This window comes from Bacillus pretiosus, from assembly GCF_051294775.1.
In the GTDB taxonomy this organism is placed as follows: Bacteria; Bacillota; Bacilli; order Bacillales; family Bacillaceae_G; genus Bacillus_A; species Bacillus_A wiedmannii.
Window position 1 is genome coordinate 403700 of the sequence record NZ_JBPPHF010000004.1, and the last position, 115343, is coordinate 519042.

Consider the following 115343-nt stretch of genomic DNA (forward strand, 5'->3'; position numbering starts at 1 on the left):
GCCTGTCGCAACGACAAGTATTTTTTTGAACTCTCCTCTTTTCATTCGGTTTAATAAATGACCGTACACGACTGTTGCGGAACATCCGGGTCCGCTAGCACCAGCTATGACAGGTTGCCCTTCTCTATAAATGAGTATGCCGCAATCTTGAAACTGTTCGCTCGTTACTTTTGTTCCGTGTTTATGTAGTAGGTCATAAGCAATTTCGCGACCGACATGTCCAAGATCACCTGTTACAATTAAGTCGTAATAAGAGGCGTCAATTTGTCGTTCGCGTAAATGGGCCTCAATCGTATCGACAGCTGCTGGGGCCATCGCACCACCCATATTAAAAGGATCTGTTAATCCCATATCAATCACTCGCCCGATTGTGGCAGAAGTTACCCTAGGACCATGTCCAGTGTCGCTTAAAATAGCCGCACCTGCCCCGGTTACTGTCCATTGTGCGGTAGGCGGTTTTTGACCGCCGTATTCAGTTGGATATCGGAACTGCTTCTCTACAGCAGCGTTATGACTAGATGCCCCAGTTAATAAATATTTTGCGCCTTTTGCATTTACAATGCTTGCCCCGAGTGCTAATCCTTCCATAGAAGTAGAACAAGCGCCAAATAATCCGAGATATGGTGTGCCGAGTGTGCGGCAGGCAAAGCTTGTTGGAGTGATTTGATTAATTAAATCTCCTGCAAGTACGAATTGAATATCGTCTTTACGAAGTTCTGCTTTTTCAGTAGCACGGCTACAAGCTTCTTCGAACAAAATTTTATGTGCTTTTTCATAGGAATCCTGGCCGAGCCATAAATCTTCATGAAGGATATCGAAGTCTTCTGGAATGTTTCCTTTTGCTTCAAACGGCCCGCCAACGACTCCTGTCGAAATAATAACTGGTTTGTTTTCAAATACCCACGTTCGGTGTCCTTGTAACATTTATAGCCCTCCCCATTGAACGAGAATCGTTTTAATAAGTGCGATGACGAAAGCTGAAAATACACCAAACAAAATAACAGAGCCGGCTAATTTAAACATATTTCCTCCAACGCCGAGTACGAACCCTTCTGTTCGATGTTCGATACATGCGGCAATAACAGAGTTACCAAATCCAGTGACGGGTACAGCTGTGCCTGCTCCAGCAAACTGCCCAAAGCGGTCATATACACCGAAACCAGTTAGTAACATGGAAATGAAAATGAGAGTTGCGACTGTTGGATTTCCTGCTGAACGCTCAGTGAAATCAAAATATGTGATATAAAACGTAGAAATGAGTTGTCCGATGAAGCAAATAAAACCACCGACGAAAAAGGCTTTAATACAATTTTTCAAGACAGGGCGCTTCGGTTCGCGTTCTTGCTCGAATTTTTTATACTCTTGTTGCACAGGGGTTAAGTTCTTATCTTTACTAGACATTGCGATCCTTCCTTTTCTATTAAAAAGCGTTAAGTGTTAGACTCCATTTTTTTCCCAATGAGTTTTAATTGCTTATTGATCTCGTCTTTAGATACTTCTTTTTTCTTAATTTTGCTCTCAAGCTTTGCGAGTAACATAAAGATTTTTTTATCAGTACTTACACGAACATCGAAAGTAGGATGCTCATCACTTAGCTGCTTTTGAAGCTTCTTACGCAGAGGTTTTAATCCAAACCTTTCGTGATGCTCAGGTAGAACTGCTATGTAGAGATCTAAATTTGAATTTACTGCTGTGCTTTTTATAATTTCATCCATAGCGAGAGCCCTTTTCTTGGCTCCTTGTGATATAGATTGATTAAAGGATTCCGTACTCGTCTTTGTTAGTTTGGGACCTTTTTCTTTCTCCGTTCGTTTTGCTTCTTCTTTCACTTTTTTATCTAAGGGACTATTATCACATCCGGTAAAAGAGCTACATAGAAGGGCAAATAATGCGGTTATGAGACCGAGTTTTCGCATGATTATCATTCCATTTCTATTGCAATATGTAATGTGATAGAAAAAGGATGACTGCATATCATCCTTTTTCTATTTCACAGCATGACTAATCCGTTATTGCTGTGAGTATTGTGGTTCTTCTTGTTGGACTTCTTCAACACGTGGGTTTAAAGAATCGATAATCGTTTGTGTTTGCTCTGCAGCTGTTTGGAAAAGTTGCTTTGCTTGTTGGTTATCCGTATCAAGAGCGAATCCCTCTAAGCTAGCTTGTGCACTTTTTAATCCAGAAACAGTTTGTTTTAGTTTTGTAATTACAGTCATTGAATGAAGCCCCCTTTGGAATATCAATTCAAAGGTTATAATTTGTGAGTTGGGGTGAATTTATGATTGGGAATTTTAGGGGATAGTAATTTGTTAATATATTCCTAACTAAGGTACATAAAGGATTACAGGGATATTTTTATTGATTTAGATGGATTTTATTGCTATTATTATGAAAAGAAAATGAAGTATTTTCTATAATCATGCGCCCATAGCTCAGTCGGATAGAGCGGTGGTTTCCGGTACCACGTCTGCCGGGGGTTCGAATCCCTCTGGGCGCGTTATGTATTGTTGGTGTTACGTGTTGAAAATAAATAGTAAATTTAAAACAACCTCTTGTATGTGATTAGAAATAATCGTGTATAGGGGGTTTTTGTTATGGTCCTACAAGGTACTTCTGTTAATTTTATAATGAGTTTATACTAAAATTATCTAAAAATTATAGTATGAGGGGATTGCGGGTGCGTAAAATTAGTGGATATTTAAGTGTTTTAGGGGATAACGAACGTAGAACCGTTGCTGTATCTGATTCTGGTGAAATTACAGGCGATGAAATGTTGAAATTTATGTTAAATATGGAATTGCACTATAAAGAAATTGATAGGGGTTGTTTTGGACCTAGTCACTATTTGCCTAGCGGAGACTATCATAAGGATTTAATAGCGATTGTCTTTACGGCTGAAATGATGTTAGACGACATGGAATTAGAAGGTGAATGGCCTGCTGAAGAAGGGGATGTTATATTTAACGAAGCATAATGAATCTATCTGCATAAAAAGGTCTGCACTTACAAATATAAGTGCAGACCTTTTTTATTAACACTTGTTATATCTGATAATAATATTTACTATTAGTATGTGGTAATAATTTTATCGCGCTATTATTTTCTTTCAATATTATTCAAATTTCGGTTGTAAGTTGTAAATCTCATTAATACATATAAATTAATAATATTTTGGAATGGGTGTCTGTGATAGCATTCTCCTTTTACCAAACTTATTGTACAATAGAAACAAGGGGGAGATTAGTTTGAAGGCAAGTCTTTTACAAGAACAAAGCTTACGTTTGGCAATGACACAAGAGTTAAGGCAAGCGATTACAATGCTCCAGTATAATGTACAAGAATTATCGGAGTTTTTGTATGAGCAATCGTTAGAGAATCCCCTTATTGAGTTAGGTGGTTTTGAGAGGGAGAAGAAAAAGAGCTCTAACAACAGTAAAAGTACCAGCAAACAAATCGAGAATCAGATGGAAATCTACAGTGTGGATTCAACAACGATTCAGCAACATTTATTAAATCAAATACAGTATTATAAAATAGATGAAGAAGAGCGAAAAATAGCTTCTTTCATTATTATGAACATGGATGGAAATGGGTATTTACAAGAAACGAACGAAGAGTTAGCGGATCTCCTTTCCGCACCGATTCATGAAGTCGCCCGCTTTGTAGAGCTTGTCCAATCACTCGAGCCAGCAGGGGTAGGAGCGCGTAATATTCAGGAATGTCTAACTTTGCAATTGAAGCGCTTACAAAGACGGAATGGATTAGCGGAAGAGGTTATAGAGGATCACTTCGCTTATTTCGTGAAGAAAGATTGGCGAAAGCTCGTTCAAGTGTTGAAGTGTAGTAATGAAGAATTGCAATCGGCGGTGAACTGTATTACGTCATTACAGCCGAAACCAGGTCTTGCGTTTTCTTCTGATAAACCGGTTTATATTGTGCCTGATATGGCGGTGAAAAAAGATGGTGATCGTCTCGTTTTACAAATGAACGAGAGAAATATGCCGAGAATTGAAATTCATTCTGAGTATAGTGCGCTTCTGAATAATAGTGAAAGTGAAGTAGCATCTTATGTATCAGAAAAGTATCAGCATGTGCAGTGGATTATGCGCAGTTTAAAACAGAGAAAACAAACGCTTCTGCAAGTGATGACTATTATTATGGAAAAACAACGTGATTTCTTCTGGGAAGGTCCAGAATATTTAAAACCGCTTGCTTTAAAAGAGGTAGCGGAAGAGTTAAGTGTGCATGAATCTACAATTAGTCGTGCAACGCGAAATAAATATGTGCAAACACCACATGGTTTATTTGAGATGAAATCTTTCTTTAGTAATGCTATTTCGACTACTGAAGATGAAGCAGTTTCTACAAAGCGTGTGAAACGATTTATCCAAACGCTTGTTGAGGCGGAGAATAAGAAAAAGCCACTTTCAGATCAAAAGATTTCAAAATTATTAGAAGAAGAGCATGAAATCGTTATTTCTCGAAGAACAGTGGCGAAGTATAGAGAACAAATGCACATTCCAGCGTCATCATTACGAAAAACGATCGGATAGGTGAAGAATATGAAAGTTGTACTGTATACAAAAAAAGGTTGTGGCCTTTGCGTGCAGGCGAAACAAGTTTTAGAGGAAGTACAATGTGAATATTCTTTTCAAATCGAGGAAATAAATATATATGAAGATAATGACCTTTTAGAAAAATATCACTTAATGATTCCGGTGGTAGAAATAGGCGGAAAACAAGTAGAATATGGTAACATTCACAAAGGTGTCATAATAAACTATATAAAGAATGCAGTTAAGAGTTGAATAAGTTTCTATCTCCTGTTACAATAATACACGTAGCAGGGATTATTTTTTTAACCTATGTGGGACACAAAATGTCACTACGGGACGTAAAGTGACCACGAGGAAAAATGAACCAATGTAGTGAGGAGAAAAGATATGCGCTCATGGATTCAGAACACAAAAAAATTATTACCTGATCTGCTACCTGTTATGCAAACGAGAATGCAAATTCTTCAATACATTAGGCTCATGCAGCCGATTGGAAGAAGAAACCTGTCAGCAAGTCTCGGTATGACAGAACGAGTATTGCGAAGTGAAGTTCAAGTTTTGAAAGAACAAAACTTAGTTCACGTCGCTTCTTCTGGAATGACTTTGACAGAAGAAGGAACAGCTTTAGTTCTTGCTTTGGAAGACTTTATGAAAGAAATTTCCGGGTTAAAGGTTTTAGAAAAGCAACTTAAGGAAACATTAGACTTGGATGAAGTTTTCGTTGTCCCTGGTGATAGTGATGAATCACCTTGGGTCAAACTGGAGATGGGCCGTGCTTGTGTGACTTGTATAAAAGACCGTCTGACAGCGAATAATATCGTTGCTGTGGCTGGAGGAACTACGCTAGCTGCTGCTGCGGACATGATGCAGCTTGATTGCAAAGATTTACATATGCTATTTGTCCCAGCGCGTGGTGGAATTGGAGAGGGTGTCGAATTAGAAGCCAATACCATTTGTGCCAAGATGGCACAAAATACGATGAGTAATTATCGCTTATTGTATGTTCCAGACCATGTTAGTAGCGAAGCATATGCGTCTATTGTGACAGAGCCTTCCGTGAAAGAAGTTCTTGAGTTGATTCGATCTTCCAATATCGTCATTCATGGAATAGGTGATGCGTTAACAATGGCACGTCGCAGAAATACTTCGGAAGCAGATTGGTTAAAGATTCAAGCAAGCGAAGCAGTAGGCGAAGCTTTCGGTTACTACTTTAATGAACAAGGAAATGTTGTTCATAAAGTAAGAACAGTTGGTATGCAACTTGAGGATTTACAACATGTATCTCACGTTGTTGCAGTCGCTGGAGGTTCTTCAAAGGCAAAGGCAATACAGGCTGTAATTAAACAAGGGCACACTTCAATTCTAATTACAGATGAAGGTGCAGCAAAACAGTTAACAAAGGGTATTACCCTTTAATATAATCCCCCAAGGAGGAAATTCAAATGACTAAAATTGGTATTAATGGATTTGGACGTATCGGACGTAACGTATTCCGCGCAGCTCTTAACAACTCTGAGGTAGAAGTAGTAGCAATCAACGACTTAACAGATGCTAAAACATTAGCTCACCTTTTAAAATATGACACAGTTCACGGAACTTTAAATGCAGAAGTATCTGCTAACGAAAACAGCATCGTTGTTAACGGTAAAGAAATTAAAGTTATCGCTGAGCGTGACCCAGCTCAATTACCATGGAGCGACTACGGAGTAGAAGTAGTAGTAGAATCTACTGGCCGTTTCACTAAAAAATCAGACGCTGAAAAACACTTAGGTGGATCAGTTAAGAAAGTTATCATCTCAGCTCCAGCTTCTGACGAAGATATCACTGTAGTTATGGGTGTTAACCACGAACAATATGATGCAGCTAACCACAACGTAGTATCTAACGCTTCTTGTACTACAAACTGTCTAGCTCCATTCGCTAAAGTATTAAACGAAAAATTCGGCGTAAAACGCGGAATGATGACAACAATTCACTCTTACACTAACGACCAACAAATCTTAGACTTACCACACAAAGATTTACGTCGTGCTCGTGCAGCAGCTGAAAACATGATCCCAACATCTACTGGTGCAGCTAAAGCTGTAGCATTAGTATTACCAGAACTTAAAGGTAAATTAAACGGTGGCGCTGTACGTGTTCCAACTGCTAACGTTTCTCTTGTTGACTTAGTTGTTGAACTTGACAAAGAAGTAACAGTTGAAGATGTAAACGCAGCATTCAAAGCAGCAGCTGAAGGCGAATTAAAAGGTATCCTTGGATACAGCGAAGAGCCATTAGTATCTATCGACTATAACGGATGTACAGCTTCTTCTACAATCGATGCATTATCTACAATGGTAATGGAAGGTAACATGGTTAAAGTACTTTCTTGGTACGATAACGAAACTGGTTACTCTAACCGCGTAGTAGACCTAGCAGCATACATGACTTCTAAAGGTCTTTAATTCTTAATTATATAAGTAATCAATGACAAAACGAGGGAGAGGGTTTGTTCCCTCTCTCTCTTCTTTCGTTTTAAAAGCAAATGTGTTAAGCTTTTGAGTGGGTTTTGTCAATCCTAACTAGTAGTCGGAGGGAAATCCAATGAACAAAAAATCAATTCGTGACGTAGATTTAAAAGGTAAGCGTGTATTTTGCCGCGTTGATTTCAACGTACCTATGAAAGAAGGCAAAATTACAGATGAAACTCGTATCCGTGCAGCTCTTCCTACAATTCAATATTTAGTAGAGCAAGGTGCGAAAGTTATTTTAGCAAGTCACTTAGGCCGTCCAAAAGGTCAAGCAGTAGAAGAATTACGTCTTACTCCAGTAGCAGCACGTTTAGGCGAGCTTCTTGGTAAAGATGTTAAAAAAGCAGACGAAGCATTCGGACCAGTTGCACAAGAAATGGTTGCAGCAATGAACGAAGGCGACGTATTAGTTCTTGAAAACGTACGTTTCTATGCGGGCGAAGAAAAGAACGATGCAGAACTTGCGAAAGAATTTGCAGCTCTTGCTGATATCTTCGTAAACGATGCATTCGGTGCAGCTCACCGTGCTCACGCTTCTACAGCAGGTATCGCAGACTACCTACCAGCAGTATCTGGATTATTAATGGAAAAAGAGTTAGATGTACTTGGAAAAGCACTTTCTAACCCAGAACGTCCATTCACAGCTATCATCGGTGGTGCGAAAGTAAAAGATAAAATCGGTGTAATTCGTCATCTATTAGACAAAGTAGATAACTTAATCATCGGTGGCGGACTTGCTTACACATTCGTTAAAGCTTTAGGTCATGAAATTGGTCTATCTCTATGTGAAGACGACAAGATCGAACTAGCTAAAGAATTTATGCAACTTGCAAAAGAAAAAGGCGTAAACTTCTACATGCCAGTTGATGTTGTAATCACAGAGGAATTCTCTGAAACTGCAACAACTCAAATCGTAGGTATCGACTCTATCCCTTCTACTTGGGAAGGCGTGGACATCGGTCCTAAAACACGTGAAATTTATGCAGATGTAATTAAAAATTCTAAGCTTGTTGTATGGAATGGACCAATGGGTGTATTCGAAATGACTCCATTCGCAGAAGGTACAAAAGCAGTAGGACAAGCATTAGCAGATGCAGAAGATACATACTCTGTTATCGGCGGTGGTGACTCTGCAGCAGCTGTTGAAAAATTCGGTATGGCTGATAAAATGAGCCACATTTCTACTGGCGGCGGTGCGTCATTAGAATTCATGGAAGGCAAAGAGCTTCCAGGTGTAGTTTGTCTTAACGACAAATAAGTAGCAGCCAAAGAAAAAGGACGGTGCAAAGCATGCGTAAACCAATTATCGCAGGTAACTGGAAAATGAATAAAACTCTATCTGAAGCAGTTAGCTTCGTAGAGGAAGTTAAAGGTCAAATCCCAGCAGCTTCAGCTGTTGATGCAGTAGTTTGCTCTCCAGCTCTATTTTTAGAGCGTTTAGTAGCAGCAACTGAAGGAACTGATTTACAAGTAGGTGCACAAAACATGCACTTCGAAAAAAATGGTGCATTCACTGGCGAAATTAGCCCAGTAGCACTTAGCGACTTAAAAGTAGGCTACGTAGTACTTGGCCACTCTGAGCGTCGTGAAATGTTTGCTGAAACAGATGAGTCAGTAAACAAAAAGACTCTTGCAGCATTTGAACATGGTTTAACACCAATCGTATGTTGTGGTGAGACTTTAGAAGAGCGCGAAAGCGGAAAAACATTTGATCTAGTAGCAGGTCAAGTGACAAAAGCACTTGCAGGTTTAACAGAAGAGCAAGTTAAAGCAACTGTTATCGCTTATGAGCCAATCTGGGCTATCGGTACAGGTAAATCTTCTTCTTCTGCAGATGCAAACGAAGTATGTGCGCACATCCGTAAAGTTGTTGCAGAAGCTGTTTCTACAGAAGCTGCAGAAGCTGTTCGTATTCAATACGGCGGTAGCGTAAAACCAGAAAACATTAAAGAGTATATGGCACAATCTGACATCGACGGCGCTTTAGTTGGCGGTGCTAGCTTAGAGCCTGCTTCGTTCTTAGGTCTTCTGGGGGCGGTAAAATGAGAAAGCCAACAGCTTTAATCATTCTTGATGGTTTCGGACTACGTGAAGAAACTCATGGGAATGCTGTAGCACAAGCTAAGAAACCTAATTTTGATGGTTACTGGAACAAATTCCCTCACACAACGCTTACAGCTTGTGGTGAGGAAGTAGGTCTTCCAGAAGGTCAAATGGGTAACTCTGAGGTTGGTCACTTGAATATCGGTGCTGGCCGCATTGTATATCAAAGCTTAACACGCGTAAACGTTGCAATTCGTGAAGGTGAGTTCGATCAGAACGAAACTTTCCAAAATGCAATTAAAAGCGTAAAAGAAAAAGGTACTGCTCTTCATTTATTCGGTTTACTTTCTGATGGTGGTGTGCACAGTCACATGAACCATATGTTTGCTCTTCTTCGCTTAGCAGCAAAAGAAGGCGTGGAGAAAGTTTATATCCATGCATTCTTAGATGGCCGCGATGTTGGACCACAAACAGCAAAAGGTTATATCGATGCAACAAATGAAGTAATTAAAGAAACAGGAGTAGGACAATTCGCGACTATCTCTGGTCGTTATTACTCTATGGACCGTGACAAGCGTTGGGATCGCGTAGAAAAATGTTACAGTGCTATGGTGAATGGTGAAGGCCCTACTTATAAATCAGCAGAAGAGTGTGTAGAAGACTCTTATGCGAACGGTATCTATGATGAATTCGTATTGCCGTCTGTAATTGTTAACGAAGATAACACGCCAGTTGCAACAATCAATGATGATGATGCAGTTATCTTCTATAACTTCCGTCCAGACCGTGCAATTCAAATTGCTCGTGTATTTACAAACGAAGACTTCCGTGAGTTCGATCGTGGTGAAAAAGTACCTCACATTCCTGAATTCGTTTGTATGACACATTTCAGTGAAACTGTAGATGGTTATGTGGCATTCAAGCCAATGAACCTTGATAACACATTAGGTGAAGTTGTTGCGCAAGCGGGATTAAAGCAACTTCGCATCGCGGAAACTGAAAAGTATCCGCACGTTACATTCTTCTTTAGCGGTGGTCGTGAGGCTGAATTCCCAGGAGAAGAGCGTATTTTAATTAACTCACCGAAGGTTGCAACGTATGACTTGAAACCTGAAATGAGCATTTACGAAGTAACGGACGCTTTAGTAAATGAAATCGAAAATGATAAACATGATGTTATCATTCTTAACTTTGCAAACTGTGATATGGTTGGCCATTCTGGGATGATGGAACCAACAATTAAAGCAGTAGAAGCAACTGACGAATGTTTAGGAAAAGTTGTAGAAGCGATTCTTGCAAAAGATGGTGTAGCACTTATTACTGCTGACCATGGTAATGCTGATCAGGAGTTAACTGCTGATGGTGGACCAATGACAGCTCATACAACTAACCCGGTTCCTTTCATCGTTACAAAAAATGATGTAGAGCTTCGTGAAGGTGGTATTTTAGGAGATATCGCTCCAACAATGCTTACGCTTTTAAATGTGGAACAACCGAAAGAAATGACAGGTAAAACAATTATTAAATAATTTGCTTATATAAAAAGGAGAGAATTTATTATGTCAACAATTATTGATGTTTATGCTCGCGAAGTCCTTGACTCTCGTGGTAACCCAACTGTAGAAGTAGAAGTTTACACAGAAAGCGGCGCTTTCGGACGCGCTATCGTACCAAGTGGTGCATCTACTGGTGAGCACGAAGCAGTAGAATTACGTGACGGTGACAAATCTCGTTACCTTGGTAAAGGTGTTCTAAATGCAGTAAACAACGTTAACGAAGCAATCGCTCCAGAAATCGTTGGTTTCGACGTAACTGACCAAGCTGGTATCGACCGTGCTATGATCGAATTAGATGGCACTCCAAACAAAGGTAAACTAGGCGCTAACGCTATCCTTGGTGTATCTATGGCAGTAGCTCACGCAGCAGCTGACTTCGTAGGTCTTCCATTATACCGTTACCTTGGTGGATTCAATGCAAAACAATTACCAACTCCAATGATGAACATCATCAACGGTGGTTCTCACGCTGATAACAACGTAGACTTCCAAGAGTTCATGATCTTACCAGTTGGTGCTCCAACATTCAAAGAATCAATCCGTATGGGTGCTGAAGTATTCCATGCACTTAAAGCTGTATTACATGACAAAGGTCTTAACACTGCAGTAGGTGACGAAGGTGGATTCGCTCCAAACCTTGGTTCTAACCGTGAAGCATTAGAAGTAATCATCGAAGCTATCGAAAAAGCTGGTTACAAAGCTGGCGAGAACGTATTCTTAGGAATGGACGTTGCTTCTTCTGAGTTCTACAACAAAGAAACTGGTAAATATGACCTTGCAGGCGAAGGCCGTACTGGCTTAACTTCTGCAGAAATGGTTGATTTCTACGAAGAGCTTTGCAAAGACTTCCCAATCATCTCTATCGAAGATGGTTTAGACGAAAACGACTGGGATGGTCACAAATTATTAACTGAGCGTATCGGTGATAAAGTACAATTAGTTGGTGACGACTTATTCGTAACTAACACTCAAAAACTTGCTGAAGGTATCGAAAAAGGTATCTCTAACTCAATCTTAATTAAAGTTAACCAAATCGGTACTTTAACTGAGACTTTCGAAGCTATCGAAATGGCTAAACGTGCTGGTTACACAGCAGTTGTATCTCACCGTTCTGGTGAAACTGAAGATGCTACAATCGCTGACATCGCAGTTGCAACTAACGCTGGCCAAATCAAAACTGGTTCTATGAGCCGTACTGACCGTATTGCTAAGTACAACCAATTATTACGCATCGAAGACGAACTAGGCGAAATCGCTGTTTACGATGGTATCAAATCTTTCTACAACATCAAACGATAATTGTAGAAAATAACGACAGACCGTGAGAAATCACGGTCTGTTTTTTTATGTTAAAATTGCTCACCCGTCATAAGTGACATGAAATGTTTAAAGAAGCGGTTATAATCAAAATCAATTGCGATTTGATGACTCGGCCAATCAATAAATGGCTTAGATTCTCCTAAAGAACGAAATTCCCCTATGCTTGTTCCTTGTGCATAAGATTCTGTCATGACAACGATAGGTGACTTGTGATATGTAAACATAGAGTTATCAAGTAAAGCGAGTATTGGCATTGTGTCATGGAAGGGGCTCCCCTTTAAATGCGGTAAGGCGTCTTTATAAAATCCGTAGTAATAATGATTGAATAACGGTTTGACGAGTGGGGCTTTTCCTTTTGCTTCAATGTATTCAGCCATTTCTGGTGTAATGATGGAATACTGAGTGACGTTTAATGGATAGATGTACATGTTAGGTGAGGATTGAAGGACTATATTAGCAGCAGTAGGATCGCCATAAAAGTTTGCTTCGGAAATAGGGGTAACATTACCAGGATGTAAAAAGGCACCGCCCATTACGTAGTAAGATTTAACTTGCTTCATGAGCTGTTTACATAAGATGAATAAAATTGCTAGGGAGGTAAGTCTGCCTAAACTAACAATGATTAATTCATCTTTATACTGTTCAATAAGAGGAATGACTTCGAAAAAATTCTCCATTTCTCCGTTAGTCACATGTCCCTTTGGAATAATTGGCCCGAGCCCTTGTTTCCCGTCTACTTCCGTAAAGAAAGCAGGAGGGGCGCCAGTAAGTGGGCGTTCTGATCCACCAAATATCTTGATATTTCTATCCTTTGCTTCGTTCTTAAGAAAATGAGCGTTATGTACGGCCATTTCTTTTGGAACATTGCCGTAATCAGCAACAATGCCGACGATTTCTATTTCATCAATAAAGAATGCTAAGAGGAGAGCCATCGTATCATCAATCCCAGGGTCACAAAAAATAAGAACTTTTTTTGGCATATGTTCACCACCTATCTTGTTTATCCCGTAAAAGCCTGATTGTAGGGATGAAGAAAACCACCACTAATGAAAGTTTCACTTTATATATATGTAAGCTTAAGGATAAAAAGATTATTTTATTGAAATAACAACGTATAAATTCAGAAAATAAAAACTTTTTATATTAGGTCAAGGTTTTTGACTTAATTTCTATGCGGAAATCCAGTCATATCAAGGTTGTAAGCGTCTAACATAAGCTGTTTTTGCTGTCAAGTTGATAAATTGCAGCTTTTTACAATTTATACTATGATAAAGATATTAAGAGAAGATCGTATAAACATGAGGGATGATGAACATGAAATTTACAAAGATTCTTGTCCAAATTGCTGCTCTTTACGTCTTGTATATGGTTGGAACTTGGTTACAAGAAGTGTTAAATATTCCGATTCCAGGAAGTTTGATTGGAATGTTCCTCTTACTTGTTTTACTTAGCCTAAAAGTCCTTCCAGTGAAATGGTTCGATTTAGGAGCAGAAACACTCGTTGCTATTATGCCGTTTTTATTAATTCCGCCAACGCTTGGCCTAATGAATTACGGTGCTTTTTTTATGAGTAAAGGAATTTCTCTTTTCATTACAATTGTAGCGAGTACATTTTTAATTATTATTGTCGCAGGACATACAGGGCAATATCTTGCGAATAGAAAGGAAAGAGAGTCGCGATGAGCCAAATATTAATCGGAATCGGTTGGGTTCTTTTTACGGTGCTATTATACCAATTATCTAAAAAAATCTATAAATTATTTCCAACACCATTCACCATTCCAATGCTTGTAGCAACAGGATTAATGGCTTTCTTATTTATCATGCTTGATATACCATATCAACATTATATGGAAAGCGGTGGTGGCTGGATTGCAAAACTGCTCGGACCCGGTGTTGTAGCATTTGCAATTCCTCTTTATAAACAACGTCACGTTCTGCAAAAATATGTTGTACCGATTGCTGGTGGCGTATTAGTAGGGACAACAGTTGCAATCGCAAGTGATTTTGCCATTGCATCACTTATGGGAACAGATAAAAGCTTAATTTTATCTTCTTTACCAAAATCGGTGACAATGCCAGTTGCGATGAGTGTTTCAGAGCAAGTTGGTGGTGTACCGTCATTAACAGCAGCTTTCGTTGTTATCGCAGGTATTACTGGAACGATTACCGGCCCACTTTTATTAAAATGGAGCCGCGTTACAAACTCAGTTGGTAAAGGTATCGGATTTGGATGTGCTTCTCATATTATGGGTGTAATGAGAGCGATGAAAAATAATGAACATGAAGGTGTTATTGGATCGGTAACAATGACATTAACAGCAATTTTGACATGTTTGCTCGGGCCGTTATTTGCAATGATGTTTATGTAATAGAAGAAAAGCGAGAGCGACTCTATAGCTCTCGCTTTTCTATAGAATTTATGCTACAGTTAAAATAACTGAATCTTTGTAGGAGGTACGCCAAGTGCATACGTTATTATCCGTTTTACTTATTATTGTATCGATTTTAATGATTGTTATGGTACTTATGCAGTCTAGTAATAGCTCAGGCCTTTCAGGTGCAATTTCAGGCGGTGCAGAGCAATTATTTGGTAAGCAAAAAGCACGTGGAATTGAAGCGGTATTAAACCGTATTACAATTGTTTTAGCTGTTCTATTCTTCGTATTAACAATTGCTGTTACGTACTTAAATTTATAGAATTGAAAGAAGAAGCGTTAGTAAGATGTACTAATGGTTCTTCTTTTTTTATTTTGCCATTTGAAAGATGTTTCTAATTAGATTATAGAAATATAAATATGGTACACTAGATATAGAAAGAATACGACTAGATTACAGAAGAGAAAGAGGAGAAGTACATGATGAAATTAGCATCTCCGAAACCATTTACATTTGAGGGTGGAGACCGCGCTGTTTTATTACTACATGGTTTCACAGGAAACTCAGCTGATGTACGTATGTTAGGGCGTTTCTTAGAGAAGAAAGGCTACACTTGTCATGCGCCAATTTATAAAGGGCACGGTGTACCACCAGAAGAGCTTGTTCATACAGGTCCTGAAGATTGGTGGCAAGACGTAATGGAGGCATATCAGCTTTTAAAAGATAAAGGCTTTGAGAAAATTGCTGTTGTTGGATTATCACTTGGCGGCGTATTTTCTTTAAAATTAGGTTATACAGTACCTGTTTTAGGTGTAGTACCAATGTGTGCACCAATGTATATTAAGAGTGAAGAAACGATGTACCAAGGTATATTGGCATATGCCCGCGAATATAAAAACCGTGAGCAAAAATCACCAGAGCAAATCGAACAAGAAATGTTGGAATTCCAAAAGACACCGATGAATACATTAAAAGCATTACAACAATTAATTGCTGACGTACGTAACAATGTGGATATGATTTATGCACCTACATTTGTTGTACAAGCACGTCATGATGAAATGATTAATACAGATAGTGCTAACATTATTTATAACGGTGTAGAATCTACGTTAAAAGACATTAAATGGTATGAAGACTCTACGCATGTCATTACACTTGATAAGCAACGTGACGAGCTACATGAGGATGTATATAACTTCTTGGAGCAACTAGATTGGTAAGATCTAGTTGCCTCTTTTTTTCATAAGGAATTTTTTGTGAAAACTGTAAAAATCATTAGGGGAGTATTAAATTTTCGCTTTATACATCCCCAGTCTTTCGGATACACTAAATAATATAAGGGTTTAAAGGAGGTATTTCTGCTTGGAAGAAATCATACAAGAAAATATTGATAAGTTGTTGTTATTTATGAGAGAAGAAGCGTATAAACCGTTAACAATACAAGAGTTAGAAGAGGCATTTGGAATTGAAGGGTCTGAGGGCTTTAAAGATTTTGTAAAGGCACTTGTAATGATGGAAGAGAAGGGACTTGTTATTCGCACACGTAGTAACCGTTACGGTCTTCCTGAAAAGATGAATTTAGTACGCGGTAAATTAATTGGACATGCACGTGGCTTTGCATTCGTTGTACCAGAAGAGAAGAAAACGGGAGATGATGATCTTTTCATCCCACCTACAGAGTTAAACGGTGCACTTCATGGCGATACAGTATTAGCGCGTGTTAGCGCACAATCAAGTGGATCACGCCAAGAAGGTTCAATTGTACGTATTTTAGAGCGCGGCACGAAAGAACTAGTTGGTACATATACAGAATCGAAAAACTTTGGATTTGTTGTACCTGACAATAAGCGCTGGACGAGTGATATCTTTATCTTGAAAAGTGCATCAATGGGTGCTGTAGAAGGCCATAAAGTAGTTGTGAAAATTACGAGCTATCCAGAGAATCGTTTAAGTGCAGAAGGTGAAGTTATTCAAATTCTAGGTCATAAAAATGATCCAGGAGTAGATATTTTATCAGTTATTCATAAACATCATCTACCTTTAGCATTCCCTGAAGAAGTGATGGAGCATGCAAACAGTGTACCAGAAACGATTTCAGAAGAAGATTTAAAAGATCGCCGTGATCTGCGTGACCAAATGATTGTAACGATTGACGGTGCAGATGCGAAAGATTTAGATGACGCTGTTACAGTAACGAAGCTCGAGAACGGTAACTACAAGCTTGGCGTTCATATTGCGGATGTAAGTCATTACGTTCAAGAAGGTTCTCCAATTGATGTAGAAGCAGCGGAAAGAGCAACGAGTGTATATCTTGTTGACCGTGTAATTCCGATGATTCCGCATCGTCTATCTAACGGTATTTGTTCGTTAAACCCGAAAGTAGACCGTCTGACGTTATCTTGTGAAATGGAAATTAACAACTTAGGTGATGTTGTAAAGCATGAGATTTTCCAAAGTGTGATTAAAACGACAGAGCGTATGACGTATGCTGACGTAAGAAGCATTTTAGAAGATGAGGACGAAGAGTTAATCAAACGCTATGAGCCGCTCGTACCGATGTTTAAAGAGATGGGTCAATTGGCGCAGATTTTACGTGAAAAACGTATGCGCCGCGGTGCAATCGACTTTGACTTTAAAGAAGCGAAAGTATTAGTAGATGAAGAAGGTAAACCGACAGATGTTGTCATGCGTGATCGTTCTGTATCAGAGAAGTTAATTGAAGAGTTTATGCTTGTTGCGAACGAAACAGTAGCAGAGCATTTCCACTGGATGAACGTACCATTCATGTACCGTGTCCATGAAGATCCGAAAGAAGATAAGCTGGAACGTTTCTTCGAGTTTGTAACAAACTTCGGATATGCAGTAAAAGGACGTGCGAATGAAATACATCCTCGTGCGCTGCAACAAATTCTTGAAATGGTTCAAGGACAGCCTGAAGAAGTAGTTATTTCAACAGTAATGCTTCGTTCAATGAAGCAAGCGCGTTACGATGCGGATAGCTTAGGACATTTCGGTTTATCAACTGAGTTCTACACACATTTCACATCACCAATTCGTCGTTACCCAGATACAATCGTTCATAGATTAATTCGTGAATACATCATTAACGGTAAAGTCGACAATGAAACACAAGCAAAATGGCGTGAAAACTTACCTGTGATTGCAGAGCACTCTTCTAATATGGAACGCCGTGCTGTTGAAGCAGAACGTGAAACAGACGAAATGAAAAAAGCAGAGTATATGGTTGATAAGATCGGCGAAGAGTATGACGGTATGATTAGCTCTGTAACAAACTTCGGTTTATTCGTAGAGCTTCCAAATACAATTGAAGGTCTTGTACACGTTAGCTACTTAACGGATGATTACTACCGTTATGACGAGAAACATTTCGCAATGATCGGAGAACGTACAGGTAACGTATTCCGCATCGGAGACGAAATTACAATTCGCGTTATTAACGTAAATAAAGACGAGCGTGCAATCGACTTTGAAATCGTTGGCATGAAAGGTACGCCTCGTCGTAAGTTCAAAGATCGTCCAGTCGTTATCGAACAGCCAAGAACAGGCAGAAAGAAACGCGGTGGACGTAGCGAGCGCAGTGATGAGCGCGGCGGAGAACGTGGTACAGGTAGAAAATTCGAACGTGGTGGCAAAGGAAAAGGAAGAGGATCAGCTTCTGCTGCTGCTTCCACTTCCACGTCCGCTAGTCAGCCAGGGAAAAAAGATGGTAACGGTAAGAAGAAAAAAGCATTCTTCGAAAATGTACCAGGATTCAAGAAGAAAAAGAAAAAGCGTAAGTAAGAAAAGGATGGCTTCGCTTTGATAAAAAGCGGGGCTTTTTCTTTTTTATTGGTGGCTTGAGAGCGAGCCACTTTCGCTTTTTAATGGAATCCAGCTACAGTGGCTAGAATGTTCGGCGGCTTCGCTTCTTCCCGAGAGGCAAAGAGCGCCTCAAGGTCAGAAGCTCCATCCACCTCACATTCTGAGCGAGCCACTTTCGCTTTTTATTAACATTTGTTACAATAGTAAAAATAGAGGAGGGACGTTATATGCCAAAGGGTTCAGGTAAGGTCATTGCACAAAATAAAAAAGCATTTCATGATTATTTCATTGAAGAAACATACGAGGCAGGGCTTGTCCTTCAAGGAACGGAAATTAAGTCGATTCGCGCTGGACGCGTGAACTTGAAAGATGCGTTTGCACGTGTACATAATGGTGAAGTATGGGTACATAATATGCATATTAGTACGTACGAGCAAGGGAATCGTTTCAACCATGATCCGCTTCGCACGAGAAAGTTACTTCTTCATAAAAAAGAGATTGAAAAGTTAACGGGTGCTTCAAAAGAAACAGGCTATGCATTAGTTCCAGTTAGAATTTATTTAAAAAATGGATTCGCGAAAATGGCACTTGGTTTAGCAAAAGGTAAAAAGCAATATGATAAGCGTAACGATTTAAAAGAAAAAGAAGCAAAACGTGAAATTGCACGCGCGTTCCGTGATCGTCAAAAGATGTAATACAGATATTTACATTTGTAAAACGACGCGCGTATGTTATAATAACTTATGTAAGATTGTTGCACATTGAAAAACAGCTCTTAGTAGCTATCACGATATTTCTTCGTATGCTCCATTTTTATCATGGGGACGTTACGGATTCGACAGGGATAGTTCGAGCTTAGGTTGCGAGTCGAGGGGATCGGCCTCGTTAAAACGTCAAAGCCTATAATTGGCAAACAAAACAATCTTTCTTTAGCTGCTTAATTGCACTAAAGGTTCCTCCCTCCATCGTCCATGTGGTAGGGTAAGGGACTCAAACTAAGTGGACTACGCCGGAGTTCGCCGTCTGAGGGCGAAGGAAGAGAACAATCAGACTAGCAACTTGGAAGCCTGTCGATAGGCCGAAGAGTTCGCGAAATGCTAATATATCGACTACACTCGTAGAAGCTTAAGTGCCGATATTTTTGGACGTGGGTTCGACTCCCACCGTCTCCACCAATACATATTTGGTGGTTTTTTTATTTTGTATGATATGAACCATAACTTTGCCGTTCCGGCAAGGTTATGGTTCTTTTTGTTTTGTGGTTTTATAAAATGCTTAAGTTGATGAGGGGGAGGGCGGTACCCCTGAAACAGAAAATGAAGAAATAGTTATTGCTGATAAACAGGTAGATACTATAGATACCTTTAATGATTACATAATATGTATTTAAATCTTCATATCCTTTGTGTTTCTATTCATATCTATTGTAAGATTATATAGAGTTCTCCTAATAAGCTGTTACAATGGCCTTTTTTAGGGGGTTCATATTTATAAATTTTAAAATGTTTTTTTGAGATAAATTGAAGTAGAGGTGAACCATCGGTGAGGCAGGTGTTAGTAATTAAGAATGAACGGTCTTTAGCAAAGAAAATCGTAAGCGGTTTAACGCAAGAGGGCCATTTCATTTTAAAACTTCACAATGAAAACCAAGGTTTAAATATAGCATATGAACAAGATTGGGATATTATTATATTGGATTGGGATTCATTAAGTATATCGGGACCAGAAATTTGTAGACAAATACGACTTGTTAAAACGACACCGATCATTATTGTGACTGACAATATTTCTAGTAAGGATTGCATAGCAGGGCTACAAGCAGGAGCAGATGATTATATTAGAAAACCATTTGTGAAAGAAGAATTAGTAGCAAGAGTTCAAGCTATTTTAAGGAGAACTGACTATATCCAGCAAAATGAGACAAACTTTTTTCAATTTAAAGATCTCTTTGTTGATACATCTAGCAATATTGTGAAAAAAGGTAGCGAAAATCTCTCGCTTACGAAGCGCGAGTACGATTTACTTGTATTTTTAATTAAGAATAAAAATACAATATTGAGCCGTGAAATGCTTTTAAATCAAGTTTGGGGATATAACGTAGTAGTGAATCCAAATGTAGTAGACTTATATATTGGGTATGTAAGAAAAAAGTTAAAGTGTGAGAAGAGAGACAGATATATTCAAACGATACATGGCAGAGGCTATTCAATGGTTGAATGATAAAAATAAGATAATAAAATAGTTTCTGTGAAATATGAAAAGAAGGAAACTATAAAAAGAAGATTGCTATTAGGAAATGGTCATTGTTTTGCAGTAGAAATCATGGTTTATAAGGTGCTCAATCTATTGATTAGCACGTGTGTGGACTGACTCTGGTGCGCATTAGATGAGGTTGTATCTAATTTATGTTTAATTTGATTAACTCACACCATTCACAAGATTTTCACAGAATTAATGACTATACTTATTTACAGGATGTTCAAATGAAAATGATTATCAATAGCAATTTAGATACATGAAAGTTACTATCTAATTCAATCTATGGACGTCATCATTTTCGAACTAAATTACATAATAAGGAGTATACGTATGAAAAAAACTATGCTTTTAAAATTAGTAAGTATTCTAGCAATTTTCACTTTAATGTTAGTAGCTTGCTCAGATTCAAGTAAGGAAACTTCGAAAGCTAATAAAGGTGATAGTAGTGATAAACCAAAAACGGTTGAAATCACTGATGCTCATGGAACTGTTAAAGTCCCTGTAAATCCAAAGAATGTAGTTGCTTTAGATAATAGAACGTTTGAAACTTTAGCTGATTGGGGAATTAAATTAGCGGCTGCTCCAAAGGATATCATGCCTGCGGATTCAGCATATAAAAAGGATGATTCAGTTAAAAATATCGGGAATCACCGCGAACCAAATCTTGAAATCATTGCAGCGGCAAACCCTGACCTTGTAATCGTTGGTCAAAGATTTGCTGATCATTACGAAGAAATCAAAAAATTAGTGCCAAATGCAGCTGTTATTGATCTTAATTTTGATGTTTCTGAGAAGGCTACTAAGCCTGGAGAAAACTTAGTAAAAGGACTTAAAGATTCTACAACTACTTTAGGAAAAATCTTTGCTAAAGATAAAGAAGCTAAACAATTAGTAGCTGATTTCGATAAATCTATTGAAAAAGCAAAATCTGCTTATAACGGAAAAGATAAAGTTATGAGTGTTATCGTTACTGGTGGAAATATTGGCTTTGCTGCGCCGCACTCTGGTCGCGTTTGGGGACCTATGTATGAAATTTTCGGTTGGACTCCAGCATTAGAAGTTTCGAATTCTACTGCAGGTCATAAAGGTGATGACGTTTCTGTTGAAGCTATCGCACAAACAAACCCTGATTGGCTTTTCGTATTAGATCGTGATGCTGCAACATCTGATGCAGCTAAGTCAGCTCCTGCTCAGGATGTTATTTCTAAATCACCAGCTCTTCAAAATACAACTGCTGTTTCTAAAAAACAAGTTATTTATGCACCAGCAGATACTTACACAAATGAATCAATTCAGACTTATATAGAGTTATTTGGAAATCTTGCAAAAACTTTAGCTAAGTAGTGTAAAGGGGTACGAAACAGTGTCAAAAAATATGATTTCTAGGGTTGAGAATATTTCTCAACCCCAGTTTTATAATCACAATAAAATATGGACAAAACCTTTTATAATAGCGGTTATAGTTGTTATAATTTTAGGGATTATATCACTGTTTACTGGAGTTTATGATATACGTGGACAAGAGGACGGAATGGAGATGTTTTTCATCACTCGTGTTCCGAGAACAGTTGCATTAATGCTTACTGGAGCTGCAATGGCAATGGCAGGGCTCGTAATGCAATTAATTACACAGAATCGTTTTGTTGAACCTACTACAACGGGGACGATTGAATGGTCAGGCTTAGGCCTGCTTTTTGTATATTTATTATTTCCTGCCCCGACTTTAGTTCAAAGAATGACTGGTGCAATCATTTTTTCTTTTATAGGAACTATGATTTTCTTTTTATTTTTAAGAAGAGTTAAACTTCGTTCTTCTTTAATTGTCCCAATTATTGGATTGATGCTTGGAGCAGTTATTTCTGCAGTGTCTACTTTTTTGGGACTCCTTTTTCAAATGACGCAAAGTATTGAAACTTGGTTCGTAGGTTCATTTGCTACTGTTCAGGTGGGAAGATATGAATATTTATGGCTGATTGTTATCGTTACTTTGTTTATTTTTATGTATGCTAATAGATTGACTTTAGCTGGACTAGGAGAAGATGTCGCAACAAGTCTTGGAGTTAATTACAATAGAATTGTTCTTTTTGGGACTGGTCTTATCTCTGTTGCTGTTGGAATTGTTGCAGCTGTTATTGGAAACTTACCTTTCTTGGGATTAATTGTTCCAAACATTGTTTCCATGTTTAGAGGGGATGATCTTAGGAGTAATTTACCTTGGGTATGTGTGATCGGAATGGGGACAATCACTGCCTGTGACATCATTTCTCGGACAATTATAAAGCCGTTTGAATTACCTGTTTCTTTAATACTTGCAACAGTGGGAGCGGTCGTGTTTATTACTATTCTATTGAGACGAAGAAAACCAAGGAGGCTGCGATGATCACATTAGATTATAGAAATAAAGAAAATGTCGAAGTCGATTCTAGCCTTCATAATGAAAGTAGATCAGCTAGTGCTTTTCGTTCTAAGAAGGAGGCAAGACGTTATTGGATTGTACTGACAACATTGATTGCTTTAGGTCTCCTTTCTTCATATGGACTTTTAGTTTATAACAATCCAGTTCCGATAGATTCACCTTCTTTTATCCCGGTTGTTAAGAGAAGGATAGTAGCTATTGTTGCAATGATTATTGCTGCAGTTTGCCATAGTTTATCGACAGTCGCTTTCCAATCTATTACGAGCAATAAGATTATTACTCCTTCACTTTTAGGTTTCGAATCACTTTATTCAGCAATTCAAACGAGTACAATATTCTTTTTTGGTGCTAGTGCATTAATAAACTTTAATGGAATTGGGTCATTTTTATTTCAAGTTGTTGTGATGGTCTTCATGAGTTTGATACTTTATGGATGGTTACTTTCCGGTAAATACGGGAATTTACAACTTATGCTTTTAGTTGGAATTATTATTGGCACCGGGCTAAATTCTGTGTCAACTTTCATGAGAAAACTACTTGCGCCTTCAGAATTTGATATTTTACAAGCGAGATTATTTGGTTCTGTTAATCATGCAGACCCTGCATATTTTCCTGTTGTAATTCCTATGATCATAATTGTAGCGTTATTAATTTTTGCTCATTCTAAGAAGTTGAATGTTTTGTCACTAGGAAAGGATGTTGCTACTTCTTTTGGGGTTAAATATCAACCTAGTGTAATTTATACGCTTGTGTTAGTAGCTATTTTAATGTCTATCTCAACAGCTCTAATTGGGCCACTTACGTTCTACGGCTTTTTAGTAGCAACTTTGAGTTATCAGGCGGCGTCAACTTATGATCATAGATATATTTTCCCAATGGCTTTTGCTATAGGATTTTTAATAATGACGAGTGCATACTTTTTAATGTATCATGTATTCCATGCTCAAGGTGTAGTTTCAGTTATTATTGAATTATTTGGTGGAATCATATTCTTAACTATAGTTTTAAGGAAGAGGGCTTTATGATAAAAATCGATAATGTTAAAAAGTTCTATACTGATAAGGTGAAAATAGGACCTTTGGATATTGAAATACCAAAAGCGGGCTTTACTTCTTTAATTGGACCAAATGGCGCTGGAAAGTCTACGACACTATTGATGATTGGAAGACTTTTAGATATGGATGAAGGCCAAATTCAAGTAGCGAATATGGATGTTGCTGAATCCAAATCAAAAGACTTAGCAAAAATTTTGACTATATTGCGACAAGAAAATCATTTTGTAACGAGGCTTACCGTTAGACAACTAGTTGGATTTGGGCGCTTTCCTTATTCAAAAGGAAGATTAACTAAAGAAGATGAGGTTATCATTTCTAAATATATCGATTTCTTAGATTTAACTAGTTTAGAGAATAGATATTTAGATGAGCTTTCTGGTGGTCAAAGACAAAGGGCATATGTAGCGATGGTATTGTGCCAAGAGACTGAATATGTGCTGTTGGACGAGCCTCTGAACAACCTTGATGTTGCGCGCTCTGTTCAAATGATGGAGCATTTGAGACGTGCAGCTAATGAATTCGGAAGAACAATTTTGACTGTTATGCATGACATAAATTTTGCAGCTAAATACTCTGATAAAATTTGTGCTATGAAAGATGGACAAATTGCTGCTTTTGGAACAGTAGAAGAGGTTATGGACCCAACACTTTTGACAGATATTTTTGAAACAAAAATAGAAATTATCAATGGTCCTTATGGGCCAATTGCTGTTTATTAGTTACAAAATGAGTATGCAAAAAAGCTGCTGTCTATATTTTATAGGCAGCAGCTTTTTTTTGCGATTGCCCATTCCGCGGATATTTCATTTGCGACGCTTTGAGCGCTCAGAATATGAGGTTGTATTTATAAAAAAGTTCTTTTACATACGGTGAATGTTATTCTCTCATTTCGAAAATGTCGTAATCAAAAGAGGTGATTAACATTATGATTTAACTCACCTTCAATCATAATTTTGCTATAATAAATAAGTATTTACGTGAAGGAGAGTGTGAAATGAAGTTTAATATCGATCATTACATAGCTAGCGTTTTACAATGGATATTGAATATAGCGTTAATTATATTGTCCATTGTTTTATCGATCTTTTTAATTAACGAGACGATTACATTTATTCAATACATATTTTCAACAAAGGAATATACATCGTATAAATTGGTTGAGAGCATCATCGTTTATTTCTTATACTTCGAGTTCATCGCATTGATTATTAAGTATTTTAAGTCGAATTATCATTTTCCGTTACGTTATTTTATTTATATCGGAATTACGGCGTTAATTCGTTTAATTATTGTGTCTCATGAGGAACCAATGGAGACGTTATTATATGCGGGATCCATTCTTGTTTTAGTTATTGCTTTATACATATCGAATATGAGAGATTTGAGAAAAGAGTAGTGCAGACATAAGTTCGCACTACTTTTTTACGTCTTGACATTCAAGTTACTTGAAAGTTTACAATGAAATTAGGGCGTTTGAAATTGAAAAAAATTGAGAAATTAAGTGAAGAAGTTTCTTTTACTTGGAGGTTATAGCAATGAGTCAGGATTTGAAGTTACGTCCTTTAGAACGAGAAGATTTAAAGTTTGTACACGAACTGAATAATAATGCACATATTATGTCGTATTGGTTTGAAGAGCCATATGAGGCATTTGTGGAGCTGCAGGATTTATACGATAAACATATACATGATCAAAGTGAACGGCGTTTTATCCTAGAGAAAGATAATGAGATGGTTGGATTAGTTGAGTTAGTGGAAATTGATTATATTCATCGAAGAACAGAATTCCAGATTATTATTGATCCGAATTATCAAGGACATGGTTATGCAGCGGAAGCGACGCGTTTAGCAATGGATTACGCTTTTTCTGTATTAAATATGCATAAACTCTATTTAGTTGTTGATAAAGAGAATGAAAAAGCTGTACATGTTTATAAAAAAGTTGGATTTATGGTAGAAGGAGAACTTCTCGACGAGTTTTTCGTGGATGGCAACTATCATAATGCGATAAGAATGTGTATGTTTCAGAAGGAATATTTTGAAAGTAAATAGTTGAATCATTTGGAAGTCATGTTGACGCTTCATAAAACTGTATGCTAAAATCCCTTTTAAGTATTAAGGAAGGTGCAGAACATGCTTTATATAAAATTTGTAAAACTCATTAGAAAACTTTGCTCCGCACAAATGTATACGGTGAAGCGTTGTACGGAGCTTAATCAAGGGGTATAAATCCCCTATATTCATCGGCTGAATAACTTTTCGAAAAAAGTATAGTTTACCTATGCTTATTTCGTTATGGTTTTTCGGCTGGTGTATAAAATAGATTAAGGGACCATAGACAATGCTTTGTCTATGGCCCTTTGTGTATATTATTCCGATGAGTCTTTACTGTAAATTGGAGTAGTATAGGAAAAACCACGAAGCAGAGGGCTAGTGTCGAATGACGCTATCTCTCTGCTTTTTTAATTTCAGGAAAAGAGGAATAAAAATGAGTTTACTTAAAGTTGAAAGTTTATCACATAGTTTTATAGATAAAGTATTATACGAAAATGCTTCTTTTGATTTGCATAAAGGGGAACATATGGGAATTGTTGGACAGAATGGTGCAGGAAAAAGTACGTTAATGAAAATATTGGTGGGGGAGATTATTTCTGATAAGGGGAGCATTAAGTGGCAACCTAATATTCAAATTGGACATCTTGATCAATATGCAAAAATTGATGGGAGCTATAGCATTTCACAATATTTAAAACGAGCCTTTTATGATTTGTTTGAAATGGAAAAGAGAATGAATAAGTTATATGCAGAAAGTGCGATGATTGGAGATGAGAATCAACTATTGAAAGCAGCTGAAATACAAGAGCAGTTGGAAGCTCGTGATTTTTATTCAGTAGACAGCGTAATAAATAAGGTAGCAGCCGGTTTGGGTATTGATGCTATTGGGATGGATCGTATTATTGATGAATTAAGCGGAGGACAACGAGCAAAGGTAATTTTAGCAAAGCTTTTATTAGAAGAGCCTAATATTTTATTACTAGATGAACCGACAAACTTTCTTGATAAAGAGCATGTTGAATGGCTTGCTAATTATTTAATGAGTTTTGAAGGGGCGTTTATTGTCGTGTCTCATGATTTTGATTTTCTAGAAAAAGTGACTTCTTGTATATGTGATGTAGAGTTTGGAACGGTGAAGAAGTATTACGGAAAATACTCAGATTTTGTAAGACAAAAGGAGCATTTGCGAAAAGATTATATTCGCCAATATTATGCACAACAAAAGAAAATTGAAAAAACGGAAGAGTATATTCGTAGAAATATTGCTGGAGTGAATTCAAAAATAGCACAGGGACGTAGAAAGCAGTTGCAACGTATGGAAAGAATTGCGCCGCCAAGTTTTACTCATAAACCGTTTATTCATTTTCAGGAACTGCCCATTTCTGTTCAGACAGTTCTTGAAGTAAATAATCTTGAAGTTGGTTATGATTTTGCTCTCTTACCAAAGTTGAATCTTTCAGTAATGGGAGGGCAAAAACTTGTTATTACAGGGTTCAATGGAGTAGGGAAATCTACTTTGTTAAAAACAATTGTTGGAAATATTGCTAGTATTTCTGGAGAGTTTTACTTTTCAGAGCAAATAAAGATTGGATATTATGAGCAAGATTTAAATTGGAGCAATGATTCTTTAACGCCGCTTCAAATTATTTCAGAACAGTTTCCTAAACTGAATATGAAGGAAATACGCCATCATTTAGCTGCATGTGGTGTGAAGGATACGCACGTTTCGCAAGAAATTCGTACGTTAAGTGGTGGTGAACAATCGAAGGTGAAACTGTGCGGATTATTACTATCACCTTGTAACTTCTTAATTTTAGATGAGCCGACAAATCATTTAGATGCAGAAGCGAAAGAAGCTTTGCAAAAGGCACTAATTAAGTTTAAGGGCAGCATCATACTCGTATCTCACGAAGCAAGTTTTTATCTTGATTGGGCAGATAGCATCTTTGGTATAGAGGCAGGATTAGTTAAGGGGGTGTGAAACGTATGATTGAAAACAATTGGAAAACAAAAATTATATTATTTTTGACCGCTCAAACGATTTCTTTATTCGGTTCATCTCTCGTACAGTACGCAATTATATGGTATATCACCTTAACGACATCTTCAGGGTTAATGTTGACCATTTCAACCGTTTCCGGTTTCTTACCACAAATTGCGATTTCTTTATTTGCAGGTGTTTGGATTGATCGTTACGACCGTAAAAAGATGATTATGTTATCGGACGGGGTTATAGCAATTGCTACATTAGTTTTAGCATTTTTATTTTTAACAGGATATAAAAGTATTTGGTTACTTTTTATAGTACTACTCATTCGTTCAGCTGGGACAGGGATACAGACGCCAACTGTGAATGCGTTAATCCCACAAATCGTGCCAAAAGATTATCTTATGAAAGTAAATGGGATAAATAGCAGTATTACATCTTTAATTATGTTTCTTTCTCCAGCAGCAAGTGCTGCAATTATTTCTATTGCTAGCATTGAAACGACATTTTTTATTGATGTTATTACGGCCATGATCGGAATTAGTATTATGTTTATCATTCAAGTGGAGAGACATGTGAATGCAGAGAGTAAGCAAAAATCTAATCTACAAGGCATAAAAGAAGGCTTTGCTTATTTAAAAGAAAATGTATTTATTAAAAGGCTACTCGTTTTATTAATCATTGTCATGATTTTAATAAGTCCAGCTGCCTTTTTAACACCTTTAATGGTAACTCGTTCTTTCGGTGCAGAAATGTGGAGACTTACTGCTAGCGAAATGACTTTTAGTGCGGGAGCGGCAGCTGGTGGCATATTGATTGCAGTGTGGGGTGGTTTCTGTAATCGTATGCATACAACAGCGCTAGCTTGTGCGTTGTATGGACTGCTTATGATTGGACTAGGGATAGCTCCGGTATTTATTATGTATTTAGTATTTAACTTTTTAATTGGTATAACAATGCCGTGCTTCAATACACCGGTTAACGTGTTATTGCAGGAAAAAGTAGAACCTTCCATGCACGGACGAATGTTTAGTCTTGTACAAATCGCTAATTCATGCGCGCTTCCTTTAGGAATGATAATATTTGGCCCATTGGCTGATATGTTTAGTGTAGAAATTTTGTTAATTTATGCTGGGATATTCGTACTATTGTGTGCGATATATGTTGTAGTAAGTAAGAGATTTGAAGTGTAAATATGTATGTTTGAAAAGGTTTGTGAGGCAATGCAAGATGCTTCGCAAACCTTTTTTGTTTTAAATCTAGCTAATATTTTTATCGCTAAACAATAAATAATTATTGAATTTTAATGTACTTTTGGTTAATATGATGTTAATAGTCTAAGGGTAATTATATGAATGGAGGAGAATGTGAAATGATAAATAAATACATAGTATCTATTTCTTTCATGGTTTTAGCGATCATTTCTTTAACTATACATGCTTCAAATAGTAGAGTGGGGGCGAATGGATTCCTTGAAGAACCTTTCTTTTTCCTAGTACCGATAAGTTATGTATTGTTCTTGAGTGGTATTGGTGTATTACTATTTGGATTTATTACTTCAAAGCTGAAAAAAAAGCAATAGATGAAATGAAGTCTAAGTAGTGAGGGATCCATTAATCGGGACAAAACACTCACTATGAAATAGAAACATACGATACGAAAGAAAAATAATAAGTGAGCTGAATCATGATGAATCATTATTTTTATAGTGGTAGACAAGTTGGAGCAGCTATTACACTAGCAGGAGCACAGGGGACAATTCATGCTGTGAATCAAGCGATTCAAATGCAGCAGCAAGCATATTTTGCACAAATGATGCAAGGACAGTATATGTCGTACTCACAGCCTCCGATGCAAATTGTACATTACGATGTGCATCCAGCGGGTTTATTCTCCATTCCATATGGCGGGACATACTTCTTATGAAAGAAAGCGACTGATAAGAGTCGCTTTCTTTTTTTATATTCCGCCTAGTTTCATTCCAAGGAATGCAAAAAGGATACCAATAATATAAGTAGCACTTAAATATAGAAATAGTATGCCAAAGTTTTTACGATTGAAGAGCTGAATGGACTCTAGTTTAAATGTTGAAAACGTCGTAAAGGCACCCATAAATCCAGTACCTAATAATAATTGCCAGCTTGTAGTGACTCCGTTGCCAATTATATATCCGAGTAAAAACGCGCCTGTTATATTAATGAGAAATGTAGCAATTGGAAAGGAAGTTTTATTTCTTTTTTTAAACCAATTACTAATTGCAAATCGTGTAATAGCACCGAAAAATCCACCTGTTGCCACTAATAAAGCTTCTATCATAAGTGATCACCTTCCGTAAGGTGTTTCTTAATTAAGAAATCACCTAGTGTATAGCCAAGACCAGACATAATGAGACCACCAAGTATACTGCATGATACATATAAGAAAGCCGTACCCCATTCAGAAAGATGGATTAGTTGCACAGTTTCTACACTAAATGTTGAAAACGTCGTAAAGGAACCGATGAATCCAGTCCCAATGCCTGTGATAATTTCTGAAGGCAAGATGTTTCTCCGAGCGATATACGTAGTCAGCCACGCTAATAAGAAGCAGCCGAGTAAGTTGATGAGCAATGTAGCTAGCGGAAATGAATGATTCCATGAAGTATGAATAGTAAGACCTAAATAATAGCGAGAAAGGGCTCCTAATATACCGGCTATGCCAACGATAATATAAATCAATTTCTTCACCTCTTTAAATAGCTTGCTCAAAAAAATAGACTCCTACCAGTAGTTATACTGGTAGGAGTCATTAGCTAAGCAGCAGTTATGGCGAACTCCATCGCCTATGATTATTACATATAGTGTACTAAAAATTGCGTAGAATTTCCAGTGAAGAAGTGGAGCTGTTTTGTATGTATGTGATGGTTTAGGATAGAGAATTTATACTTATAAACTAAATATAGTGATATAAGGTTTTTGATATGATAAAATGTTTCGTATGTCTGTCATTCGCTTCAGTTAACTGAAAATAAAGAAAAGTAAAATTGGTAGTTTTAGAAAAGGAGTCGTTCGTTTGAAAAAATTATTAAAAATAGTACTTATATGTATTTTAGTAGGGGTGGGAGTTGTAGGTGGTTTTTTAGCGTATATGACACTTACAAAAGAACAGCCAGCTAATGTTATAAGTTTGAAGGTGGAAAATAATAAGGAACGCGTGTTAGCGCTTGGAAATGAATTTAAAGTTACAACATTTAATATTGGATATGCTGGATTAGATAAGGATCAAGACTTCTTTATGGATGGTGGAAAAGGTTCTGGTTCAAGTAGTAAAGAGCAAACGGAAACGAATTTAAAGAAAATGCTTTCGTTTTTACAAAATGAGAATAGTGATTTTACGTTATTACAAGAAGTTGATATAAAATCAATGCGATCTTTTGATGTAAATGGGCATGAATTTTTGAAAAAAGGATTACCTGATTATGCTTCGTCGTTCGGAAAGAACTATGATACAAAATGGGTCCCTGTACCAATTACAAGTCCAATGGGATATGCGGAGGCTGGATTAAGTACGTTTTCTAAATATACAGTTCAAGCAGCGCAGAGGTTCCAGCTTCCTGGAATGGAACCTTGGCCAAAGCGTTTGTTTGATTTAGATCGAGCGATTGTTGAGCATAAGATACCTGTTAATAATGGGAAGTTTGTGAGACTCGTAAATTTACATTTGTCTGCGTATGATGAAGGCGGGAAAATTAGAAAACAGCAAGTAGAGTTTTTAAAAGAATATATGAACAAGCATTATGAAAATGGTGATTACGTAATAATGGGCGGAGATTGGAATCAATTACTTTCGAACGCTCAGTTAAGTGATCCGAAGTTTGTGAAAGAGCGTCCTGAGTGGTTAGTAGAGTTACCAAAGGACTTTACTGATGGTGGCTTTAAGTGGGCTGTAGATCCGTCTGTTATGACGGTGAGAGATGATGTGAAGAAGTATGTGGAAGGTGAAAACTTTGTCACGATTATTGATGGTTTTATCGTTTCATCGAATGTGGAAATTGTAAATGTACAAGGGAAAGATTTAAAGTTTGAAAATAGCGATCATAACCCAGTAAGTGCGGTATTTAAGCTGAAGTAATCTATATGTATAAGTAGAAGGTGGGGCTTCATATATGGAGTGGTTAAAGAGAACTTGTTTTTCTAACCTGGAGAAAGAATCACAGAAAAATCATTTATTGCTGTTCATTACGATTTGTAGTTTCTTTCTTGGAATAATCGCGATTGGGTATTACGGATATATTTTTACAGAGAGAGCAATAGCGTTTTGGGTTTGTGGTATTTCAGTTGTTGTATTTGGAACGCTGTTTACTTTTATAGAAAGCATGGAAGCGATGTATAAGTATATCATGACATTTATGTTGCTTATTATGTCTTTCATTATGGTACAAGCTTTTAATGAAAGTCCGGCTGTATTTCAAATGGTCTACTTTACATTAGCAGTTTCACTTATTTATTTAAGTGAACGTCTCGTTATCATTCTCGGCGGAGTGGCGGTTATTATCACATTTATTCTTTGTAGTTATTGGCCGGAGCAATTTTTTGCTTATACAGCGGCATCTGAAGCTGCAAACTTCGCAAGCTTGTTAGCGATCGTAACGATTGCAATGTGGGGCGTAACGAAGATTGGCTCTAATTTGTTAGCTCGTTTAAGTGATGAGAAGCAAGAAGTAATGAGGAAAGCTCAGGAGCTAGAAGAAACGCAAAGACTGATTGAGGAAACGGTTGGGAAACTAGATAATAATTTCAATCACTTAAGAGAAAATATGAATACATCGATGGAGTCGATGAGTGAAATTAATTTTGCTTTTGAAGAGGTGGCAGTTGGTACTCAATCACAATCAGAGATGATGTCACGTTCAGTAGAAGTATTGAACGATATGGAAGGGAATATTGAACAAATCATTTCGCAAGTAAGAAATGCATCGACTCGTGTTGATGAAAGTTTAGAGATTTCAAAGGGTAGTGTACATACTTTACGAAATTTTGAAGCGAATATGAGAAGTTTAAATGATGTTGTTTCACAATCAGGAATTATATTTAGAGATTTAATGATGCAGTCGAAGCAAATCAACGAAATTGTAGATGTAATAACGAATATCTCAAGTCAGACGAGTTTGCTAGCTTTAAATGCAAATATTGAAGCGGCAAGAGCAGGCGAGCATGGAAAAGGATTTGCTATTGTAGCGAATGAAGTATTAAAGCTTGCCGAAGAATCGAATCGCTCTGCGGGGAGAATTCAAGGTATTTTGAAGGAGTTTAGTAATCAGGCAAGTAAAGTGGAAGTACAGGTAGAAAAATCAGAAAAAGTACAAGAAGAATGTAATGAAATGCTAGCAAGTGTTTTAACAAATGTAACGGATTTAGGGAAGTTTATTGATGCAATTAATGATGTAATGAGAGAGATTGTTGGTCATCAAGAAAACTTGCAGGTTAAAACGACAAATATCGTAAAGGATGTTACACATGCTTCTAATGTAATTCAGCAAACTTCTGCGGCTACGGAAGAAGTGTTAGCAAGTGTGGAAGAAGAAAAACATCGAAATGATATATCGGTGAAGACGTTGCATACTGTTAGCGAGCAAGTGAAGTTGCTAGAAAATATTTTAGAAAAGTAATATCTCTTAAAAAGGGCACACCATGTGTGCTCTTTTTTCATTTAAATGAATACTTGATAGTAATTTAATTGCTTTTCTGCGCGTTTTCTGCCAAGCTTAAGGAGATAAACTGAGACTTTAATTAGTGGGGCTATACGCTACTGATTATTAGTTGAACCCCGCAAATAGCGGAATAAAATACTTCAAAGAAAGAATTATATAGGTGACGCATATGATCGAAGTTAAGACTTCTGAACTTAGTGATGGAGAATTTAATAGAGGGGTATTTGCAACTCGTGATATTAAAAAGGGTGAGTTGATTCACTCAGCACCAGTTATCTCTTATCCGAATGAACAGCATGAACACATTGAGAAAACGTTACTTGCTGACTACGCATTTGAGTATGGGGTAAATCATACAGCATTCCTTTTAGGATACGGCATGTTATTTAATCATGCATATAATCCGAATGCAACGTATGATATTGTCTTTGAGAATCACACGTTTAACTTCTTTGCTTACAAAGATATAAAAGCGGGAGAAGAGATTCTAATCAATTATAATGGTGAAGTTGATGACGATGAGCTATTATGGTTTGATAAGGAAAAAGAAGAGAACGAAAAGTAAATTATAATAAGTAATAAAAAAGATGCTTTTACATAGGTAAAAGCATCTTTTTTATTGATGAAAATAAAGTAAAGATTACAAAAAAATACCACTTTATTTTCGTATGGTATAGTAAGATACTGAAGGATAGTGTTTTGAAAAAGTAATATATTTTACAAATTGTTGTCTTTCTGATGACATGTCAAGTTTAGTAGCCCATTTGGGTTGCTTTATTATGCAATATATATTTTAATATGAGTGGCACCTCTTATAAATTAAGAGGTTTATAGGTGTCTCGAATTGATTTTGGGTACACTGTATCCACCACTTTAGGTTCGTTCATGTATGTGGGGATATTATGGGCCCGTATAACGGGATAAAAAGAATATAGAAATAGAGGAATCGTAAAATGAATATGCAAGAGGTTTATAAATATTTAAGTACGGTATTGCCTGAAGGTCATGTGAAACAAGATGAAATGTTAAAGAATCATACGCATATTAAAGTTGGTGGAAAAGCAGATGTGTTCGTTGCGCCGACAAATTATGATGAAATTCAAGAAGTTATCAAATATGCTAACGAATATAATATTCCAGTTACGTTTTTAGGAAATGGATCGAATGTCATTATTAAAGATGGTGGAATTCGTGGGATTACCGTAAGTTTAATTCACATTACAGATGTGACTGTAACAGGAACGACGATTGTGGCACAGTGTGGTGCAGCAATTATTGATGTATCACGTATTGCATTAGATCATAATTTAACGGGTCTTGAGTTTGCTTGTGGTATTCCAGGTTCAGTTGGTGGAGCTTTATATATGAATGCTGGCGCATACGGCGGTGAAGTATCGTTTGTATTAACAGAAGCTGTCGTAATGACAGGTGATGGAGAGTTACGTACTTTAACGAAAGAAGCATTTGAATTTGGATATCGTAAGAGTGTATTTGCAAACAACCATTACATTATTCTTGAAGCAAGATTTGAGCTTCAAGAAGGTGTGCGTGAAGAAATTAAAGAAAAAATGGATGATTTAACGTTTAAACGTGAATCAAAACAACCTCTAGAATATCCTTCATGTGGTAGTGTATTTAAGCGTCCACCAAATAACTTTGCTGGTAAATTGATTCAAGAATCAGGACTACAAGGTAAGCGAATTGGCGGAGTGGAAGTTTCTTTAAAACACGCTGGATTTATGGTGAATGTTGATAACGGAACAGCACAAGATTACATCGATTTAATTCACTTTGTACAAAAGACTGTTGAAGAGAAATTTGGCGTGAAGTTAGAGCGAGAAGTAAGGATTATTGGAGAAGATCTATAATAATCTTTGAATTAAAAGCGTATAAAAGTATGAATTATTTTAAAATAACATTTGGGTATTGTTGACAATTTGTTTTCAATTCAATATAATGGCTAATAATTTAACAAATAACATACGTTGAAAGAGCCCAGTAGCAGTTTGTCACTGTTAATGAGAGAGCTAGGGGTTGCTGGAACCTAGCACAAACAAACTTGCGAATTACACTCTGGAGTATCTTAGGTAATGCTAAGCGGATTGGCAATCGATATTATTGCTAAGAGTGGTATGAGTAGCTATGCTATTTATACAAACTGGGTGGTAACACGGTGAATAATCGTCCCTATGTCATAGACATAGGGACTTTTTGTTTTCAAAAAAATAGAGGAGATGACAAAAGATGAATATTATTGATGAATTAGAATGGCGCGGCGCCATTAATCAACAGACGGACGAAGAAGGGTTACGTAAGCTAGTAGAAGAGAAACAGATTTCACTATACTGCGGAGTTGATCCGACTGGTGATAGTATGCATATTGGACATTTAATTCCGTTTATGATGATGAAGAGATTTCAGTTAGCTGGCCATCATCCAGTTATTTTAATTGGTGGGGCAACAGGAACGATTGGTGATCCGAGCGGACGTCAATCAGAACGTCAACTTCAAACGTTAGAAGTAGTTCAGCATAATGTGGATGCGTTAACAGCGCAAATGAAAAAGCTATTTGATTTTGGCGGAAATAGCGAAGTGAAGATGGTAAATAACTACGACTGGACACATGAAATAAACATTATTGAGTTTTTACGTGATTACGGGAAGAACTTTAGCATTAATAGCATGTTAGCGAAGGATATTGTAGCAAGTCGTTTAGATACAGGAATTTCTTTTACAGAATTTACGTACCAAATTTTGCAAGCGATGGACTTCCATCATTTATACACGAAAGAAGATGTTCAACTGCAAATTGGTGGTAGTGACCAATGGGGAAATATTACGAGTGGTTTAGATTTAATTCGTAAGTTAGAAGGGCACGAAGCGAAAGTATTCGGATTAACGATTCCGTTATTACTGAAATCAGATGGTACGAAGTTCGGTAAATCAGCAGGTGGTGCAGTTTGGCTTGATCCTGAAAAAACAACACCATTTGAATTTTACCAGTTTTGGGTGAATACAGATGACCGTGATGTAGTGAAATACTTGAAATACTTTACGTTCTTAACGAAAGAGCGCATTGATGAATTGGCAACGAAGGTAGAAACAGAGCCTCATAGACGTGAAGCGCAAAAAGTATTAGCGGAAGAAATGACGAAATTCGTTCATGGAGAAGAGGCCTTCCTGCAAGCTATGAAAATTACAGCAGCGTTATTTAGCGGAGATATTAAATCATTAACAGCTGATGAAATTGAGCAGGGCTTTAAAGAGATGCCAACATTCCAGTCTTCAAAGGAGACGAAAAATATCGTAGAATGGCTAGTCGATTTAGGAATTGAGCCATCTAGACGACAAGCACGTGAAGATATTAATAATGGAGCTATTTCGATGAATGGCGAAAAAGTAACGGATGTGGGTACAGATGTTACTGTAGAAAATTCATTTGATGGACGATTTATTATTATTCGTAAAGGGAAGAAGAACTACAGCTTAGTGAAGTTAGGAGAATAATTTGTGTGAAAGGATGGGAGTAGGAAGAATACTTCCATCTTTTCATATACACAATTTAGACATAAAATAATCAGTAAATTTAGATAATTAAAAGGGTTATAATATTCTTCTGCCGAATAAATAAGTTAGAGAAAATTACGGACAAAAATAGCCCGAACCATGCAGGGCATGATTCGGGCTTATATTCAGATTAGTAAGCTAAGCTGAATAGACCTTTAATGTGTGATAAGTAACGAACGTTACTTGCTTCTTTCATTAATGATGCTGGTAAGCCTTTAAGTGGAGTATTGCTTGCTCCAATTGTAGCAACAGCATCTTTACGTCCTAGACTAGCAAGTGTTCCAGAGTTTACAGGTGCGAACTCTTCGAATGCTTTGCCTTCTAGTGCTGCGTATAAGTTGTATCCAATTAACTCACCCATTTGCCAAGCGATTTGTGCAGTTGGTGGGTATGGACGTCCGTCTGGAGCGAAGACAACAGCGCTGTCTCCAGCAACGAATACGTCTTTGTGAGAAGTAGATTGTAGGTATGCATCAACTGTTGCACGGCCACGGTTTACTTCAAGACCTGATTCACCGATTAATGGGTTACCTTGTACGCCGCCTGTCCAAACGAATGTGTTAGCAACAAGTTTTTGACCGTCTTTTAAGTCGATTTCATTGCCAGCAACGTTTGTTACAGGAAGACCTGTTAAGAATGTAACACCGCGTGCTTCTAGGCTAGTAGTTGCACGTTCGATTAAGTGGTCTGGTAATACTGGAAGGATTTTTGGACCTGCTTCAACAAGAAGAAGTTTAACTTCTTTTGGATTTACGCCGTGGCTTTTTGCAAGTTTAGGCATAATGTCAGCAAGCTCACCAACTAGCTCAACGCCAGTTAATCCGCCACCACCGATTACGATTGTAGCATCAGCTTCGTTTTTCGTTTTCGCGTATTCACGAATACGGTCTTCAACGTGTTTGTAGATTTTGTTTGCATCAGCAGCAGATTTTAATACCATGCTGTTTTCTTCTAGTCCTGGAATACCGAAGTAAGCAGTTTTACTTCCTAAAGCAACTACAAGTGCGTCGTAAGATAAAGTAGTGCCACCAGCTAGTTTAATTTCTTTGCTATCAACTGAGAATGACTCAACTGTTGCGATTTTAAGATCGATGTCTTTACCTTTGAAAAGCTTTGTAAGTGGCATTGCAATTGCTTGCTCAGCAACGTTACCAGCTGCAAGGCGGTGTAGTTCAGTGATGATTTGGTGTGTTGGGTATTGGTTAATCACTGTAACTTGTGCTTCTGATTTGCTGTAATATTTACGTACGTTTAAAGCGGCAAGAAGACCGCCATAACCAGCGCCTAAGATGACAATTTGTTTTGACATAGTATGATATCCCCCGTCTTTACTAATTGTTGTTATAAGTTAACTTATTTATTGTTACGTTCTGCACTAATTTGAAGATATGCGTTCACAAAGCGGAACATTTTTTGTGCTTGTGGGTCTTTTAGTAACTTTAATAGACCGAACAGGCCGATAACTTCGTTGCTTTCGTCAGCACGATCTTTCGCTTCGATAGCAGTCGCAGCCATGCCTTTCACTGTATCTTTTACAGGTTCTACAAGCTCTGTGATTGCACTAACAGTGTCGCTTTTTAATACTTCATCAGTAGCAACAGTTTGAGCGAAGTCATAAGACTTAGTTAAAATATTAACAAGCTCAGTTAATTTTGGAAGCTGTTCTACTAGTGTAGTTAATGATTCTTGTACCTCAGGTTTTAACAACTGATCAAGTACATCAAGTTGTCCTTGGCTAGCAGAAATTTGTACAGTTTCTTGTTCTGGCTTTGTTTGAGTCATAGTTTCTGGCATCTCCAATTCTCCTTTACGATAGCAATACTCTTATTTTTGATAGGTAAGATAGTAAACGTTTGCGAAACTTTATACAAAGTTTCACAAAGCACAATAAAATGCCTTTAAATTTATGCCAGCAAGTAAGCTGAAATCATAAATCCAAAACCATAATGTCCTACCTATTATTTATGAACTGTCCGATACATGGCTTGTCCGCATAATGGAAAGTTCCTTTATCGGAAAGTGTATATAATATATATCCTATATTATATACTATATACACCTATGTTAACATAAAAATGATTCCTAATTATTTGATATTAAGCGTATAATGTAGTACTGACAAGGCGTGAAAGCGCATAAATTATTTTGTTAAGGTTAGAAAGGTACGTATATATAAATAAAAAAAGGAAAAAATGGACAAATTTATGTTCATTTTTTCCTTTTTTTATTGTTCACCTTCTGTAATTAGCATCGATGTGTTACCGCTTTTTTCAAGGTGGCATTCGCCCCAAGTACAAAGGGAATCAAGAATGGATTCTAAAGACCAACCGTAGTCTGTAAGAGAATATTCTACTTTCGGTGGTACTTGATTGTATACCTTTCTTTGAATAACTCCGTCTTCTTCTAATTCGCGTAATTGCTGTGTTAACATCTTTTGTGTAATACCAGGCATGAGACGTTTTAATTCACTCGTTCTCTTTGTACCTTTCGTTAAGTGGCAAAGAATAACGACTTTCCATTTTCCGCCGATAACCTCTAAAGTCGCTTCAACGGGAATATTATATTTCTTCATATAAAAAAATCTCCTTTGATGAATATAGATTTCAATTCTCCAACAAAAGAAGCCAAATAATTTAAATGTTACTAAAAAGTACCTATAGCACTTTAAAGTACGTACTTTTTATCATGTTGAATATGTTCCATAATAGCATACGTAAGAGGGAAATGAGTAGTACGGTACTAAAAAGTGCCTATGTTACTTTTTGGTACCTATCGTACTTTAAAGTGCGTTCTTCAAAAAAAGAGTGAAGCCATTCATAATAGCATATATCAGCAGTAACATTATTTTTGTAGAAGAAAAAAGGCCTTTTTTCATACTATTATGATTGGATTTCTCGTATTAAGGAGGAGTTCAATTGAATTCATATACAGTATCTTCTTCGGTAGTACAGACGAATCGGAGAAGCATGTTTGCTTTATTAGCACTAGCAATTAGTGCGTTTGGAATTGGTACAACCGAATTTATTAGTGTCGGTTTATTACCATCTATTTCAGAGGATTTACATGTTTCTGTTACAACAGCGGGTTTAACCGTTTCTTTATATGCATTAGGAGTAGCGTTTGGTGCCCCAGTATTAACGTCATTAACAGCTAGTATGTCGCGAAAGGCGTTATTAATGTGGATTATGATTATTTTCATTATTGGTAATGGAATTGCGGCAGTGGCAACAAGTTTTACTGTGTTGCTTATCGCAAGGGTTGTATCTGCGTTTGCACACGGCGTTTTTATGTCGATAGGATCCACAATTGCGGCTGCGCTTGTACCAGAGAATAAACGTGCGAGTGCAATTGCATTTATGTTTACTGGTTTAACTGTTGCGACCATTACAGGCGTACCGATTGGAACATTTATCGGTCAACAATTTGGCTGGAGAACATCGTTTATGGTAATTGTGGCAATTGGAATCGTTGCCTTAATCGCCAATAGTATGCTAATTCCTTCTAACTTAAAAAAAGGTACGTCTGTATCATTTCGCGATCAATTCAAACTGATTACGAATGGAAGGCTATTACTTGTATTTATTATTACTGCATTAGGATACGGGGGAACATTCGTAACGTTTACGTATTTATCTCCGCTATTACAAGAAGTAACAGGATTTAAATCAAGTACCGTTACAATTATTTTGTTAGTGTACGGAATTGCAATTGCGATTGGGAATATGGTTGGCGGGAAATTATCAAATCATAATCCGATTCGAGCATTATTTTACATGTTCTTTATTCAAGCAATTGTATTATTTGTTTTAACATTTACAGCGCCATTTAAAGTCGCTGGACTCATCACAATTATTTTTATGGGACTATTTGCGTTTATGAATGTTCCTGGGCTACAAGTGTATGTCGTTATCTTGGCTGAGAGATTTGTTCCAAGTGCTGTTGATGTGGCATCAGCGATTAACATTGCAGCATTTAACGCAGGAATTGCTCTTGGTGCTTACTTGGGCGGTATTGTAACGAACTCGTTAGGGTTAATTCATACGGCCTGGGTAGGCGGCATCATGGTAGCAGGGGCTGTTATTTTAACAGCGTGGAGTATGACATTAGAAAAAAGGGATTAAGTGAAATAAGGGAGAGAAAATATAATGAAAAATTTACAAAGTACAACAACATTGCATAACGGTGTAGAAATGCCTTGGTTCGGTTTAGGTGTATTTAAAGTAGAAGATGGACCAGAACTTGTAGAAGCAGTAAAATCGGCGATTAAAGCAGGATACCGCAGTATTGATACAGCTGCGATTTATGGAAATGAAAAAGCAGTTGGAGAAGGAATTCGCGCTGGTATAAAAGAAGCCGGGATTACTCGAGAAGATTTATTTATTACTTCAAAAGTGTGGAATTCGGATCAAGGATATGAAACGACACTTGCTGCATATGAAGAGAGCTTAAAAAAATTAGAGCTAGATTATTTAGACTTATATCTTGTCCATTGGCCTGTAGAAGGGAAATACAAAGATACGTGGAGAGCGTTAGAAACACTGTATAAAGAAGAACGTGTGCGTGCAATTGGCGTAAGTAACTTCCAAATTCATCATCTGAAAGACGTATTAGCAGGTGCAGAAATGAAACCAATGATTAACCAAGTGGAATATCACCCTCGTTTAACACAAAAAGAATTACAAGCGTTCTGTAAAGAGCAAGGTATTCAAATGGAAGCATGGTCACCACTTATGCAAGGTCAATTATTAGATAACGAAACATTACAAGAAATTGCTGATAAGTATGATAAAACGACAGCTCAAATCATTTTACGTTGGGATCTTCAAAATGAAGTTGTAACAATTCCGAAATCAACGAAAGAACACCGCATTATTGCAAATGCTCATATATTTAATTTTGAATTAACGAAAGAAGATATGGAGAAAATTGATGCGTTAAATGAAAATCATCGCGTTGGTCCAGATCCTGATAACTTTGATTTCTAAACTTATAGTGGAGAGAAGGGGTGCAAACAGTTTGCACTCTTTTTTGTTTTGCTTATGCATAAAAAAAGTTTCTAACTAAATAATAAGCAGAAGAAAATTTGTTATTTCATAAGGGGTTGTAAACATGAATATAAAAAGATCGTTCAAGCTAATGGCCGCTTTTTTGAGTGTTTTATTTGTATTTGCGAACTTATTATTTCCACTTCAAAAAGCATTCGCGGAAGTTATGGATCATACAAAGTATGAAATGGATTGGAGTTATAGTAGGTCAAAGAAGAAACCAATTCGAACAGAGCTTATTAAAACAGCAGATGGAAAAATTGCCTTTTGCTTAAATGTAGATTTGAAATCTCCAAGCGGTCAAGATTTACCGGAAATGGGCAAAGTGGATATTAATGTATACCGTGTACTGTTAAATGGGTATCCGCAAAAGAGTCCACAAGAATTAGGTGTTTCTGATTGGAGAGAGGCACATTATGCAACGCAGCTTGCAGTATGGAATGCGTTAAAACAAATTGATATTAATGATTTAGATTTCCGTAATAAAAATGTAGAAAAGGTAACGAAAGATATCGTTGCAAAAGCAAGTGCTAGTGAAGAATTACAAGAAATTACGATGAGCGTAATACCGTCAGAAGAACAACAAGCAGTGTTGAAAAATGATTTCTTTGAAACAGGTTTATATACAGTAGAAACAAATGCGAAAAGCGGAACATATAAAGTGCAAGCAACAGGTGCACCAGAAGGCGCGAAATTTGTAAATGAAAAGGGCGAAGCAAAAACGGAATTTAATGTAGGAGAAAAGTTCCGCATCTTAATTCCGAAACAAACACCAGCTGGTGGGTTTAGCTTTAAAGTATTAGGAAATTTAACAAAGTTACAAGGGATTGCACATAAAGGGACACCGACTATTCAAAATGCAGTTGTATTACTTGAGCGTAGTGAAGAAAAAACAAGTCCGGAGTTATCGGTAAGTTGGAAAACAACAAATGGTCATGATAATAATAAACCACATACTCCAAATGAACCACATAAACCGAATCAAAAGAGATAATGAAAAAGCATTGGCACACAGCCAATGCTTTTTTGCAGTTCATTTATTTACAGAGCCATTATCTTTAGTAAAGCAGTTTGCATATGCACTGAATGGATCTTCGATACTTTTCATTATATGGTTGACGCTTTTACAATGTATCGTTTGGTGGTTATTCGTAGATAGAAAAAGGAGTGGATTATAATCGATAAAGATATTTTAATGTTACCGCTAGTACTTATAGCGATTGCTCTATTTCTTTTCACTTCACAAATCTACATAGCGACCCTTTTGTATAAGTATGAAAAGTCTTGGTGGTGGGGAGGACTTAGTTTTCTTTTACCGTTCGGACTCAATGTGTATATATATCAAATTATTATATTAGAAAATCGAGTGGGGATATTGTTTGAAGGACTAAATTTAAGTGAAAGAAAATTATGGAGAAAAATATATGTTCTTGTTTGCATGCTTCGGATTTCTTGCATCACCAACATGAATATTTTGATCAGTACGGTATAATGAAAACAAGAAATTAGAGAGAGAGATAAAAAATGAAACTTCGTATTTGTGAAATAACGACAGAAAATCGGCATGAAATTGCTAAGTTAAAAGTAACAGAGGAACAGCATAAATTTATTGAAAGTACAGTTGAAAATTGTTTAGTTGATACTGAAACAAAATATAAAGAAGATGCAATTTCAGTAGGGCTATATGATGGTGATACACCTATTGGATATGCAATGTATGGCTGGTTTGAGGAAGAAGAAAAGGCTGTATATTTAAATCAATTTGTCATCGACAGTGCATGCCAAGGAAAAGGGTATGCAAAACCATTATTACGTTTGTTGATGGACCATTTTAACACAGAATATAATTGCAAAGTTATGTATTTAAGCATACATCCAGAAAATAAACTTGCACAAAAGTTATATGAATCAATAGGCTTCCATTTAACTGGTGAAATTGAAGATGAATGGTTACATGGAAAAGGATTTATAATGAAACGTATGCTGGATTAATAAAAACCTGTCCGGAAGATTAGTATCTTTCAGGCGGTTTTTTATTTTAAAATAGCATTGGAATTTAAAATTTGAACATTACGATTTTTGGATTAATTCATAAAATTTTAATATTAATCTAATTGAAATGTCTATCTAAGGAGAAAAATATCGTGTACAATTCACTTTGGAAAAACTGTCCATAGATGGATGCCTATGAATTAATTGTAAAAAACAATATTTTTATACACATTTTTCATGTATAGACAACAATACATATTAAATGTATTTCTTATCATTATCCCGTGATGTAAAAAAAGGAGAACTCATCATAAAACATAGAGAAAGATGAGGAGGAATTTTAGACTTAAAATTTTTTTCTATATAAGAAAGCGAATACATATAGGGAATAAAGGTAAGCGATATTGGGGCGCGAAGTTTTGTTGTGTATTTAAAATGGTTGTATAAAGATAAATTGATTTTGCAGTAAATGAATATATCTATGATGGTTTGCATTACAAAAAGAACAGGGGACACAGATTATGTCGAAGAAAAAGAGTAGTAGGGTATTAGTGGCTGGGATATGTATATCTACATTATTATCGCCAGTAGCTTTCGAAGCATCGAAAGGATATGCAGCACCTTTGGAAGAAAATAAAGGTGGAAAATTAGAAGAGGTTAAAGAGAATAAGTTTGAGCAAAGGACGTTTCATGTACCTGGAAAAGGTGATATAGAAAAGGAAACGAAACGCTTAAAAGTAAGTGTTCACCTTTCGGTTAACGAACCGACTGGAATTTATGCAGCGCCAAACGAAAAGATTACAATTGAAATAAAAGGAACGCAGTCTATTCAAGCTTTTATGGGAACGAGATCATATGATGAAAAGGACCCTGAAAAGTTTGATTTAAAACCTGGTAAAAATGTTATTTCATCACCAAATGGTGGTATTTTATATTTTTACAATATGAACGACGAAGGTGAGGTAACGGCTTCTGTTACGAATGGTGGTAGCCATTTTCCTTTGTTTATTTTAGGTAAGCATACGAAAAAAGATTTTGATGAAATGTTGAAGAAATATAAGGATCCTTATGCAGTTGAATTAAAAGGTGAGAGAAGTTTAATTACTGCGAGTTATAATGCTGTTCAAGATCATATGAACGATACAGATCCAATAAAGTTAATGAAATTACATGATAAGATTATTCGTTTGGAAAATGCAGTAGCAGGATTATCTGAGGACGGTATTGGAGTCGCAAAATCTCCAAATCATTACGTTCAGTTTGTTGAAAAACGGAATCCGGATGAAGATGATTATATGTTTGCAACAGATTATCGTACAGCATATATCCCAAAAGTAATGAATAGAGTATTGGATTTAGAAGTACTTGAAAAGGATGGTTGGGGACCATGGCATGAAGTTGGACATTTACATCAACAAAGGCCGTGGGACTGGGATGCTGTTGGGGAAGTAACAGTCAACATTTATTCTTTAGCAGTACAAAAAGCATTAGGGAATAAACTAGACATGGAAGAACATTATGAAAAATCATTTGAGTATTTAGAAAGACCTATTGCCGAAAGAGTAATTGATGAAATTGATCCGCTTACGATGTTTTGGCAATTAAATATCGTTTATGGGGAAGATTTTTATCCTACATTGCATCAAGCGTATCGCTTGTTATCTGAAGAGGAAATGCCTACTTCTGATGAAGAGAAAAAGCAAATGTTTGTTTATATGACATCAAAAGTGGCAGGACAAAATTTAGTTCCATTCTTTAAAGAATGGGGATTAACTCCAAGTGATGAGACTAGAGAAAAAATAGAAAAATTAAATTTACCTAAATTAGAAAAAGAAATATGGAAAGCTACAGATAGTAATGATATTCGCGAGAAGCAAGTTGAACCGTATAAAGTTCCGTATGGTGAACCTGCTAATGAGGTACAAAACCTTGTAGTTGGTACGAATTTTGATGAAGAAAAAGCGGGTAAACTTGTTCAAAATTTAGGTGAGAATGTAAAAGTAACAGGTAAGATTATATGGTCTAAATTAGACGCTGGAAAACAGGAAGTGTTAGTAGAAATTGAGGATGAGAAGGGAAATAAAAATTAAATTCCTGTTCAAGTTAATGGTATTTATGGTGACAGTATCATTTTTCAAGGAATTTCAAATGATGTAATGTCAACAGTGACGCTTCGTCACAATGAAAAAGAATTAAATGTAAACTTTACTAGTAATAAAATACATTACCGTTTTGAAAAAGAAGCATATATGGGTTTGACAGTATATGATCGAAATGGAATTGAAAAGAAACGTGTATCAGCAGAAGGGCAAGAAACTGGAAAAAGATTTGCTGAACTAAATGGAGTGGATTTTGAATATGGAGATGTAGTGAAAGTGTATCATGCCGAGTCAGGTCGTTTAATTTGGTACAAAAATAGTGAGTTAGTTGGAAAAGGAGATAAGAAAAAGTTTAAAGAAATTTCCTTCAAGATTACTCCAAATGGCTTAGAACAAGTGCAATAATAAAAAAAGCTCGTAAAACATTATGTTTTACGAGCTTTTTTTATTACTCAGCTTCAGAAACTACTGTGAAGCGTTCGTTTACGTGTTTTGGATTTTCGATTTCATCAAGTGCTGCAACTGCGAAGTCTTCGTAACTTACGTAGCTATCACCTTTTGCGTTAACAAGAAGGTTGTCTTTGCCAGCTGTATAAGAGCCTGTGCGTTTTCCTAATGCAAATAGTGCAGAAGGGCTGATGAATGTCCAAGTTATATCGTTTGTTTGTTGCAAGATTTCTAAGTTTTTACCTTGGTTTTGAGCTGTTGCAAGGTATTCATTTGGGAAACCTGGCGTATCAAATACACGCGTTGTTTTCTCTTCGTCTACAAACAAGCTTCCAGCGCCGCCAACTACAAGTAATTTTGTGTTAGGTGCACCTTTCATAGCTTCAATTAGTACGTTTCCTGCATCTACGTGAAGATGTTCTTCTCCTGCTGGAGCGCCGAATGCATTTACAACTATATCAAATGCTTGTAGGTCATTAGATGTAAGAGCGAATACATCTTTCTCTAAAACTTTTATATTTTCTTCTGTAATTTTTGCAGCGTTTCTTACGATTGCAGTTACTTCATGTCCGCGATCTAATGCTTCTTTTAAAATACGACTTCCTGCTTTACCAGTTGCTCCGATGATTCCGATTTTCATAATAAATCCCTCCAAAGTGTTTTGTTAAAGTGTATATCTGAAAGTAAATGAATTTGTTGTAATAAGGTTTGTTACAACCTGATGTAATCATTATAGTTACAGGTTGGTGTTTTTGTCAATGGGGTAGTTTGTATATTTACTTTTTTTTTTAGTATGTACAGTTAAAGGGAGGAGAGTCATAAAGATATTGTTACTTCGTGTCTGGCTAATATTTGGAAATTGCAAATTGTCGAAAAATGTTGATTTTTAAATGTTTTTTAAATATAATTCGTTTTATGGAGAAAAGGAGGGGTTAATTGTATGAATATTTTAGAGCAATTTGTTTCATCAACGAATACAATTCTTTGGTCATATATTCTTATTGCAATGTTAATTGGTTTAGGTCTTTATTTTTCTATTAAATTGAAATTCGTACAAATTACTCATTTAGGGGAAATGGTTCGATTAATGAGTGATGGATTAACTGGAAAGACGCGTAAAAAAGGTAGTGTATCTTCTTTCCAAGCGTTCTGTATGAGTTCAGCAGCTCGTATTGGAATCGGGAACTTAGCCGGTGTAGCGTTAGCTATTTCTATGGGAGGACCTGGAGCGGTATTTTGGATGTGGGTTATTGCGATTGTCGGAGCGTCTTCAAGTTTCGTGGAAAGTACGCTTGCACAAATTTATAAAATAAAAGATGGCAGTGGCTTCCGTGGTGGTCCTGCTTATTATATGGAAAAAGGTTTAAATAAACGTTGGATGGGAATTTGGTTCTCTATCCTTATTACAATTAGTTATGGTTTAATTTTTAACTCAGTACAAGCAAATACAGTTACATTAGCATTTAAAAACGCTTTTGGTATTGAGCGTTACGTTGTTGGGATTGTATTAGCAGTATTAGTTGCGGTTATTATTTTTGGTGGCGTGAAAAGTATCGCGCGTATGTCTGAAATGATCGTTCCGCCAATGGCACTTATTTATATTGCAGTAGCAATTTTCGTTGTTATTAAAAATTATTATTTAATACCGGATATGTTTACAGAAATTTTTAAAGGAGCATTTGGTTTAGATTCAGCTGTAGGTGGCGGTATCGGTGCTGCAATGAAGTATGGTATTCAGCGCGGATTATTTGCGAACGAGGCAGGTATGGGTAGTGCGCCGAACGCGGCAGCAACAGCTGATGTAACGCATCCGGCGAAACAAGGTTTTATTCAAACAATTGGAGTGTTAGTGGATACATTCTTAGTATGTACATCAACAGCATTTATCGTACTATGTTCTGGTGCATATAAGGCAACAAATTTAGAAGGTATTGAATTAACACAAAATGCATTAAGTTCACAAATTGGCCCATGGGCAAGTAGCTTCTTAGCGATTATTATTTTCCTATTCGCTTTCAGTTCACTTCTAGGAAACTACTATTATGGTGAAACGAACATTGAATTCATTAAACAAAGTAAAACTTGGTTAACGATTTACCGTATTGCGGTAGTGGGAATGGTATTATTCGGTTCTGTTGCCACACTTCAAGTTGTATGGAATATGGCGGATTTATTTATGGGACTAATGGTAATCACAAACTTAATCGCGATTACACTTCTTGGCCGATTTGCATATGCTGCTTTGGCAGACTATGTAAGGCAAAAGAAACAAGGAAAAGATCCAGTCTTCAGTGCAGATTCTATTCCTGGTTTAACGAATACGGAGTGTTGGGATAAGCCAGTGGTAACAGATAAAGAAAAAGCAGTGTAATGAAAAGGTGAGCATCGAGATAAATTCGATGCTCACCTTTTTTGTTGTAGTAAATGATGAAAAGGGTGAGAGGGAATTATTAATATAATTTTGTTTGTTCATTATTCCCGTTATTTGTAGAGAACGCACTGTCTTAAAAGTATGACCGGTCGAATGGGATGAGTGATTGAGTATTGGATAAATGCACATACTGGTTATATTTTTACGTAAAAAAACATATATGTTAAGAAATTTAACGTGTACATGTTATAAAACCTAACATAAAGTTCTTGATTACTAAAAGTTTTTAGAATATAATTTTCTTATTGTTAGGAAGAGGGGGCAATGCAATTATGGATTTTTTAGCTAAGGTAATTGGGGATGTAAATAATGTCCTTTGGTCATATGTCATTATTGCGATGTTAATTGGGTTAGGGCTTTACTTTTCATTTCGTGTGAAATTTGTCCAAGTTCGTTACTTCGGTGAAATGATTCGATTGCTTGGGGATGGGGCAAGTTCGAAAACGAGGAAAGCTCAAAAAGAGAAGAGCGGTGTATCATCGTTCCAAGCTTTTTGTATGAGTACAGCCTCTCGTGTAGGTACTGGTAACTTAGCTGGTGTAGCTATCGCAATCTCAGCAGGTGGACCAGGAGCGGTATTTTGGATGTGGTTAATTGCGGTAATTGGGGGTGCTTCTGCATTTGTAGAGAGCACATTAGCGCAAATTTATAAAGTAAAAGATGGGAATGCATTCCGTGGTGGTCCAGCGTATTATATGGAAAAGGGTTTAAAGAAACGCTGGCTAGGAGTTGTCTTCTCTGTTCTAATAACAGTTAGTTTCGGATTAATTTTCAACGCCGTGCAGTCAAACACAGTAGCGGCGGCTTTTGATGGAGCATTTAACACAGATGGTAAGTTTGTAGGTCTGTTTATGGCTGGTTTACTTGCAATCATTATCTTCGGCGGAGTAAAACGTATTGCACGTGCGGTTGAAATGATTGTTCCAGTAATGGCAATTATATATGTAGCAGTAGCATTATTCGTTGTTGTAACAAACATTACGGCAATTCCGTATGTATTTAAAGAAATTTTCTTACATGCTTTCGGAATTAAAGAAGTAGTAGGTGGGGGATTAGGAGCTGCGATTTTACTAGGGGTAAAACGTGGATTATTCTCAAATGAAGCAGGTATGGGTAGTGCGCCGAACGCAGCTGCGACTGCAAACGTAACGCACCCAGTTAAACAAGGTTTCATTCAAACTTTAGGGGTATTTACAGATACATTATTAATTTGTAGTTGTACAGCATTTATCATTTTATTATCAGATGTGCCTGGAGCGGCTGATTTAAACGGAATTCAATTAACGCAACAAGCATTAAGTCAACATATCGGACCGTGGGCTTCTATATTTGTAGCAGTTGCAATCTTCTTGTTTGCATTTAGTTCATTAGTGGGTAACTACTACTATGGTGAAACGAATATTGAATTCTTAAATGGAAGTAAAGTGTTATTAAATGTATACCGCATTGCTGTACTTGGTATGGTTATGTTAGGATCTGTAGCAACAATTCAAATCGTTTGGGATTTAGCAGATTTATTTATGGGGATTATGGCTGTTATTAACTTAGTTGCGATCGTATTCCTTTCTAAGTACGCTTTCGCGGCATTATCAGATTACGTTAAGCAAAAGAAACAAGGAAAAGATCCAGTATTCTATGCGGAGTCTATTCCAGGTTTGAGCAATACAGAGTGCTGGGATAAGCCAGCAGTAGCTGATAAAGAAAAAGCAGTATAATGAGGTGAGCATCAAGTGAAACTTGATGCTCATTTTTTTGTTTTATCCTGCTATTTATGAACAGTAAAACTCTCGATTGATACGGGCTAATAATCAGTGGGGATGATACTGATTAAAGTTTCGCTATATAATGTAAAAGACGAACATTCATGAACGTTTTATAATAAAATGTAATTTTTTTAAGAAAAGTGCGGATATGAGTTGTGATTTATGTTAGAATGGAAAATGCCTTTGAAACAAGAGGTTTTATGATCTTTCCTATCCGATTGAAGGTTTTAGAGGAGAAATGGAAAGTTCGGATTATTTCTTATTTCAAGTGGTCAGACGTTCAACGTTAATGAAGAGTTAAATGGAGGATTTTATTAATGAAGTTTGTTATGTTTCTTGTAGGATTGCTCGTTGTATTTGTACTCGGTTTTCTTATAAGTGCCGATCGAAAGAAGATTAAGTATAAACCAATCGCAATTATGCTTGTTATTCAGCTAGCGTTAAGTTATTTCTTATTAAACACGCAAGTTGGTTATATTTTAGTAAAAGGAATTTCAGATGGATTTGGCGCGCTTCTTGGATATGCGGAAGCTGGAATCGTTTTCGTATTTGGCGGTCTTGTTAATAAAGGAGAGGTTTCATTCTTCTTAACAGCGTTATTACCAATCGTATTCTTTGCCGTTTTAATCGGAATTCTGCAACACTTTAAAATTTTACCGATATTTATTCGTGCTATTGGTACTGCGCTAAGTAAAGTAAATGGTCTAGGAAAACTAGAATCATATAACGCAGTAGCAGCTGCCATTGTTGGGCAAGCGGAAGTATTTATTACAGTAAAAGATCAATTAAGTAAAATCCCAAAACATCGTTTATATACATTATGTGCATCTTCCATGTCGACAGTATCAATGTCAATCGTAGGTTCTTATATGAAAATGATCGAACCGAAATATGTAGTAACAGCACTTGTATTAAATTTATTTAGTGGTTTCATTATTATTCATATTATTAACCCGTACGATATTACAGAAGAAGAAGATACACTGAAATTAGAAAATAAGAAAAAACAGTCATTCTTTGAAATGCTAAGTGAATATATTATGCTTGGTTTCACGATTGCAATCACAGTAGCGGCAATGTTACTTGGTTTCGTAGCATTAATTACAGCAATTAATAGCTTGTTTGATTCAATGTTCGGTATTACATTCCAAGCTATTTTAGGATACATTTTCTCACCATTAGCATTTGTAATGGGTATCCCGCAAGCAGAGATGGTAACAGCGGGACAAATTATGGCAACAAAATTAGTATCAAACGAATTTGTTGCGATGCTGGATCTTGGAAAAGTAGCTGGTGATTTATCAGCTCGTACAGTTGGTATTCTTTCTGTATTCCTTGTATCATTTGCGAACTTCTCATCAATCGGAATTATCGCAGGTGCAACGAAAGGTATCGATGAAAACCAATCAAATGTTGTATCATCATTCGGTCTACGCCTTGTGTACGGTGCGACATTAGTAAGTATTCTATCAGCGATTATCGTTGGTGTTATGTTATAAACAAAGATGGCCCTAGCTTATAGCTAGGGCTATTTTTTATGGTAAATTTGCATGAAAAAACCAATTAGTTAGGAATATATTAACATATAAAAATCTTTTAAAATTTATATTGCATTTCGATTAGATAACGCTTACAATTTGATTTGTAGGTGGTATCAATTTCAGACTTTCAAGTATGGTAGGAGAGAAGAAGCTACCTTTTATAAATTGCAATTTATGTAAACGCTTACTGATTTTAGAAAACAGTTGAATAATATTTAGGGGTTTTAAATTTTTTAACATCAATGGTCAGACGTCATTCGTTATACGTTATACGACCAATAACTCGTGGGAGAAGTGGAGGATTCACATATGAAGATCGTAATGTTTCTAGTCGGTTTACTTGTAGTATTTGTACTAGGGTTCCTTATCAGTTCAGATCGTAAGAAAATTAAATATAAACCAATTGCACTTATGCTTGTCATTCAATTGGTACTTGCGTATTTCTTACTAAATACAAAGGTCGGATTTGTATTAGTAAAAGGGATTGCAGATGGATTTGGCGCTATTTTAAAATTTGCGGAAGCAGGGGTTAATTTCGTATTTGGTGGTTTAGCAAATGATGGACAAGCACCATTTTTCTTAACAGTATTATTACCAATTATTTTCTTAGCAGTATTAATCGGGATCTTACAACATATTAAAGTTTTACCGATTATCATCCGTGCAGTCGGTTTCCTATTAAGTAAAATTAACGGCTTAGGAAAACTAGAATCATATAATGCAGTAGCAGCTGCAATTGTTGGTCAAGGTGAAGTATTCATTACAGTAAAAGATCAACTAAGCAAATTACCGAAAAATCGTTTATACACACTTTGTGCATCTTCCATGTCAACAGTATCGATGTCAATCGTCGGTTCTTACATGAAAATGATTGATCCAAAATATGTAGTAACAGCACTTGTATTAAACTTATTTAGTGGATTCATTATCGTTCATATTATTAATCCATATGACGTAAAAGAAGAAGACGACATTTTAGAATTACAAGAAGATAAAAAACAAACATTCTTTGAAATGTTAGGCGAATATATTATGCTTGGTTTCTCTATCGCTGTAACAGTAGCGGCGATGTTAATCGGTTTCGTAGCATTAATTACAGCAATTAACGGTGTGTTCGATTCAATTTTCGGAATCACATTCCAAAGCATTTTAGGATACGTTTTCTCACCATTAGCATTCGTAATGGGTATTCCAACATCAGAGATGCTAACGGCAGGACAAATTATGGCAACGAAATTAGTAACGAACGAATTCGTTGCAATGCTTGACCTTGGAAAAGTAGCTGGCGATTTATCAGCTCGTACAGTAGGTATTTTATCTATCTTCCTTGTATCATTTGCAAATTTCTCATCAATCGGAATTATCGCAGGTGCAACGAAGAGTATCGATGGCAAACAAGCAAACGTTGTATCTTCATTCGGATTAAAACTTGTATACGGTGCAACGTTAGTAAGTATATTATCAGCTATTATCGTTGGGGTTATGCTTTAATAAAAACAAACGAAGTCGTTTATCTCTCGCCTAGAGGGATGAACGACTTTTTTATTTTGGTATGATAAATAATATAGAGAGGGGGAATTAGGGTGAAAGAATCGGATAGTTTAAGGGAGTTTGATGAGATTATAGAGAACATTAATCATTTAACTGGAGAAGATGCTAGAGCGTTTTTGAAGTTTATACATGGATATTTAAGCATAGTAGAAGAAGGAGATGGGACTTTTACTAATAGTAACTTTGTTGAAAAGGTTTCAGGGCTTTATAAGAAGGATTTGGCGAGGGTTATTCAGCTTAGAGAAGAAATAAAAAAATCACCTTAATACATTCATTAAGGTGATTGAAATACTATTCAGCTGGAGGCGTAAATGTACGTTTCTCTAATTCAGCGTCTAGCATAAATAATGCGTTTGAATCGCTTGTAATACGTTTTAATTTTTGGATGATGCTATCGAATGAAGATTCTTCTTCTACTTGCTCATCGACGAACCATTTTAAGAATGTAATTGTTGCATGCTCACGCTCATCCCAAGCGATATCAGATAAGTTGTAAATACGCTTCGTTACTTCACGCTCGTGCTCAAGTGCCACTTCAAAAGCGTTCAGTACAGATTCGTATTTGTTATTTGGATTATCAAATCCAGTAATAATAGCGCGCTCACCGCGGTCATTAATGTAGTTGTAAAGTTTCATTGCGTGGAAACGTTCTTCTTCAGCTTGTACAAGGAAAAAATTAGCGAATCCATCATAGCTCTCCGCCGTACAGTAAGCAGCCATCGCCATATAAGCATGGGCAGAGTAAAATTCAAAGTTCATTTGATCGTTTAATGCGTCGTGCAATTTTTTAGATAACATAAAATCCCCCTTAGTATTGTGACAAGAACATTATACCATAATTGATAATATTCTCATTTGGATACTTCGAACCTTTTCGAAAGCTTTGTGACGTGTGCCTCCATAATGTCTTGTAAATCTAAATCATATTTTTGTGAAAGAATAATAAGATTAGATAGTACATCACCAAGTTCTTCTTTTAACTCTTGTTTTAGTTCTTCTTCTGTTTTCACTTTTTCGTCAGGACGATCACGGCCAATTTCGATTGCGCGAACAACGCGTGAAACTTCTCCGACTTCCTCTGTTAAGAAATTTAAGCGAATAAAGGAATTATACTGTGACCAGCTTCGTTTTTCGTAAAATTCCTCCACCCATCTTTGAAATGCGACGATATCCATTTCTTCCTCATCCCTTCAATATGTTGTATAATATTCATTGTATCATAACAATATATAGTTTCGGGGTGTAGGAATGAGAAAGATTTGTGTGTTTGCAGGTTCCAACTTAGGGGAGAGGCCTGAATTTAAAGAGCAGGCAATAGCGTTAGGAAAAATGTTTGTTGAGAACGATTATGAGCTTGTATACGGTGGTTCTTGCGTTGGATTAATGGGAGAAGTGGCAAACGAAGTTCTTCGCTTAGGCGGACGTGTAACAGGTGTTATGCCGCGCGGTCTATTCCGAGGAGAAATTGTTCATACAGGGCTAACAGAATTAATTGAAGTAGAAACGATGCACGAGCGCAAAGCGAAAATGGCAGAGCTTGCGGATGCTTTTATTGCATTACCGGGCGGATACGGAACGTTTGAAGAGCTATTTGAAGTAGTATGTTGGTCACAAATTGGTATACATAATAAGCCGGTTGGTTTATTGAACATAAAAGGCTTTTATGGACCAATTTTGCAAATGGTTGAACGTGCAGCAGAAGAAGGATTTATGAATCCATCAAATAAAGAGTTGATCGTTTCAGCTGAGACGGCAGATAAACTAATTCATGCAATCCAAAATTATGAGCGTCCTGTTTTAGGAACGAAGTGGAAGCAGCTATCATAATACAATTTTATAGATGTTTTTGGAAACACATGTCATTTTATCTTGAAAAGGCATGTGTTTTTAATTTAGTTAAATATGTTAATGTTAAGATGTAATATTTTAGGAAAAGGAGAAATAGATGGAGGAGTTTGTGTATTTACGTCCTGTTTTTAAAAGTATTTTAGCAGCGTCTATTCTTGCTATGCTAATTGTTTCAACACAGAAGAAAGAGCTAATTAATGAGTTTTCGCTTTGGTTTATTTCGATATTGTGTATCGGTGTTTCCGCGATAACATTGTTTATGTCTGGCTTTATCGTTGATGAGTATGATTTAGCTGGGGATGCACAGAGTTTTAGCATGTTTATTGCAATTGGCTGTATTAGCGGTCTGAATTTTATTATTTATTATAGACGGCAATAAAAGAAGGCATTCCGTATTACTTTGGAATGCCTTTATCACTTTGATTACTTTGTTTTTTATACAGGTACCAGCCACCCCAGCCGCCACCAATTGCTACAACAACGAGGAAAGCATAGTCTTTAACCTCGACACGTATATTGAAAATATTAGCTATAAGTAAGAGAATCCCAACTGTTATTAACGCAAAAAATGCTCTAATTAAGTAGTCTTTCAACTGAACCACTCCCGCCATTTAAGTAGTAAATGATGAATATGGAAAAGCTTTTTTGGATCTATTTTACTAAAGGATGTTACCTATATTTTAACATAAAGGGGATTGTAATATATTGATAAAAGTAGAGGAGAGGGGTGCTAATATTGTCGTGTTTTGTCGGTAAGTCGATATATTGGAAAAATCGCTGATATATTTGATGGAATCGCCGATATATCGGGAAAATCGCTGATATATTTAATAGAATCGCCGATATAATGCAAAAATCGCTGATATAAATTTCATGTACTGATATGCGCGATTAACTCCATAGAAAAAAGCGACTCTGAACGAGCCGCTTCCGCTTTAAATGATATCCAGCTCCGGTGACTAGAACAGTCGGTCATTTCGCGCCTTCCTGTGAGGCAAAAAGCGCCTCTTCGTCAGGAGCTCCAATGCCCTCTTGTTCTGAGCAAGTCACCTCCGCTTTTAATATTATCCAGCTCCAGCGGCTAGAACAGTCGGTTGTTTCACTCCTTCATTCGAGGCAAAAAGCGCCTCGTAATCAGGAGTTCCAACACCCTCCTGTTCTGAACGAGCCGCTTCCGCTTTTAAATATATTATTGATTCAAGAACGCGCGTAGCATCCAAGCGTGTTTTTCTAGTTCTGTGTAGATGCCTAATAGTAGGTCAGATGTCATTTCGTCATCAGAGTTTTGAGCGATTTCCATGCCTTTTTTCAGTTCGACTAGCATCATTTCGTAGTCTTTCATGATTGATTCAACCATTCCTTCTGCAGTTTCGCCGTATGCTGCTTCTTGAATAGAAGATAGTTCTAAGTATTCTTTCATTGTTGCTACTGGTTTGCCGCCAATTGCTAAAATGCGTTCTGCAATTTCGTCGATGTGAGTAGCTGATTCTGTGTAAAGTTCTTCGAATTTCTCGTGTAATGTGAAGAATTGAGGTCCTTTTACGTACCAATGGAAGTTGTGTAATTTTGTGAATAAAACGCTCCAGTCTGCTACTTGTTTGTTTAATACTTCGATTACTTGTTTGTTCATTATGATCAATCTCCTTTTGAGTTGTTATGTTATATTATATCAATTACTAATTTATAATTATTATAATCTAGTAATTCGTATAAATCAACCCTTTTGCTGGAATTAATTTGTACAAATTATGAACTGTTATAAATAAAAATCCCTATTACGGTGAAGTAATAGGGATTTTGTTTGATATATAGCTCTTGTTCTAAACGAGCCGCTTTCGCTTTTAATATTATCCAGCTCAGGTAGCTAGAATGTTTCGGTGGCTTCGCTTTTTCCTGCGAGGCAAAGAGCGCCTCTACGTCAAAAGCTCCATCCCCCTCACATTCTGAGCAAGCTACCTCCGCTTTAAATGATATCCAGCTCCAGCGGCTAGAATCTCCGGTCATTTCGCTCTCTCGCTCGAAGCAAAAAGCGCTTCAAGGTCGAGAGCTCCAATGTCCTGCGATTCTGGACGAGCCGCTTCCGCTTTTAATTATTACACAGCCTTCTGTTTCTCTTCTACATCCTGTCCATCCCAACACTCTGTATTCTGTAAGCCAGGGATAGAACTTGCAACGAAGACAGGATCTTTTCCTTGTTTCTTTTGCTTTATATAGTCTACTAAAGCTGCGTATGCAAACTTGCTAAGGAATGAGATGGCAATTAAGTTTGTGAATACCATTAGTCCCATAAAGAAATCAGCTAAACTCCAAACTGTTTGAAGGGCAGCGATAGATCCGAAGAACACCATTCCGACAACTGCAACACGATAAATCAGTAACCATGTTTTGCTTTCTTTAATGAATGCGATGTTTGTTTCACCATAATAGTAGTTTCCTAGTAAAGAACTGAAAGCGAATAGGAAAATAATGATCGCTAAGAAAGTGCTTGCCCACGGTCCAATTTGTGAGCTTAATGCTTGTTGTGTTAATTCAATACCTTCTAAATTCGATCCTTTGTAAAGTCCAGAACATAATACGATAAACGCTGTTGATGTACATACTAAGAATGTATCTACGAAAACACCTAATGCTTGAACAAGTCCTTGTTTTACAGGGTGAGATACATCTGATGTTGCTGCTGCGTTAGGGGAGCTACCCATACCTGCTTCTGTCGCGAATAAACCGCGCTGAATTCCGAATTTGATTGCTGCTCCAATACCACCAGCGATAGCTTGGTCTAAACCAAATGCGCTGTTAAATATTTCTGTAAAAATGCTTGGTAACATATTGAAGTTGTTAATTACGACAAAAATAGCCACACCGATATAAATGATCGCCATTGGAGGGACAATCATTTCTGTAATACGTGAAATGCTCTTGATACCACCGAAAATAATAACTGCAACTAATAAAGCTAATAGAGCTCCTACGATCGTTCGCTCTAGTCCAAAAGCATTTTCAAACGCTATTGTTACCGTATTTGCTTGTACTGAATTGAAGATCAATCCGTACGCAACTGTAATAAGAAGTGAGAACCAAACACCCATCCAGCGTTTGTTTAATCCTTTTTCCATGTAATATGCTGGTCCACCACGGAACCTGCTGCCATCTTTTACTTTATAAATTTGCGCGAGCGTACATTCTACGAAACTAGTAGCTGCTCCGATAATTGCGATAAACCACATCCAAAATATTGCACCAGGTCCACCCATTGAAATGGCTAATGCTACACCAGCTAAGTTTCCGATACCAATGCGCGCTGCTGCACTTAAGCAAAATGCTTGGAATGGAGAGATGCTATCTTTCTTTTTTTCTTTTCGATTAAACCCTTTACTAATTAAACTGACCATCTCACGGAAATGAGTAATTTGGACGAATTTTAATTTGAAAGAGAAATAAAGACCGAAGCCGATTAGCATTGCAATAAGAATATATGACCATAAAATATTATTCGTTACCTCAAGGAATCTGCTAAAGATATCAACCATATAATACACTTCCTTTTTTCCGTAATAAGAAAATTATATGCAAAAAATATACGAGAATCAATTTTTTTAAAAAATTATGTTACATAAACATATTTTGTGTTATGATTATGTTACATCGTAATATTTTTAGAATTATTTACATTTTAAAAAACTAAATGTAAAGCGAGAAAGAGGGGATAATTTGAAAGAAGAAACTTTATTGAAAGTAAGCCTTAAAAGTTTGAAAATGAGAAGTAATATATTTTTTATCATTACATCTTTAAGTATCTTTTTAGGAGCCACTTATTATTACAATAAAAGATTTCCAAGTCACAGGTATCCTGAATGGTTAGAATTTCTAAAATTGATTTAATGAACAAAAGACAGAAAAACAGAAAATTTAAATAAAGAAGTTATGGAGGAGCTAAATATGAATATTAGAGAAAGTGAACTTCCGGGTATTGGTTATAAGTTTCAAATCGTTACGAAAGGTAACGAAAAGATGGTGATTGTTATTCATGATGATGGACGTAGAGAAATGTATCATTTTGATTCAGATCATGAAGAAAGCATCTCAAGTATTTCATTACGTGACTCAGAGGCAAGACAAATTGCAGCAATATTAGGTGGAATGGTATACAAGCCTAGAGCATTAGAAAATGTTGAAATGGTCTTTGAAGGTTTAGCGATTGAGTGGTTTAAAGTAGAGAATGCTGCTCCAGCGCTTGGAAAAACAATCGGTGATCTTGAAATAAGAAAAACATATAGCGTAACGATCATTGCAGTTATGAAAAAGAATATGAGAAAATTATTTAATCCAGGGCCAGAAACGGTAATTGAAGAAGGCGATATGCTTGTAGTTTCAGGCGAGAGAGAAGAAATTAAAAAGATTATTAATGAGTTACTTTCGAATAGGGGGACTGACTAGATGGATACGTTAATTTTTGAAGTTGGTACAGCGTTAGTATTAGTTGCAATTGCGGCAGTAATTGCTGGAAAGTTTAAATTCTCAGTAATTCCGTTTCTAATTGTTCTTGGAATGTTAGTAGGGCCACACGCGCCGACAATAGGTGTTATCGATTTCAAGTTTATTGAAAGTGCAAGTGTCATTTCCTTCCTTGGACGGATTGGGGTTCTGTTCCTTCTGTTTTATCTAGGACTTGAGTTTTCGATGAAAAAACTAATAAAATCTGGACGTTCTATTGCGATTGGCGGAACGATCTATATTTTAATTAACTTTTCACTTGGGTTATTATACGGATTTATAATGGGATTCCCTTTACTAGAAATCTTAATTATTGCGGGTATTATTACGATTTCTTCTAGCGCTATCGTTGCAAAGGTGTTAGTGGACTTAAGAAGAACTGGTAATAATGAGACCGAATTAATTTTAGGAATTATTATGTTTGAAGATATATTCCTTGCTGTATATTTATCAGTTGTCTCTGGTTTAGTTCTAGGGGATCATGCTTCCTTCCTAGGTGCTCTTACTTCAATTGGAATTGCTCTAGGATACATGCTTCTATTCTTTATTGTAGCTAGAAAGGCGACGCCGTTATTAAATAAATTGCTCAATATTAGTTCAGATGAAATTTTCATTATTGTAGTATTTGCTTCGTTATTCTTTATTGCAGGTTTCTCGGAAACAATTCACGTTGCCGAAGCAATTGGAGCACTTCTTTTAGGATTAGTTTTCTCTGAGACAGAGCATAGTGACAGAATTGAGCATCTCGTTGTTCCATTTAGAGACTTTTTCGGAGCTATTTTCTTCTTCAGTTTCGGATTAAGCATTGATCCGTTTTCATTAGGCGGAGCGATATGGTTAACGTTAGGTGCTGTCCTTCTTACAATCATCGGTAACTTTATTGCAGGAATGATTGCAGGGCGACAAGCTGGATTATCTCATAAAGCGTCAACAAATATTGGATTAACAATCGTTTCAAGAGGAGAATTCTCCATCATTATGGCCAATATCGGAATCGCCGGTGGTTTAATGTCAGTCTTGAAACCATTCTCGGCACTATACGTGCTTATACTATCCATCTTAGGTCCACTTCTGACGAAAGAGTCAAAGAATGTATATAAATTTTTAAATAAAATCTTTAAGTGGGATACGAAGACTAGCTAATTTTAAAAAATAAAAGTACAAGATATTTACTGCTTGTACTTTTATTTTTTGCAATGAAAAAAGTAAAGAGAGGTACATAATGTTAGGAGAGTTGATTCATTCCGTTTTAGTTTTTCTAGAAGGACTTGGTTATTGGGGAATTATGCTTGGATTGATGTTAGAGGTTATTCCGAGTGAAATCGTATTGTCTTATGCAGGTTATTTAGTATCAACAGGAAGCATTACGTTTTGGGGCGCTGTCGCGTTCGGTACAATTGGTGGTGTAATTGCACAATTATTCATTTATTGGATCGGTCGATACGGAGGAAGACCCGTCCTTGAGCGATATGGAAAATATATTTTAATTCAAAAGAAACATATTGATTATGCTGAAGATTGGTTTAATCGTTACGGAACTGGCGTTATTTTTACAGCGCGTTTTATTCCTGTTGTGCGTCATGCTATTTCGATACCAGCAGGGATTGCAAAAATGTCACATGCTAAGTTTATTACGCTAACTACATTAGCTGTTATTCCGTGGTCAATTGTATTTGTATATTTAGGTTTTAAATTAGGAAGAGAGTGGGAAAGTATTAATAAAGTCGCTGGGCCATATGTGAAATACTTTGCACTTGCTGCTATTGTTTGTACAATTGGTTACTTTGTATTAAAAAAAATGATGAAAAAAAAAGTGATTACGTAAAAAGAATCTATGCTGACATAGATTCTTTTTTATTGTCATTTTTCGAAAGGGGAAAGAGTAGGTTTAATATTTTACATATTGTGGCATACATATAGGAAAAGGGAGTTTGGAAAGGGGATTATAGAAAAATGGAACTCCAGTTTCAAAATGTATATCAACAGGTGGAGAATTGGTATGTGTTGGATTCGGAGCTTCCTTGGGATGTCAAAAGGCTTAGAGATGATTTGTTTTCACTGATTGAAGTATGTAAAACACCAGTTATTTTTTGTGATACGTGTGATGCGAATCATGTGCTTCTATCATTAGGAGAAGAAGAAGAGGAATTCTTATTCCCAGTAGGTGGTTTTTATCATAAAGAAAAACAATTAATTTTTGTTTGCATATGGGAAGAGTATGAGCAGGTGCTCAAAACACTACTGCATGAATTTCGCCATGCGATGCAGCATAAGAGGGAAGTATTGTATGTTGGAAGTGAATTGTACGAAGATAGATGGATTGAGAAAGATGCGAGAAAGTTCGCGGAGAGGAAGTTAGATGAATATAAAAATAGAAAGTTAATGTAAAGCATAGTGGAGAAATGGCACTGTGCTTTCTTTATTAATTACTAAAAGTAAGTGATTGACTTTTATAAAGTTTAGTTCTAAACTAATGGTATGAAATGAGCGAGGTGATAGAATGAAGACAGAAGATAGACTCGGATTACTATTATGGTTTCGTTTATCACGTTTTTATAACAAAAGTATTCGTGAGACGAATCAGCATTTGAAAGAATGGAATGTATCTGCCGCTCAGTTTGATGTGCTAGCTCAAGTTGGAGGACATAATCGTCTAACGCAGCAAGAGCTCGGAAATAAACTATTTGTTACGAAGGGAAATATCACGCAGCTATTAAATAAAATGGAGCAGCTGGAGTGGATTCATCGTGAACAAGAAGGTACTACAAAATATATTTCGTTAACAGAAAAGGGAGAAGCTTTATATGAAGAAATCGTCCCGCCTCAAGAAACGTTCCAAGCGGAGCAGTTTCAAAATTTAAATGTAGAAGAACAACATCAATTATTACAATTACTAAAAAAATTACAGTGAGAAAAATTTTAAAAATAAATCTTGAATTCGAGATAATATGAGGTGAAGGATATGTTTAGAAAAGTTGATCATAAAAATATGGGAAGAGCAAATCACGGTTGGTTAAATACACATTTTCATTTTTCCTTTGCGAATTACTATAACCCGAATAATATGAACTTTGGAGCATTGCGTGTAATTAATGATGACCTAGTAGCGGCACAAACTGGTTTTGATATGCATCCGCACCGTGATATGGAAATCATTTCGTACGTTGTAGATGGTGCTTTAACACATGAGGATAGCATGGGGAACCGCGGAACAATTGAGCGAGGACATGTTCAATATATGAGTGCTGGCACAGGTGTATTTCATAGCGAGCATAATTTAGGAAATGAAACACTACGTTTATTACAAATTTGGATTTTACCAGATCGTGCGGATCATAAACCAAACTATGGTGAGTTTACATTTGATTGGAGTAAGCGTGAAAATGAATGGTTCCATATGGTATCTCCAGTAGAAGGAGAGGCACCAATTCGTATTCACCAAGATGCGAATTTATATTCTTTATCGTTAGATGCTGGAAAAGAAATTCATTTTCCGGTGCAAGAAGGCCGTCAATTGTACCTTGTACAAATTGAAGGGAGTAGTGTAATAAATGGTGAAAATCTTGTTATGCGTGATGCAGCAGAAGCGATAGAAGAGGATATTCATATTGAAGCGAAAGAACGATCACACTATTTAGCAATCGAATTGAAAAAATAATAGAACGTTTATGGAAAAGAGGACATCGAATGGATGTCCTCTTTTTTTGAGTGGAATTGTCAGAAAAAACTTTCTCAATATTTAGAAAAAGGTATTGGCCCGGAAAATAAGAATTGTATAAAAGTGTCAAAAATCTTTATGGGAATGGGGAATGTTATAGTGAAAAAGCAAGTCATTTCATCAGCATTAGCGTTAACTGTTATAGCCGGAGGATTTGGAGCATTTGGAGCAACGACAACGAAAGCGGAAGAACAAAAAATTCAATATCATCAAGAATTTAAAACACCTGCATACATAGGTGAAGAATGGAAAGCACCGGAAGGACTAGATAAAAAAGAGACGGTCTTTCAATATTTAGAGAGTAAGAAAGATATGTTTAAATTAGCAGGAAATATTGATAAACACTTCAATGTCGTTGGAGAGGAAAAAGATGCTGAATCTGGTACGACACATGTGAAGTTAGTTGAGAAGCATAATAACATTCCTGTGTATGGTTCAGATCAAACTGTTACACTTGATAAAGAAAATAATGTAAAAGCATTCTTCGGACAAGTTATTCCGAATTTAGAGGATAAAAATATTCCTGCGTTTGCAAATATTAGTGCAGAGCAAGCTGAAACGATTGCAAAGGCAGATATTGAAAAAGAAGTTGGTAAAGTAAAGAATTATGACGGTGTGAAAAAAGATTTATTTGTGTATGAAAAAGATGGGAAGTACTATCTTGCATACTTAGTTAAAGCATCGATTTCAAAACCAGCTCCAGGATATTGGCATTATTTTGTTGATGCAACGAATGGAAATGTGATTGAGAAATATAACGCTGTAGATCACATTACAGGATTTGGTTACGGAGTATTGGGCGATAGACAATCATTTGAAATTGCTCAAGATGAGAAAACAGGAGCGTTCAACTTATTTGATGGTAAACGAGGACAAGGTGTTCACACATTTGATGCAGAAAATATGGATGAAAACTTGTTTAATTTATTCTCACAATGGCTTGGATATACAGGAGAAGAGGTTGAGAGTAAATCTAAGTTCTTCGAAGATAAAGCAGCGGTTGATGCGCATGTAAATGCAGGAAAAGTATACGATTACTACAAAAAGACATTTAATCGTAACTCTTTCGATGATAAAGGTGCGAAGCTTATTTCTACTGTTCACGTCGGAGAAAGCTGGAATAACGCAGCTTGGAACGGTGTACAAATGATGTATGGTGATGGCGATGGAAAAACATTCATTCCATTATCTGCTGGACTAGATGTTATCGGTCATGAATTAACGCATGCTGTAACTGAACATACAGCAAACCTTGTTTATAAAAATGAGTCAGGTGCGTTAAATGAATCGTTATCTGATATTATGGGTGTCATGGTTGAGAAGAAGAGCTGGGATTTAGGTGCTGACATTTATACACCTGGAAAACCTGGCGATGCACTTCGTTCTCTGAAAGATCCAGCATCTATTCCAAATCCATTAAAACCAAGTGAAGGTTACCCAGATCATTACAATAAACGCTACACTGGAACAGCTGATAATGGCGGCGTTCATATTAACAGTAGTATTAACAATAAAGCTGCATATTTAGTATCTGATGGCGGAGAGCATTACGGTGTGAAAGTAACTGGAGTAGGCCGTGAAGCGACAGAAAAAATTTATTACCGTGCTCTTACGAAATATTTAACTGCGAACTCTGACTTTAAGATGATGCGTCAAGCTGCTCTGCAGTCAGCTGAAGATTTATATGGTAAAAACTCTAAAGCTGTACAAGCTGTAACGAAAGCTTATGATGCAGTAGGCGTAAAATAATAAGAGAAAAAGACCTGACTAGGATGTCAGGTCTTTCTTTATCCAGAATTAACGGGCAGTAAGACCCCCACCTCAAAATTCAGCGGAAGCAAAGAAGTTAGGTGGGGGATCAACTGCCCGTAAAAGCCCGATTGGTGAGGGCTGATAGTCAGTGGGGGATGAACAAAACCCCCACTGATTAAAGTTTCACTTTATTTAGTCACGAATACCTAATGCGATTTTCGCCATACGTGACATGCGTTCTTTAGACCAGGGTGGATTCCAAACGACATTTACTTCTATTTCATTGACTTCAGGTACGTTCGTTGATAATACTTTTTTAACGTCTGATACAATTTGCCCAGCCATTGGACAACCGATAGAAGTCATCGTCATCGTAATGACAGCATTATTATTTTCATCTGCTGTAACGTCATAAACTAATCCAAGATTAACAATATCAACACCTAGTTCAGGATCAATAACAGCTTCTAAGTTTGCATATAACTTTTCTTCAAATGCTTGTTGTGACATGTGTAGCACCCCCTACATATTAATGATATCGGTTCTCATTATAACGGATATATATATAATATGCAGGGAATGAGCTCAAAAAAATATTCCTCTTGAAAGAGGAATATTTTTTGAAAGCTATTCAGTTTTGAAATGAGATACGAGTTGATCTAATTCTTCAACTGTTTGTTTCATTTGTTTAGCAGTTTGTGTCATTTCATTCATCGTAATGACTTTTTTCTCAGCAGATTGTGCTGTTGTCGCTGTTTCACTAGATACTTCAGTCGAAATAGAAGCGATGTTATTCAGTGAAGCGTTCATTTCTTCAGCGCTTGCAGCCATTTCCTCAGCGGTTGCTGAGATGTCTTGCATTTGAGTAGATACTTTATTTACTTGTTCCACAATCGTTGTGAAAGAGTTGCCGGCTTCACGAATGACATGAATGCCTTCAAATGCTTCCGAACGGCCTTGGGACATCATAGAGCTCGCAGTTTCAGTGTCTTGTTGAATTTGATGTAGTAGTTGGTTAATATCTGTTGCCGCTGTTTTAGATTGTTCAGCAAGTTTTCGAACTTCGTCAGCTACGACAGCAAAACCTTTTCCTTGTTCGCCAGCACGAGCTGCTTCGATAGATGCATTTAAAGCAAGTAAGTTTGTTTGTTCTGCGATATTAGAAATAGATTGAACAGCTGTATCAATATATTTCGTGTGGGTGATTAGACGTTCGACCACTTCTGAAGTAGCATTTACCGCGTCGTGTATCGTTGTCATTTGGGAAACGGATTTTTGAATAACTGAACTTCCATCGTTAGCCTGTTCAGATGTAGTTACAGCAAGTTCAGTTACAGATGAAGCAGATTCAGCAATACGCTGAACGCTTACTGTCATATCGTCCATTGCAGTTGAGCTTTCTTCCATACTAGAGGCTTGCGATTGAATATTTGCATTTAAGCTAGACATCGAGCTTTGAACTCTTATTGTTGCCTCGCGTGATATATTCGTCTTTTCTAGCATATTTTCAGAAGCGTTTTGTACTTCTACGGATGTTTTTTGAACACGATTGATAATATGTTGTAGGTTTTCTAACATTTTATTAAATGATGTTGCAATCGTACCAATTTCATCATTACTATTTACTTGTAGGCGGGCTGTTAAGTCACCTTCTTGAGATGATAATTCTTTTAGCTTACTATCAATTTGTTGAATTGGTTTTACAAGTTTACCAGAGAACCACCATGCAAGAATGATAGCTACGATAATACAAATAACAAGTGATAAGAAGATAACATATTTAATTTGTAGTGAAGATTGATCAATTTTTTCGATAGATTGATCACGTAACTTAGCTTGTTCATTACTGTAATTTGTGAAATCACCAATTACTTTATAAACAGAGCCATTCTCTGTAGAAGCTACTTGTAAAGCTTCTTCCCACTTTTGTTCTTTTGCAAGGATGAAGACTTTTTCTTCAATAAATTTTCTCCAAGTGGACCCTAAATTCATTGTATCTTTCACGGATTGAGAAATATTTGGATTAGAAAGAAGTTTATCTTTTGAATCCTCCAGACGTTTACTCATCTCGTTAAACTTGTCTAATTCTACTTGATCGTGTTGTAGTAAATAACCTCTTAAAGCAGAAAGTTGTACTTGATAAGCGTCTCCACGCTCTTTCAATTCTGTTGCTAGAGGAGAAATTTCTTTTTGTAATGTTTCAGCTTTACGAGATTGGTCAATAGCAAAAAATAAAATAAAAGCTAAGGCGATGCCAAATAAAGCGCAAATCGTTCCCATCATGAACATTAGTTTTTTTCGAATGCTAATAAAATTCATATGATAAAAAGCCCCCTTTGTGAAATCTTAGTATTAGAATTAATTAATGTAAAAAATCGAAAGAAAGCTTTACTCCATCTGGAATAAAGCTTTCCTCTTTCCTCTAGGAATTATAGCAGACGTAATGAGAGATAGAAAGAGATATTTTAAGGTTAAAAAAAGAGAGACTGTAAATCTCTCTTTTTAACAACTTGGAGCTCATAGAAGTATAAAGGAAAGTTTCGCTTTAAACGTTTGTTTTGAAATGAGAAACGAGAACTTCAAGTTCTTGTACGGTCGTTTTCATTTCAGAAGCTTTTTTAGCAACGACACTCATTTTATTTACTTGGTCACCAGCCGAAGTTGCTGTTTGTGATGTTTCGGCGGCAACTTCATTTGAAATAGAGGCGATGTTATTTAAAGCTGCATTCATTTCTTCTGAACTTGCGGCCATTTCTTCAGCAGTTGCAGACATTTCTTGCATTTGTGTAGAGACTTTATTAATGTGGTTAACAATTTCCGAGAATGAAAATCCAGCGGTACGAATGACTGTAATCCCTTCCGAAGCCTCTGACTGACCTTGTGTCATCATTTCATTTGCTATTTTTGTGTCAGCTTGAATTTGATGAAGTAAATGGTTAATGTCAGTTGCTGCTAGCTGAGATTGTTCAGCAAGTTTTCGTACTTCATCGGCAACAACGGCGAATCCTTTTCCGTGTTCGCCAGCACGTGCTGCTTCAATTGAAGCATTTAAAGCGAGTAAATTCGTTTGTTCCGCGATATTAGAAATGGATTGAAGTGCAGTATCAATATGATTCGTATGTGTAATGAGTCGCTCTACTACTTGTGATGTAGCGTTAACAGCTTCGTTAATTGTATGCATTTGTGTAATAGATTTCTCAATGACTTTATTCCCACTATCTGCTTTTTCTGAAGTTGTAACAGCTAGGCTAGCAACAGAGGAGGCAGATTCTGCAATACGCTGAACACTCGTTGTCATATCGTCCATTGCAGTTGAACTTTCTTCGATGCTTGAAACTTGTGAACGAATATTATACTCAAGAGCATTCATAGTTTCTTCGGTTTTTGCTGTATTTTCCATAGAAGCAGTGGTTTCGATAAACACATTTTCAGACGCTTCTTTTACACTTGTGGATGTTTGTTGCACTTGTTTTATGATACGTTGTAAGTTAGCGAGCATTTGATTAAAGGAATTGGCGATATCACCAATTTCATCTTTACTCGTTACGTGTAATCTAGCAGTTAAATCGCCGTCTTGAGAAGCTAATTCTTTTAATTTCTCATCAATTTGTCGTATCGGTTTAACGAGTTTACCAGAGAACCACCATGCTAATAAAATAGATGTTAACGTACATGTAATGAGTGAGAAGAAAATAATATATTGAATAAGAGATGAAGAAGACTCTACGTCAGCAATTAATGCGTCACGTTTATCATTTTCTTCATTTGCATATTTAGTAAAACGACTTAAAAGATCGTTTACATAATCGGTTTGAGCTAAAGCGATTTTGGACGCTTCGTCCCATTTTCCTTCGCGAGCGAGAGGGAGGACTTCATCATCTATGACGCTTCGCCATTTTGCTCCCATTAAAATCGCCTCTTTCATTCCTTCTGGGAGTTTTTTATCACTTGTTACTTTCTCTCTAGTATCAGCAAGTTTCTTTCCTTCTCGGTTGAATTTATCCAATCCTTTTTGATCATGTGACAGTAAATATTCTTGTAAACCGGCAACTTGTGCTTGGAACCAATCACCACGTTCTTTTAAAATTGTTGCTCGTTTTGATACATCATTTTTTAACGTTTCAATTTCGCTTGCTTGGTTCATAGCGAATGAAAGAATAACAATAAGAGCAATACTAAATAAAGAAGAAATGCTTAAGAGTGTGAACAGTAGTTTTTTGCGAATACTAACATATTTCATCGTTACCCCTGCCTTTAAAAACTATTTATTATGATTTATAAATATTAAGAACGCCATTAATAAAAACATCATTATGAAGTTATTAATCTGTTCAATGAAAATTATAGCAGATAATGGAAGATGGCAGATTGATATGAGTAAATGTTCTTAAAATGTATACATTTGTATATCAAAAAGTTCATAAATAAAAATGAGAAATGCTATTGTAATTTGAAATAACATCATGTATACTTCTAATTAGTTGATAACGATTATCAGTATCAACTGTAACATTACTCTTCGTTATGTTGGTCATACCCCTTTTTGACGACGTAAGTCAGAGACGAAATGTTGAAATATCTTGTGTCCTATTCTACAGAATTATGGTAATCTCCAACCTCAACTTATATGCGTGAGCATGCAAAAAGGATCCTATCCGTGAAGGGATCCTTTTTTGCATGCTGTCGCAATTAATGTATATAAACCAGGCACACGATCTTCAATTTCTTCCGGTGCAGTAGGAGGGAAGACCCACCTTTGATGAGACCCGTGTTCTTCAACTAGTTTTTCAATTTTAAAATGTTCTTCCGCAAGTGTTGTAATAATTTCTCCTAGCGTCCAGCGACGGATGGTTGTTTTAGGTAATGATTCTTTCTGCGCTTCTGTCAGAAGGATGCTATAAGCAACATCATCTTCAATTAATTCTTCATCGAAATAATTTCCGTTAGCCCGAAATGATGGGTGGTCTACGCCTAATAATTTCGTGTAAACAGGATGATAGTCACGAAGGATAAGCGTTCCATCTCCTTTAAGCAAGGTAGCAATTTTTTTAAAGAGCGGTTTTAAATCTAGAAAGTAATGGAGTACACCAAGTTCCAGTAATACGATATCAAATGATTCGGAGAGCTGCACATTTAGTACATCAGAAACGACATACTGGATAGAGACACCTGCTGCTTCCGCAAGTTCATTTGCATATTTTGCATTACTTGCCGAAATATCAACAACTGTTACGTCAGCTCCTAAAAGAGCGAGAGCAACGGCTTTATTGCCTTTTGAACCGAGTAAATTAATAATATGTTTTCCTTTTGGAGATTGTATGTAGGGTAAATAGTGATCTACCTCGCGCACGGGATCTTTCATAAGCTTTTTCGCATAATCGGCCGGTGCCCCGTGGCGATTCGTCCAAGCTTCATAAGCAGCTGCATTCCAGCTTTTTTCATTACGTGCGCTTAGTTGTTTTTGATTCAATCGTATCACTCCTTTTGTGAACGTATAGTTATTCTATGAGAGGATAGGATTTCCTTTTCTTTCTGAATAAAAGTTTGATTTTTCTGCAATTAAGTCGTAAAATACGTGTTATATATATAAGCGTTGAAAAGGAAAAGTAGGATGAAGCCATTCTTTCCAGAGAGCTTCGATAGCTGAGAAGAAGCAAGAATATTCATTTGAACAATGGCCTTTGAGCTTCGTCCTGAACTTATCAAATGATAATAGTAGGCGGCGACGAGAGTTGGTACTCGTTATCAAAACCACAGTATAAGAGCATATAGCTCCGTACTTGTTAAGGCTAATTATGTGAGTAATTGGCGAAATAAGGTGGTACCGCGACTGTTTATACAGCCCCGCCCTTATCTTTTTTAAGATAAGGGCGGGGCTTTTTTATATTTAAAAGGAGGAATGTAAGATGAGTATTTTTATTGGAGGCGCTTGGCCATATGCAAATGGTTCGTTGCATCTTGGACATATTGCGAGTTTGTTACCTGGAGATATTTTAGCACGTTATTACCGGGCAAAAGGTGAGAATGTGTTGTATGTTTCGGGAAGTGATTGTAATGGAACACCGATTGCAATTAGGGCAAAACAAGAAGGTGTGACGGCGAAGGAAATTGCTGATAAGTATCATGAAGAATTCCAGCGATGTTTTCATAAACTTGGTTTTACGTATGATTGCTATACACGTACAGATAGTGAGCACCATCATGAAACTGTTCAAAAAGTGTTTTTACGTTTATTAGAAGAAGATTATATTTATAAAAGGACAGTGGAACAAGCGTATTGCGAAGCGTGTACGCAGTTTTTACCTGATCGTTATGTAGAAGGCATTTGTCCACATTGCCATGAAGCAGCAAGAGGAGATCAATGCGATGCGTGTTCAGCTATTTTAGATCCACTCGATTTGTTAGAAAAGAAATGTAAGTTATGTGGTAGTACGCCATCCGTGCAGGAAACAGAGCATTTCTATTTTGCATTGCATACATTTCAGGAACAAATTAAAAGGGCTGTAGAAACTGCAAAACAAGAAGGAACATGGCGTGACAATGCGATTCAACTAACAGAGAGATATGTAAAGGAAGGATTACTAGATAGGGCTGTGTCACGTGATTTACCAATTGGGGTACCAATTCCAGTAGAAGGGTATGAAGATAAAAAAATTTACGTATGGATTGAAGCAGTGACAGGCTATTATTCAGCGAGTAAACATTGGGCTGAAGAAACAGGGAAAGATGATCAAGAGTTTTGGGGTAGAGAAGCGAAAACATATTATGTGCACGGAAAGGATAATATTCCGTTTCATTCCATCATTTGGCCAGCGGTATTACTTGGAATAGGAGAAGGAGCAATTCCTCGTCATATCGTTTCAAATGAATATTTAACAGTTGAAAAAAGAAAGTTATCTACAAGTAAAAACTGGGCAGTATGGGTGCCGGACATATTAGAACGCTACAATCCAGATTCTATTCGTTACTTTTTAACAGTCAATGCACCAGAAAATCGTGATACTGATTTTTCATGGCGTGAATTCATTTACAGTCATAATAGTGAATTGTTAGGTGCATACGGAAACTTTGTGAACCGGACATTAAAGTTTATTGAAAAGTATTATGATGGCATTGTACCGAATGGAATGATTAATGAAGAGCTGAAAGAGAAGGTAGAAGGATTATATATAAATGTAGGAGAATCAATTGAGCAAACTAAATTTAAAGTGGCGTTAGAAACAATATTTGATGCAGTACGTTTTGCAAATAAATACTTTGATGAGAGGCAGCCTTGGAAACAAAGGGAAGATAATCCAGTTTCATGCGAAAAAACGATTTATAACTGTGTGTATCTTATCGCTAATTTTGCAAATCTCCTTGAACCGTTTTTACCATTCTCAAGTGAAAGAGTTAGAAATACATTATCGATTGTGAACCGAAATTGGGAGCTTCAAAATACGTTGCCGAATAGAATTGATAGTGTGCAGCCACTATTTGAACGAATTGATGTAAAACAAATTGAGCATGAGATAGAAAAGCTATATGGAGCGGTAAAGTGAGATAGAGAAAAAGAAAAAGAAAAAGACCTTTCAAATCAATGAAAGGTCTTTTGTTACGCAGTAGGATTCTCTTTCTTATCCTTTAAGAAGAAAAGCACAGCAAGGATCACGAGAATAATAGCTGCAATATCATATGTTATTTTGAAAGTAGTATTAAAGTTTAAGTACTCTACTAAAGGGGTTTTGACTGCTCCAGCATATATGCAAATGGGAATGATGAGCACATCGTAAAATTTCTTTTCTTTCATATATCTTATTAGGAAGAAGATACACATAATGGCAAAAAAAGCTACGCTTAAAATAGTCATTTATACCTCCAAATAGATTTCAAATTATACCATATTGTAACTGTATTTACATTTATATGCAAGTTTCTATTTTCATGCACTATGCACGCTTCTATGCTTCTTTGCTTTCCTAGAGGTAAGCAGCTGAGGAGTAAAAATTCCAAGTAGTATAAAGAGTATCCCAATCCACTGCATGAAGGTTACGACTTCATGTACAAGTGTAATAGAAGCGATAATGGCCGTTGGTAATTCAGCTGCTCCTAGTATTGTACTAAGTCCTGTTCCTACTTTCGGTACACCAATTGAAAAACAAATGACAGGTACGACAACGCCGAACAATCCGAGGAAGAAAGCGTATTTCCAAAGACCGGCTTGCAGGGTACCATCCGTTAAAAAGGTTGGCGGGAAGAATAGGCATACGATTAGAGTAGCACTTGTTGTCATAAGAAAGCTTTTCGTATAAGGTGGAACTTCTGTAGCAACACGCCCACTTGCAAAAACATAGAATGAAAAAGAGACAGCGGCTAATAGACCAAAGATAATACCTTTCGTGGAAAAGTTTTGTCCGAGACCTTCAAAGACACCGCCTGCAAACAATGTTCCAGTAAATAAAATAATAATAGATATAACTTTCTCACGGTTTGGTAATGTTCGATTAGCGATTGCTTCTATAACGACACCAATCCATGTGAACTGGAAGAGTAGGACAACAGCGATAGATGCTGGTAGTTCTTCTACAGAAATAGCGTAGAAGATACCAGTCATACTCATTGTTGTGCCAACTGTTAGTAAGGAAAAGAATTGCTTTTTTGTTACTTTATGACGTGAAACGAAAAGAACGAGCAGAAGAAGCCCGATCCATCCAAAGACATATTGTCCCCCTAATAGTTGATGTGCTGAAAATCCATCAATGAATCCGAGTTTGAAAATAGTTGAAAGTACGCCGTAGCTACAAGCTCCGAATAAAACAAGTAATGAATACTTAAATTTCTCCATGAAGATCCTCCTTTTAAATAATAAAAAACGCCCGCTATCCAAATAAGGATAACGGGCGAACGAAACAGAGTAAGATACTCTACAAAATTCCGCCATTCATACGAAGTATGAATTTGGGGTATGAAATTGTAGTAGGTTTTTTACATTGCTTTTGGGAATACAATAGAACATTTTACACCTTGAGGTGTGTTTTGTATCCCATAAGGAAACTGATGTTTATCTAATATTTGTTTTACAATATATAGCCCAAGGCCACTACCTTGTACTAATCCGTGTTTGCCAGGGTTTGCGCGATAGAATGGCTCAAATAAATGGGCGAGTTTATCCTCATCAATTTGTGAACCTGTATTTAATACTTCTAATGCATAACCGTTTGGCTTTTCATAAAGCTTTATATATACATGCTGATGGTCAATTGTGTAATGAATTGCATTTGAAATAATGTTAAAAATAGCAGTTTGAATAAATTTAGGGTCAGCTAAAATTTGTACATCTTGCTTAATGTTAGATTGAACATTTAATTGCTTTACAGATACAAAGTAATCTACTTTCTTCATAACATCCTCAATAATATTAGTTAATGAGATAACTTTTAAATCAGGTTTAAATTGAGGGTTTTGTATTTTGGATAATTCCGACATTTTTTCCGTTAATATGTTAATGTCTTGCATCATTTCATAGGAACGTTTTAAATATTTATCTCTATCTTTATAAGCTCCAATTCCGTGAATCATGCCATCGAGTTGTCCCATAACTGCCGCGATTGGTGTTTTTAATTCATGGGATACCATAGACATAAATTCTTTACGAGATTGTTCTAACTGTTGTTCCTTTTTGAGTTCATTTCTTAAATCTTGATTGCTTGCATGTAAATTCTTCACTATATTTGGGACCTGTGAAGCAGCTACTTGCAAATTAAAATCTGTTTGATCTGTATTTTTGTTAAGTAGCTTTTTATCTGAGAAATCAAGATTCATAATATCTTTTAAAGCATCACTCATAAATTGAAAAGGTTTGGCAATTAGTTTCGTATAAATTAAAGATCCGAGTAAAGATAATGCAAGCATTGTCGCACCAATATGTGGAGCCAATTGCTGCAGTGCATCTGCTAATTTTGGATAATCTCGTGTATCATTTGTATTATTTGCTGCATTTTGTTTATGTAAGGCATCATTAGTAGCGACTTGCTTTTCCGTTTCTGTAAGTGGAGTAGAAGTGCTGTTTTTCCCCGCAATATTTTGGGTATGTTCTTTTGCTTTTACAGTTTGGCTAGGCTGCAAAAGGTGATTTATGGCTGTAGAGAGTGCTTTATAATCTATAATAGAAGATTGGAAATTGGAAATCATACTCTCTGAAACAGCCTTACTTTGATTCGTTTTACTTTGGTCGTTTTGTTTGTCTGAATCCACTTGTTCTGTAGACAGCGCTCCATTTTCTTTTGCAAAACGTTCTTTATCGTAGTTTGAAGCTAGAAAATAAATAATTTGATAAAGACAAAGTGATAAAAGAATACAAAATAATAAGGTTTTGATGAAAATATTTTTGGTGATGTTGTCTGTACTACGATTCGATTTTGTAGCCAATGCCTTTCACCGTTTTAATATAAGGAATCCCTAATTTTTTTCTTAAGTTTTTAATGTGTGTATCTATAACTCTTACATCACCATAATGTTCATAGCCCCATACCTTATTCAGCAAATCACTTCTTGATAATACTTTTCCCCGATTTTGCAGTAAAGTATATAAAATTTCAAATTCTTTTGTTGTTAATTCAATTTGATTACCATGAACATAAGCGGCATAGGCTGTAGAATTTAACATCAATTCATGGAATTGTAGTATAGTTGCAGCTTCTGCTTCCTTCGTTGCTGCCCTTCTTAATACAGCCTCTACACGTTTAATAAATACGGTGTAATGGAACGGTTTCGTAATATAGTCATCAATACCTAACTCAAATCCTTTAATTTCACTTTCTTCATTATGTAAGCCTGTTAACATAATGATCGGTACATCAGATTGTCCTCGCATAATTTTACAAATACTATAGCCATCTATATCTGGTAACATCACATCAAGGAGGACAAGATCGTATGAATTTTTTTGGAAAAGAAGAATACCTTCTGTTCCAGCGCCAACGACATCAACAGTAAAGTTTTGTGCCATTAGAAATTCACGAATCAGTTCTTGTATATCTGGGTTGTCTTCAATCACCAGTATATGCGTCATAGTAACACCTCCTAAATAACGCTTTTTACTGCAATATTCGAATTCATCATTTTTTGGATAACTCAAATTGTTTATACATATAATAAGCCCCCGCTATAAAGTCATCATGAAAGTAGCAAGGGGAATGGTTTAGAGAAACTGAATATTTCAGAATTACATTAGTTCTATTATAGTATGTATTGTAAAATTTATAAAATATTATAACTGTATAATTTTAATATCCATGTTTATCAATGTTTTGATATTGCTTAACGAAACCTATTCTTATTATATATGTAAATACAGTTGTTTTGCTACTGTAAATGAATAAATAAAATAAGCCAAGATATAAAATTCTTGGCTACACATAAATCTTGTTTTTAGGTTATTTTACAGTGACGGTAGCTTGCTGCTGAATACGCTCAAATAACCAGTGTATATCATTGTTATACATACGAATACAACCAAGTGTTGTCCATTTGCCGATTGCTTGATTATTGTTAGTACCATGAATCGCATAAGTTGTTCCGTAAGTTCCTGCCATGTTTAGTCCGAGCCAACGGTCACCAAGTGGATTACGTGGATCGCCGCCTTTAATTTTTCCTGTATAGTAAGGACGGTTTTTAATTTTATTAACGATTTGAAAAGTACCTTTAGGCGTAGGTGTGGCTGCTTTTCCAGTAGCGACAGTAAAACTCTTTATAAATTGTCCGTTTTGATAATAATCCATTTTATTTAACTGCGTATTCACGATAAGCTGATCGTTTGTTGTAGCTGCCTCAGCATTTGTGAATGGAATAGTTAAAAATCCTAATGATAATAGTGCGCTTAATAATAGTTTTTTCATTATATTCTCCTTTTTACTATTGTAATAGTCTTACATACAATGAATTTGCAATCCTCGTAATACTTTATTTACATTTTCATCTAATGTTTCAAAGAACGTAGTAATCTTTGGATTTTGTTTGTTGTTTTTATCAATAAGTAATCTTTCATTTAGTAAAAGTTCACCATGTAGTCCAAAACTTTGAACTTGAATATTTAGCTCATCTTCAGTTTCAGAAATAATTGGTAAGAAGTAGTGGAAAGCTTTCGTTGGAATGATGTAACTTTTACCAATCATGCTTTCTTGATTTGAATTAATCCATTTTTTCGTAACAATCTTAATGTTCTTTTTTGAAACGATAAAAGACAGTGTTGTAGATTTTGTTAAACTTACGTCAAATTCACTTGTTTCACATATGTGTAAATTAAAAACGGTTTCATTTTGATGAGATTCAACATTTGTATTAATAAAATCATGCATTTTATAAGCTTCCATTTCTTATTCACCCTTTTTTCAATTTCGAAAAACTACTTATATTTATTCAATTTAATGCTTAGTCATATATTAGTTAAATTTTTCAACAAATTCCGATATAATCTTACAATACGTATATGAAGCTAATATGAAGTTAGTATGAGTTTGTGGTGGTTTTTTATTGAGAACAAAATAAGGTGACTTTAAGTGTTAAAAACTGGATAAAAAATGCATATTAATGCCCTTGTGTCGTCTGATATATAGTTGTTAGCTTATTTTAAAACGATAATGGATAGCAGCAAATAATGAACAGAAAACTTTAGTGTGAGCCTTACAAAAATGTAATAAAAATGTAAGCTATTGTGATAGTTATTTCGACAATTTTTTTATACAATAATAGTAAGAAGTTGTACGTGATTGAAAGGAGAGATGACATGGAATGGGTTCATGAATTATTTCAGCAGTACGGGTACTATGTTGTACTTGTTGGTTTGCTGTTAGAATATATTGCACTTCCGTTTCCGGGAGAGCCAACGTTAGCATATGCGGGGTTTTTAGCACAGAAGGGCGATTTAAGTTTACCGATTTTAATTATCCTATCCTTTATTGGGACAAGTGTAGGAATGACAATTCAATACTTTTTAGGAAATAAATTAGGTATGCCCTTTATTCAAAAGTATGGGAAATACGTATTTTTAACACAAAGAAAAATCGACTTAACAAGAATGTGGTTTGATAAGTATGGATACTTCCTTATTTTTATCGGCTTCTTTATTCCTGGTGTACGTCATTTTACAGGATATTTTGCAGGAATTATTAACTTACCATTCCGTCGTTTTGCGATTACAATTTACTCAGGTGCTCTATTTTGGGTATCATTCTTCTTAATCGGTGGTTACTGGTTAGGTGGCAACTTACATGATATTTTTGGAGTGCTAGAAGATCATATCGGTAAAATCATTGTTGGAGTTATCGTTATCGTAGCAACTACGTTAGGAGTACGTTTCCGCAAACAGCTAAAACGAGTATTGTTACAAAACGCAAGTTAATATGGAATCCATTCTATGTCAGAATTTAGGAAGGCAGTGCAGACGCACTGCCTTTTTATTTTATATTCCAATCTATTCTCAACTTTCCTTTTAACTTATTGCCATTAACTATAATGTAATACGTTCCCGTCTTAATTGCTGCAAATTGGTATGTATTAGGACCGTTTGAAGCTAAATAATTTTCTTCCTCTTGAAACTCACTAGCCATTTTTACGGCTCCCATGTAGCCATCCGGATTTTCAGCTCGTGATTCAATGGTAAATTCTAATATGTCACCTCGTTTTAGTTCAATGGGGACTTTATGTTCACCACTAAAATGTTGAAAAGATGCTTCGAAAGAGTTTTCTGTTTTTGTTTCGACCCATTGTTCTTTTGATGTTCCAACCTTTTCTAGATCGATAAAGTTGATTGTGATAAATATAATAAGCATAATGCCTGGCACGACATATTGTATCCACTTAAGTTTTGTTGCTATAACTGCACATAAGTAGAAAAAAAGAGAACACACTGCTCCAATTGATCCGAGAAACAAGAACTGTATTAGACTAGCTTCTTTAAATATTAGGAATGGAAGAGAAAATAAATAGCCGCAAAAAATATAAAGGCATAATGTCTTCAGTCTTGTATATGTTTTTAATTTCAATTTATCGATGCAAATAGAACAAAAAATTGCATACGCCGCAAGAATAGGAGCGAAGGGAACATAAAGTAGTTCTCGTAATCCAGCTAAGAAACTATATAATGTTTGTTGACTAGTTGTTAAGAGAAGCGTGCTAATAAGTAATAATAATAATAAAGCTGCTGTAAGCTTAGTAAGAACGTAAGAAAAGGTAGATGTTTTCTTCATATGGAACCTCCTTTGTTTAATATTTCACATTCATTATATAAGTTATTTTCATCATAATACATCTTTATTTTTGTCAATTATTATAGTCGTAATGACAATTATAATTGACAAAAATAAGGATATTATTTACAATTTTAATTAAATAAATGAAAAAGAGGGAAGACATGAAGCTTCAAAATCGAGTGAGGGAATTGCGAGCAAAGCATCGTTTATCACAAGGGGATTTAGGGAAAGCGATTGGATCATCACGGCAAACGATTAGTTTAATTGAGCGCGGGGATTATGCACCATCTATTGTATTGTCGCTAAAAATCGCACAAATTTTCAACGTACCGGTGGAGGAAATATTTGCGTTAGTGGAGGGGGAAGATGGAGATGAAGAGTAATCGAAAAAAACAATTTGATGTTGTGGGGAAAATAGCATTAAGTATGATGGGTGGCTTTTTAACATCTTATATAGCTTTAAATTTACTCTCGGATGAACCGAGAAAATTATCATCTAATACATTTATAGGTGTATGTACTATTTTTGGAATCGTAATGATGTACTACACTTGGAAGAATACACGTATGTTAGCGGAGGCACGCGATGAAGAAGAGAGCGTACAAGGAAGAAAATTAGGCATTATAAGTATATATTTACGTGTAGGTGATATAGTTACGCAAGCATGGTTTGTATATGCAGTTATTACATGTAGACGTGCACTGTTGCAGGATACAAATGTTTCATTTGCAGTGTGGAATTTAGTAGCTTCTATCGTCTGTTTAACTATTGTAGTGGTTATCGGGCTCATAACAAAGAATCGTTATAATAAGCTATATCCTGAACAAGGTGTAACATATATGGAATCTATGAAAATGTGGACGAAAAATGCAGATGAGGGATTAAAGCACATTGTGCATGAGGCTGGATATAAAGCGTATGAATTTACGAATACAATATTAGCATATGTATGGTGGGCTGCCGTTATATATACAGCGGCTAGTGATATCGATTTTGTATTAATTGGCCTAATCTCATTTATTTGGATATTGCATCTCGGAAAATTCATGTACGAAATGCATAGAAAAATGATTTATTAAGGGGAGAAAAAGGTGGATATTTTAAGAAGGCCAGCTGGTTCACTGACAGTGGCGCTCATTCTGTCCATTTTATACGGAGTGATCCGAACTGGGAAATTAGAAACAATGTTGAATATATGGGCATTATTGGGGATTTTTCTGGCAGTGGTAATCATTCATGAGTTAGGACATGTCGTATTCGGCGTAATAGGTGGTTTGACATTTAAATTTATGACAGTAGGGCCTATTACTGTTCAAAAAGAGAAGGGAAAAGTACGCATTCGAGAAAATAAATTATGGGCGTACTTCGGAGGCGTGGCAATGTTAATACCGCCTTCTATAGTAACACCTAACCTTTCAAAAAAATGGGCATGGATGACTTTAGGTGGACCAATTACAAGTTTACTATTTGGTATTACTTTTGGTTACATATACATGGTGAGTTATTATCAATATCTTTTATATTTTTCTGTTTTCCATTTTATAATTTTTGCGGTTACAATCGCGCCGATAAAAGGAACGCTTATGAGCGATGGTATGCAATTTCTTATTTTAATTAAAGATGATGAAAAGGCGAAGCAGCATGTATATAACATTCAAGTATCGAGTGAGTTATTTAGTTATAAGAGGCCGAAAGATTGGGATAAGAGATTAGTAGAACTTAGCGAAGATAAAATAAAAGAAAATAAAAATATAAGAGAGATCATGAGCGGACTTATGCTCGTTTTCCTTGCCCGATCGGATCAAAAGGGAATGGAAAGAGCAATACTATATGTAGAACAAGTTGCCCAACTTTCTGTCACGAAAGAAAATAAATATTTCGTTAGTAGTTTTCATAGTTGGTATCTTTTATATAAAGCTCTTTATCAGATGGATAGTCTTTCTCTGCAAGAAGCGAAGGAACATGGGAAGGCCATTACAAAAGTGGACTTACATGGGTATTATCGCACACAAGGAATTGTTAAATATTTAGAGGGCGATATGGAAGCGTCCCACACTTATATGAGGAAAGCAGACAAAGAATTAAAGAGTGCCGAGAAGAGTGAAATAGGATATTTACAATTAGAGAGAGAATGGTTTGAGCAGTTGAAAGAGAGGGTATCTTACGATGGGTAAGGTATCCTCTTTTTTCTATGTCGTCTTATGCCGTTCCATAAAAAGTCTGTGGCGAGTAAAATAAGATAAGCAGAGCAAAGCTTGGAGGAATTCTAGATGGAAATTTTAACGATTATTTTAATAGTCTTGCTTATTTATGCTGTTTTTAAAGTAGCATATGTAGCATTAAAGATACTCGCGATCCTATTAGTTATCTTTTTAATCGTAGAGTTCGGCAGTAAATTGCTTGGGGGATAGGGTATGTTGTGCGTTTTGAGTGTCGAAGGGTGTCGGTAAGTCGATAACCTGTGTCGAAACGTCGATATAATGAAAAAATCGTTGATATAAGTGGAGAAACGATCGATATATTTGAAAAATCGTTGATATATTTTAGTGAATACTGAATGGGGTATGTGGAAAAGAAGTTGCCGTGGGGGTAGCTTCTTTTTATTTTAGTGATGGGGTATGAACAGGAAAGAGTAACAAAACAAAAAAGCTGGAAGAGTATCTTCCAGCTTACGAGTTACTTTCAATTTGGCGACCGTTTTCTTCTTCATTGTCTTGTAAAAGGTTGAATACGTCTGCTAGGCAGAATGCAATGAACCAAGTCCATAGACCGTGGAAGAAAGCTGAGCTTAATTGAAGTGGTAATGTATAGTTAGTCATTGAGTAGGAAATACATCCGCCAACGATTCCAATCATTGTTAATAACATTGTTTTTTGCGCATTTTCTTCTGGATTGAAGAGGAAGTAAATGTATCCACCTAAAATTGAAGCGCTTACAAGGGTTTCGATTCCATTAAAAATGATATTCTCTCCTAGCTGAGTGTTTGTCCAGAAGCAGATCGTTCCGCCGATAATAGCAAACAGGACAGCTATTGTGTATCTTATATATTGATTCATATGTTCATCTCCTTATGTAATAAGATGATTTGGAAGTCAAAAAGGTAGGTATAGTATATTGAAGTGAGTTTTAGTTGTACGTATCTTTTTATAAAAAGATCATTGAAGAGTGATCGGTTGTTTAAACCGTTACGTGTATGGTGTCTGAAATATACCCGACTGCTCGTTTCTTTTTGCTTGTAAAAATAAGAGAAACTTCCAAGTCTATATACTCTTTTTTTGTGAGTCTGCTTTCATTATAACACATTTAGGGCCACAATAATAGAATTATCTGATTTTGTAATAAGTGTAAAAAATAAAAATCGCAAGGAAATACCACTAACAATGCGGTTTAGTGGAAGAAGGATTTTAATTTATTATGATGAAATATGTAATCAAGGTGAGATCTAAGAAGGAGGCTTACATACTATAAAAAATGTTTTGTAGCATGAATGTAAGGGAGGAGAGCTAACTTGGAGATCACAACAGAAAGATTAATAATTAGACCTTTTAAGAGTACTGATTTACAGGATGTATTTGCTATTTATAATAATGATGATACATGTAAGTTCCTATTACATAATAAGTGGACTCATGAAGACATGCAGAAAAGATTTAATAAGAAGCTAGCAAACAATGTACTTACTGAAGAATCAATATTAAGTTTGGCAGTTATATACAAGACTAAAGTAGTTGGTGATTTATCCGTATGGTACACAAATATGAAAGACACTGTTGAGATTGGTTATAGTTTTTCAAATGAAGTAGCTGGGAGAGGTTTGGCAACAGAAGCAGTAAGTAGTTTGGTATTTAAATTATTTAATGAATTTTATGTACATCGTATACAAGCTAATCTTGATGCACGTAATACAGCTTCACAAAAATTGTGTGAACGAATAGGCATGAGAAAGGAAGCCCATTTCATACAAGATTTTTGGAGTAAAAATGAATGGACAGATAGTATTGTATACGGAATGCTATCCTCCGATTTGTAGTAATAAACTTCGTGATTTTATTATGCTAAAGGGTGCGTTAGTTGAATAACAAAGGGCATAACATATTATATATGACTAATATGTTATGCCCTTTCATGTATTAACCTTTTTTATATGCGTTTGAAACGGCCGACAATTTCAACTGTTTCAGTAATGTTCATGAATGCTTTGTTATCCACTTGACGGATAATACGTTTCATTTCGCCTAACTCATAGCGAGTCACGACAGTGTAAATCATTTTTTTCTTATGGTTTGTATAGCCGCCGACAGCATCTACCATTGTCACCCCGCGTATGCCGTGATGCAATAGTGCGCTTTTTATTTCCTCGCCTTTTTCTGTAACTGTCATTATCGTTAATTTAATATGTTTCGTATGCACAGCATCGATAACTTTGCTGACTACAAACCGGCTAATTAACGTATAAAGCGTAATATCCCATCCGAAAATAAATCCTGCTGCAACAAGTAAGATTAAGTTGAATCCAAAGATGATTGCTCCAATTGAAATATCTCGATGTTTCGCTACAATCAATCCAACAACATCAAAGCCACCTGTTGAAGAAGCAAATCGGAATATGATTCCGGAAGCTGCTCCGCAGATTACACCACCAAATACAGAAGACAGTAAAATATCGTCTGAAACTTGGTGTACAGGGATAATGTTCATCGCTAACGATGATATAGCTACAAAGTACGCTGTTAAAAAGGTTGTCTTCTTGCCTAAGTAAAAGTGACTTAAAATAAGAAGAGGAATGTTTAGTAAAAAGATAAGTGCACCGATATTGTAGTGCATTAAATAACCGATAATCATCCCTACACCAGCGAAGCCACCGCTAATCATGTTATGCGGGATAAAGAACATATTCATAGAAATTGCATACAAAATAGAGGCTACGAAAATAACAACCAACTGTATGATAAATTCTAAGTGAAATGTTTTAGCTGCTGGGAAGGATAAAAAGGCGGTGTCGGGAACGTAATCGGCGTCTCCTAGTTGACCCATAGTATGTTTCATCTCCATATTCATTTTTGATTACAAGAAGAGAATAAAGGTTTTTTCAAAAACTGGCAATAGTTTTATTATAATGCGAAAATTTTATAAATTTCTAACAAATTAAACCTATACAAGGATACGTGTGAATATACTAAAGAAAGCGAATACATTAGTTTTTTAGCATAGTTTTCTTGAGAAAATATGCAAAATACTTTTTTGACGATAAAAGGAAATAGAGAATGTTTGTTGAATGTGCTAAAATGACCTTATTAAGGATGTGAAGCGATGGAATTTTTATTGCAGGATGCAATTCTGTATATATCGTTTGTAACGACAGCACTTTGTTTATTAGAAGTTTTCTTCCTTGCTAATGTTTCTCGCTTTGTGCGTCAGCAAGCATCAAGCGGTAGACAAAGAGCTTTTAAACTAGTTAATACGTGTGAAGAGGGTACTGGTAATGTAACGCTTTTCTCTATTTTTTATAAATATGGAATGATTCGTTCTGTGCGCAGACAAGAATCCAGTGAAGAGAATGACGAGGTCGGTCCGTATACACCAATGTTTCGCTAAATAATTACGAAACATTGGAGGAATGAACATGTTAAAATCATACCGAGCTGTGCTCGTTAGTTTATCATTATTACTTGTTTTTGTTTTATCTGGTTGCAGTAATGCAGCCCCAATTGATGCACATAGTACGGGAATTTGGGATCATTATTTCGTATATCCAATCTCGTTTATGATTCAATTTGTTGCTCATCACATACCAGGAGCTAGCTTCGGGATTGCTATCATTATTATGACGCTCGTTATTCGTTCAGCCATGATTCCATTAGCTGTTTCACAATATCGTAGTCAAGCGAAAATGAAGAAAATGCAACCTGAACTGCAGAAGCTGAAACAAAAATACGGTGATGTGGGTAAAGATCTTGAAAAACAAAAGCAGTATCAAAAGGAAATGTCAGAACTAATGAAATCAGGCGGTTGGAATCCACTAGCTGGTTGCTGGCCACTATTAATACAAATGCCGATTTTCTCTGCTTTGTATTATGCGATTAGCCGAACAGAAGAGATTCGCACATCGTCATTTTTATGGGTGAACTTAGGACATGCAGATCCTTATCATATATTACCGATTATCGCAGCGTTAACGACATTTATTCAGATGAAAGTTTTCCAATCTAATATTACACCTGGAGAACAAGTACAGATGCTGAAAGTGCAGCAAATTATGATGCCAGCAATGATTTTATTTATGGGATTTGCGGCGCCATCAGGACTTGTGTTGTACTGGATAACGGGTAATTTATTTACAATGACACAAACAATTGTATTAAGAAGAATAATGGAACGTGAAGAATTACAATTACAAAAAGCTTAGAAAAACGCCGCTCGGGATGAGCGGCGTTTTTTTGTTAAGTCGTTAAGGAAATGTTAAGAAACCGACATTACTATAGGAATTGTATACGAAAGTGTACATGCTTTAGAAATATGAAGGAGGAAATTTCCTATGAAGAAGAAAACAGTTGGGTATTTAGCGATTGCAGGTGCTTTATCATTTGGAATCATTGGAGGAGTCGGTATTCCGGCATTCGCGGCAACGAATACTCAAGCAGCTGAGCAGTCTACAAAAACGGCGAAAAAAGATTTAGATGACGCTACAAAACAAAAAGTAAAAACGATTATGGACGATACAAAGAAACAGTTGAAGGAGTTAGGTGTAAAGCTTCCAGAGAAAGAAAAACGTAAAGATATGTTTGCGGGATTAGATGATCAAACAAAAGAAAAAGCGAAATCAATTTTAGAGCAAGAGAAATCCGGTAAATTAACACGTGAACAAGCAAAAGAAGAATTAACAAAGCTAGGCGTGAAGTTCCCAGAGAAGGGTAAGCATGGAGACATGTTTGCTAACTTAGACGAAGCAACAAAAGGAAAAGCAAAATCAATTTTAGAGCAAGAGAAATCCGGCAAATTAACACGTAAACAAGCAAAAGAGGAATTAACGAAGTTAGGCGTGAAAATGCCAGAGAAGGTTAAGCATAAAGACATACTTGCTAACTTAGACGAAGCAACAAAAGAAAAAGCAACGTCTATTTTTGAACAGGAAAAGTCCGGGAAATTAACACATAAGCAAGCAAAAGAAGAATTAACAAAACTAGGCGTGAAGTTCCCAGAGAAGGTTAAGCATAAAGACATCTTTGCGGGATTAGATGAGACAACGAAAGAAAAAGCAAAAGCGATTTTAGAGAATGAAAAGAAACAATTAGAGGAATTGAACGTTGATTTACCGCACCATAAAGTGAAACTTTAATCAGTGGTGCATTTCCACTGATTATTAGTTGAACCAATCGGGCTTTTACGGGCAGTTAATATTCCAACTTCATCCTTGTATTCGCTGGATTTTAAGGTGGAAGTTTTACTGCCCGTTAATGCGGGGTAAATTTTTTATGAAAAAAGATGAGAAATAATTGAGTAAAGTCGTATCTTCCGTGTGGGCAACCGGAAGGTATGTATGTGAGGAGACTTTCTTTTAGAAAGTCTCCTCTTACTTATTGTCGTTTTTTGTTGGTAAATCGATATATTTTGAAAATCGCTGAGATAATTTTTACCGCTACGCTGTTCCAAAGATACTGGGGAATTAGAGAAATATTATAGCTTCTGTTATAATATAAGAAGAGAAACATTTCTTATGTTATATAAAAAAATATATTGATTTTTTCTAACAATTCAATATAATGAACAATAACTACAAAATTCGACATCAAGAAGTGATGATGAGGACATGATCAATTTTTTACGATTCTCAGAGAGGGAAGCCTTTGGCTGTGAGCTTCCTAATACGGAAAAATGGATTACCACCTCTGAACTGCAGCAGTGAACGGATACCTAGTAATTGCTTGCCGGCAAAAACCGTTATTTAGACTTGAGAAATTGGTGAAGTATGTTACTTTACGAATTGAAACAAGGGTGGAACCACGAATATAACACTCGTCCCTTTTTTAGGGAGGAGTGTTTTTTTATTTCATTTTTGCATCACACTAGAATTGGAAGGAGGATACGCAGCATGCATCATGATGAGAAGAACAAAATTGGTTTAACAGTAGCACTTTCTATCGTAGTAGGAACGATTATTGGATCTGGTGTGTTTATGAAGCCAGGGAGCGTATTAGATTACTCGGGGAGTTCTAATATGGCTATTCTTGCTTGGGTAATTGGTGGTCTGTTGACGTTAGCAAGTGGTTTAACAGTAGCTGAAATTGGAGCGCAAATCCCGAAAAATGGTGGGTTGTATACGTATTTAGAGGAGATTTACGGAAGTTTTTGGGGATATTTATCAGGCTGGATGCAAACAATTGTTTATGGACCAGCTATTATTGGAACATTAGGATTGTACTTTAGTTCTTTAATGATTAATTTTTTCTATTTAGATAAAGTATGGAATTTACCAATTGCTATTGGAACAGTTGTGTTCCTTGGCGTTGTAAATAGTATGGGAACAAAATATGGAGGTATCGTCCAAACGGTTACGACAATTGGAAAGATGATTCCAATCGTATTAATTGTTGTGTTAGGTTTTTGGAAAGGAAATAGCGATATCTTTAATGTAGTAGTGCCGATATCAGAAAATCAAAGTATCGGTATGGCAATTTTAGCAACATTATTTGCTTATGACGGCTGGATTCTACTTGCTTCGATTGGCGGAGAAATGAAGAATCCAACAAAGCTATTACCGAAAGCGATGACAGTTGGGATTTTAATTGTAACGGCTGCTTACGTACTAATTAACTTGGCATTATTAAATGTGTTACCAGCAGCGAAAATTGTAGACCTTGGAGAGAATGCAACAGCGACAGCTGCGGGCATGCTACTTGGAGAATATGGCGGGAAAATCATTAGTATCGGTATTATCGTTTCTATTTTCGGTTGTTTAAATGGAAAGATTTTAACGTTCCCACGTATTCCGATGTCTATGGCAGAGCGTGGACACCTTCCGTTTTCTAAGTTTATCGCAAAGGAAAGTCCAAGATTTAAAACACCAGCAAATGCGATTACTGTTGAAATCATTTTAGGAATTATTTTAATGGTTATTAGTGATCCGAATAAGCTATCTGAGATTTCCGTATTCATTATTTATATTTTCTATGTAATGACGTTTATTGGTGTCTTCATTTTAAGAAAACGTAACAAGAATAAAGAGCGTGCATACAGTGTACCGTTATTCCCGATTGTACCAATCGTTGCGATTTTAGGATCATTGTTTGTACTTGGAAGTGCGATTATTAATGATCCGGTAAGTTGTTTCTTATCAATTGGAATTGTCTTTACTGGACTCCCAGTATATTGGTATTTAAATAAGAAGAACAAAACTAGTGTTTAATAATTAGAAGGCAGGCGTATGATACGCCTGTTTTTTTATTGTAAAAAAATTGTACTTGTGTTCAATTTCTTTTTTGGTTACTATAGTCGTAGTAACCAAAAAAGAAAGCGTGGGGAAAGACTTGAATTTTCGTGTGTATATTTTAGCTATCGCGGCTTTCGTAGTCGGAACGGTTGAGCTAATTATAGGAGGAACGCTCGATCTAGTTGCCAATGATTTAGGAGTATCTATTAGTGCAGCTGGTCAGCTTATAACAATATTTTCAGTAGTATTTGCTTTATCAGGTCCGGTTTTATTGGCGATAACTGGAAAATTCGAAAGAAAAAGATTATACATTGGGGCATTATCAATTTTCTTAATCGGAAATATTATTTCAGCATTTAGTGTGAATTATGGGATGTTAATGTTCTCAAGGGTTATTTGTGCGGCGAGTGGTTCGCTTATTATTGCACTGTCAGTAACACTTGCTTCTAGCGTTGTAGAACCACATTTTCGTGCGCGTGCAATTGGAATCATCTTCATGGGGATTAGTGGTTCACTTGTACTTGGAGTACCGCTTGGCCTTGTACTCGGAAATGCATATGGATGGCGTGCACCATTTGTATTAATTTCGGTATTAACAGTTATAGCAATCGCTTGTATTTCATTATTCTTAACGAAAGTACCACCGACATCAGTGTTATCAATAAGAGAACAAATTGCTACGTTAAAAGATAAGAAAATCGTAAGTGCACAGTTAACATCATTCTTATTTTTAACGGGTCATTTAACACTATATGCATATTTAACACCATTTTTAAAAGATGTGATGCATGTTGAAGCAGATTGGATTAGTGTATTTTACTTCATTTTCGGAATTGCAGCGGTACTTGGAGGCGGCCTTGGGGGCTTGCTTGCTGATAAATGGGGATCGAAGAAAAGTATTATTTCAATTATTATCGTATTTGCGTGTGCGATCTTCATATTGCCAATGATGACATTCTCATTCCCGCTGTTCATTATTATGATGGGAATTTGGAGTATGCTTAGCTGGGCTATTTCACCAGCACAACAAAATTATTTAATTGAAATTGCACCAGAATCAGCTGGTATTCAGCAAAGTTTAAATAACTCTGCGCTTCACTTAGGGATTGCTCTCGGTTCAACAGTAGGCGGAGTTGTTATTGAGAAATCATCTGTTATATATAATGCTTGGGTAGGTGGCGGCTTTATTATATTAGCACTACTTTGTGCAATTTTCTCGATTACGAGAGGACGTTCTGCTCAGTTTGCAAAAGAAGAATCTATCGTTTGATAGGTTCTTTTTTATTTGTAAAAAATTGCAGGTTTTAGTAGGTGGATGGAGAAAGTCGTATGTAGCGAGGTGATGGAGAATGATGTCTAATTTCTCGGTATTTGGCATGATAATTGCTCTACTACCGATATTGATAGTTGTTGTTGTATTAAGGTGGGTCCGTTTCATCTATCAAAATTCAGAGAAACAAGTGGAGCAAAATGAGAAAATTATTGAGCTGTTGACGGAGATAAAGGAAAAAGAAAAGTAATATGTATTAGTTTGAAATTTGTTTCTGGTAAGTAAAAAAGGCACTTATAAAGTGCCTTTTTTATTTTTGGAAATTTAAAATATGTAATATTCATTTGTCAATAGCAGCATGAGAACAAACAATTTTAATGTTGCTTATTACTTTGAAACTTTCTCAACAATTCGACAAGATACTACAAAAAAACCACCTATTCTCTTTTTTTCACTATAAGTACAATAAAACAGTAAGATTGCTTCATGTAGAAATTTATATATGGTGGTGGAGAGAATGAAACGAAAGATGGTAGGGAAATGGTTTAGTTTTTTAAGTGCTCTTATTATTTTATTAGGAATTGCAATGCCGCAAGTGAAGGCAGAAGTAATGAACAGAGAAACATATAAAATGGATTGGAGTTATAGTAAGTCGAAACAGCGTGAAATAAAGACAGAAATAATTAAAACGGCTTCGGGTAGTATTGCGTATTGTTTAACGCCTGATTTGCGTTCTCCAAATGGAGATGATTTGCCTGAGATGGGGAAATCATCTGATGCCGTATATCGTGTTTTATTAAATGGATATCCTCAAAAAAGCCCATCTGAATTAGAGGTAGCGACAGTAGAAGAGGCGCATTATGCTACACAATTAGCGGTATGGATTGCAGCAAATGAATTAACGGAAGAAGATTTAGTTGCAAAAAATGAACGAGTACATAATCTTATGAAGCGTTTAGTAGAAGCTTCAAAAAAAGAAACTGGATCACAAGATATATTTTTTAAAGTTAATCCTGTAGATCCACAAACTGCTACACAAAAAGGTAATTATTTAGAAACAGGATTTTATGCAGTGCAAACAAATGCGGTTTCTGGCTCTTATACAATTCTTCCTGAAAATGCTCCTAAAGGGCTTCGAATTGTAAATGAAAATGGAGAAGAAAAAAGTACATTATCAATTAACGAAAAATTTAAAATATTAATCCCGAAAGATACGAGTAGTGGTAATTTTAAAATGAAAGTGAAGTCTACTTTAACAAATTTACAAGCAATAGCTTTTAAAGGATCAGAAAAAGTTCAAAATACAACGGTATTGTTACAAAGAAATAGTGAGAAAATCAGTACAGATTTAGTGGTAAATTGGGAATCAGTAGGCTCTTTAAAGATTATGAAATTAGGAGAAAAAAAGGAATTATTAAAAGGAGCGGTGTTTGAAGTTTCTAATGAAAACTTTAAACAAAATGTCACGACTAATGATAAGGGGATTGCGGAGCTAGGGAATCTTCCAATCGGTGTATATAGCGTCAAAGAAATTCAAGCGCCAGCTGGATATGTGTTAGACGGAAGTATTAAAAAAATTGAAGTGAAAACTGGTGAAACTGCTGTATTAGAGTTGAAAAATGAAAATATAAAAGGTGAACTAGAAATAACGAAAGTAAATATAGCGGATGGGAATACAAAATTACCAAATGCAGAGTTTACAATCTACAACGAACAAGGGAAAGAAGTAGTAAAAGGGAAAACGGATGAAAAAGGTGTAGCGAAATTTAAACTACCATACGGAAAGTACACGTATAAAGAAACGATAGCACCAAATGGATATGTAATAAATGAAGAGACGTTCTCATTTGAAATAAAAGAGAATGGCGAAATTATTAAACATATCGTTCAAGATAAGAAAGTAGAAGGTGGATTAGAAATAACGAAAGTAGATGTAGCGGATGGGAATACGAAGTTACCAAATGCAGAATTTACAATCTACAACGAACAAGGGAAAGAAGTAGTAAAAGGGAAAACGGATGAGCAAGGTATAGCAAAATTCAAACTACCATATGGAAAGTACACGTATAAAGAAACAATAGCGCCGAATGGATATGTAATAAATGAAGAGACATTCTCATTTGAAATAAAAGAGGATGGAGAAATTATTAAACATATCGTTCAAGATAAGAAAGTAGAAGGTGAATTAGAAATAACGAAAGTAGATGTAGCGGATGGGAATACGAAGTTACCAAATGCAGAATTTACAATCTACAACGAACAAGGGAAAGAAGTAGTAAAAGGGAAAACGGATGAGCAAGGTATAGCAAAATTCAAACTACCATATGGAAAGTACACGTATAAAGAAACAATAGTGCCGAATGGATATGTAATAAATGAAGAGACATTCTCATTTGAAATAAAAGAGGATGGAGAAATTATTAAACATATTGTGAAAAATAAGAAAGAAGAAAAGGCATCACTTCCTTCTAAGCCAAATAAGCCAACACCGAGTGGAGAAGTGAAACCTTCCGCTGATGTGAAGCCGATGCAACAACATAATACTCATAATGAAGTGCGTTTACCAGCTACTGGCGGCGTCGGCAATGAATTTACGGCTTTATTCGTTTTAGGAATTGGTTTTATTATTGCTGGTGCTTATGTGTTAAGGATGAAAAATAGAAAAGAAATGTAGAAAAAAACGCCTTGTAATAGAGGCGTTTTTTTAGTATCTTAACTTCCTCAACAAACTCTTAATTTCCTCATCTTGCATGAAGAGATCCAGATGCTTTTCTGTAATTTTTGCAAGTGCAACGTCGTGATAGAAAAATTCTGTAAAGAACTTTACGAAAGGTTGCGACATTGTTTTCATCGCTTGCCATGACTCTTGCTCTACACCAGCAAATAAAATTTCGCGGTCGTCAACGATGAGTAGCAAGTAGCGTTCTAATGCGTTAGGTTCTTCAGTTGGGATTAGAAAATGCATGTTTTCTAAGTCTGTTTCTACTTTTCCAACTATAAGGGACTCGAGTTTGACGCCTTGTTTTGCTTTTTCTTCTAGTGAAGGAAGGTATTCTGAAAGAGTGTCATTCCAAGCTGAAATGCGAATTGATTCTTTTGCACTTTCGATGAGTTCTTTACTTTGAACTCGAATAGAAGATTGCATTTTTAAGCTCCACACACGGTCATCTGTAAATGATTTTTTTGATATATTCGTTTCTAATTCTTTAATGTTTGATTGAAATTCTGTCGTTAATTTTTCAATTGCGAGCTTTAGTGGTAATGCTGTATACAATTTTTTCTTTTCTGAAACAGAATCCATTACCATTCCTTTATCAATCAGGCGTGCTAGCACTTCATATATTTTTGCTTTTGGAACACCAGAATGCTTCACAATTGTTGTAGCATCTAATGGTTCATTGCTTGATACGACAACTTCATAAGCTTGGCTTTCATATTGTGAGAAACCGAATTTTTGTAACATAGTTCCCTCCGAACGAATGAGATTATATTTTAAGGATAATGAACTATTTGTTTTTGCACAAGTGGTAGTAGGTTTTCTACTCAGATTGAGATGAGAATTAGTTTCAATTTTTTAATTTTATCCATTATACTTAATATAGTGATTAATATGATTATAATACAACGAGAAGGGGATGCTTGGGGGAAGATGTTAAGAAGTTTACGTTTAAAAATTGCGGTAGTATTTTCGGTACTTATTTCTATGATGTTCGTAATATTAGGTACAGCTATGTATCAATTACAGAAAGAGAAGGAAGTGCGCTCCTTAGACCAGTATTCTCAAAATACGATGGATCTTGTGACAGAGCAACTTACGACATTTATTCAAAGAACGGATGAAGATATGGGGTATTATGCGAACAGTGAGATGATTCGTAATATGCTTCAAGACGGAGTTACTCCAGAAGAAGAAGCATTTTTGACGAAAGAGTTTTCGGAGTATAAAAAGAATCATCCTGGCATTTTAGACTTATATATTGGTACGAAAGATAAAAAAACATTAAGTGCCAATCTTGCTGAAGGTGGACAAGTGCCAGAAGGATATGACCCAACGACAAGATCATGGTATAAAGACTCAGAAGCTGATGTGAAAAAGGTTCACTGGGGACAACCTATGTATGAAATTGCTACAGGTAAGCTAAGTGTGGGAGTTTCTAAAGCAATTACAGCTCAAGATGGATCTGTATTAGGTGTTGTTGCGATGGATGTATCACTTGGAACAATTCAGAAGTTACTTCATAATATTCAATACAATAACGGCGGAGAAATGTTTATTATAAATGATAAAAATATGGCTCTTGTTTACCCAGAGAAAATAGGGAAAGATGTTTCGAAAGAGCCACTTGTGAAGAGTTTAAATAAAGAGGTAACAAAATATGCTGTCACTACATTAAAAGGTGAAGATGTAGTTGTTTATAGTCAGTCATTTGATTTGATGAAATGGAAAATAGGAATTTTTTATCCGAAAGAAACGATTGATGGGCTGTTAAATAGTATGAGAAATACAATCCTTATAATGGCATGTATTAGCTTATTAGTTGGAATCGTGGCTTCATACTTGTTCTCAAGAAGATTAGCAAGACCATTGCAACTATTAACGAATCACGTTCAAAAAGTAGCAGAAGGTGATTTAACGTTGCAAATGAAAGTGACAAGTAAGGACGAAGTTGGAGAACTGACGAACCATTTTAATCATATGGTTGAGCAAATGAATGAAATGGTAAGTAAAATTAAAAATAGTGTATCAACAGTGCAACAATCAACGAATAATCTACATTATTTAACGAATGAAACTGTAGCAGCTAGTAGAGAAGTATCAGGTGCAATGGATGATGTGAGCGGAGGAGCGTCCACTCTTGCTAATAGTGTAGATGAAGTTTCAGAGCAACTCGAGAATATGGCGCAGTCAGTGGAACAAATGAATAATTCGGTTGGTGAAATAAAAAGTGTGGCTGGCAAAGCTGAAGAGGCATCTAAGCAAGGATTAAATACGATGCGTAATTTAGTTCGTACAAGGGGCCAATCATCTTCGATTGTTGTTCATACAGAGGAAGCATCCGGAAAGTTAGAGCAAAGAGTTGGATCGATTCAAAATGTTGTAGAGCTTATAAAAGGTATTTCGGATCAAACGAATTTACTTGCTTTAAATGCTTCGATTGAGGCGGCGCGTGCAGGGGAACAAGGTAAAGGCTTTGCTGTTGTTGCCGAAGAAGTTCGAAAGTTAGCGGAACAATCGAAAGAGGCGACAGGAGAAATCGCAACGATGATTGGCGATGTACAAGGAGAGGTAAAACGAGTTGTAGAGGTTATAAGTAAATTAAAAGATATTGCAGATATACAAAATAAAGTTACGACAGAGGCAGAAACGGAATTCCGCACAATTATGTCAGTTGTAAATACAATTAGTACTTCAGTCGAACAAATTGTAGAAGAGGTACATAACATCGGTTACGAGCAAGGAGAAATTACAACGGTAATGCATACAATTGCTAGTACAAGTCAAGAAAGCGCAGCTGTTTCGGAAGAAGTAAATGCTGCAACTGAATCTCAAGTGAGTCATCTAGAAAAGGTAGCTCATACGATGGAAAGTTTGACGGAGCATATGAGAGACTTAGAAAGATTGGTTGAGCAGTTTAAAATAGAGGAATAACAAATTAGTAAAATGATGAGTATTTCGGTAAAATAGACAATGGATATATAAGAAGCAATTATAGGAGGAAGACTACTATGGCAATTGTTGACGTATCGATTATTCCAGTAGGAACTGGTAATCCAAGTGTTAGTGAATATGTAGCAGAAGTACAAAAGGTGCTAGAGAAAAATGCAGATCGCGTGAAGTATCAATTAACACCAATGAATACAGTAATTGAAGGAGATCTTCCTGTCATTCTAGAAGTAATTCAACAAATGCATGAAGTTCCATATACGAAAGGTGCACAGCGCGTTGCAACAACAATTCGTATCGATGATCGTCGTGATAAAGTAAGCACGATGGAAAAGAAATTAAACTCTGTTCGATCAAAATTATAAGGAAAAGCAGCGATCTTCGCTGCTTTTTTCATATAGGAGGTAGATAAGATGAGTGAAAAGTTTAACGAACAATTTGACGGGTTACTAGAAAAATACACGGAACTATTACTTGGAGAGAGCAATGCAGAGAGAAAAGAACAGGTTCAGAAGTGGGCACTGTATTCTTACATAACGAAGACGATGCCGGCTTTAGTGAAGCATTGGAATGAGACATATCCTGATGCGAAAGAAGAGATGGTACAGTTAATTACAGATATTAAAAAGTTGAATGAAGAGAAGAGAAATGAGCAATAAAAAACTTGAGGTAAATATAATCTCAAGTTTTCTGTATTAATATCCTTATATAATTTACATGGAATATAAAGGGTTTTATAAGCATGTCGAATATTTTCGACATGCTTATTTTGTGCCTAGTAAAGTCGTTTTTTCTAAATGTCGAAAAATATTCCCTGCATATTTATAAGCGAGAATATAGGTTTTTAAATGTTTTTATAGTATTTTATAAATTATCTAAATAATTATTTGTATCCAATAATTTTAAACAATGATATAATTTTGAAGAGGGGTAAAAAACAGATAAATCACAGTCATAGGGGTGAATTACATGGAACAATTAATGCGAAATTCGTTTCTTTTCTTGTCAAAAAATAAAGCGCTAACAAAACTGGCTAAAAAGTACGGTTTACGCTTTGGTGCAGGTCGCTTTGTCGCAGGGGAGACAATTGAATTAGCGACAGCAGCTATTAAACAATTGAACAAGCAAGGACTTTGTGTAACAATCGATTATTTAGGGGAATTCGTTGATAATGAAGCGGAAGCAAATGAAATGGCTAACCAATCGATTGAAGCAATCCGTGCAATTGGAAGAGAAGGTCTTGATTCGCAGCTTTCTTTAAAAATGACTTCTATGGGATTAGATATCTCTGATGAAATCGTAATGAACAACATGCGCCGTATTTTAGAAGCTGCAAAAGAAAATGGTGTGTTTGTTACCATTGATATGGAAGACTATACACGCTGCGGAAAGACAATTGATATCTTTAAACAGTTAAAATCTGAGTACGATAATATTGGTACAGTTATTCAAGCTTACTTATATCGTACAGAAAAAGATATGGAAGAATTAAATGCTTATAGTCCTAATTTACGTCTTGTAAAAGGAGCTTATAAAGAACCTGAAGAGGTAGCGTTCCCGGAGAAGAAAGATGTAGATGATAACTATAAAAAAATTATTAAAATGCACTTATTAAATGGAAATTATACTGCGATTGCTTCACATGACGAAGCGATTATTGAATATACGAAAAAACTTGCCGAAGAACACAACATTCCAAGAGACCAATTTGAATTCCAGATGTTATATGGTATTCGTAATGAGCGTCAACTTGAGCTAGTAAAAGAAGGTTACAAAATGCGTGTTTATGTGCCTTATGGAAACGACTGGTATGGCTACTTCATGCGTCGTCTAGCAGAGCGTCCAGCAAACGTTGCGTTCGTGTTAAAAGGTATGGTTAAAAAATAACCAAGGAGAAAATACTCCTTGGTTATTTTAATTGCTGAAATGCGTAATGTGCCATTTTCTTCGTATCAGGATATAGCTGCGTGCGAGTAGAAGATAAAACAACATTAATGACGCGTTTACCGTCTTTTTCATCCACTGTTACGACCGTATATTTTCCGAGTGCTGATAGACCGCTTTTACTTCCAATTGCATATGGATCGTCATATAGTTCTTCTCGTCCATAGTTTGCGATGTTTGGAGAGCGTTCTGAAGTATGTAGAGTTGTACGTGTTGAATTCATATATTCTAAAACAACTGGGTACTTTAATGCTTCTTTCGTAATCATAGCAATGTCATATGGCGATACTTTATTTCCAAGTGCATCAGCGCCACTTGCGTTTTTGAAAGTCGCATGCTTTGTACCAAGTTCCTTCGCTCTTGCATTCATCATTTTTACAAATTCATTTTTTGATCCTGCGATATGTTCTGCGATGGATTCAGCTATCGGGTCTGCACTAATGATAAGCATAAGCTTTAGTGCCTCATCCCGCTTTAACTTTTCCCCGGCACGAAGTTTAATTTTCTTACTTTGACTTTCTGTTTTAATTGCGTTCTCTGTAACTGTAATTTCTTCATTTTCTTTTACATTCTCTAGTAAGAGTAAGGTAGTCATCATTTTCCCTATACTAGCCGGATAAGAGCGTTCATCTTCCCGTTTCCCATACAAAATTTCACCTGTGTCTGCATCGATTGTAATGCCATATTGCCCAGTAATGTTAGGTTGATCCGCTCTTACAGCTTGTTGCCTTTGTGCATAAGAGAAGAAAATCATCCCTGTAAATAGTGTAGCAATCATTACAATCATAACTATTGTTCGTTTCATCATCGTTCCCTCTTTTGTTTTCCATATGTACAAATAAATTGGGCAGAAAAAGCAGCCATTACCCATTATGCCACGTTTTCTGCCCAAAAATATACCGTTATTTTTCGCCCATATTATGCTTCTTATATTGTTGGTTATTACCTTGACGACCCTTTTCCACACCGTGATTATGAGGACCTGCATTTCCAGTTACGCTTGCTGCGCTAATTCCAGCCTTTGAAGGGTTCTTCTTAAGTTTTGCCATATATATTCCTCCAGTTTCGTCAGATTATAAAAAGGAAAAGTGCATTTTAATGAAGAAAATACACATGTATAGCATAGCCAAATGAAAGAAATATATTTATTTCAGAAAATTTTATCAATAAATATATTGCGAAAATTCAAACTGTATCATATATTTATTAGTAGAGGCTCACTCATTGATTGCGACTTATGTCGAAAAATTGAATGAGCATTCATTCAAGAATAGGGGGAGAAATGGATGTTCCAAATTAAAAAGGCTGCTGTTCTAGGTTCAGGCGTAATGGGTTCAGGAATTGCGGCACACTTAGCTAATATTGGTATTCCGACATTATTGCTTGATATTGTACCACCTGCGCTAACAAAAGAAGAGGAAGCGAAGGGACTTACATTAGAACATAAAAGTGTGAGAAATCGTTTTAGTAATACGGCTGTGCAAAAACTATTAAAGCAAAAACCAGCTCCTCTGACAGTGAAAGGAAATCTAGCACTGATTGAAGCAGGTAACTTAGAAGATGATCTTGAGCGTCTAGCTGATGTAGATTGGATTATTGAAGTAGTAGTTGAAAACTTAGATATTAAAAAGAAACTATTTGAAAAAGTAGATGCTGTTCGTAAACCGGGTTCTATTGTAAGCTCGAATACGTCAGGCATTTCAGTAGAAAAAATGGCAGAAGGTCGTTCAGACGACTTCCAGAAGCACTTCTTAGGCACACACTTTTTTAACCCACCACGATATTTAAAACTTCTAGAGGTAATACCGACGAAAGAAACAGATCCACAAGTATTAAGCTTCATGAAACTATTTGGCGAAGATGTTCTTGGAAAAGGCGTTGTTATCGCAAAAGACACACCAAACTTTATTGGAAACCGCATCGGTACGTATGGTTTATTAGTAACTCTTCAAGAGATGATAAAACGCGGCTATAGCATTGGGGAAGTTGATTCTGTAACAGGCCCACTTATTGGTCGTCCGAAGAGTGCAACGTTCCGTACATTAGATGTTGTCGGTTTAGATACATTCGTACACGTTGCAAATAACGTATATGAAAACGTACAAGAAGAAGAGCGTGATGTATTTAAAGTACCAGCTTTCATGCATGACATGCTTGATAAAAAATGGCTTGGAAGCAAAACAGGTCAAGGCTTCTTCTTAAAACAAGGAAAAGAAATTTTAGAACTAAATCCTGAAACGATGGAATACGAAGCCCGCAAAAAATTAAAAGCGGCATCTATCGAGTTAAGTAAACAAGAAAAAGGTTTATCGAATAAATTGAAAGCGCTTGTATACGCGAAAGACCGCGCAGGAGAGTTGTTATGGAACATCATCACACCAACTCTTTTATACTCTGCAAAACTTCATAAAGAAATTGCTGACGATATCGTTGCAATTGACCAAGCGATGAAGTGGGGCTTCGGCTGGGAGCAAGGACCGTTTGAAGTTTGGGATGCAATCGGCGTTGAAAAGTCCGTTCAAAAGATGGAAGAAAACGGCGTAGTTGTTCCGACTTGGGTGAAAGAAATGTTAGAGAAAGGTTTCACTACTTTCTACAAACATGATAACGGAGATAGCTACTATTATGATAATGGCGAATATAAGCTAATCGAACGTAATAAAAAGGCAATTTCTCTTAAGCAATTAAAAGCGAAAAATGGCGTATTAAAGAAAAATAGCGGAGCAAGCTTAATTGATTTAGGTGACGGCATCCTTTGCTTAGAATTCCATTCGAAGAGCAATGCAATCGGTATGGATATTACGCAAATGATTAACTACGCTGTTGATGAAGTAGAAAAGAATTATAAAGGTCTTGTTATCGGTAACCAATCGAAGAACTTCTGCGTTGGTGCGAACTTAGCAATGATTTTAATGGAAGCGCAAGATGACAACTACTTTGAAATTGAGTTGGTTGTGAAGAATTTCCAAGATGCAATGACGAAAATTAAATACTCTTCTAAGCCAGTTGTAGCAGCACCATATGGTATGACGCTTGGTGGAGGTACAGAAGTTTGCTTACCAGCAGCGAGCATTCAAGCTTCTAGTGAAACGTATATGGGCTTAGTAGAAGTTGGTGTGGGCTTAATCCCTGGCGGAGGCGGTAATAAAGAGCTATACATTAAACACTTAAATAAAATGCCAAACGGTGTAGAGTTTGATCTGCAAAAAGTTGCGAATAAAGTATTCGAATCTGTAGCGATGGCGAAAGTTTCTACATCAGCACAAGAAGCTGTATCGAACAACTTCTTAGGCGATAAAGACGGTATTAGTGTGAATGGTGATCACTTACTATATGATGCGAAACAAAAAGCACTTTCTTTATATGAAGCTGGCTATAAAGCGCCGATTCGTAAAAAGATACCAGTTGTTGGTGAAACAGGATATGCAACTCTTGTACTTGGTGCAGAAGCAATGCACTTATCAGGTTACATTTCTGAACATGATCTTCACATTGCGAAGAAACTTGCATATGTCATCGCGGGCGGAAAAGTGCCGTACGGAACAGAAGTTGATGAGCAGTATTTATTAGATGTAGAACGTGAAGTATTTATTAGCTTAGTAAGTGAGATGAAATCACAAGCAAGAATGCAGCACATGCTTGTAAAAGGAAAGCCATTACGTAACTAATAACGAGGGGAGATATCGTTCATGAGAGAAGCTGTCATTGTTGCGGGAGCAAGAACACCAATTGGAAAAGCAAAGAGGGGTTCATTAAAAACAGTTCGTCCTGACGATCTAGGGGCGTTAGTAGTAAAGGAAACATTAAAGCGTGCGAATTATGAAGGACCAATCGATGATTTAATTTTCGGTTGTGCGATGCCAGAAGCAGAGCAAGGGTTAAATATGGCTCGTAATATCGGCGGACTAGCAGGACTTTCTTACGATGTTCCAGCTATTACAATTAACCGTTACTGTTCTTCAGGGTTACAAAGTATTGCTTACGGAGCGGAGCGTATTATGCTTGGTCACTCGGAAGCTGTATTATCAGGCGGAGCGGAATCAATGAGTTTAGTTCCGATGATGGGACACGTTGTTCGTCCAAATAGTCGCCTTGTTGAAGCAGCTCCAGAATATTATATGGGTATGGGACATACAGCAGAGCAAGTTGCTGTGAAATATGGAATTTCTCGTGAAGAACAAGATGCATTTGCAGTAAGAAGTCATCAACGTGCTGCGAAAGCATTAGCTGCAGGGAACTTTGCTGATGAAACAGTATCTGTAGATGTAACGTTACGTACTGTTGGATCAAACAATAAACTGCAAGAAGAAACAATCATTTTCGCACAAGACGAAGGTGTAAGAGCAGAAACGTCGCTAGACATTTTAGGTAAATTACGTCCAGCATTTAACGTTCGCGGTTCTGTAACAGCTGGTAACTCTTCACAAATGAGTGACGGTGCAGCATCTGTACTATTAATGGATCGTGAAAAAGCAGTGAGTGATGGTATGAAACCACTTGCGAAATTCCGTTCATTTGCAGTAGCTGGTGTACCACCAGAAGTAATGGGAATTGGCCCAATCGCTGCAATTCCAAAGGCGTTAAAATTAGCTGGTTTAGAGCTATCTGATATTGGCCTATTCGAACTAAATGAAGCATTCGCTTCTCAATCGATCCAAGTTATTCGTGAACTTGGTTTAGATGAAGAAAAAGTAAACGTAAACGGTGGTGCAATAGCACTTGGACATCCACTTGGCTGTACAGGAGCAAAACTAACACTATCTCTTATTCACGAAATGAAACGCCGCAACCAACAATTCGGTATCGTAACAATGTGTATCGGCGGCGGAATGGGAGCAGCAGGAGTGTTTGAATTACTATAAAAAAGTGGAAGTGGCTTGCTCAGAATGAGACGCTGCCAATGCAAAGAATGGAAGCAACAACGGTTTATAAAAAATAAAATTGAGAGCCAGCTTCTTTCAAAAAGAAAGAAGCTGCTTATGAAAATATGAAGGAGGAAATTTTCATGGAAAAAACAGTAGGAAATGCGGTTAAAGGCGGTAGCTTTTTAGTTGATGAGATTACGATTGATCAAGTGTTTACGCCAGAGGATTTTTCATCTGAGCATAAAATGATTGCAAAAACGACAGAGGACTTTATCGTAAATGAAGTTCTTCCAGAGCTTGAATATTTAGAGCAACACGAGTTTGATCGTTCTGTTCGTCTTTTAAAAGAAGCTGGGGAACTTGGTTTATTAGGCGCTGACGTACCAGAAGAGTACGGCGGAATTGGCCTTGATAAAGTAAGCTCAGCGTTAATCGCAGAGAAATTCTCGCGCGCTGGTGGTTTTGCAATTACTCACGGTGCTCACGTAGGTATCGGATCATTACCAATCGTGTTATTCGGTAATGAAGAGCAAAAGAAAAAGTATTTACCATTACTTGCAACTGGTGAAAAGTTAGCGGCATACGCATTAACAGAGCCAGGTTCAGGGTCTGATGCATTAGGTGCGAAAACAACTGCACGTTTAAATGCAGAAGGTACACATTACGTATTAAATGGTGAAAAACAATGGATTACAAACTCTGCATTCGCTGACGTATTTATCGTATATGCAAAAATTGATGGAGAGCACTTCTCAGCATTTATCGTAGAGAAAGAATATGCTGGCGTATCTACAAGCCCAGAAGAAAAGAAAATGGGTATTAAATGTTCTTCAACTCGTACGTTAATTTTAGAAGATGCATTAGTACCGAAAGAAAACTTACTTGGTGAAATCGGTAAAGGTCATATTATCGCGTTCAACATTTTAAATATCGGCCGTTATAAATTAGGTGTTGGTACAGTTGGATCTGCGAAACGTGCAGTAGAAATTTCAGCACAATATGCAAACCAACGTCAACAGTTCAAACAACCAATCGCTCGCTTCCCATTAATTCAAGAGAAACTTGCGAATATGGCAGCGAAAACATATGCAGCTGAAAGCTCTGTATACCGTACAGTAGGTTTATTCGAAAGCCGCATGAGCACATTATCTGAAGAGGAAGTAAAGGACGGTAAAGCAGTAGCAGCTTCTATCGCTGAATATGCAATCGAGTGTTCTTTAAATAAAGTATTCGGTTCTGAAGTACTAGATTATACAGTTGATGAAGGTGTTCAAATTCACGGTGGTTACGGATTTATGGCAGAGTATGAGATTGAAAGAATGTACCGCGATTCTCGTATTAACCGTATTTTCGAAGGAACGAACGAAATTAACCGCCTAATCGTACCAGGTACGTTCTTACGTAAAGCGATGAAAGGTGAATTACCACTTCTTCAAAAAGCACAAAAATTACAAGAAGAGTTAATGATGATGATGCCAGAAGAAGTAGGCGATGAGCCATTAGCACTTCAAAAATATTTAGTAACTAACGCGAAGAAAATCGGCTTAATGGTAGCTGGATTAGCTGCTCAAAAATACGGTAAAGCATTAGATAAAGAGCAAGAAATTCTTGTGAATATCGCTGACATCGTAAGCAACCTATACGCAATGGAGTCAGCTGTTCTTCGTACAGAAAAGGCAATTAAAACAACTGGTCTTGAAAAGAATAAACAAAAAGTGTTATACACTGAAGTATTCTGCCAAGAAGCGTTCAACGAAATCGAAGCAGATGCGAAAGAAACACTTATCGCAGTTGAAAACGGCGACATGCTGCGCATGATGTTATCATCATTACGTAAATTAACTCGCCACACACCACTTAACGTAATTCCGAAGAAACGTGAAATCGCTGCGAAAATTTTAGAAGATGAGCGTTACACAGTTTAATAGCTGTAAAGAAAAGTAGTCGTATAAACGGCTACTTTTCTTTTTTTTTTGCAACAATGAAAATTTTAGTGACAAAAAACTAATACCATTAGTATAATGAAACTAATGGTATTAGTTTTCGTGAAAAGGGAGCTGGAAATATGAGAGTGATACATGAAAAAACGGTATATCAATTGTCATTTTTGCCAAGAGTGTTTCCTGTGAATTGTTACTTTGTCGAGGAAGAAGATGGTTTAACTTTAATTGATGCGGCTTTGCCATATAGCGCAAAAGGTATTTTACAGGCGGCTGAAAAAATAGGGCAACCAATTACGAATATTGTATTAACACATGCGCATGATGATCACATCGGTGCACTAGACGCATTAAAGGAAGTACTTCCTAATGTTCCAGTCTATATTTCTAAACGGGACGCAAAGCTTTTAGAAGGAGATACGACGTTACAAAAGGATGAACCGAATATACCGATAAAAGGCGGTGTACCTAAAAAGGTAAAAACGGTACCTGATGTTTTATTGGAAGATGGCGACCGAGTTGGATCGCTTCTTGCGATTATGACGCCGGGACATACGCCAGGCTCCATGTCGCTTCTTGATGTACGAAATAAAGCTCTTATTGTCGGGGATGCCTTCCAAACAAGAGGAGGTATGGCTGTTTCGGGACAAATGAAATTTTGGTTTCCGTTTCCTGCGATGGCAACGTGGAGCAAAGAAATATCATTACAAAGTGCAGAGAAGCTAAGCGAATATGAGCCTTCCTTACTTGCGGCAGGACATGGGAAAATGATAAAGAATCCAGGTACTGTCATAAAAAGTGCTATTAAGGAAGCTAAGCGGAATATAGAAAGTAGAAAAGAGGGTTAATTTATGTCGCCGAGAATCGGACTTACATTACAGAAAATTGTAGAAACAGCAGCAGAAATTGCAGATACAAATGGAATACAAGAAGTAACGTTAGCTTCATTAGCGCAAACATTAGGGGTACGTTCCCCCTCGCTATACAATCATGTGAAAGGTTTACAAGATGTACGGAAAAATCTTGGCATTTACGGAATCAAACAGCTGTATAACAGACTGGAAGAAGCGGCCGAGGGTAAACGAATGGATGAAGCAATTCATGCTTTGGGAGAAGCGTATGTAGCATTCGTACGCAAACATCCTGGACTGTATGAAGCAACTTTTTTACGAGATGAAGAAGTAAGAAAAGCAGGTGACGGAATTGTAAAGCTTTGTCTTCATGTTTTACAACAATACGGCTTAGAAGGAGAGAATGCACTTCATGCGACGCGTGGATTCAGAAGTATTTGTCACGGGTTTGCGTCGATTGAACAGCAAGGGGGATTTGGTCTACCGTTAGATTTGGATATAAGTTTACATGTATTATTGGAAACGTTTATTAAAGGATTACATGTAATAAAAGATTGAATAAGAAGAGAGACAGTCAGCAACCTTAGGAGAAATTCTAAGGTTTTTTAGTGTATATGATTTCAAAAGAACAGAATACTAAAGGAGAATGTATGAAGAAAGGTAGGAGTATTCTATGCAAAATTTAACAGAGCTTGAAGTAGAAAACTTACGCCATTTAATTGGTGGACATGCAACAATTATTAATAAGTTAGACCAGTACGCACAGGCTTGTACAGATCCACAACTGAAACAAATGTTACAAAAGGATGCGCAAGATGCACGAAATACGAAACAGCAATTGATGACTTTTCTAGGATAGGAGGAAGCGACAGATGAATGAAAAAGATATGGTAAATGATTATTTAGCAGGATTAAATGCAAGTTTAACAAGTTATGCAAATTATATTGCTCAGTCTGATAATGAACAGTTACATCAAACGTTAATCCAAATTCGTAATCAAGATGAGATGCGTCAACGTAATATGTATGAGTACGCAAAGCAAAAGAGTTATTATAAGCCAGCTGCACCTGCTAACCCAATGATTGTACAGCAGTTAAAAGGTCAATTAAGTGCGGAATAATGGGATGAAAAAACGAGCGAATGAAGTCGCTCGTTTTTTTATTTTTGGCATGTCAATAAATATATAATAAATATTTTTTCAGTTGTAACAAATATAACAAAAATGGAATATAACAATTCACAAAAAGGACAAAAGTTTGCTCAATATTTCACAAAGTATCCATGGTTTCTATCGTGGGAATCTATATAATTAGGGGTGTAAAGAGCAAAAGAGATAGATTATATGATCAATTAGGAGAGATTGCCATGAAACGAAATACAAGAAAAATTGCAATTATCGGTACTGGATTAGTTGGATCAAGTTGTGCATATTCCATTGTAAATCAAGGCATTTGCGAAGAACTATTATTAATTGATATAAATCATGAACGTGCAGTTGGGGAAGCAATGGATTTATCACACTGCATTAACTTTACAAATACAAGAACAAAAGTATATGCAGGAAGCTATGAAGACTGCAAAGATATGGACATCGTTATTATTACAGCAGGACCAGCACCAAAACCTGGACAAAGTCGCTTAGACACTTTAGGAGCGAGTGCAAAGATTATGGAAAGCGTTGTTGGTGGCGTAATGGAAAGTGGATTTGATGGTATTTTCTTAATCGCATCGAACCCAGTTGATATTATTACATATGAAGTGTGGAAATTATCTGGATTACCTAGAAATCGTGTGATCGGTACTGGTACATCACTAGATTCTTCTCGCTTAAGAACAATTTTATCTGAAATGTTACATGTAGATCCTCGTAGTATTCATGGGTATTCTCTAGGAGAACATGGTGATTCTCAAATGGTTGCTTGGTCTCACGTAACTGTTTGAGGAAAACCAATTCTACAAATTTTAGAAGAGAAAAAAGAACAATTTGGTGAAATAGATTTAGATGAAATTGTTGAGAAGACTGCAAAAGCTGGATGGGAAATTTATAAACGAAAAGGTACTACTTATTACGGAATCGGAAACTCTTTAGCGTATATTGCGAGTTCAATCTTTAACGATGATTACCGTGTCATTGCTGTATCAGCTATTTTAGATGGGGAGTACGGTGAGTATGATATTTGTACAGGAGTGCCAGCTATTATTACTAGAGATGGTATAAAAGAAATTGTAGAACTAAACTTAACAGAGGATGAAGAATCTCGATTCGCAAAATCAAACGATATTTTACGTGATTATATGAAAACAATTGGTTACTAACTTATAGGAGAAGGTGAAACAAATGAAGGAATATATAATGTCTCGTGTATTTAAAGCATCTGCTGGAATCGCACAAGGTATTTTCGTATCCCTTGGAATTGGTTTACTAATCGAAAATATAGGAAGAATTGTTGATATTCCATTGCTTATTACAATCGGAGTTGTTGCAAAATCGCTTATGGCACCGGCCATTGGTGCCGGAATTGCCTTTATGCTTGGTGCAAATGGTCTTGTAATCTTCTCGGCTATGGTAGCTGGAGCGATTGGTGCTGGATCCATTTCAATTACTGAAGCAGGTCTAATTATTAAAACAGGTGAGCCAATCGGTGCATTATTAACAGCGACTTTAGCTGTATATATTGGTAAACGTTTAAGTGGAAAAACTGCGTTAGATATGATGCTCGTTCCATTTGCGGCAATATTAGGTTCTGGTTTAGTTGGTATTTGGTTATCTCATAATATTACTCCTGTTTTAAATACAATTGGAGCATTCATTAAAGATAGCTCAGCTGGTAGCCCGTTCATCGCTTCTATTGTTATTGCAGTCGTTTGGGGACTATTACTTATCTCTCCAGCTTCATCAGCTGCGTTAGCGATCGCACTTAGCTTAGACGGTGTTGCAGGTGGTGCTGCTCTTGCAGGCTGCGTTGCTCAGTTTATCGGATTCTCTGTAATCTCAGCGAAAGAAAATAATTTAGGCGGCATATTAGCTCAAGCGCTTTGTACTCCGAAAGTACAGTTGCCAAATATCACTAAAAATCCAATGATTCTCGTCCCAACTGTCGTCGCCAGTGCTATAGTTGGTCCAGTATCCGCATTAATTTTCCAACTAGAAGCAGGAAAAGAAATTGCAGGTCTTGGATTAAGTTCTCTTATCGCACCAATTAATTTAATTTCTAGCGAAGGATGGGAAGTTGTCCCAGCGATGGTAATCACTTATATCATCATTCCAGTAGCTGTTTCTTATATACTTTACATTGCTCTTAAAAAAGCAGGTCGTATTCACTCTGGTGATATGACTGTACCGCAATCTTAAATTGAAAATCTCCTTTTATATAGAGAAAAGCAGACTGGAAGCCACAGTCTGCTTTTTACATTTTGTGATTTTGTTTTACTGGAACACGTACAGTTTCTTTTGCTAATAAAAGCTGAACGCCGAAGTAAAGTATGCTTGCAAGCGTCATTCCAGAAATGGCGTCTACAAATGCGTGTTGCTTCGTAAATAGCGTTGATAAAATAATAAGCGTACCGAAGAAGGTAAGAATATAATATTCAAAAGCATGTTGTTCTCTACGTTTAAAGGCAGCTAGCATAATCACAAAGGTAGTAAGAACGTGAATGCTAGGGAAACAGTTTACCGGTTGGTCGATACTATAAATATAGCGGACTAGTTCGGAAAATACGTCGGATCCAACGACTGTTGGACGTGGTACAGTTGTCTGCCAAAAATAATAAATAGAAAAACAAGCAAGTTTTCCAAGAATTATACTACTTAAAGTGACATAATATTGTTTTCGATTCGCAAAGCAATAATAAATAAGTGCGCCGTATAAGTAAGGAAACCAAAGTAAATAAGGAATAATAAATGCTTTCACAAATGGAATCCAATCATCTACTACAGTTGTGACATCTACTGCGTGTACAGTAGATTTATTTAATACATCGTAAAGGGGACTTACGAGTACGAGTAGAAGTATATAACTTAACGGAAGAAAAGATGAAAGTTTAAATTTCTTCATGATAATCTCCTATGTGTAGTAATGTAAATAAATTCAATTGATTATAATATAGAAACGTCATTTGAGCTATCGATTTTACTTACATTTTCTTGAATTCACCTTACGTTTTTGTCACTTGACTTAAAAGAAGGGGAGGGTGCTAAATGAAGCGTTTATCGTATTTCTTATTTTTTATATTGATATGCCTAGTCAGTGCGGGGTGTGCAAAGGATAAAGAAGGAGAGAAATTAGAATATAACGGAAGAGCACTCGTAATTGGAGTTATTGGAGAAAAGCCGAAAGATACGTTTAGGAATATAAAGTTTGAGGAAATGAAGTTAGAGGAACTGGAAAAGAAATCTAAGGAAGTGGATGGTTTTCTAATAATGAAAGATCACTTTCAAGAAGCCTCAACAGAACAATATAAAAATGTATTTTCATCACTAAAGAAACCAGTGTTTTTTATCGGTTTGCAAGATAAATCATATTCGATTTTTATTACAAAAGGGATAGAGTATAACAGTGCCCGAAAAGATGTAAATGCTATGTATACGCAAGGCTTTGCAAATATCGGAAGTGGTGAAGGACAACAATGGGCAGTTGGTTTATCGAATGGTGGAAATACTGAAGAAAGTATTCATAATATGTATATCGTCGTATTTCAAACAATTGCAGATTATTTGAATAGATGATGAAGGAGCCTATCAAAGGCTTCTTTTTTATTTTTAATCAAACGTTTGTTTAAGATGTATGTTCGGTAGAAAGAAAGTGATGTGGCTCAAGGGTTAACAAAGAAAAAAGAGGAGTTAATCAAACGTTTGTTTAAGATGTATGTTCGGTAGGAAGAAACCGATGCAGCCCAAGGGTTAGAAAAGAAAAATAGGGAGCTAACCAAACGTTTGTTTAAGATGTATGTTCGGTAGGAAGAAACCGATGCAATTCAAGGGTTAACAAAGAAAAATGTGGAATTAATCAAACGTTTGTTTAAGATGTATGTTCGGCGAGTGATGAGAGAAGAATCTAAAAAAATATATATTTATTTTTTCTTAACAAATGGCGGGAAAATAAGGAAAATTCGCAGGATTATTAAAATTTATCACGAAATAAGTAAAAGTTTAGCGAATAATCGTTTGAAATAATAAAACGTTTTCTATATGATAAAGGTAAAGGTTAGTAAAAAAGTAGGTGAATTTATGACAGTAACATTTTATTCATATCCAAAGTGTGGCACATGTCAAAAAGCAAAGAAATGGTTTGAGGCAAACGATGTAGCATATGAGATGATTCATATTGTTGAAAATCCACCATCAAAAGAAGATTTACGTAATTTACATGAAAAAAGTGAATTACCATTAAAAAAATTCTTTAATACAAGTGGAATGCGTTACCGCGAACTTGGTCTGAAAGATAAGTTAAAGGATGCAAGTGAAGACGAAATGTACGAACTTTTAGCATCTGATGGCATGTTGATTAAACGTCCAATCGTAACAAATGGAACGAATGTAACACTTGGTTTTAACGAAGAGCAGTTTGAAAGTGTGTGGAAAAAGTACCAATAAGGTATTTTTACATAATTAATACATTCACTGGAGGTACAGTCATGAGCATTCCAAATAATTTACGTTACTCTGAAGAACACGAATGGGTAAAAACTGAAGGTAATGAAGTTGTTATCGGTATTACTCACTTTGCACAAGGTGAGCTAGGCGATATCGTATTCGTTGAACTTCCTGAAGTAGGTGCAACAATCGAAGCTGACGAGCCATTCGGAAGCGTAGAATCTGTTAAAACAGTTTCTGAGTTATACGCACCTGTAAGTGGTAAAGTTGTAGCAGTAAACGAAGAATTAAGTGACCAACCAGAACTTGTTAACGAATCTCCATACGAGGGTGCATGGATGGTTAAAGTTGAACTTTCTGATGCAAGCCAAGTTGAGAAGTTATTAACTGCAGAAAAATATGCAGAAATGACAAACCAAGACTAATTATAGTCGACTAAAGGACAGCCTTTGTGCTGTCCTTTTTTATTTTGTGTAAAATAATGAACGTAGAATCATATACTAATTATCGTGTAGGAGAATGTTTTTTGAAAAAACTATTTCGTTTAATTTTTTATTGTCCAGCTCCAGCGGCTAGAACAGTCGGTCATTTCACTCCTTCACTTGAGGCAAAAAGCGCCTCTAGTTCAGGAGTTCCAATGTCCTCTTGTTCTGAGCAAGCCGCTTCCGCTTTTCTTTTGCAAAAATAAACAGGAAACAACATGAAAATAACGAATATACTATATACTAAGTTAAAGGTTGTATAGTATATGGTGATCGGGTGATGACATATGATTTATGTAGAAAAAGTCATTATTGTAGAAGGTAAATCAGATAGAAGAAAGATTGAATCTATTATTCGTGAACCGGTGGAAATTGTTTGTACAAATGGTACAATTGGTTTATCGAAAATGGATGAGCTCATTGATCAGTTTTTTGATAAGGAAGTGTATGTACTAGTGGATGCTGATGATGCTGGAGAAAAGTTAAGGAAGCAATTTCGAAAAGAATTTCCGCAAGCAGAGCATATTTACATTGATCGCTCGTACCGAGAAGTGGCAACTGCGCCATCTTCACACTTAGCAAATGTATTATGGGGAGCTGACATTGACGTTTATACAGAATATTTACGGTAAGGAATGATAGAAGTGATTGATTGGACAGGAGCAGAAGCTACAGCCCTAATAGAGAACGAAGAAAAAACAGTGTTATATGTATATACTCCAATGTGCGGAACATGCCAATTAGCAAAAAAGATGTTAACAGTTGTTGAGATGACAATTGAAGACTTGAAAATTGGAATGTTAGATTTAAATTATGCTCCGCATTTAGCGAAAGAGTATGGAATCGAAAGTGTACCGTGTTTACTTGTTTTTGAAAATGGGACACTCATGAAGAAGATATATGCATTTCATTCGGTTGAATATTTATATACGGAATTAAAGTAGGCGGCAAAGTTTTTGCCGCCTCGACATATTTCTCGGGAAATATGTCGAGATGCAGGGTGGTTACAGTATTTGTCGAGCGAAAGTAACAGGATTGTTCTTTAGTGAGAGGGAATGGTATGTGTAATAGAAAGTGATATGAAGGATGTGATTTAGAGTGAAATTATATTCTTTGCTGCAATCATTTGTAAATTACGCTAATGGTCAATATCATTTAGAGCCTCTGTTAAGACAAGGAGAAAAAACTGTTAATTTCCGCTTTGGAGATGAAAGTTGTTCGTTACAAATTTCAAGAGATTATATAGAGCTGCTACATGAGGAAAGAGGAACGGAGCAAATCGTTTGTGTAGATGAGGAAGATGTAAAACAATTGGTGAACGGAAATGTACGATTGCAAACACTAATGAACGATGGACGTGTACAATATTCGGGAACGTATCGAACGATGCTATTAGTTGAATCGATGTTCCATATATGTAAACCGATGTCAGTAGGTGCTTAAAATTCTGAAGTTTCATTTTTTACGAAAATTTCTGTTGACATGGTATGTGGATATTGATACAATTCAATTCATAAAATATAGACAATTTCATAAATTACAAATCAGACGAAAATGTAATCTGATTTCTCTTATCAAGAGAGGTGGAGGGACTGTGCCCTGTGAAGCCCGGCAACCGTCAACTTATGTTGAAATGGTGCCAATTCCTGCAAAGCAAATGCTTTGAGAGATGAGAGAGAGGGATAATGTTGTTATATACGCATATAAACCTTTCTGCTTCTCTAAAGCGGAAAGGTTTTTTTGTTGTTTGAATGTGGAGGACATTCAAATAATAAAAGTAGTGATACCGGTGGACTACACGCACTAAACATAAAAAATTGCGGAGTCGATCCAAACAAAAAAGGGGTGATACACCATGATTCTATTAGAAAATGTAAAGAAAATATATAAAGCAAAAAGCGGTGATGTCACTGCTGTAGATAATGCCAATTTAAAAATAGACAAAGGTGAAATATTTGGTGTTATCGGATATAGTGGCGCTGGGAAAAGTTCTTTAATCAGATTATTCAATCAGTTAGAGAAACCAACTTCTGGCCAAATTACAATTGCAAATCGTGTGATTTCAGCAATTACAGGGAGTGAACTTCGTAAGGCAAGGCAAGAAATCGGAATGATTTTTCAGCACTTCAACTTACTTTGGTCACGAACTGTACGCGAAAATATCGAGTTCCCACTTGAAATTGCAGGTGTTGATAAGGCGAAGAGAAGAAAACGAGTGGATGAGTTAATTCATCTTGTTGGATTAGAAGGAAGAGGGGACGCGTATCCATCTCAGCTGAGCGGAGGACAAAAGCAACGCGTTGGTATTGCAAGAGCGTTAGCTAACAATCCACAAGTGCTTTTATGTGATGAAGCGACATCAGCTCTTGATCCAGAAACGACAGATCAAATTTTAGATTTATTATTAGATATTAATAAGCGTCTCGGTTTAACAATTGTACTCATTACACACGAGATGCACGTGATTCGAAAGATTTGTAATCGAGTGGCGGTAATGGAGAAAGGGAAGATTGTAGAAACGGGTCCAGTACTTGATGTATTCCGCAATCCGCAGAAAGACATTACGAAACGATTTGTACAGCAGTTAACGGATTCTGAAGATACAAATGAAACGATTGAAAGTTTAATTGAAAAGTATCCAGATGGTAAAGTAGTTCGTTTACAGTTTATCGGTGAAGCTGTAGAAAGACCAGTACTTCAAAGATTAATGCAACGCAGTGATATAGAAGTTAGCATTTTGCAAGGAAACATCGCCCAAACAAATAACGGCTCTTACGGTAGTTTAGTTGTTCATTTAAATGGTGAGGAAACAGCGATTCAGCAAGCAATAGAGGGAATACATCAAGATCAAGTAGAGCTGGAGGTGATTGCACATGGATAAGTTACTCACAAATATTGATTGGAATCAAATGTTAGAAGCAACTGGTGAAACGTTATATATGACGGCAATCGCAGCTCTTGCCACATTTGTTTTAGGACTAATTTTAGGATTGTTACTCTTTATGACAGCGAAAGATAATTTATGGGAAAACAAATCGGTTAACGCGGCAATTGGAGCGTTCGTAAACATTTTCCGCTCGATACCGTTCATCATTTTAATCATTTTATTAATCCCATTCACAAAGATTCTGCTTGGAACAATTCTTGGAGCGAGTGCAGCACTGCCAGCTTTAATTATT

General features: G+C 36.3%; 119 protein-coding genes, 1 tRNA gene, 1 other RNA gene, 2 pseudogenes, 2 riboswitches and 3 other annotated features (2 of these 128 running past the window's edge). Of the genes and pseudogenes, 88 read left to right on the forward strand and 35 right to left on the reverse strand.

All coding sequences use genetic code 11. The features are described from left to right. The 4 genes from spoVAD to ACSG5Z_RS22125 all read right to left on the reverse strand — a co-directional run. A protein-coding gene (gene spoVAD, locus ACSG5Z_RS22110; protein ID WP_087983063.1) for a stage V sporulation protein AD crosses the window boundary here: on the reverse strand, positions 1-924 show its 5' portion. Its footprint begins 93 nt before the window's first position; 924 of the gene's 1017 nt are visible here — the first part of the coding sequence; it begins with the start codon at positions 922-924; its stop codon lies beyond the left edge, outside the window. Beyond that, a complete protein-coding gene (spoVAC, locus tag ACSG5Z_RS22115; protein ID WP_435712129.1) occupies positions 925-1401 on the reverse strand; it encodes a stage V sporulation protein AC in 477 nt (158 codons plus the stop codon). A 29-nt stretch (positions 1402-1430) separates the two neighbouring features. Continuing rightward, positions 1431-1916 (reverse strand): hypothetical protein, encoded by a 486-nt coding sequence (locus ACSG5Z_RS22120; protein ID WP_435712130.1) that lies wholly within the window; start codon positions 1914-1916, stop codon positions 1431-1433. Between the two features lie 93 nt (positions 1917-2009). Next, on the reverse strand, positions 2010-2216 hold the full coding sequence (locus ACSG5Z_RS22125; RefSeq protein WP_000216160.1) for a DUF1657 domain-containing protein: 207 nt from the start codon (positions 2214-2216) through the stop codon (positions 2010-2012). A gap of 205 nt (positions 2217-2421) precedes the next feature. Here ACSG5Z_RS22125 and ACSG5Z_RS22130 point away from each other — a divergent pair. The 10 genes from ACSG5Z_RS22130 to eno all read left to right on the forward strand — a co-directional run bounded on the left by ACSG5Z_RS22130 (position 2422) and on the right by eno (position 11967). Next, positions 2422-2497: transfer RNA gene (locus tag ACSG5Z_RS22130), tRNA-Arg, on the forward strand. A gap of 180 nt (positions 2498-2677) precedes the next feature. Beyond that, positions 2678-2974, forward strand: a complete 297-nt coding sequence (locus tag ACSG5Z_RS22135) for a hypothetical protein (RefSeq protein ID WP_435712132.1) — start codon at positions 2678-2680, stop codon at positions 2972-2974. A gap of 271 nt (positions 2975-3245) precedes the next feature. After that, complete coding sequence (rpoN, locus tag ACSG5Z_RS22140) at positions 3246-4553, forward strand: RNA polymerase factor sigma-54 (protein ID WP_435712133.1); 1308 nt, start codon at positions 3246-3248, stop codon at positions 4551-4553. 9 nt (positions 4554-4562) lie between these two features. Further along, positions 4563-4808: a glutaredoxin family protein gene (locus tag ACSG5Z_RS22145; RefSeq protein ID WP_435712135.1), complete on the forward strand. Its 246-nt coding sequence runs from the start codon at positions 4563-4565 to the stop codon at positions 4806-4808. Between the two features lie 135 nt (positions 4809-4943). Continuing rightward, a complete protein-coding gene (gene cggR, locus ACSG5Z_RS22150; RefSeq protein WP_001258183.1) occupies positions 4944-5972 on the forward strand; it encodes a gapA transcriptional regulator CggR in 1029 nt (342 codons plus the stop codon). 26 nt (positions 5973-5998) lie between these two features. Continuing rightward, on the forward strand, positions 5999-7003 hold the full coding sequence (gene gap, locus ACSG5Z_RS22155) for a type I glyceraldehyde-3-phosphate dehydrogenase (RefSeq protein ID WP_000161234.1): 1005 nt from the start codon (positions 5999-6001) through the stop codon (positions 7001-7003). Between the two features lie 139 nt (positions 7004-7142). Next, complete coding sequence (locus ACSG5Z_RS22160) at positions 7143-8327, forward strand: phosphoglycerate kinase (protein ID WP_001036333.1); 1185 nt, start codon at positions 7143-7145, stop codon at positions 8325-8327. A gap of 32 nt (positions 8328-8359) precedes the next feature. Beyond that, positions 8360-9115: a triose-phosphate isomerase gene (tpiA, locus tag ACSG5Z_RS22165; protein WP_001231043.1), complete on the forward strand. Its 756-nt coding sequence runs from the start codon at positions 8360-8362 to the stop codon at positions 9113-9115. Continuing rightward, a complete protein-coding gene (gpmI, locus tag ACSG5Z_RS22170) occupies positions 9112-10641 on the forward strand; it encodes a 2,3-bisphosphoglycerate-independent phosphoglycerate mutase (protein ID WP_001231145.1) in 1530 nt (509 codons plus the stop codon). The genes tpiA and gpmI overlap by 4 nt, the downstream gene beginning before the upstream one ends. A 30-nt stretch (positions 10642-10671) precedes the next feature. Next, a complete protein-coding gene (gene eno / locus ACSG5Z_RS22175; RefSeq protein WP_000103948.1) occupies positions 10672-11967 on the forward strand; it encodes a phosphopyruvate hydratase in 1296 nt (431 codons plus the stop codon). A 50-nt stretch (positions 11968-12017) separates the two neighbouring features. On the opposite strand, the gene ACSG5Z_RS22180 is transcribed toward eno, so the two are convergent. Beyond that, positions 12018-12968 carry a nucleoside hydrolase gene (locus ACSG5Z_RS22180; RefSeq protein WP_435712138.1) on the reverse strand — a complete coding sequence of 317 codons (951 nt, stop codon included), beginning with the start codon at positions 12966-12968 and terminating at the stop codon, positions 12018-12020. Positions 12969-13302: 334 nt separating this feature from the next. On the opposite strand from ACSG5Z_RS22180, the gene ACSG5Z_RS22185 reads away from it, so the two are divergent. The 18 genes from ACSG5Z_RS22185 to ACSG5Z_RS22270 all read left to right on the forward strand — a co-directional run bounded on the left by ACSG5Z_RS22185 (position 13303) and on the right by ACSG5Z_RS22270 (position 29889). Then, complete coding sequence (locus tag ACSG5Z_RS22185; protein WP_075309614.1) at positions 13303-13671, forward strand: CidA/LrgA family holin-like protein; 369 nt, start codon at positions 13303-13305, stop codon at positions 13669-13671. After that, the gene (locus ACSG5Z_RS22190; RefSeq protein WP_000078299.1) at positions 13668-14360 is read left to right on the forward strand and encodes an LrgB family protein; all 693 of its coding nucleotides are present in this window, start codon (positions 13668-13670) and stop codon (positions 14358-14360) included. The genes ACSG5Z_RS22185 and ACSG5Z_RS22190 overlap by 4 nt, the downstream gene beginning before the upstream one ends. A 94-nt stretch (positions 14361-14454) precedes the next feature. Continuing rightward, positions 14455-14688: a preprotein translocase subunit SecG gene (gene secG / locus ACSG5Z_RS22195; RefSeq protein ID WP_000557263.1), complete on the forward strand. Its 234-nt coding sequence runs from the start codon at positions 14455-14457 to the stop codon at positions 14686-14688. Positions 14689-14849: 161 nt separating this feature from the next. After that, the gene (gene estA, locus ACSG5Z_RS22200) at positions 14850-15590 is read left to right on the forward strand and encodes a carboxylesterase (protein ID WP_000761972.1); all 741 of its coding nucleotides are present in this window, start codon (positions 14850-14852) and stop codon (positions 15588-15590) included. A 142-nt stretch (positions 15591-15732) separates the two neighbouring features. Continuing rightward, positions 15733-18171 (forward strand): ribonuclease R, encoded by a 2439-nt coding sequence (gene rnr / locus ACSG5Z_RS22205; protein WP_435712141.1) that lies wholly within the window; start codon positions 15733-15735, stop codon positions 18169-18171. Positions 18172-18419: 248 nt separating this feature from the next. Next, positions 18420-18887, forward strand: a complete 468-nt coding sequence (gene smpB, locus ACSG5Z_RS22210; RefSeq protein ID WP_001123908.1) for an SsrA-binding protein — start codon at positions 18420-18422, stop codon at positions 18885-18887. A gap of 125 nt (positions 18888-19012) precedes the next feature. Next, positions 19013-19367: a transfer-messenger RNA gene (gene ssrA / locus ACSG5Z_RS22215) on the forward strand. Positions 19368-19734: 367 nt separating this feature from the next. Next, positions 19735-20412: a response regulator transcription factor gene (locus tag ACSG5Z_RS22220; RefSeq protein WP_087983994.1), complete on the forward strand. Its 678-nt coding sequence runs from the start codon at positions 19735-19737 to the stop codon at positions 20410-20412. A gap of 369 nt (positions 20413-20781) precedes the next feature. After that, positions 20782-21795: a siderophore ABC transporter substrate-binding protein gene (locus ACSG5Z_RS22225; protein WP_087983993.1), complete on the forward strand. Its 1014-nt coding sequence runs from the start codon at positions 20782-20784 to the stop codon at positions 21793-21795. A gap of 31 nt (positions 21796-21826) precedes the next feature. Then, positions 21827-22831, forward strand: a complete 1005-nt coding sequence (fatD, locus tag ACSG5Z_RS22230) for a petrobactin ABC transporter permease FatD (RefSeq protein WP_265105589.1) — start codon at positions 21827-21829, stop codon at positions 22829-22831. Further along, on the forward strand, positions 22828-23892 hold the full coding sequence (gene fatC, locus ACSG5Z_RS22235) for a petrobactin ABC transporter permease FatC (RefSeq protein WP_087983991.1): 1065 nt from the start codon (positions 22828-22830) through the stop codon (positions 23890-23892). The genes fatD and fatC overlap by 4 nt, the downstream gene beginning before the upstream one ends. Next, positions 23889-24641 (forward strand): petrobactin ABC transporter ATP-binding protein FatE, encoded by a 753-nt coding sequence (gene fatE, locus ACSG5Z_RS22240; protein ID WP_435712143.1) that lies wholly within the window; start codon positions 23889-23891, stop codon positions 24639-24641. The genes fatC and fatE overlap by 4 nt, the downstream gene beginning before the upstream one ends. Positions 24642-24916: 275 nt before the next feature. After that, the gene (psiE, locus tag ACSG5Z_RS22245; RefSeq protein WP_000671178.1) at positions 24917-25318 is read left to right on the forward strand and encodes a phosphate-starvation-inducible protein PsiE; all 402 of its coding nucleotides are present in this window, start codon (positions 24917-24919) and stop codon (positions 25316-25318) included. Between the two features lie 139 nt (positions 25319-25457). Then, positions 25458-25973, forward strand: coding sequence for a spermidine N1-acetyltransferase (speG, locus tag ACSG5Z_RS22250; RefSeq protein WP_137011573.1), 516 nt, complete (start codon positions 25458-25460; stop codon positions 25971-25973). Between the two features lie 436 nt (positions 25974-26409). Further along, a complete protein-coding gene (locus ACSG5Z_RS22255) occupies positions 26410-27957 on the forward strand; it encodes an ABC-F family ATP-binding cassette domain-containing protein (protein ID WP_435712145.1) in 1548 nt (515 codons plus the stop codon). A 5-nt stretch (positions 27958-27962) separates the two neighbouring features. After that, a complete protein-coding gene (locus ACSG5Z_RS22260) occupies positions 27963-29156 on the forward strand; it encodes an MFS transporter (RefSeq protein WP_435712147.1) in 1194 nt (397 codons plus the stop codon). Positions 29157-29314: 158 nt separating this feature from the next. Next, positions 29315-29545, forward strand: a complete 231-nt coding sequence (locus ACSG5Z_RS22265) for a DUF3955 domain-containing protein (RefSeq protein WP_098857449.1) — start codon at positions 29315-29317, stop codon at positions 29543-29545. Positions 29546-29649: 104 nt separating this feature from the next. Further along, positions 29650-29889 carry a DUF3947 family protein gene (locus tag ACSG5Z_RS22270; protein ID WP_000980964.1) on the forward strand — a complete coding sequence of 80 codons (240 nt, stop codon included), beginning with the start codon at positions 29650-29652 and terminating at the stop codon, positions 29887-29889. 33 nt (positions 29890-29922) lie between these two features. Here the strand turns inward: ACSG5Z_RS22270 and crcB (ACSG5Z_RS22275) are convergent, their stop codons facing one another. Together crcB (ACSG5Z_RS22275) and crcB (ACSG5Z_RS22280) are read right to left on the reverse strand one after the other, a co-directional pair. Continuing rightward, a complete protein-coding gene (crcB, locus tag ACSG5Z_RS22275) occupies positions 29923-30279 on the reverse strand; it encodes a fluoride efflux transporter CrcB (RefSeq protein ID WP_087983980.1) in 357 nt (118 codons plus the stop codon). Further along, positions 30276-30680: a fluoride efflux transporter CrcB gene (gene crcB, locus ACSG5Z_RS22280; RefSeq protein WP_179211913.1), complete on the reverse strand. Its 405-nt coding sequence runs from the start codon at positions 30678-30680 to the stop codon at positions 30276-30278. Before crcB (ACSG5Z_RS22280) ends, crcB (ACSG5Z_RS22275) begins: the two co-directional genes overlap by 4 nt. A 54-nt stretch (positions 30681-30734) precedes the next feature. Then, positions 30735-30794: riboswitch (Fluoride riboswitch) on the reverse strand. 220 nt (positions 30795-31014) lie between these two features. Between crcB (ACSG5Z_RS22280) and ACSG5Z_RS22285 the strand changes: the two genes are divergently transcribed. From ACSG5Z_RS22285 to tyrS, 5 genes are all read left to right on the forward strand, one after another. Next, positions 31015-32073, forward strand: coding sequence for an endonuclease/exonuclease/phosphatase family protein (locus ACSG5Z_RS22285; protein ID WP_149212869.1), 1059 nt, complete (start codon positions 31015-31017; stop codon positions 32071-32073). 34 nt (positions 32074-32107) lie between these two features. Next, entirely contained in the window at positions 32108-33610 is a 1503-nt protein-coding gene (locus tag ACSG5Z_RS22290; RefSeq protein WP_149212868.1) for a DUF4077 domain-containing protein, read from the forward strand. Between the two features lie 211 nt (positions 33611-33821). After that, positions 33822-34217 (forward strand): SET domain-containing protein, encoded by a 396-nt coding sequence (locus ACSG5Z_RS22295; protein ID WP_000573650.1) that lies wholly within the window; start codon positions 33822-33824, stop codon positions 34215-34217. 388 nt (positions 34218-34605) lie between these two features. Continuing rightward, positions 34606-35520: a UDP-N-acetylmuramate dehydrogenase gene (murB, locus tag ACSG5Z_RS22300; protein ID WP_048542427.1), complete on the forward strand. Its 915-nt coding sequence runs from the start codon at positions 34606-34608 to the stop codon at positions 35518-35520. Between the two features lie 108 nt (positions 35521-35628). Next, positions 35629-35844: a binding site (T-box leader), on the forward strand. A 52-nt stretch (positions 35845-35896) separates the two neighbouring features. Next, on the forward strand, positions 35897-37159 hold the full coding sequence (gene tyrS / locus ACSG5Z_RS22305) for a tyrosine--tRNA ligase (protein ID WP_435712150.1): 1263 nt from the start codon (positions 35897-35899) through the stop codon (positions 37157-37159). Positions 37160-37349: 190 nt separating this feature from the next. On the opposite strand, the gene ACSG5Z_RS22310 is transcribed toward tyrS, so the two are convergent. The 3 genes from ACSG5Z_RS22310 to ACSG5Z_RS22320 all read right to left on the reverse strand — a co-directional run bounded on the left by ACSG5Z_RS22310 (position 37350) and on the right by ACSG5Z_RS22320 (position 39791). Then, positions 37350-38528, reverse strand: a complete 1179-nt coding sequence (locus ACSG5Z_RS22310) for an NAD(P)/FAD-dependent oxidoreductase (RefSeq protein ID WP_000043194.1) — start codon at positions 38526-38528, stop codon at positions 37350-37352. Positions 38529-38572: 44 nt separating this feature from the next. Beyond that, on the reverse strand, positions 38573-39013 hold the full coding sequence (locus ACSG5Z_RS22315) for a DUF1641 domain-containing protein (RefSeq protein ID WP_001115312.1): 441 nt from the start codon (positions 39011-39013) through the stop codon (positions 38573-38575). Between the two features lie 430 nt (positions 39014-39443). Beyond that, complete coding sequence (locus ACSG5Z_RS22320; protein WP_000760478.1) at positions 39444-39791, reverse strand: winged helix-turn-helix transcriptional regulator; 348 nt, start codon at positions 39789-39791, stop codon at positions 39444-39446. A 394-nt stretch (positions 39792-40185) separates the two neighbouring features. Here ACSG5Z_RS22320 and ACSG5Z_RS22325 point away from each other — a divergent pair, with 394 nt between their 5' ends. From ACSG5Z_RS22325 to ACSG5Z_RS22345, 5 genes and pseudogenes are all read left to right on the forward strand, one after another. Then, complete coding sequence (locus ACSG5Z_RS22325) at positions 40186-41340, forward strand: MFS transporter (protein WP_176546149.1); 1155 nt, start codon at positions 40186-40188, stop codon at positions 41338-41340. Positions 41341-41364: 24 nt separating this feature from the next. After that, positions 41365-42204: a glyoxal/methylglyoxal reductase gene (pgoN, locus tag ACSG5Z_RS22330; protein WP_060488090.1), complete on the forward strand. Its 840-nt coding sequence runs from the start codon at positions 41365-41367 to the stop codon at positions 42202-42204. 124 nt (positions 42205-42328) lie between these two features. After that, positions 42329-43258, forward strand: coding sequence for a thioester domain-containing protein (locus ACSG5Z_RS22335; RefSeq protein WP_088064771.1), 930 nt, complete (start codon positions 42329-42331; stop codon positions 43256-43258). A 530-nt stretch (positions 43259-43788) separates the two neighbouring features. Next, a complete protein-coding gene (locus ACSG5Z_RS22340) occupies positions 43789-44256 on the forward strand; it encodes a GNAT family N-acetyltransferase (protein WP_088064769.1) in 468 nt (155 codons plus the stop codon). Between the two features lie 521 nt (positions 44257-44777). Next, positions 44778-46748, forward strand: a pseudogene (locus ACSG5Z_RS22345) (M60 family metallopeptidase); the annotation flags it as partial. Between the two features lie 55 nt (positions 46749-46803). Here the strand turns inward: ACSG5Z_RS22345 and ACSG5Z_RS22350 are convergent. After that, entirely contained in the window at positions 46804-47442 is a 639-nt protein-coding gene (locus ACSG5Z_RS22350; RefSeq protein WP_088064768.1) for an NAD(P)-dependent oxidoreductase, read from the reverse strand. A 300-nt stretch (positions 47443-47742) separates the two neighbouring features. On the opposite strand from ACSG5Z_RS22350, the gene ACSG5Z_RS22355 reads away from it, so the two are divergent. The 5 genes from ACSG5Z_RS22355 to ACSG5Z_RS22375 all read left to right on the forward strand — a co-directional run bounded on the left by ACSG5Z_RS22355 (position 47743) and on the right by ACSG5Z_RS22375 (position 54354). Continuing rightward, complete coding sequence (locus tag ACSG5Z_RS22355; RefSeq protein WP_088064767.1) at positions 47743-49173, forward strand: alanine/glycine:cation symporter family protein; 1431 nt, start codon at positions 47743-47745, stop codon at positions 49171-49173. Between the two features lie 332 nt (positions 49174-49505). Next, positions 49506-50948 (forward strand): alanine/glycine:cation symporter family protein, encoded by a 1443-nt coding sequence (locus ACSG5Z_RS22360; protein ID WP_431144354.1) that lies wholly within the window; start codon positions 49506-49508, stop codon positions 50946-50948. A gap of 365 nt (positions 50949-51313) precedes the next feature. After that, entirely contained in the window at positions 51314-52495 is a 1182-nt protein-coding gene (locus ACSG5Z_RS22365; protein WP_000673848.1) for a NupC/NupG family nucleoside CNT transporter, read from the forward strand. A 351-nt stretch (positions 52496-52846) separates the two neighbouring features. Then, positions 52847-54028 (forward strand): NupC/NupG family nucleoside CNT transporter, encoded by a 1182-nt coding sequence (locus ACSG5Z_RS22370; RefSeq protein WP_046960038.1) that lies wholly within the window; start codon positions 52847-52849, stop codon positions 54026-54028. Between the two features lie 92 nt (positions 54029-54120). Beyond that, the gene (locus ACSG5Z_RS22375) at positions 54121-54354 is read left to right on the forward strand and encodes a hypothetical protein (protein ID WP_088064765.1); all 234 of its coding nucleotides are present in this window, start codon (positions 54121-54123) and stop codon (positions 54352-54354) included. Between the two features lie 25 nt (positions 54355-54379). Here ACSG5Z_RS22375 and ACSG5Z_RS22380 read toward each other — a convergent pair whose 3' ends face one another. Further along, complete coding sequence (locus ACSG5Z_RS22380) at positions 54380-54886, reverse strand: ferritin (protein WP_046955624.1); 507 nt, start codon at positions 54884-54886, stop codon at positions 54380-54382. A 53-nt stretch (positions 54887-54939) separates the two neighbouring features. Beyond that, positions 54940-55263, reverse strand: a complete 324-nt coding sequence (locus ACSG5Z_RS22385; RefSeq protein WP_000355764.1) for a MazG nucleotide pyrophosphohydrolase domain-containing protein — start codon at positions 55261-55263, stop codon at positions 54940-54942. A 73-nt stretch (positions 55264-55336) separates the two neighbouring features. On the opposite strand from ACSG5Z_RS22385, the gene ACSG5Z_RS22390 reads away from it, so the two are divergent. Both ACSG5Z_RS22390 and ACSG5Z_RS22395 read left to right on the forward strand, forming a co-directional pair. Beyond that, positions 55337-55915 carry an LOG family protein gene (locus tag ACSG5Z_RS22390; protein ID WP_046955625.1) on the forward strand — a complete coding sequence of 193 codons (579 nt, stop codon included), beginning with the start codon at positions 55337-55339 and terminating at the stop codon, positions 55913-55915. A 118-nt stretch (positions 55916-56033) separates the two neighbouring features. Next, positions 56034-56315: a hypothetical protein gene (locus ACSG5Z_RS22395; protein WP_088064764.1), complete on the forward strand. Its 282-nt coding sequence runs from the start codon at positions 56034-56036 to the stop codon at positions 56313-56315. Positions 56316-56331: 16 nt separating this feature from the next. Here the strand turns inward: ACSG5Z_RS22395 and ACSG5Z_RS22400 are convergent, their stop codons facing one another. From ACSG5Z_RS22400 to ACSG5Z_RS22420, 5 genes are all read right to left on the reverse strand, one after another. Next, complete coding sequence (locus tag ACSG5Z_RS22400; RefSeq protein WP_000656314.1) at positions 56332-56529, reverse strand: hypothetical protein; 198 nt, start codon at positions 56527-56529, stop codon at positions 56332-56334. Between the two features lie 471 nt (positions 56530-57000). Continuing rightward, positions 57001-57156, reverse strand: coding sequence for a hypothetical protein (locus ACSG5Z_RS22405; protein ID WP_179861935.1), 156 nt, complete (start codon positions 57154-57156; stop codon positions 57001-57003). After that, positions 57126-57566 carry a Dps family protein gene (locus ACSG5Z_RS22410; protein ID WP_001041898.1) on the reverse strand — a complete coding sequence of 147 codons (441 nt, stop codon included), beginning with the start codon at positions 57564-57566 and terminating at the stop codon, positions 57126-57128. Before ACSG5Z_RS22410 ends, ACSG5Z_RS22405 begins: the two co-directional genes overlap by 31 nt. A 116-nt stretch (positions 57567-57682) precedes the next feature. Next, complete coding sequence (locus tag ACSG5Z_RS22415; RefSeq protein WP_431144353.1) at positions 57683-57940, reverse strand: hypothetical protein; 258 nt, start codon at positions 57938-57940, stop codon at positions 57683-57685. Between the two features lie 89 nt (positions 57941-58029). Then, complete coding sequence (locus tag ACSG5Z_RS22420) at positions 58030-59463, reverse strand: alanine/glycine:cation symporter family protein (RefSeq protein ID WP_097907640.1); 1434 nt, start codon at positions 59461-59463, stop codon at positions 58030-58032. 409 nt (positions 59464-59872) lie between these two features. Between ACSG5Z_RS22420 and ACSG5Z_RS22425 the strand changes: the two genes are divergently transcribed. From ACSG5Z_RS22425 to nprB, 7 genes are all read left to right on the forward strand, one after another. Continuing rightward, positions 59873-60370, forward strand: a complete 498-nt coding sequence (locus ACSG5Z_RS22425) for a cation:proton antiporter regulatory subunit (RefSeq protein WP_097907641.1) — start codon at positions 59873-59875, stop codon at positions 60368-60370. After that, on the forward strand, positions 60371-61570 hold the full coding sequence (locus ACSG5Z_RS22430) for a cation:proton antiporter (protein WP_088064762.1): 1200 nt from the start codon (positions 60371-60373) through the stop codon (positions 61568-61570). 79 nt (positions 61571-61649) lie between these two features. After that, complete coding sequence (gene uptA, locus ACSG5Z_RS22435; protein WP_088064761.1) at positions 61650-62252, forward strand: undecaprenyl phosphate transporter UptA; 603 nt, start codon at positions 61650-61652, stop codon at positions 62250-62252. A gap of 128 nt (positions 62253-62380) precedes the next feature. Further along, positions 62381-62815 carry a DUF3920 family protein gene (locus ACSG5Z_RS22440; RefSeq protein ID WP_000422822.1) on the forward strand — a complete coding sequence of 145 codons (435 nt, stop codon included), beginning with the start codon at positions 62381-62383 and terminating at the stop codon, positions 62813-62815. 112 nt (positions 62816-62927) lie between these two features. Then, positions 62928-63338: a MarR family winged helix-turn-helix transcriptional regulator gene (locus tag ACSG5Z_RS22445; RefSeq protein WP_088064760.1), complete on the forward strand. Its 411-nt coding sequence runs from the start codon at positions 62928-62930 to the stop codon at positions 63336-63338. Positions 63339-63389: 51 nt separating this feature from the next. Then, positions 63390-64085: a pirin family protein gene (locus ACSG5Z_RS22450; protein ID WP_088064759.1), complete on the forward strand. Its 696-nt coding sequence runs from the start codon at positions 63390-63392 to the stop codon at positions 64083-64085. Between the two features lie 159 nt (positions 64086-64244). Continuing rightward, positions 64245-65894, forward strand: a complete 1650-nt coding sequence (gene nprB, locus ACSG5Z_RS22455) for a neutral protease NprB (protein WP_142291828.1) — start codon at positions 64245-64247, stop codon at positions 65892-65894. 195 nt (positions 65895-66089) lie between these two features. Here nprB and ACSG5Z_RS22460 read toward each other — a convergent pair whose 3' ends face one another. The 4 genes from ACSG5Z_RS22460 to ACSG5Z_RS22475 all read right to left on the reverse strand — a co-directional run bounded on the left by ACSG5Z_RS22460 (position 66090) and on the right by ACSG5Z_RS22475 (position 71367). After that, entirely contained in the window at positions 66090-66407 is a 318-nt protein-coding gene (locus ACSG5Z_RS22460; protein ID WP_000082523.1) for a metal-sulfur cluster assembly factor, read from the reverse strand. A gap of 117 nt (positions 66408-66524) precedes the next feature. After that, entirely contained in the window at positions 66525-68216 is a 1692-nt protein-coding gene (locus ACSG5Z_RS22465) for a methyl-accepting chemotaxis protein (protein WP_088064758.1), read from the reverse strand. A 226-nt stretch (positions 68217-68442) separates the two neighbouring features. Next, positions 68443-70137, reverse strand: a complete 1695-nt coding sequence (locus tag ACSG5Z_RS22470; RefSeq protein ID WP_088608575.1) for a methyl-accepting chemotaxis protein — start codon at positions 70135-70137, stop codon at positions 68443-68445. A 411-nt stretch (positions 70138-70548) separates the two neighbouring features. Next, positions 70549-71367 (reverse strand): class I SAM-dependent methyltransferase, encoded by an 819-nt coding sequence (locus tag ACSG5Z_RS22475; protein ID WP_097907645.1) that lies wholly within the window; start codon positions 71365-71367, stop codon positions 70549-70551. Between the two features lie 114 nt (positions 71368-71481). Further along, positions 71482-71752, forward strand: a binding site (T-box leader). Between the two features lie 51 nt (positions 71753-71803). On the opposite strand from ACSG5Z_RS22475, the gene metG reads away from it, so the two are divergent. After that, a complete protein-coding gene (gene metG / locus ACSG5Z_RS22480; protein ID WP_340437838.1) occupies positions 71804-73438 on the forward strand; it encodes a methionine--tRNA ligase in 1635 nt (544 codons plus the stop codon). Positions 73439-73491: 53 nt separating this feature from the next. Here metG and ACSG5Z_RS22485 read toward each other — a convergent pair whose 3' ends face one another. The 6 genes from ACSG5Z_RS22485 to ACSG5Z_RS22510 all read right to left on the reverse strand — a co-directional run bounded on the left by ACSG5Z_RS22485 (position 73492) and on the right by ACSG5Z_RS22510 (position 78247). Next, positions 73492-73746, reverse strand: coding sequence for a hypothetical protein (locus ACSG5Z_RS22485; RefSeq protein WP_000154152.1), 255 nt, complete (start codon positions 73744-73746; stop codon positions 73492-73494). Positions 73747-73818: 72 nt separating this feature from the next. Further along, positions 73819-74721: an EamA family transporter gene (locus ACSG5Z_RS22490; protein ID WP_098857433.1), complete on the reverse strand. Its 903-nt coding sequence runs from the start codon at positions 74719-74721 to the stop codon at positions 73819-73821. Positions 74722-74861: 140 nt separating this feature from the next. Continuing rightward, positions 74862-76304, reverse strand: coding sequence for a sensor histidine kinase (locus tag ACSG5Z_RS22495; protein WP_330938987.1), 1443 nt, complete (start codon positions 76302-76304; stop codon positions 74862-74864). Next, a complete protein-coding gene (locus ACSG5Z_RS22500; protein WP_000148835.1) occupies positions 76282-76947 on the reverse strand; it encodes a response regulator transcription factor in 666 nt (221 codons plus the stop codon). The genes ACSG5Z_RS22495 and ACSG5Z_RS22500 overlap by 23 nt, the downstream gene beginning before the upstream one ends. 364 nt (positions 76948-77311) lie before the next feature. Next, positions 77312-77773 carry a L,D-transpeptidase gene (locus ACSG5Z_RS22505; RefSeq protein WP_000735054.1) on the reverse strand — a complete coding sequence of 154 codons (462 nt, stop codon included), beginning with the start codon at positions 77771-77773 and terminating at the stop codon, positions 77312-77314. A gap of 30 nt (positions 77774-77803) precedes the next feature. Continuing rightward, positions 77804-78247, reverse strand: coding sequence for a DUF3978 family protein (locus tag ACSG5Z_RS22510; RefSeq protein WP_000388758.1), 444 nt, complete (start codon positions 78245-78247; stop codon positions 77804-77806). Positions 78248-78660: 413 nt separating this feature from the next. Between ACSG5Z_RS22510 and ACSG5Z_RS22515 the strand changes: the two genes are divergently transcribed. Continuing rightward, complete coding sequence (locus tag ACSG5Z_RS22515; protein WP_088064752.1) at positions 78661-79275, forward strand: DedA family protein; 615 nt, start codon at positions 78661-78663, stop codon at positions 79273-79275. A gap of 55 nt (positions 79276-79330) precedes the next feature. Here the strand turns inward: ACSG5Z_RS22515 and ACSG5Z_RS22520 are convergent, their stop codons facing one another. Beyond that, the gene (locus ACSG5Z_RS22520) at positions 79331-80122 is read right to left on the reverse strand and encodes a hypothetical protein (protein ID WP_087981955.1); all 792 of its coding nucleotides are present in this window, start codon (positions 80120-80122) and stop codon (positions 79331-79333) included. Between the two features lie 164 nt (positions 80123-80286). On the opposite strand from ACSG5Z_RS22520, the gene ACSG5Z_RS22525 reads away from it, so the two are divergent. The 4 genes from ACSG5Z_RS22525 to ACSG5Z_RS22540 all read left to right on the forward strand — a co-directional run bounded on the left by ACSG5Z_RS22525 (position 80287) and on the right by ACSG5Z_RS22540 (position 82537). Then, positions 80287-80508, forward strand: a complete 222-nt coding sequence (locus ACSG5Z_RS22525; protein WP_087981953.1) for a helix-turn-helix transcriptional regulator — start codon at positions 80287-80289, stop codon at positions 80506-80508. Beyond that, entirely contained in the window at positions 80498-81205 is a 708-nt protein-coding gene (locus tag ACSG5Z_RS22530; RefSeq protein WP_088064750.1) for a DUF3169 family protein, read from the forward strand. Before ACSG5Z_RS22525 ends, ACSG5Z_RS22530 begins: the two co-directional genes overlap by 11 nt. A gap of 12 nt (positions 81206-81217) precedes the next feature. Beyond that, a complete protein-coding gene (locus tag ACSG5Z_RS22535) occupies positions 81218-82300 on the forward strand; it encodes a site-2 protease family protein (protein WP_098082244.1) in 1083 nt (360 codons plus the stop codon). A 96-nt stretch (positions 82301-82396) separates the two neighbouring features. Continuing rightward, the gene (locus ACSG5Z_RS22540) at positions 82397-82537 is read left to right on the forward strand and encodes a DUF3985 family protein (protein WP_000404783.1); all 141 of its coding nucleotides are present in this window, start codon (positions 82397-82399) and stop codon (positions 82535-82537) included. A 258-nt stretch (positions 82538-82795) separates the two neighbouring features. Here ACSG5Z_RS22540 and ACSG5Z_RS22545 read toward each other — a convergent pair whose 3' ends face one another. Continuing rightward, positions 82796-83182 carry a DUF3938 domain-containing protein gene (locus ACSG5Z_RS22545; protein WP_001077775.1) on the reverse strand — a complete coding sequence of 129 codons (387 nt, stop codon included), beginning with the start codon at positions 83180-83182 and terminating at the stop codon, positions 82796-82798. 452 nt (positions 83183-83634) lie between these two features. Here ACSG5Z_RS22545 and ACSG5Z_RS22550 point away from each other — a divergent pair, with 452 nt between their 5' ends. Next, positions 83635-84156, forward strand: coding sequence for a GNAT family N-acetyltransferase (locus ACSG5Z_RS22550; protein WP_088064748.1), 522 nt, complete (start codon positions 83635-83637; stop codon positions 84154-84156). A gap of 110 nt (positions 84157-84266) precedes the next feature. Here the strand turns inward: ACSG5Z_RS22550 and ACSG5Z_RS22555 are convergent, their stop codons facing one another. Further along, positions 84267-85160, reverse strand: a complete 894-nt coding sequence (locus ACSG5Z_RS22555) for a YitT family protein (protein WP_000530033.1) — start codon at positions 85158-85160, stop codon at positions 84267-84269. A 276-nt stretch (positions 85161-85436) separates the two neighbouring features. On the opposite strand from ACSG5Z_RS22555, the gene ACSG5Z_RS22560 reads away from it, so the two are divergent. The 7 genes from ACSG5Z_RS22560 to ACSG5Z_RS22590 all read left to right on the forward strand — a co-directional run bounded on the left by ACSG5Z_RS22560 (position 85437) and on the right by ACSG5Z_RS22590 (position 93497). Next, positions 85437-85721: a hypothetical protein gene (locus ACSG5Z_RS22560; RefSeq protein ID WP_000394932.1), complete on the forward strand. Its 285-nt coding sequence runs from the start codon at positions 85437-85439 to the stop codon at positions 85719-85721. A gap of 28 nt (positions 85722-85749) precedes the next feature. After that, positions 85750-86532, forward strand: coding sequence for a membrane protein insertase YidC (gene yidC / locus ACSG5Z_RS22565; RefSeq protein WP_000920534.1), 783 nt, complete (start codon positions 85750-85752; stop codon positions 86530-86532). Positions 86533-86661: 129 nt separating this feature from the next. Next, positions 86662-87462 carry a hypothetical protein gene (locus ACSG5Z_RS22570; RefSeq protein WP_097889591.1) on the forward strand — a complete coding sequence of 267 codons (801 nt, stop codon included), beginning with the start codon at positions 86662-86664 and terminating at the stop codon, positions 87460-87462. A gap of 451 nt (positions 87463-87913) precedes the next feature. After that, positions 87914-88150: a binding site (T-box leader), on the forward strand. A 65-nt stretch (positions 88151-88215) separates the two neighbouring features. Continuing rightward, positions 88216-89529, forward strand: coding sequence for an APC family permease (locus ACSG5Z_RS22575; protein WP_088064746.1), 1314 nt, complete (start codon positions 88216-88218; stop codon positions 89527-89529). 109 nt (positions 89530-89638) lie between these two features. Then, positions 89639-90823, forward strand: a complete 1185-nt coding sequence (locus ACSG5Z_RS22580) for an MFS transporter (protein ID WP_142293450.1) — start codon at positions 89639-89641, stop codon at positions 90821-90823. 82 nt (positions 90824-90905) lie between these two features. Next, positions 90906-91073 (forward strand): hypothetical protein, encoded by a 168-nt coding sequence (locus ACSG5Z_RS22585; RefSeq protein ID WP_435712209.1) that lies wholly within the window; start codon positions 90906-90908, stop codon positions 91071-91073. A 267-nt stretch (positions 91074-91340) separates the two neighbouring features. Next, positions 91341-93497: a SpaA isopeptide-forming pilin-related protein gene (locus tag ACSG5Z_RS22590; RefSeq protein ID WP_435712164.1), complete on the forward strand. Its 2157-nt coding sequence runs from the start codon at positions 91341-91343 to the stop codon at positions 93495-93497. Positions 93498-93527: 30 nt separating this feature from the next. On the opposite strand, the gene ACSG5Z_RS22595 is transcribed toward ACSG5Z_RS22590, so the two are convergent. Beyond that, positions 93528-94286 (reverse strand): TrmB family transcriptional regulator, encoded by a 759-nt coding sequence (locus tag ACSG5Z_RS22595; RefSeq protein ID WP_087986003.1) that lies wholly within the window; start codon positions 94284-94286, stop codon positions 93528-93530. 186 nt (positions 94287-94472) lie between these two features. Here ACSG5Z_RS22595 and ACSG5Z_RS22600 point away from each other — a divergent pair, with 186 nt between their 5' ends. The 4 genes from ACSG5Z_RS22600 to ACSG5Z_RS22615 all read left to right on the forward strand — a co-directional run bounded on the left by ACSG5Z_RS22600 (position 94473) and on the right by ACSG5Z_RS22615 (position 98375). Next, the gene (locus ACSG5Z_RS22600; protein WP_435712166.1) at positions 94473-96473 is read left to right on the forward strand and encodes a methyl-accepting chemotaxis protein; all 2001 of its coding nucleotides are present in this window, start codon (positions 94473-94475) and stop codon (positions 96471-96473) included. A gap of 77 nt (positions 96474-96550) precedes the next feature. Then, the gene (locus ACSG5Z_RS22605; RefSeq protein ID WP_001018862.1) at positions 96551-96853 is read left to right on the forward strand and encodes an MTH1187 family thiamine-binding protein; all 303 of its coding nucleotides are present in this window, start codon (positions 96551-96553) and stop codon (positions 96851-96853) included. A gap of 48 nt (positions 96854-96901) precedes the next feature. After that, positions 96902-97147 (forward strand): YusU family protein, encoded by a 246-nt coding sequence (locus ACSG5Z_RS22610; protein WP_435712169.1) that lies wholly within the window; start codon positions 96902-96904, stop codon positions 97145-97147. A 310-nt stretch (positions 97148-97457) separates the two neighbouring features. Continuing rightward, positions 97458-98375, forward strand: coding sequence for a proline dehydrogenase family protein (locus tag ACSG5Z_RS22615; RefSeq protein WP_046955846.1), 918 nt, complete (start codon positions 97458-97460; stop codon positions 98373-98375). A 22-nt stretch (positions 98376-98397) separates the two neighbouring features. On the opposite strand, the gene ACSG5Z_RS22620 is transcribed toward ACSG5Z_RS22615, so the two are convergent. Next, on the reverse strand, positions 98398-99237 hold the full coding sequence (locus tag ACSG5Z_RS22620) for a D-alanyl-D-alanine carboxypeptidase family protein (RefSeq protein ID WP_000831460.1): 840 nt from the start codon (positions 99235-99237) through the stop codon (positions 98398-98400). Between the two features lie 97 nt (positions 99238-99334). Continuing rightward, on the reverse strand, positions 99335-99481 hold the full coding sequence (locus ACSG5Z_RS22625) for a YuzL family protein (RefSeq protein ID WP_001096344.1): 147 nt from the start codon (positions 99479-99481) through the stop codon (positions 99335-99337). Positions 99482-99718: 237 nt separating this feature from the next. Between ACSG5Z_RS22625 and ACSG5Z_RS22630 the strand changes: the two genes are divergently transcribed. The 9 genes and pseudogenes from ACSG5Z_RS22630 to ACSG5Z_RS22670 all read left to right on the forward strand — a co-directional run bounded on the left by ACSG5Z_RS22630 (position 99719) and on the right by ACSG5Z_RS22670 (position 109441). Beyond that, on the forward strand, positions 99719-102100 hold the full coding sequence (locus tag ACSG5Z_RS22630) for a 3-hydroxyacyl-CoA dehydrogenase/enoyl-CoA hydratase family protein (RefSeq protein WP_435712172.1): 2382 nt from the start codon (positions 99719-99721) through the stop codon (positions 102098-102100). 21 nt (positions 102101-102121) lie between these two features. Continuing rightward, positions 102122-103294: an acetyl-CoA C-acetyltransferase gene (locus ACSG5Z_RS22635; protein ID WP_001206340.1), complete on the forward strand. Its 1173-nt coding sequence runs from the start codon at positions 102122-102124 to the stop codon at positions 103292-103294. Positions 103295-103437: 143 nt separating this feature from the next. After that, positions 103438-105222, forward strand: a complete 1785-nt coding sequence (locus tag ACSG5Z_RS22640) for an acyl-CoA dehydrogenase FadE (protein WP_000416287.1) — start codon at positions 103438-103440, stop codon at positions 105220-105222. Positions 105223-105362: 140 nt separating this feature from the next. Beyond that, positions 105363-106085, forward strand: coding sequence for an MBL fold metallo-hydrolase (locus ACSG5Z_RS22645; protein WP_435712174.1), 723 nt, complete (start codon positions 105363-105365; stop codon positions 106083-106085). A gap of 3 nt (positions 106086-106088) precedes the next feature. Further along, positions 106089-106646 (forward strand): TetR/AcrR family transcriptional regulator, encoded by a 558-nt coding sequence (locus tag ACSG5Z_RS22650; RefSeq protein WP_087986011.1) that lies wholly within the window; start codon positions 106089-106091, stop codon positions 106644-106646. 115 nt (positions 106647-106761) lie between these two features. Beyond that, a complete protein-coding gene (locus tag ACSG5Z_RS22655) occupies positions 106762-106947 on the forward strand; it encodes a hypothetical protein (protein WP_001180550.1) in 186 nt (61 codons plus the stop codon). A 13-nt stretch (positions 106948-106960) separates the two neighbouring features. Continuing rightward, entirely contained in the window at positions 106961-107209 is a 249-nt protein-coding gene (locus ACSG5Z_RS22660; protein WP_001002985.1) for a spore coat protein, read from the forward strand. A 245-nt stretch (positions 107210-107454) separates the two neighbouring features. Beyond that, positions 107455-108405 (forward strand): annotated as a pseudogene (locus ACSG5Z_RS22665) (L-lactate dehydrogenase). Between the two features lie 22 nt (positions 108406-108427). Then, on the forward strand, positions 108428-109441 hold the full coding sequence (locus tag ACSG5Z_RS22670; RefSeq protein ID WP_000666174.1) for a PTS sugar transporter subunit IIC: 1014 nt from the start codon (positions 108428-108430) through the stop codon (positions 109439-109441). 55 nt (positions 109442-109496) lie between these two features. On the opposite strand, the gene ACSG5Z_RS22675 is transcribed toward ACSG5Z_RS22670, so the two are convergent. Beyond that, positions 109497-110144 carry a phosphatase PAP2 family protein gene (locus ACSG5Z_RS22675; RefSeq protein WP_048542336.1) on the reverse strand — a complete coding sequence of 216 codons (648 nt, stop codon included), beginning with the start codon at positions 110142-110144 and terminating at the stop codon, positions 109497-109499. Between the two features lie 143 nt (positions 110145-110287). On the opposite strand from ACSG5Z_RS22675, the gene ACSG5Z_RS22680 reads away from it, so the two are divergent. The 9 genes from ACSG5Z_RS22680 to ACSG5Z_RS22720 all read left to right on the forward strand — a co-directional run. After that, entirely contained in the window at positions 110288-110815 is a 528-nt protein-coding gene (locus tag ACSG5Z_RS22680; RefSeq protein WP_046955850.1) for a hypothetical protein, read from the forward strand. Between the two features lie 501 nt (positions 110816-111316). Continuing rightward, positions 111317-111682 (forward strand): arsenate reductase family protein, encoded by a 366-nt coding sequence (locus ACSG5Z_RS22685; protein WP_000218969.1) that lies wholly within the window; start codon positions 111317-111319, stop codon positions 111680-111682. 41 nt (positions 111683-111723) lie between these two features. Next, positions 111724-112107, forward strand: a complete 384-nt coding sequence (gene gcvH / locus ACSG5Z_RS22690; RefSeq protein WP_000026896.1) for a glycine cleavage system protein GcvH — start codon at positions 111724-111726, stop codon at positions 112105-112107. Between the two features lie 101 nt (positions 112108-112208). Continuing rightward, complete coding sequence (locus ACSG5Z_RS22695) at positions 112209-112370, forward strand: hypothetical protein (RefSeq protein WP_435712178.1); 162 nt, start codon at positions 112209-112211, stop codon at positions 112368-112370. A gap of 81 nt (positions 112371-112451) precedes the next feature. Then, positions 112452-112796: a toprim domain-containing protein gene (locus tag ACSG5Z_RS22700; protein ID WP_000640866.1), complete on the forward strand. Its 345-nt coding sequence runs from the start codon at positions 112452-112454 to the stop codon at positions 112794-112796. Positions 112797-112799: 3 nt separating this feature from the next. Then, positions 112800-113108, forward strand: a complete 309-nt coding sequence (locus tag ACSG5Z_RS22705; RefSeq protein WP_002008881.1) for a thioredoxin family protein — start codon at positions 112800-112802, stop codon at positions 113106-113108. A 154-nt stretch (positions 113109-113262) separates the two neighbouring features. Then, entirely contained in the window at positions 113263-113607 is a 345-nt protein-coding gene (locus ACSG5Z_RS22710; protein WP_048542324.1) for a hypothetical protein, read from the forward strand. Between the two features lie 125 nt (positions 113608-113732). After that, positions 113733-113840, forward strand: a riboswitch (SAM riboswitch). A gap of 179 nt (positions 113841-114019) precedes the next feature. Then, positions 114020-115045, forward strand: coding sequence for a methionine ABC transporter ATP-binding protein (locus tag ACSG5Z_RS22715; RefSeq protein ID WP_000601756.1), 1026 nt, complete (start codon positions 114020-114022; stop codon positions 115043-115045). Beyond that, positions 115038-115343, forward strand: the beginning of a protein-coding gene (locus tag ACSG5Z_RS22720) for a methionine ABC transporter permease (RefSeq protein WP_435712182.1). 360 nt of this gene lie beyond the right edge of the window; only the first 306 of its 666 coding nucleotides appear in the window; its start codon is at positions 115038-115040; its stop codon lies off the right edge, out of view. The genes ACSG5Z_RS22715 and ACSG5Z_RS22720 overlap by 8 nt, the downstream gene beginning before the upstream one ends.

Bases quoted from the DNA above. Each gene is read 5' to 3' on its own strand.
- spoVAC (WP_435712129.1), bottom strand. From the start codon at position 1,401: ATGTCTAGTAAAGATAAGAACTTAACCCCTGTGCAACAAGAGTATAAA.
- ACSG5Z_RS22120 (WP_435712130.1), bottom strand. From the start codon at position 1,916: ATGCGAAAACTCGGTCTCATAACCGCATTATTTGCCCTTCTATGTAGC.
- ACSG5Z_RS22125 (WP_000216160.1), bottom strand. From the start codon at position 2,216: ATGACTGTAATTACAAAACTAAAACAAACTGTTTCTGGATTAAAAAGT.
- ACSG5Z_RS22145 (WP_435712135.1), top strand. From the start codon at position 4,563: ATGAAAGTTGTACTGTATACAAAAAAAGGTTGTGGCCTTTGCGTGCAG.
- cggR (WP_001258183.1), top strand. From the start codon at position 4,944: ATGCGCTCATGGATTCAGAACACAAAAAAATTATTACCTGATCTGCTA.
- gap (WP_000161234.1), top strand. From the start codon at position 5,999: ATGACTAAAATTGGTATTAATGGATTTGGACGTATCGGACGTAACGTA.
- ACSG5Z_RS22160 (WP_001036333.1), top strand. From the start codon at position 7,143: ATGAACAAAAAATCAATTCGTGACGTAGATTTAAAAGGTAAGCGTGTA.
- tpiA (WP_001231043.1), top strand. From the start codon at position 8,360: ATGCGTAAACCAATTATCGCAGGTAACTGGAAAATGAATAAAACTCTA.
- gpmI (WP_001231145.1), top strand. From the start codon at position 9,112: ATGAGAAAGCCAACAGCTTTAATCATTCTTGATGGTTTCGGACTACGT.
- eno (WP_000103948.1), top strand. From the start codon at position 10,672: ATGTCAACAATTATTGATGTTTATGCTCGCGAAGTCCTTGACTCTCGT.
- ACSG5Z_RS22180 (WP_435712138.1), bottom strand. From the start codon at position 12,968: ATGCCAAAAAAAGTTCTTATTTTTTGTGACCCTGGGATTGATGATACG.
- ACSG5Z_RS22185 (WP_075309614.1), top strand. From the start codon at position 13,303: ATGAAATTTACAAAGATTCTTGTCCAAATTGCTGCTCTTTACGTCTTG.
- ACSG5Z_RS22190 (WP_000078299.1), top strand. From the start codon at position 13,668: ATGAGCCAAATATTAATCGGAATCGGTTGGGTTCTTTTTACGGTGCTA.
- estA (WP_000761972.1), top strand. From the start codon at position 14,850: ATGAAATTAGCATCTCCGAAACCATTTACATTTGAGGGTGGAGACCGC.
- smpB (WP_001123908.1), top strand. From the start codon at position 18,420: ATGCCAAAGGGTTCAGGTAAGGTCATTGCACAAAATAAAAAAGCATTT.
- ACSG5Z_RS22225 (WP_087983993.1), top strand. From the start codon at position 20,782: ATGAAAAAAACTATGCTTTTAAAATTAGTAAGTATTCTAGCAATTTTC.
- fatD (WP_265105589.1), top strand. From the start codon at position 21,827: ATGATTTCTAGGGTTGAGAATATTTCTCAACCCCAGTTTTATAATCAC.
- fatC (WP_087983991.1), top strand. From the start codon at position 22,828: ATGATCACATTAGATTATAGAAATAAAGAAAATGTCGAAGTCGATTCT.
- fatE (WP_435712143.1), top strand. From the start codon at position 23,889: ATGATAAAAATCGATAATGTTAAAAAGTTCTATACTGATAAGGTGAAA.
- psiE (WP_000671178.1), top strand. From the start codon at position 24,917: ATGAAGTTTAATATCGATCATTACATAGCTAGCGTTTTACAATGGATA.
- speG (WP_137011573.1), top strand. From the start codon at position 25,458: ATGAGTCAGGATTTGAAGTTACGTCCTTTAGAACGAGAAGATTTAAAG.
- ACSG5Z_RS22255 (WP_435712145.1), top strand. From the start codon at position 26,410: ATGAGTTTACTTAAAGTTGAAAGTTTATCACATAGTTTTATAGATAAA.
- ACSG5Z_RS22260 (WP_435712147.1), top strand. From the start codon at position 27,963: ATGATTGAAAACAATTGGAAAACAAAAATTATATTATTTTTGACCGCT.
- ACSG5Z_RS22265 (WP_098857449.1), top strand. From the start codon at position 29,315: ATGAATGGAGGAGAATGTGAAATGATAAATAAATACATAGTATCTATT.
- ACSG5Z_RS22270 (WP_000980964.1), top strand. From the start codon at position 29,650: ATGATGAATCATTATTTTTATAGTGGTAGACAAGTTGGAGCAGCTATT.
- crcB (WP_087983980.1), bottom strand. From the start codon at position 30,279: ATGATAGAAGCTTTATTAGTGGCAACAGGTGGATTTTTCGGTGCTATT.
- ACSG5Z_RS22290 (WP_149212868.1), top strand. From the start codon at position 32,108: ATGGAGTGGTTAAAGAGAACTTGTTTTTCTAACCTGGAGAAAGAATCA.
- ACSG5Z_RS22295 (WP_000573650.1), top strand. From the start codon at position 33,822: ATGATCGAAGTTAAGACTTCTGAACTTAGTGATGGAGAATTTAATAGA.
- murB (WP_048542427.1), top strand. From the start codon at position 34,606: ATGAATATGCAAGAGGTTTATAAATATTTAAGTACGGTATTGCCTGAA.
- tyrS (WP_435712150.1), top strand. From the start codon at position 35,897: ATGAATATTATTGATGAATTAGAATGGCGCGGCGCCATTAATCAACAG.
- ACSG5Z_RS22310 (WP_000043194.1), bottom strand. From the start codon at position 38,528: ATGTCAAAACAAATTGTCATCTTAGGCGCTGGTTATGGCGGTCTTCTT.
- ACSG5Z_RS22315 (WP_001115312.1), bottom strand. From the start codon at position 39,013: ATGCCAGAAACTATGACTCAAACAAAGCCAGAACAAGAAACTGTACAA.
- ACSG5Z_RS22320 (WP_000760478.1), bottom strand. From the start codon at position 39,791: ATGAAGAAATATAATATTCCCGTTGAAGCGACTTTAGAGGTTATCGGC.
- ACSG5Z_RS22325 (WP_176546149.1), top strand. From the start codon at position 40,186: ATGTTTGCTTTATTAGCACTAGCAATTAGTGCGTTTGGAATTGGTACA.
- pgoN (WP_060488090.1), top strand. From the start codon at position 41,365: ATGAAAAATTTACAAAGTACAACAACATTGCATAACGGTGTAGAAATG.
- ACSG5Z_RS22335 (WP_088064771.1), top strand. From the start codon at position 42,329: ATGAATATAAAAAGATCGTTCAAGCTAATGGCCGCTTTTTTGAGTGTT.
- ACSG5Z_RS22340 (WP_088064769.1), top strand. From the start codon at position 43,789: ATGAAACTTCGTATTTGTGAAATAACGACAGAAAATCGGCATGAAATT.
- ACSG5Z_RS22350 (WP_088064768.1), bottom strand. From the start codon at position 47,442: ATGAAAATCGGAATCATCGGAGCAACTGGTAAAGCAGGAAGTCGTATT.
- ACSG5Z_RS22355 (WP_088064767.1), top strand. From the start codon at position 47,743: ATGAATATTTTAGAGCAATTTGTTTCATCAACGAATACAATTCTTTGG.
- ACSG5Z_RS22360 (WP_431144354.1), top strand. From the start codon at position 49,506: ATGGATTTTTTAGCTAAGGTAATTGGGGATGTAAATAATGTCCTTTGG.
- ACSG5Z_RS22365 (WP_000673848.1), top strand. From the start codon at position 51,314: ATGAAGTTTGTTATGTTTCTTGTAGGATTGCTCGTTGTATTTGTACTC.
- ACSG5Z_RS22370 (WP_046960038.1), top strand. From the start codon at position 52,847: ATGAAGATCGTAATGTTTCTAGTCGGTTTACTTGTAGTATTTGTACTA.
- ACSG5Z_RS22380 (WP_046955624.1), bottom strand. From the start codon at position 54,886: ATGTTATCTAAAAAATTGCACGACGCATTAAACGATCAAATGAACTTT.
- ACSG5Z_RS22385 (WP_000355764.1), bottom strand. From the start codon at position 55,263: ATGGATATCGTCGCATTTCAAAGATGGGTGGAGGAATTTTACGAAAAA.
- ACSG5Z_RS22390 (WP_046955625.1), top strand. From the start codon at position 55,337: ATGAGAAAGATTTGTGTGTTTGCAGGTTCCAACTTAGGGGAGAGGCCT.
- ACSG5Z_RS22395 (WP_088064764.1), top strand. From the start codon at position 56,034: ATGGAGGAGTTTGTGTATTTACGTCCTGTTTTTAAAAGTATTTTAGCA.
- ACSG5Z_RS22410 (WP_001041898.1), bottom strand. From the start codon at position 57,566: ATGAACAAACAAGTAATCGAAGTATTAAACAAACAAGTAGCAGACTGG.
- ACSG5Z_RS22415 (WP_431144353.1), bottom strand. From the start codon at position 57,940: ATGACCGGAGATTCTAGCCGCTGGAGCTGGATATCATTTAAAGCGGAG.
- ACSG5Z_RS22420 (WP_097907640.1), bottom strand. From the start codon at position 59,463: ATGGTTGATATCTTTAGCAGATTCCTTGAGGTAACGAATAATATTTTA.
- ACSG5Z_RS22425 (WP_097907641.1), top strand. From the start codon at position 59,873: ATGAATATTAGAGAAAGTGAACTTCCGGGTATTGGTTATAAGTTTCAA.
- ACSG5Z_RS22430 (WP_088064762.1), top strand. From the start codon at position 60,371: ATGGATACGTTAATTTTTGAAGTTGGTACAGCGTTAGTATTAGTTGCA.
- uptA (WP_088064761.1), top strand. From the start codon at position 61,650: ATGTTAGGAGAGTTGATTCATTCCGTTTTAGTTTTTCTAGAAGGACTT.
- ACSG5Z_RS22440 (WP_000422822.1), top strand. From the start codon at position 62,381: ATGGAACTCCAGTTTCAAAATGTATATCAACAGGTGGAGAATTGGTAT.
- ACSG5Z_RS22445 (WP_088064760.1), top strand. From the start codon at position 62,928: ATGAAGACAGAAGATAGACTCGGATTACTATTATGGTTTCGTTTATCA.
- ACSG5Z_RS22450 (WP_088064759.1), top strand. From the start codon at position 63,390: ATGTTTAGAAAAGTTGATCATAAAAATATGGGAAGAGCAAATCACGGT.
- ACSG5Z_RS22460 (WP_000082523.1), bottom strand. From the start codon at position 66,407: ATGTCACAACAAGCATTTGAAGAAAAGTTATATGCAAACTTAGAAGCT.
- ACSG5Z_RS22465 (WP_088064758.1), bottom strand. From the start codon at position 68,216: ATGAATTTTATTAGCATTCGAAAAAAACTAATGTTCATGATGGGAACG.
- ACSG5Z_RS22470 (WP_088608575.1), bottom strand. From the start codon at position 70,137: ATGAAATATGTTAGTATTCGCAAAAAACTACTGTTCACACTCTTAAGC.
- metG (WP_340437838.1), top strand. From the start codon at position 71,804: ATGAGTATTTTTATTGGAGGCGCTTGGCCATATGCAAATGGTTCGTTG.
- ACSG5Z_RS22485 (WP_000154152.1), bottom strand. From the start codon at position 73,746: ATGACTATTTTAAGCGTAGCTTTTTTTGCCATTATGTGTATCTTCTTC.
- ACSG5Z_RS22490 (WP_098857433.1), bottom strand. From the start codon at position 74,721: ATGGAGAAATTTAAGTATTCATTACTTGTTTTATTCGGAGCTTGTAGC.
- ACSG5Z_RS22500 (WP_000148835.1), bottom strand. From the start codon at position 76,947: ATGACGCATATACTGGTGATTGAAGACAACCCAGATATACAAGAACTG.
- ACSG5Z_RS22505 (WP_000735054.1), bottom strand. From the start codon at position 77,773: ATGAAAAAACTATTATTAAGCGCACTATTATCATTAGGATTTTTAACT.
- ACSG5Z_RS22510 (WP_000388758.1), bottom strand. From the start codon at position 78,247: ATGGAAGCTTATAAAATGCATGATTTTATTAATACAAATGTTGAATCT.
- ACSG5Z_RS22515 (WP_088064752.1), top strand. From the start codon at position 78,661: ATGGAATGGGTTCATGAATTATTTCAGCAGTACGGGTACTATGTTGTA.
- ACSG5Z_RS22520 (WP_087981955.1), bottom strand. From the start codon at position 80,122: ATGAAGAAAACATCTACCTTTTCTTACGTTCTTACTAAGCTTACAGCA.
- ACSG5Z_RS22525 (WP_087981953.1), top strand. From the start codon at position 80,287: ATGAAGCTTCAAAATCGAGTGAGGGAATTGCGAGCAAAGCATCGTTTA.
- ACSG5Z_RS22530 (WP_088064750.1), top strand. From the start codon at position 80,498: ATGAAGAGTAATCGAAAAAAACAATTTGATGTTGTGGGGAAAATAGCA.
- ACSG5Z_RS22540 (WP_000404783.1), top strand. From the start codon at position 82,397: ATGGAAATTTTAACGATTATTTTAATAGTCTTGCTTATTTATGCTGTT.
- ACSG5Z_RS22545 (WP_001077775.1), bottom strand. From the start codon at position 83,182: ATGAATCAATATATAAGATACACAATAGCTGTCCTGTTTGCTATTATC.
- ACSG5Z_RS22555 (WP_000530033.1), bottom strand. From the start codon at position 85,160: ATGGGTCAACTAGGAGACGCCGATTACGTTCCCGACACCGCCTTTTTA.
- ACSG5Z_RS22560 (WP_000394932.1), top strand. From the start codon at position 85,437: ATGGAATTTTTATTGCAGGATGCAATTCTGTATATATCGTTTGTAACG.
- yidC (WP_000920534.1), top strand. From the start codon at position 85,750: ATGTTAAAATCATACCGAGCTGTGCTCGTTAGTTTATCATTATTACTT.
- ACSG5Z_RS22570 (WP_097889591.1), top strand. From the start codon at position 86,662: ATGAAGAAGAAAACAGTTGGGTATTTAGCGATTGCAGGTGCTTTATCA.
- ACSG5Z_RS22575 (WP_088064746.1), top strand. From the start codon at position 88,216: ATGCATCATGATGAGAAGAACAAAATTGGTTTAACAGTAGCACTTTCT.
- ACSG5Z_RS22585 (WP_435712209.1), top strand. From the start codon at position 90,906: ATGTCTAATTTCTCGGTATTTGGCATGATAATTGCTCTACTACCGATA.
- ACSG5Z_RS22590 (WP_435712164.1), top strand. From the start codon at position 91,341: ATGAAACGAAAGATGGTAGGGAAATGGTTTAGTTTTTTAAGTGCTCTT.
- ACSG5Z_RS22595 (WP_087986003.1), bottom strand. From the start codon at position 94,286: ATGTTACAAAAATTCGGTTTCTCACAATATGAAAGCCAAGCTTATGAA.
- ACSG5Z_RS22600 (WP_435712166.1), top strand. From the start codon at position 94,473: ATGTTAAGAAGTTTACGTTTAAAAATTGCGGTAGTATTTTCGGTACTT.
- ACSG5Z_RS22605 (WP_001018862.1), top strand. From the start codon at position 96,551: ATGGCAATTGTTGACGTATCGATTATTCCAGTAGGAACTGGTAATCCA.
- ACSG5Z_RS22610 (WP_435712169.1), top strand. From the start codon at position 96,902: ATGAGTGAAAAGTTTAACGAACAATTTGACGGGTTACTAGAAAAATAC.
- ACSG5Z_RS22615 (WP_046955846.1), top strand. From the start codon at position 97,458: ATGGAACAATTAATGCGAAATTCGTTTCTTTTCTTGTCAAAAAATAAA.
- ACSG5Z_RS22620 (WP_000831460.1), bottom strand. From the start codon at position 99,237: ATGAAACGAACAATAGTTATGATTGTAATGATTGCTACACTATTTACA.
- ACSG5Z_RS22625 (WP_001096344.1), bottom strand. From the start codon at position 99,481: ATGGCAAAACTTAAGAAGAACCCTTCAAAGGCTGGAATTAGCGCAGCA.
- ACSG5Z_RS22630 (WP_435712172.1), top strand. From the start codon at position 99,719: ATGTTCCAAATTAAAAAGGCTGCTGTTCTAGGTTCAGGCGTAATGGGT.
- ACSG5Z_RS22635 (WP_001206340.1), top strand. From the start codon at position 102,122: ATGAGAGAAGCTGTCATTGTTGCGGGAGCAAGAACACCAATTGGAAAA.
- ACSG5Z_RS22640 (WP_000416287.1), top strand. From the start codon at position 103,438: ATGGAAAAAACAGTAGGAAATGCGGTTAAAGGCGGTAGCTTTTTAGTT.
- ACSG5Z_RS22645 (WP_435712174.1), top strand. From the start codon at position 105,363: ATGAGAGTGATACATGAAAAAACGGTATATCAATTGTCATTTTTGCCA.
- ACSG5Z_RS22650 (WP_087986011.1), top strand. From the start codon at position 106,089: ATGTCGCCGAGAATCGGACTTACATTACAGAAAATTGTAGAAACAGCA.
- ACSG5Z_RS22655 (WP_001180550.1), top strand. From the start codon at position 106,762: ATGCAAAATTTAACAGAGCTTGAAGTAGAAAACTTACGCCATTTAATT.
- ACSG5Z_RS22660 (WP_001002985.1), top strand. From the start codon at position 106,961: ATGAATGAAAAAGATATGGTAAATGATTATTTAGCAGGATTAAATGCA.
- ACSG5Z_RS22670 (WP_000666174.1), top strand. From the start codon at position 108,428: ATGAAGGAATATATAATGTCTCGTGTATTTAAAGCATCTGCTGGAATC.
- ACSG5Z_RS22675 (WP_048542336.1), bottom strand. From the start codon at position 110,144: ATGAAGAAATTTAAACTTTCATCTTTTCTTCCGTTAAGTTATATACTT.
- ACSG5Z_RS22680 (WP_046955850.1), top strand. From the start codon at position 110,288: ATGAAGCGTTTATCGTATTTCTTATTTTTTATATTGATATGCCTAGTC.
- ACSG5Z_RS22685 (WP_000218969.1), top strand. From the start codon at position 111,317: ATGACAGTAACATTTTATTCATATCCAAAGTGTGGCACATGTCAAAAA.
- gcvH (WP_000026896.1), top strand. From the start codon at position 111,724: ATGAGCATTCCAAATAATTTACGTTACTCTGAAGAACACGAATGGGTA.
- ACSG5Z_RS22700 (WP_000640866.1), top strand. From the start codon at position 112,452: ATGATTTATGTAGAAAAAGTCATTATTGTAGAAGGTAAATCAGATAGA.
- ACSG5Z_RS22705 (WP_002008881.1), top strand. From the start codon at position 112,800: ATGATAGAAGTGATTGATTGGACAGGAGCAGAAGCTACAGCCCTAATA.
- ACSG5Z_RS22715 (WP_000601756.1), top strand. From the start codon at position 114,020: ATGATTCTATTAGAAAATGTAAAGAAAATATATAAAGCAAAAAGCGGT.